The sequence below is a fragment of the Methylobacterium sp. 77 genome (assembly GCF_000372825.1).
In the GTDB taxonomy this organism is placed as follows: Bacteria; Pseudomonadota; Alphaproteobacteria; order Rhizobiales; family Beijerinckiaceae; genus Methylobacterium.
The window spans coordinates 4158011-4272745 of the sequence record NZ_KB910516.1 but is presented as its reverse complement, the minus strand read 5'-3'; the positions used below and the strand labels follow the sequence as shown (position 1 = coordinate 4272745).

General features: G+C 66.3%; 98 protein-coding genes and 1 pseudogene (1 of these 99 running past the window's edge). 55 read left to right on the top strand and 44 right to left on the bottom strand.

Going from position 1 to position 114735, the window contains the following annotated elements:
* Positions 1-692 carry the 5' portion of an S-(hydroxymethyl)glutathione dehydrogenase/class III alcohol dehydrogenase gene (locus tag A3OK_RS0120235; protein WP_019906717.1) on the bottom strand. The gene continues 442 nt to the left of window position 1, outside the view, so only the first 692 of its 1134 coding nucleotides appear in the window; its start codon is at positions 690-692; its stop codon lies off the left edge, out of view.
* 202 nt (positions 693-894) lie between these two features.
* Positions 895-2760 carry an ABC transporter ATP-binding protein gene (locus tag A3OK_RS0120230; RefSeq protein WP_019906716.1) on the bottom strand — a complete coding sequence of 622 codons (1866 nt, stop codon included), beginning with the start codon at positions 2758-2760 and terminating at the stop codon, positions 895-897.
* 196 nt (positions 2761-2956) lie between these two features.
* Here A3OK_RS0120230 and A3OK_RS23755 point away from each other — a divergent pair, with 196 nt between their 5' ends.
* Positions 2957-3598 (top strand): helix-hairpin-helix domain-containing protein, encoded by a 642-nt coding sequence (locus A3OK_RS23755; RefSeq protein WP_348625429.1) that lies wholly within the window; start codon positions 2957-2959, stop codon positions 3596-3598.
* A gap of 319 nt (positions 3599-3917) precedes the next feature.
* Positions 3918-4133 carry a hypothetical protein gene (locus A3OK_RS0120220; protein WP_019906714.1) on the top strand — a complete coding sequence of 72 codons (216 nt, stop codon included), beginning with the start codon at positions 3918-3920 and terminating at the stop codon, positions 4131-4133.
* A 12-nt stretch (positions 4134-4145) separates the two neighbouring features.
* Here A3OK_RS0120220 and A3OK_RS0120215 read toward each other — a convergent pair whose 3' ends face one another.
* Positions 4146-4592: a hypothetical protein gene (locus tag A3OK_RS0120215; RefSeq protein WP_019906713.1), complete on the bottom strand. Its 447-nt coding sequence runs from the start codon at positions 4590-4592 to the stop codon at positions 4146-4148.
* 214 nt (positions 4593-4806) lie between these two features.
* Between A3OK_RS0120215 and A3OK_RS0120210 the strand changes: the two genes are divergently transcribed.
* On the top strand, positions 4807-7356 hold the full coding sequence (locus A3OK_RS0120210; protein WP_026597468.1) for a caspase family protein: 2550 nt from the start codon (positions 4807-4809) through the stop codon (positions 7354-7356).
* Positions 7357-7441: 85 nt separating this feature from the next.
* Here the strand turns inward: A3OK_RS0120210 and cysS are convergent, their stop codons facing one another.
* Positions 7442-8824 carry a cysteine--tRNA ligase gene (gene cysS / locus A3OK_RS0120205; protein WP_019906712.1) on the bottom strand — a complete coding sequence of 461 codons (1383 nt, stop codon included), beginning with the start codon at positions 8822-8824 and terminating at the stop codon, positions 7442-7444.
* A 351-nt stretch (positions 8825-9175) separates the two neighbouring features.
* On the opposite strand from cysS, the gene A3OK_RS0120200 reads away from it, so the two are divergent.
* Positions 9176-9517: a hypothetical protein gene (locus tag A3OK_RS0120200; RefSeq protein ID WP_026597467.1), complete on the top strand. Its 342-nt coding sequence runs from the start codon at positions 9176-9178 to the stop codon at positions 9515-9517.
* Between the two features lie 50 nt (positions 9518-9567).
* Here A3OK_RS0120200 and A3OK_RS0120195 read toward each other — a convergent pair whose 3' ends face one another.
* Complete coding sequence (locus tag A3OK_RS0120195) at positions 9568-10098, bottom strand: CreA family protein (protein WP_026597466.1); 531 nt, start codon at positions 10096-10098, stop codon at positions 9568-9570.
* Positions 10099-10246: 148 nt separating this feature from the next.
* On the opposite strand from A3OK_RS0120195, the gene A3OK_RS0120190 reads away from it, so the two are divergent.
* The 4 genes from A3OK_RS0120190 to A3OK_RS0120175 all read left to right on the top strand — a co-directional run bounded on the left by A3OK_RS0120190 (position 10247) and on the right by A3OK_RS0120175 (position 16319).
* Entirely contained in the window at positions 10247-11275 is a 1029-nt protein-coding gene (locus A3OK_RS0120190) for a DUF2865 domain-containing protein (RefSeq protein WP_019906709.1), read from the top strand.
* Positions 11276-11502: 227 nt separating this feature from the next.
* Positions 11503-13539 carry an OmpA family protein gene (locus A3OK_RS0120185; protein ID WP_026597465.1) on the top strand — a complete coding sequence of 679 codons (2037 nt, stop codon included), beginning with the start codon at positions 11503-11505 and terminating at the stop codon, positions 13537-13539.
* Positions 13540-13692: 153 nt separating this feature from the next.
* The gene (locus A3OK_RS0120180; RefSeq protein ID WP_019906706.1) at positions 13693-14922 is read left to right on the top strand and encodes an MFS transporter; all 1230 of its coding nucleotides are present in this window, start codon (positions 13693-13695) and stop codon (positions 14920-14922) included.
* A gap of 125 nt (positions 14923-15047) precedes the next feature.
* Positions 15048-16319, top strand: a complete 1272-nt coding sequence (locus A3OK_RS0120175; protein ID WP_019906705.1) for a hemolysin family protein — start codon at positions 15048-15050, stop codon at positions 16317-16319.
* Positions 16320-16322: 3 nt separating this feature from the next.
* Here the strand turns inward: A3OK_RS0120175 and A3OK_RS0120170 are convergent, their stop codons facing one another.
* The gene (locus A3OK_RS0120170) at positions 16323-17222 is read right to left on the bottom strand and encodes a DMT family transporter (protein WP_019906704.1); all 900 of its coding nucleotides are present in this window, start codon (positions 17220-17222) and stop codon (positions 16323-16325) included.
* 118 nt (positions 17223-17340) lie between these two features.
* On the opposite strand from A3OK_RS0120170, the gene A3OK_RS0120165 reads away from it, so the two are divergent.
* On the top strand, positions 17341-18252 hold the full coding sequence (locus A3OK_RS0120165) for a LysR family transcriptional regulator (protein ID WP_026597464.1): 912 nt from the start codon (positions 17341-17343) through the stop codon (positions 18250-18252).
* A 1-nt stretch (position 18253) separates the two neighbouring features.
* Here A3OK_RS0120165 and gltX read toward each other — a convergent pair whose 3' ends face one another.
* From gltX to sfnG, 3 genes are all read right to left on the bottom strand, one after another.
* A complete protein-coding gene (gene gltX / locus A3OK_RS0120160; RefSeq protein WP_019906702.1) occupies positions 18254-19597 on the bottom strand; it encodes a glutamate--tRNA ligase in 1344 nt (447 codons plus the stop codon).
* A 97-nt stretch (positions 19598-19694) separates the two neighbouring features.
* Positions 19695-20945 carry an SfnB family sulfur acquisition oxidoreductase gene (locus A3OK_RS0120155; RefSeq protein WP_019906701.1) on the bottom strand — a complete coding sequence of 417 codons (1251 nt, stop codon included), beginning with the start codon at positions 20943-20945 and terminating at the stop codon, positions 19695-19697.
* A 123-nt stretch (positions 20946-21068) separates the two neighbouring features.
* A complete protein-coding gene (sfnG, locus tag A3OK_RS0120150; RefSeq protein ID WP_019906700.1) occupies positions 21069-22178 on the bottom strand; it encodes a dimethylsulfone monooxygenase SfnG in 1110 nt (369 codons plus the stop codon).
* A gap of 480 nt (positions 22179-22658) precedes the next feature.
* On the opposite strand from sfnG, the gene A3OK_RS0120145 reads away from it, so the two are divergent.
* Entirely contained in the window at positions 22659-23816 is a 1158-nt protein-coding gene (locus A3OK_RS0120145; protein ID WP_019906699.1) for a complex I NDUFA9 subunit family protein, read from the top strand.
* Between the two features lie 12 nt (positions 23817-23828).
* Here the strand turns inward: A3OK_RS0120145 and A3OK_RS0120140 are convergent, their stop codons facing one another.
* Positions 23829-24548: a sulfate transporter family protein gene (locus A3OK_RS0120140; protein ID WP_019906698.1), complete on the bottom strand. Its 720-nt coding sequence runs from the start codon at positions 24546-24548 to the stop codon at positions 23829-23831.
* A 282-nt stretch (positions 24549-24830) separates the two neighbouring features.
* Here A3OK_RS0120140 and A3OK_RS0120135 point away from each other — a divergent pair, with 282 nt between their 5' ends.
* Together A3OK_RS0120135 and A3OK_RS0120130 are read left to right on the top strand one after the other, a co-directional pair.
* On the top strand, positions 24831-26198 hold the full coding sequence (locus A3OK_RS0120135) for an NAD(P)/FAD-dependent oxidoreductase (protein WP_019906697.1): 1368 nt from the start codon (positions 24831-24833) through the stop codon (positions 26196-26198).
* A 92-nt stretch (positions 26199-26290) separates the two neighbouring features.
* Positions 26291-27349, top strand: a complete 1059-nt coding sequence (locus A3OK_RS0120130; protein ID WP_019906696.1) for an HD domain-containing phosphohydrolase — start codon at positions 26291-26293, stop codon at positions 27347-27349.
* Between the two features lie 152 nt (positions 27350-27501).
* Here A3OK_RS0120130 and A3OK_RS0120125 read toward each other — a convergent pair whose 3' ends face one another.
* Both A3OK_RS0120125 and A3OK_RS23150 read right to left on the bottom strand, forming a co-directional pair.
* Complete coding sequence (locus tag A3OK_RS0120125) at positions 27502-27984, bottom strand: YaiI/YqxD family protein (protein ID WP_019906695.1); 483 nt, start codon at positions 27982-27984, stop codon at positions 27502-27504.
* Entirely contained in the window at positions 27981-29060 is a 1080-nt protein-coding gene (locus tag A3OK_RS23150; protein WP_019906694.1) for an adenylate/guanylate cyclase domain-containing protein, read from the bottom strand. The genes A3OK_RS0120125 and A3OK_RS23150 overlap by 4 nt, the downstream gene beginning before the upstream one ends.
* A gap of 310 nt (positions 29061-29370) precedes the next feature.
* Between A3OK_RS23150 and A3OK_RS0120115 the strand changes: the two genes are divergently transcribed.
* Positions 29371-30171: a methyltransferase domain-containing protein gene (locus A3OK_RS0120115; protein ID WP_019906693.1), complete on the top strand. Its 801-nt coding sequence runs from the start codon at positions 29371-29373 to the stop codon at positions 30169-30171.
* A gap of 23 nt (positions 30172-30194) precedes the next feature.
* Complete coding sequence (locus A3OK_RS0120110; RefSeq protein ID WP_019906692.1) at positions 30195-31442, top strand: glycosyltransferase family 4 protein; 1248 nt, start codon at positions 30195-30197, stop codon at positions 31440-31442.
* On the opposite strand, the gene A3OK_RS0120105 is transcribed toward A3OK_RS0120110, so the two are convergent.
* The 4 genes from A3OK_RS0120105 to A3OK_RS0120090 form a co-directional block, all read right to left on the bottom strand.
* The gene (locus A3OK_RS0120105; RefSeq protein ID WP_019906691.1) at positions 31400-32035 is read right to left on the bottom strand and encodes an alpha/beta hydrolase; all 636 of its coding nucleotides are present in this window, start codon (positions 32033-32035) and stop codon (positions 31400-31402) included. The two genes, A3OK_RS0120110 and A3OK_RS0120105, sit on opposite strands and share 43 nt — an antisense overlap.
* Before the next feature lie 56 nt (positions 32036-32091).
* The gene (locus A3OK_RS0120100; RefSeq protein WP_019906690.1) at positions 32092-33024 is read right to left on the bottom strand and encodes a ring-cleaving dioxygenase; all 933 of its coding nucleotides are present in this window, start codon (positions 33022-33024) and stop codon (positions 32092-32094) included.
* Between the two features lie 139 nt (positions 33025-33163).
* A complete protein-coding gene (locus A3OK_RS0120095) occupies positions 33164-33739 on the bottom strand; it encodes a PilZ domain-containing protein (protein WP_019906689.1) in 576 nt (191 codons plus the stop codon).
* A gap of 144 nt (positions 33740-33883) precedes the next feature.
* Positions 33884-35806 carry a sigma 54-interacting transcriptional regulator gene (locus A3OK_RS0120090; RefSeq protein ID WP_019906688.1) on the bottom strand — a complete coding sequence of 641 codons (1923 nt, stop codon included), beginning with the start codon at positions 35804-35806 and terminating at the stop codon, positions 33884-33886.
* 163 nt (positions 35807-35969) lie between these two features.
* Here A3OK_RS0120090 and A3OK_RS0120085 point away from each other — a divergent pair, with 163 nt between their 5' ends.
* The 6 genes from A3OK_RS0120085 (at position 35970) to A3OK_RS0120060 (ending at position 41037) form a co-directional block, all read left to right on the top strand.
* Positions 35970-37331: a CmpA/NrtA family ABC transporter substrate-binding protein gene (locus A3OK_RS0120085; protein WP_019906687.1), complete on the top strand. Its 1362-nt coding sequence runs from the start codon at positions 35970-35972 to the stop codon at positions 37329-37331.
* A 3-nt stretch (positions 37332-37334) separates the two neighbouring features.
* Complete coding sequence (gene ntrB, locus A3OK_RS0120080) at positions 37335-38174, top strand: nitrate ABC transporter permease (protein WP_019906686.1); 840 nt, start codon at positions 37335-37337, stop codon at positions 38172-38174.
* An 11-nt stretch (positions 38175-38185) separates the two neighbouring features.
* Positions 38186-39169 (top strand): ABC transporter ATP-binding protein, encoded by a 984-nt coding sequence (locus A3OK_RS0120075; RefSeq protein WP_019906685.1) that lies wholly within the window; start codon positions 38186-38188, stop codon positions 39167-39169.
* Positions 39170-39196: 27 nt separating this feature from the next.
* A complete protein-coding gene (gene cynS, locus A3OK_RS23145) occupies positions 39197-39685 on the top strand; it encodes a cyanase (RefSeq protein ID WP_019906684.1) in 489 nt (162 codons plus the stop codon).
* A gap of 154 nt (positions 39686-39839) precedes the next feature.
* Positions 39840-40247: a DoxX family protein gene (locus A3OK_RS0120065; protein ID WP_019906683.1), complete on the top strand. Its 408-nt coding sequence runs from the start codon at positions 39840-39842 to the stop codon at positions 40245-40247.
* 124 nt (positions 40248-40371) lie between these two features.
* The gene (locus tag A3OK_RS0120060; RefSeq protein WP_019906682.1) at positions 40372-41037 is read left to right on the top strand and encodes a ParA family protein; all 666 of its coding nucleotides are present in this window, start codon (positions 40372-40374) and stop codon (positions 41035-41037) included.
* Between the two features lie 37 nt (positions 41038-41074).
* Here the strand turns inward: A3OK_RS0120060 and A3OK_RS0120055 are convergent, their stop codons facing one another.
* Positions 41075-42466, bottom strand: a complete 1392-nt coding sequence (locus A3OK_RS0120055; protein ID WP_019906681.1) for a dipeptidase — start codon at positions 42464-42466, stop codon at positions 41075-41077.
* Positions 42467-42755: 289 nt separating this feature from the next.
* Here A3OK_RS0120055 and A3OK_RS23750 point away from each other — a divergent pair, with 289 nt between their 5' ends.
* A complete protein-coding gene (locus A3OK_RS23750; protein ID WP_196805457.1) occupies positions 42756-43361 on the top strand; it encodes a DUF4375 domain-containing protein in 606 nt (201 codons plus the stop codon).
* A gap of 194 nt (positions 43362-43555) precedes the next feature.
* On the opposite strand, the gene A3OK_RS0120045 is transcribed toward A3OK_RS23750, so the two are convergent.
* Positions 43556-44326: an SDR family oxidoreductase gene (locus A3OK_RS0120045; RefSeq protein WP_019906679.1), complete on the bottom strand. Its 771-nt coding sequence runs from the start codon at positions 44324-44326 to the stop codon at positions 43556-43558.
* 109 nt (positions 44327-44435) lie between these two features.
* On the opposite strand from A3OK_RS0120045, the gene A3OK_RS0120040 reads away from it, so the two are divergent.
* The 4 genes from A3OK_RS0120040 to A3OK_RS0120025 all read left to right on the top strand — a co-directional run bounded on the left by A3OK_RS0120040 (position 44436) and on the right by A3OK_RS0120025 (position 49045).
* Entirely contained in the window at positions 44436-44873 is a 438-nt protein-coding gene (locus A3OK_RS0120040) for a helix-turn-helix domain-containing protein (RefSeq protein ID WP_019906678.1), read from the top strand.
* 373 nt (positions 44874-45246) lie between these two features.
* Entirely contained in the window at positions 45247-45765 is a 519-nt protein-coding gene (locus A3OK_RS0120035; protein ID WP_019906677.1) for a (2Fe-2S)-binding protein, read from the top strand.
* The gene (locus A3OK_RS0120030; RefSeq protein WP_019906676.1) at positions 45762-46775 is read left to right on the top strand and encodes a xanthine dehydrogenase family protein subunit M; all 1014 of its coding nucleotides are present in this window, start codon (positions 45762-45764) and stop codon (positions 46773-46775) included. Before A3OK_RS0120035 ends, A3OK_RS0120030 begins: the two co-directional genes overlap by 4 nt.
* A 14-nt stretch (positions 46776-46789) precedes the next feature.
* Positions 46790-49045 (top strand): xanthine dehydrogenase family protein molybdopterin-binding subunit, encoded by a 2256-nt coding sequence (locus tag A3OK_RS0120025; protein ID WP_019906675.1) that lies wholly within the window; start codon positions 46790-46792, stop codon positions 49043-49045.
* Between the two features lie 294 nt (positions 49046-49339).
* On the opposite strand, the gene A3OK_RS23745 is transcribed toward A3OK_RS0120025, so the two are convergent.
* Positions 49340-49504: a hypothetical protein gene (locus tag A3OK_RS23745; protein ID WP_019906674.1), complete on the bottom strand. Its 165-nt coding sequence runs from the start codon at positions 49502-49504 to the stop codon at positions 49340-49342.
* A 36-nt stretch (positions 49505-49540) separates the two neighbouring features.
* On the opposite strand from A3OK_RS23745, the gene A3OK_RS0120015 reads away from it, so the two are divergent.
* The 9 genes from A3OK_RS0120015 (at position 49541) to A3OK_RS0119985 (ending at position 58291) form a co-directional block, all read left to right on the top strand.
* Positions 49541-49816: a hypothetical protein gene (locus tag A3OK_RS0120015; RefSeq protein WP_196805456.1), complete on the top strand. Its 276-nt coding sequence runs from the start codon at positions 49541-49543 to the stop codon at positions 49814-49816.
* A 290-nt stretch (positions 49817-50106) separates the two neighbouring features.
* Complete coding sequence (gene gntA, locus A3OK_RS0120010) at positions 50107-50835, top strand: guanitoxin biosynthesis heme-dependent pre-guanitoxin N-hydroxylase GntA (protein WP_019906672.1); 729 nt, start codon at positions 50107-50109, stop codon at positions 50833-50835.
* On the top strand, positions 50816-51463 hold the full coding sequence (locus A3OK_RS0120005) for an urea carboxylase-associated family protein (protein ID WP_019906671.1): 648 nt from the start codon (positions 50816-50818) through the stop codon (positions 51461-51463). Before gntA ends, A3OK_RS0120005 begins: the two co-directional genes overlap by 20 nt.
* Before the next feature lie 51 nt (positions 51464-51514).
* Positions 51515-52216 carry a ribonuclease HI gene (gene rnhA, locus A3OK_RS0120000; RefSeq protein ID WP_019906670.1) on the top strand — a complete coding sequence of 234 codons (702 nt, stop codon included), beginning with the start codon at positions 51515-51517 and terminating at the stop codon, positions 52214-52216.
* Positions 52213-52845: a DNA-3-methyladenine glycosylase gene (locus tag A3OK_RS0119995; protein WP_019906669.1), complete on the top strand. Its 633-nt coding sequence runs from the start codon at positions 52213-52215 to the stop codon at positions 52843-52845. Before rnhA ends, A3OK_RS0119995 begins: the two co-directional genes overlap by 4 nt.
* A 939-nt stretch (positions 52846-53784) precedes the next feature.
* Positions 53785-54576 (top strand): hypothetical protein, encoded by a 792-nt coding sequence (locus tag A3OK_RS24210; RefSeq protein ID WP_155912082.1) that lies wholly within the window; start codon positions 53785-53787, stop codon positions 54574-54576.
* Positions 54576-55253 carry a hypothetical protein gene (locus A3OK_RS24205; RefSeq protein WP_155912081.1) on the top strand — a complete coding sequence of 226 codons (678 nt, stop codon included), beginning with the start codon at positions 54576-54578 and terminating at the stop codon, positions 55251-55253. Before A3OK_RS24210 ends, A3OK_RS24205 begins: the two co-directional genes overlap by 1 nt.
* Positions 55220-55816 (top strand): hypothetical protein, encoded by a 597-nt coding sequence (locus A3OK_RS24200; RefSeq protein ID WP_155912080.1) that lies wholly within the window; start codon positions 55220-55222, stop codon positions 55814-55816. The genes A3OK_RS24205 and A3OK_RS24200 overlap by 34 nt, the downstream gene beginning before the upstream one ends.
* Positions 55817-56098: 282 nt before the next feature.
* Positions 56099-58291: a PBP1A family penicillin-binding protein gene (locus A3OK_RS0119985; RefSeq protein ID WP_019906668.1), complete on the top strand. Its 2193-nt coding sequence runs from the start codon at positions 56099-56101 to the stop codon at positions 58289-58291.
* Positions 58292-58346: 55 nt separating this feature from the next.
* On the opposite strand, the gene A3OK_RS0119980 is transcribed toward A3OK_RS0119985, so the two are convergent.
* The 9 genes from A3OK_RS0119980 to A3OK_RS0119940 all read right to left on the bottom strand — a co-directional run bounded on the left by A3OK_RS0119980 (position 58347) and on the right by A3OK_RS0119940 (position 65363).
* Positions 58347-58616, bottom strand: coding sequence for a BrnA antitoxin family protein (locus A3OK_RS0119980; protein WP_019906667.1), 270 nt, complete (start codon positions 58614-58616; stop codon positions 58347-58349).
* An 18-nt stretch (positions 58617-58634) separates the two neighbouring features.
* On the bottom strand, positions 58635-58865 hold the full coding sequence (locus A3OK_RS0119975) for a hypothetical protein (RefSeq protein ID WP_026597461.1): 231 nt from the start codon (positions 58863-58865) through the stop codon (positions 58635-58637).
* A gap of 306 nt (positions 58866-59171) precedes the next feature.
* The gene (locus A3OK_RS0119970) at positions 59172-59618 is read right to left on the bottom strand and encodes a DMT family transporter (RefSeq protein ID WP_019906665.1); all 447 of its coding nucleotides are present in this window, start codon (positions 59616-59618) and stop codon (positions 59172-59174) included.
* A gap of 39 nt (positions 59619-59657) precedes the next feature.
* The gene (locus tag A3OK_RS0119965; protein ID WP_019906664.1) at positions 59658-60104 is read right to left on the bottom strand and encodes a DMT family transporter; all 447 of its coding nucleotides are present in this window, start codon (positions 60102-60104) and stop codon (positions 59658-59660) included.
* Positions 60105-60137: 33 nt separating this feature from the next.
* Positions 60138-61406 carry an arsenic transporter gene (locus tag A3OK_RS0119960; protein WP_019906663.1) on the bottom strand — a complete coding sequence of 423 codons (1269 nt, stop codon included), beginning with the start codon at positions 61404-61406 and terminating at the stop codon, positions 60138-60140.
* Between the two features lie 43 nt (positions 61407-61449).
* On the bottom strand, positions 61450-62577 hold the full coding sequence (locus tag A3OK_RS0119955; RefSeq protein WP_019906662.1) for a metallophosphoesterase: 1128 nt from the start codon (positions 62575-62577) through the stop codon (positions 61450-61452).
* A 99-nt stretch (positions 62578-62676) separates the two neighbouring features.
* Positions 62677-63999, bottom strand: a complete 1323-nt coding sequence (locus tag A3OK_RS0119950) for an MFS transporter (RefSeq protein ID WP_019906661.1) — start codon at positions 63997-63999, stop codon at positions 62677-62679.
* A gap of 205 nt (positions 64000-64204) precedes the next feature.
* On the bottom strand, positions 64205-64627 hold the full coding sequence (locus A3OK_RS0119945; RefSeq protein WP_019906660.1) for a hypothetical protein: 423 nt from the start codon (positions 64625-64627) through the stop codon (positions 64205-64207).
* Between the two features lie 73 nt (positions 64628-64700).
* Entirely contained in the window at positions 64701-65363 is a 663-nt protein-coding gene (locus A3OK_RS0119940; RefSeq protein WP_019906659.1) for a hypothetical protein, read from the bottom strand.
* Between the two features lie 162 nt (positions 65364-65525).
* Between A3OK_RS0119940 and A3OK_RS0119930 the strand changes: the two genes are divergently transcribed.
* The 3 genes from A3OK_RS0119930 (at position 65526) to A3OK_RS0119920 (ending at position 68963) form a co-directional block, all read left to right on the top strand.
* Entirely contained in the window at positions 65526-66194 is a 669-nt protein-coding gene (locus tag A3OK_RS0119930) for a response regulator transcription factor (protein ID WP_019906657.1), read from the top strand.
* Between the two features lie 65 nt (positions 66195-66259).
* Positions 66260-67576 (top strand): HAMP domain-containing sensor histidine kinase, encoded by a 1317-nt coding sequence (locus A3OK_RS0119925; protein ID WP_019906656.1) that lies wholly within the window; start codon positions 66260-66262, stop codon positions 67574-67576.
* A 199-nt stretch (positions 67577-67775) separates the two neighbouring features.
* Positions 67776-68963 carry an NAD(P)/FAD-dependent oxidoreductase gene (locus A3OK_RS0119920; RefSeq protein WP_019906655.1) on the top strand — a complete coding sequence of 396 codons (1188 nt, stop codon included), beginning with the start codon at positions 67776-67778 and terminating at the stop codon, positions 68961-68963.
* Between the two features lie 96 nt (positions 68964-69059).
* Here the strand turns inward: A3OK_RS0119920 and A3OK_RS0119915 are convergent, their stop codons facing one another.
* The gene (locus A3OK_RS0119915; RefSeq protein ID WP_026597458.1) at positions 69060-70571 is read right to left on the bottom strand and encodes a hypothetical protein; all 1512 of its coding nucleotides are present in this window, start codon (positions 70569-70571) and stop codon (positions 69060-69062) included.
* 302 nt (positions 70572-70873) lie between these two features.
* Here A3OK_RS0119915 and A3OK_RS0119910 point away from each other — a divergent pair, with 302 nt between their 5' ends.
* Together A3OK_RS0119910 and A3OK_RS0119905 are read left to right on the top strand one after the other, a co-directional pair.
* Positions 70874-72994 (top strand): exopolysaccharide transport family protein, encoded by a 2121-nt coding sequence (locus tag A3OK_RS0119910; RefSeq protein ID WP_019906653.1) that lies wholly within the window; start codon positions 70874-70876, stop codon positions 72992-72994.
* A gap of 10 nt (positions 72995-73004) precedes the next feature.
* On the top strand, positions 73005-74306 hold the full coding sequence (locus A3OK_RS0119905; RefSeq protein WP_245259391.1) for a VpsF family polysaccharide biosynthesis protein: 1302 nt from the start codon (positions 73005-73007) through the stop codon (positions 74304-74306).
* Here A3OK_RS0119905 and A3OK_RS0119900 read toward each other — a convergent pair.
* Positions 74266-75519 (bottom strand): cellulase family glycosylhydrolase, encoded by a 1254-nt coding sequence (locus A3OK_RS0119900; protein ID WP_245259390.1) that lies wholly within the window; start codon positions 75517-75519, stop codon positions 74266-74268. The genes A3OK_RS0119905 and A3OK_RS0119900 overlap by 41 nt on opposite strands.
* Complete coding sequence (locus A3OK_RS0119895) at positions 75516-76727, bottom strand: DUF1972 domain-containing protein (RefSeq protein WP_019906650.1); 1212 nt, start codon at positions 76725-76727, stop codon at positions 75516-75518. Before A3OK_RS0119895 ends, A3OK_RS0119900 begins: the two co-directional genes overlap by 4 nt.
* Positions 76728-76895: 168 nt before the next feature.
* Between A3OK_RS0119895 and A3OK_RS0119890 the strand changes: the two genes are divergently transcribed.
* The 7 genes from A3OK_RS0119890 (at position 76896) to A3OK_RS0119855 (ending at position 85709) form a co-directional block, all read left to right on the top strand.
* Positions 76896-78059, top strand: coding sequence for a glycosyltransferase (locus tag A3OK_RS0119890; protein ID WP_019906649.1), 1164 nt, complete (start codon positions 76896-76898; stop codon positions 78057-78059).
* Positions 78056-79348: a hypothetical protein gene (locus tag A3OK_RS0119885; RefSeq protein WP_019906648.1), complete on the top strand. Its 1293-nt coding sequence runs from the start codon at positions 78056-78058 to the stop codon at positions 79346-79348. The genes A3OK_RS0119890 and A3OK_RS0119885 overlap by 4 nt, the downstream gene beginning before the upstream one ends.
* 112 nt (positions 79349-79460) lie before the next feature.
* Positions 79461-80648: a GNAT family N-acetyltransferase gene (locus A3OK_RS0119880; RefSeq protein ID WP_019906647.1), complete on the top strand. Its 1188-nt coding sequence runs from the start codon at positions 79461-79463 to the stop codon at positions 80646-80648.
* A gap of 613 nt (positions 80649-81261) precedes the next feature.
* Positions 81262-81684, top strand: a complete 423-nt coding sequence (locus A3OK_RS0119875) for a helix-turn-helix transcriptional regulator (protein ID WP_019906646.1) — start codon at positions 81262-81264, stop codon at positions 81682-81684.
* A gap of 140 nt (positions 81685-81824) precedes the next feature.
* Complete coding sequence (metK, locus tag A3OK_RS0119870) at positions 81825-83003, top strand: methionine adenosyltransferase (protein ID WP_019906645.1); 1179 nt, start codon at positions 81825-81827, stop codon at positions 83001-83003.
* A gap of 3 nt (positions 83004-83006) precedes the next feature.
* The gene (gene trmB / locus A3OK_RS0119865) at positions 83007-83744 is read left to right on the top strand and encodes a tRNA (guanosine(46)-N7)-methyltransferase TrmB (protein ID WP_019906644.1); all 738 of its coding nucleotides are present in this window, start codon (positions 83007-83009) and stop codon (positions 83742-83744) included.
* Positions 83745-83978: 234 nt separating this feature from the next.
* Positions 83979-85709: an HWE histidine kinase domain-containing protein gene (locus A3OK_RS0119855; protein ID WP_026597456.1), complete on the top strand. Its 1731-nt coding sequence runs from the start codon at positions 83979-83981 to the stop codon at positions 85707-85709.
* A gap of 15 nt (positions 85710-85724) precedes the next feature.
* On the opposite strand, the gene A3OK_RS0119850 is transcribed toward A3OK_RS0119855, so the two are convergent.
* Positions 85725-86687 (bottom strand): hypothetical protein, encoded by a 963-nt coding sequence (locus A3OK_RS0119850; protein WP_019906641.1) that lies wholly within the window; start codon positions 86685-86687, stop codon positions 85725-85727.
* A 239-nt stretch (positions 86688-86926) separates the two neighbouring features.
* Here A3OK_RS0119850 and A3OK_RS0119845 point away from each other — a divergent pair, with 239 nt between their 5' ends.
* Both A3OK_RS0119845 and murJ read left to right on the top strand, forming a co-directional pair.
* A complete protein-coding gene (locus A3OK_RS0119845) occupies positions 86927-87526 on the top strand; it encodes a superoxide dismutase (RefSeq protein ID WP_019906640.1) in 600 nt (199 codons plus the stop codon).
* Positions 87527-87739: 213 nt separating this feature from the next.
* Positions 87740-89269 (top strand): murein biosynthesis integral membrane protein MurJ, encoded by a 1530-nt coding sequence (gene murJ, locus A3OK_RS0119840; protein ID WP_019906639.1) that lies wholly within the window; start codon positions 87740-87742, stop codon positions 89267-89269.
* A 568-nt stretch (positions 89270-89837) separates the two neighbouring features.
* Here murJ and A3OK_RS0119835 read toward each other — a convergent pair.
* From A3OK_RS0119835 to A3OK_RS0119825, 3 genes are all read right to left on the bottom strand, one after another.
* Entirely contained in the window at positions 89838-91004 is a 1167-nt protein-coding gene (locus tag A3OK_RS0119835) for a YncE family protein (RefSeq protein WP_019906638.1), read from the bottom strand.
* Between the two features lie 113 nt (positions 91005-91117).
* Entirely contained in the window at positions 91118-92791 is a 1674-nt protein-coding gene (locus A3OK_RS0119830) for a methyl-accepting chemotaxis protein (RefSeq protein ID WP_036303216.1), read from the bottom strand.
* Between the two features lie 157 nt (positions 92792-92948).
* Positions 92949-93590, bottom strand: a complete 642-nt coding sequence (locus tag A3OK_RS0119825) for a TlpA disulfide reductase family protein (protein ID WP_026597454.1) — start codon at positions 93588-93590, stop codon at positions 92949-92951.
* 54 nt (positions 93591-93644) lie between these two features.
* Between A3OK_RS0119825 and argH the strand changes: the two genes are divergently transcribed.
* From argH to A3OK_RS0119810, 3 genes are all read left to right on the top strand, one after another.
* Positions 93645-95042: an argininosuccinate lyase gene (argH, locus tag A3OK_RS0119820; protein ID WP_019906635.1), complete on the top strand. Its 1398-nt coding sequence runs from the start codon at positions 93645-93647 to the stop codon at positions 95040-95042.
* Between the two features lie 98 nt (positions 95043-95140).
* On the top strand, positions 95141-95482 hold the full coding sequence (locus tag A3OK_RS0119815; protein WP_019906634.1) for a hypothetical protein: 342 nt from the start codon (positions 95141-95143) through the stop codon (positions 95480-95482).
* A 338-nt stretch (positions 95483-95820) separates the two neighbouring features.
* Positions 95821-96489 (top strand): hypothetical protein, encoded by a 669-nt coding sequence (locus tag A3OK_RS0119810; RefSeq protein WP_019906633.1) that lies wholly within the window; start codon positions 95821-95823, stop codon positions 96487-96489.
* A 51-nt stretch (positions 96490-96540) separates the two neighbouring features.
* On the opposite strand, the gene A3OK_RS0119805 is transcribed toward A3OK_RS0119810, so the two are convergent.
* Both A3OK_RS0119805 and A3OK_RS24410 read right to left on the bottom strand, forming a co-directional pair.
* Positions 96541-97116: a sigma-70 family RNA polymerase sigma factor gene (locus A3OK_RS0119805; protein ID WP_019906632.1), complete on the bottom strand. Its 576-nt coding sequence runs from the start codon at positions 97114-97116 to the stop codon at positions 96541-96543.
* Positions 97116-97256: a NepR family anti-sigma factor gene (locus tag A3OK_RS24410; RefSeq protein WP_196805455.1), complete on the bottom strand. Its 141-nt coding sequence runs from the start codon at positions 97254-97256 to the stop codon at positions 97116-97118. The genes A3OK_RS0119805 and A3OK_RS24410 overlap by 1 nt, the downstream gene beginning before the upstream one ends.
* Before the next feature lie 819 nt (positions 97257-98075).
* Between A3OK_RS24410 and A3OK_RS0119790 the strand changes: the two genes are divergently transcribed.
* Positions 98076-99239 carry a hypothetical protein gene (locus tag A3OK_RS0119790; RefSeq protein ID WP_019906629.1) on the top strand — a complete coding sequence of 388 codons (1164 nt, stop codon included), beginning with the start codon at positions 98076-98078 and terminating at the stop codon, positions 99237-99239.
* A 49-nt stretch (positions 99240-99288) separates the two neighbouring features.
* Here A3OK_RS0119790 and bcsN read toward each other — a convergent pair whose 3' ends face one another.
* The 7 genes from bcsN to A3OK_RS0119755 form a co-directional block, all read right to left on the bottom strand.
* Positions 99289-100260, bottom strand: a complete 972-nt coding sequence (gene bcsN / locus A3OK_RS0119785) for a cellulose biosynthesis protein BcsN (RefSeq protein ID WP_019906628.1) — start codon at positions 100258-100260, stop codon at positions 99289-99291.
* Positions 100257-102314, bottom strand: coding sequence for a hypothetical protein (locus A3OK_RS0119780; RefSeq protein WP_019906627.1), 2058 nt, complete (start codon positions 102312-102314; stop codon positions 100257-100259). Before A3OK_RS0119780 ends, bcsN begins: the two co-directional genes overlap by 4 nt.
* On the bottom strand, positions 102299-103480 hold the full coding sequence (locus A3OK_RS0119775; protein WP_019906626.1) for a glycosyl hydrolase family 8: 1182 nt from the start codon (positions 103478-103480) through the stop codon (positions 102299-102301). Before A3OK_RS0119775 ends, A3OK_RS0119780 begins: the two co-directional genes overlap by 16 nt.
* A complete protein-coding gene (locus A3OK_RS0119770) occupies positions 103477-106023 on the bottom strand; it encodes a cellulose biosynthesis cyclic di-GMP-binding regulatory protein BcsB (RefSeq protein ID WP_036303207.1) in 2547 nt (848 codons plus the stop codon). Before A3OK_RS0119770 ends, A3OK_RS0119775 begins: the two co-directional genes overlap by 4 nt.
* An 11-nt stretch (positions 106024-106034) precedes the next feature.
* Positions 106035-108485, bottom strand: a complete 2451-nt coding sequence (bcsA, locus tag A3OK_RS23135) for a UDP-forming cellulose synthase catalytic subunit (protein ID WP_280791126.1) — start codon at positions 108483-108485, stop codon at positions 106035-106037.
* A 297-nt stretch (positions 108486-108782) separates the two neighbouring features.
* Positions 108783-109532 carry a cellulose biosynthesis protein BcsS gene (gene bcsS / locus A3OK_RS0119760; protein WP_019906624.1) on the bottom strand — a complete coding sequence of 250 codons (750 nt, stop codon included), beginning with the start codon at positions 109530-109532 and terminating at the stop codon, positions 108783-108785.
* 348 nt (positions 109533-109880) lie between these two features.
* Complete coding sequence (locus A3OK_RS0119755; protein WP_019906623.1) at positions 109881-112463, bottom strand: response regulator; 2583 nt, start codon at positions 112461-112463, stop codon at positions 109881-109883.
* A gap of 407 nt (positions 112464-112870) precedes the next feature.
* Between A3OK_RS0119755 and A3OK_RS0119745 the strand changes: the two genes are divergently transcribed.
* From A3OK_RS0119745 to A3OK_RS24195, 3 genes and pseudogenes are all read left to right on the top strand, one after another.
* On the top strand, positions 112871-113428 hold the full coding sequence (locus tag A3OK_RS0119745) for a TetR/AcrR family transcriptional regulator (protein ID WP_026597451.1): 558 nt from the start codon (positions 112871-112873) through the stop codon (positions 113426-113428).
* Positions 113429-113505: 77 nt separating this feature from the next.
* Positions 113506-113629 (top strand): annotated as a pseudogene (locus tag A3OK_RS24405) (IS5/IS1182 family transposase); the annotation flags it as partial.
* Positions 113630-113829: 200 nt separating this feature from the next.
* Entirely contained in the window at positions 113830-114636 is an 807-nt protein-coding gene (locus A3OK_RS24195) for a hypothetical protein (RefSeq protein ID WP_155912079.1), read from the top strand.
* Positions 114637-114735 lie beyond the last annotated feature (99 nt).

The following is a 114735-nucleotide window of genomic DNA, read 5'->3' as shown; positions in this document are numbered from 1 at the left end:
TGCTTGTCCGGGTTGATGTCGACGCCAATGATCTTGTCGGCACCGACCATCCGGGCGGCCTGGAGCACGTTGAGGCCGATGCCGCCGAGGCCGAACACCACGACGTTGGCACCGGGCCAGACCTTGGCGGTGTAGATCACCGCGCCGATGCCGGTGGTGACGCCGCAGCCGATGTAGCAGATCTTGTCGAAGGGCGCGTCTTCGCGGATCTTCGCCAGCGCGATCGCGGGAAGGACGGTGAAGTTCGAGAAGGTCGAGCAGCCCATGTAGTGGAAGATCGAATTCGGGCCTGGGCTGCCGCCGGTGGAGACGCAGGAGAAGCGGCTCGTGCCGTCGGGCATCACTCCCTGACCTTGCGTCGCCCGGATCGCAGTGCAGAGATTGGTCCGCTGCGACAGGCAGGATTTACAGTTGCGGCATTCCGGCGTGTAGAGCGGGATGACGTGGTCGCCGGGCTTCAGCGTGGTCACGCCAGCGCCGACCTCGCGGACGATGCCCGCGCCCTCGTGGCCGAGGATCGCCGGGAACTTGCCCTCTGAGTCGAGGCCCGACAGGGTGTAGGCGTCGGTGTGGCAGATGCCGGTGGCCATCAGTTCGATGAGAACTTCGCCGGCCTTGGGTCCTTCGATGTCGATGGTCTCGATGGTGAGAGGCTTCTTGGCCTCCCACGCGACCGCAGCGCGCGTCTTCATAGTGTTATTCTCATGTCTGGACGATCACGGACGGCGTCGAACTGCCGACTCTTCGCTTCGCCTCATCCATGGGAGGGCGAGCCGAACGGCCCGAGAATCTGGATGGTGTGATGATGGTTCTGGCGACGAGATGCAACGGCTTCGGGGCATCGTATCGGCTCCCCCTCGGCTGTGTTGTCGTGGGAGCATACCGGATCGCACCTCAACGATAGCCGGCGGCCTGCAGCTCGAACAGCTCCGCGTAGCGCCCGCCCCTGGCCTGTAGCTCCGCGTGGGTTCCGGCCTCGACGACCTTTCCGCCGGCGAGGACGAGGATACGATCGGCCATGCGCACCGTGGAGAAGCGGTGCGAGATCAGCACGCAACTGCGGCCGCGACTGAGATCGCGAAAGCGCTGGAACACCTCGAATTCGGCACGGGCATCGAGGGCGGCGGTGGGCTCGTCGAGGATGAGGATCTCGGCCTCGCGCATGTAGGCCCGGCTGAGGGCGATCTTCTGCCACTCGCCGCCCGAGAGATCGACGCCGTCGGCGAAGCGCTTGCCGAGCGGTTGGTCGTAGCCCAGCGGCAAGCGTCCGATGACGCCGTCGGCGAGACTGCGCCCGGCGGCGCGGGCGATCCGGTCGGCATCGTCACGCTCGTCGATGCGGCCGACGGCGACGTTCTCGGCGGCGGTGAAATCGAAGCGCACGAAATCCTGGAAGATCACACCGATTCGGGCGCGCAGGTCATCGAGATCGTAATCCGAGAGCGGGCGACCATCGAGCAGCACGCGGCCCTCGGTGGGGTCGTAGAGCCGGGTCAGGAGCTTGACGATGGTGGTCTTGCCGGCCCCGTTCTCGCCCACCAGCGCCAGCACCTCCCCGGCGGCGAGGTGGAAGCTCAAGCCGCGGACCGCCCATGTCTCGGTGCCGGGATAGCGGAACCCGACATCCTCGAAGACGATGCCGTGGGTGATCGGCTGCGGGAACGGCACCGGGCGCTCCGGCGAACGGATGCGGGGCACGACCTCGAAGAACGAGAACAGGTCTTCGAGATACTGCGCCTGCGACGAGATCTGCGAGAAGCCGAGCAGCAGGCCCTCGATCAGGCCGCGCAGGCGCTGGAACGAGCCGGCGAGGAAAGCGAGGTCGCCGATGGAGAAGGCTCCCGCCACAGTGCGCCAGACGATCGTCGCGTAGGCCGCGTAATAGGCGAGCGTTCCGAGCGCCGCGAAAGCGCCGCCCCAGCCGGCGCGGCGGATGGCGAGGGCCCGGTTGTCGGCAAGGAGCTTGATCGCCAGAGCCCGGTAGCGCTCGGCGATGTAGCCGTTGAGACCGAAGAGCTTGACCTCCTTGGCCGATTCCACGCTGGCGCCGAGATAGCGCAGATAATCGATCTGGCGCCGCTCGGGCGTGCGGGTCCAGGCCAGGCGGTAGCCCTGCCGGTTGAAGTAGAGTTCGTTCAGGAAGGCCGGGACGAGGGAGCCGGCCAGCAGCAGGATCAGCCAGGGGGCGTAGGCTGCCAGACCGATCCCGAAGGAGACGAGCGTGATCAGGTCCTGCCCCTGTCCGAAGAGCTGAAACAGCAGGTTGGAGCGTCCGGTGACCTGACGGCGCGCGCGTTCCAGCCGGTCCTGCTGGGCGCTGTCCTCGAATTGTTCGAGGTCGAGGGCGGCGGCATGGCGCATCAACCGGAGGGTGGCGGCGTTCGCGTAGAGGTCCGCGACCAATCCGTCGACGAGGGTGCTCAGCCGCCCCATCAGGTCGGACAGGATGGCGAGGCCGAGTTCGAGCGCGACGAGACCGGCCAGACGGCTGAGAGCAGGGTCCGTGAGCCAGCCATCGAGTTCTGTTCCGGCCGGATGCGGCCGGGCATGCTCGGCGACGATGGCATCGAGGATGAGCTTGGCGAGATACAGCATCAGCACCGGCAGACTCGCTCGGACGAGGCGCAAGGCGACGCTCGTCATCAGCAGGCGCGGGCTGGCGGCATAGACGATGCGGAACAAGGCCGGCAGGTAGCGCAGCGCGCCCAGACGCTCGACGACGAACCGGTTCAGAGAGGGGAACGGGGAGTTTGTGGTCATCGCGGCGGACCATGCCGGGACCGGTGCGGTTCGTCGATGCGTCCTTCAGTACGTTTTTCGCAGGACTTTTGCTGTCGCAGGTGCCTGAGGACATTCGGTTTGATGCCAAGACTTTGCTTTGTTTCCCATGTTAACGTGCGACCCGCATAGTGTGCGTTAGGCGGGTTCGATGCTCAGCGGTTCGACTCTTCTGCGAGTGGTCGTTCTTTTCGTCGTGGCGGCGGCGCTTGCAGGCCTGGTCCAGGCCTTCTGGCCTTATGGCGGCGAGGATCCCGTGCCTGCCCCGCAGGTGCAACGTACCGATCCTGCCAAGTCCACAGCACCGAAGCCCGACCCGATGAGATCCGCGCAGGCGGTGCCTGAGCGCCGCAGCGAGCCGGCGCCCACCACTCAACCTGCTCCGCAACCGTCGGCATCGGCTCAGCCTTCGCCCGCACCACAACCCATCCTGCCACCTTCGCCGATCCGACCGCTATCGCGACCGGCTGCTCCACCGACCCTGCCGGAAGGACAGGCGAATGCCGCACTCAGCCCGGCTCCCGTCCCCTCGGGCGGCCCCACGGCGCCACTTGCGCAGAGCCCTCCCCTGCAGTCGGCTCAGACCGAGACGCAGCGGGCCGTCGAGAATGCGGCCGACACGGCCGGGCCGGCAGCGGTCTCCGTGGTGGATCTCAACACCGGATCGCTCGCGGAGCTCAACGGCCTCAAGGGCGGCGGCATGATCGGGCGGGCGATCGCCCAGCGTCGGCCCTACGCCTCGGTGGATCAGCTTCTGTCGAAACGCGTCCTCAGCCGATCGACCTATGACCGGATCAAGAACCAGGTCGCCGTCCATTGAGAGACTGACGTCGGGCGAGCGATGTAGGCTTCGCACTGGTATCGGGCGCGCCCCCTCTTTAAGATCGCGTGGAAGAACGACGGAAGGCGAGAGCCATGCAATCCGCCACCAGGGACATCATCCGCGTCCGCCAGGTGAATCACGCGCGTGCCGAGCAGGCTCGACAGGGCCTATTCCGGTCTCACCTATCCCGGCCTTTCGGCGTGAACCGGACTTTTCCTGAGAGGCTCACGTCGCGGCGGCCTTGTCCTCTTCCGCCTATGGGAGCAGGCCGCTTAGCGAACGCCCTTCGCTCCACCAACGATTGAAAGGACCCGATATGTTGACACAACCCAGCAACATCACCCTGCGCGACGATCTCGGGGTGACGGAGACCTCGGAGACCGACAACGTGGTGCGGTGGGACGGTGAGCGGCTCTACGTGGAGCACGACATCTATCACAACGGCCAACTCGTTCATAAGAAGTACCGCAAGAACGTCACAGAGGCCGTGGCGAGGACGCTCCAGGCCCTCGTCAATCGCTCGAAGCAGTAATCAGCGGAGCCATCAGGCCCCGCCGCACATGTGCTGGGAATCCGGCATCGACCAGACATCTCCCGAACGCAGGTTGGTGGTGGTGTAGACCCGTCCGCGATCGTCGCCCTTCGGGCAATCCTTCGGCACGGAGACGAGGCACACCATCACCGCGTCTCCCACCTTCGAGCGCTCGAGCGCGGCGATCCGGGAATAGGAAATCTGGTAGCCGCCATTGGCGTAGGATACGGCCGTACCACTCGCGGCGTCCGACTTGCCGGCGCCGGTGATGGCTCCCCCGAAACGGTCGCCGATCTCGGTGATGGTCGTCCGCGAACACGTTCCGACGGATTTCGGAAGCTGAGACGCCTTGGAGATCGGTGCCGGTTCGGCTTCCGACGCGCCGTCGTTCCGAGCCAAAGCACCGCTCGACCATAGCTGAGCGAAACACACGGCCATCGTCATCGAGACTGACTTCATTTGCTCTCCTTCCTCCCTGTTCCGTGCTTTCCCGATGCCTCCGGCCTCCATGCCGATCCGGCGACGGTGGAGGATTGAGTAGCATCGACGTCTGATCGTCCATGTTGGACGGCTATGGACGACTCCACAATTCTCGCCGAGTGTGCGACCGATCGTGTCCGATGCTTTCCATGGGGCCGTTCTACGCCGCCCGTGGGGACGGAGATCCTCGGCAATGGTCCTGTCACGTCTCGTCGCCCTCGTGGCTGCTCTGGTGAGTGTGTTTCTGGCATCGATGCCGGCGAGCGCGCAGCAATCGGAGAAGCGCATCGCCCTAGTCGTCGGCAACGCTGCCTATGAAGGCGCGCCGATCGCGACCTCGGCCAACGATGCCGGGCTCATCGCGCAGACGCTTCAGGCCGCGGGTTTCGACGTGGTGGGCGCCCGCGACCTCGACGAGGAATCCTTGCGCCGGGCGTTGCGTGACTTCCTCGACAAGGCTGCGGGCTCCGGGCCGGATACCGTCGCCTTCGTCTACCTCGCAGGTTACGGACTTCAGCTCGAGGGCGAGACCTTCTTCGCGCCGGTGGATGCCCGCATTCCCAGCGCCGTCGACGTCCCGGTCGCGGCCCTGCGCGTCTCCGACTACATCAAGCGCCTGTCCACCGTGCCGCTGAAGGCGCGGTTCGTCGTGCTCGATGCGGCCCGCGCCAACCCGTTCGTGAAGACCGGGGAACCGCTCGCGGGCGGTCTCGCCCTGGTCGAATCCGAGCCGGGTAGCCTCATCGCCTACAATGCCGCGCCCGGCACCGTCGCGCCTCCCGAGACGGGAGCCTACGGCGCCTATGCGCAGGCCCTCGTCGAGATGATCCGCGAAGGCGGCCTGCAACCCGCGCCGCTCTTCGACCGGGTGCGCCTGCGGGTGAACGAGACCACCAAGGGAGGGGCGATGCCCTGGGACGATGCCAGGATCGAAGTGCCGTTCGTCTTCTTCGAACGCAATGCCGATGCGCCCGCCGAGGAAAAGGCCGAGCAGATCGCGGCGCTGCGCGATCGCCCTCTGCGCGACATCGGCGGTCGGGACGCCTACGCGGTGGCGGTCGAACGCGACACGATGCAGGGCTACCAGGACTTTCTCGGTGCCTATCCCGACGATCCGATGGCCAAACGCGTGCGCGCCATCGTGGCCGCGCGACGCGAGGCGCTGACTTGGCGCCGCGCCTGGTCGGCGGGCACGCAGGACGCCTACTGGTCGTATCTGTCGCGCTATCCGCGCGGACCGCACGCGGCGGATGCTCGGCGGCGCCTCGCCCGGCTCTCCGCCCCTCCGAGGCCACCCGAGGCCTTCACTGCGCTCTCCTTCGACCTGCCTCCGCCGCCCCCCGAGGAAGAGGTCTATTTCGGTGGACCGGTCCTGGCGTTCGACGACCCTGCCTACGGCCTGGCGCCCCCGCCCCTCGGTCTGCTGGCGCCGCGCCCGGCCTACATCGTCGACATCGCTCCCCCACCGCCGGAGGAGGAACTGTTCGCGCTTCCGGTTCCAGCCTTCGTGCCGGTGCCGGCCTATGTGGTCGCCCCTGCCTACATCGTGGCGCCGCCCGACAACGTCATCTACCAGAACATCCACAACACGGTGGTGATCAACGAGATCAATCGGCGCGTCATCGAGCGGCCTCGCGGTCCCTCGGCCGCTCAGGTGGTGGGCGGCGCCGCGGCGCTCGGTGCCGCGGCTCTGGCGGCACGCGTGGCACTGCCGCCCTCGTTGTCCCACCGCGCCGGCCGCAACGGCGAAGGATTCCGCCGCGATCGGCCTGGAATGCCGCCCGGCACCCGCGACGACCGGCCGAACGATCCGCGCGTCGGCCGGCCCCTTCCGGGGGTGAGCGAGCCTGCCTCACGCGCCGCCGGGCGTTCCGATCCGCGAGCCATCGGCAATACCCGCCAGCCGGGTGACGCGGCGGATCGCAAAGCCGGTACGGACAGGACCGCGACGGATCCCAGGAGCGGACCGGAGCGGAAAGCGGGAGTGGATCGCAGAGGTCCAGCCGACCCGAACGAGCCCAAAGCGGGGCGCGGCATCGGCGATCCGACCGATCGCGCCGCCTTGCGCCGTGAACGGATCGAGCGTCGGGACGCCACCCGCGCTGCCGAGGGCCGACCCGAAAGGCCGGGCCTGCGGCCTAACGTCGATCAACCCGGAGACGAGCGTTCACGCGACGCCGTTCGGGACGCCCGACATTCCGGCCGACCCGGATTCGAGCGGAACGGCTCCGAACGCGTCCGCCCGGAGCCGACCAACTCCAATCGCGAAGCATCGGGACAGCAGCGCAGCGGCGGAACCGATGCCGCCGAAGCCATGCCGCGTCAGCAGCATCGGCTTCAGGCGCAGGAAGCCCGTCAGCAACAGCGCATGCAGATGGAGCAGCAACAGGCGGCCCGGCGCCAACAGGGTCAGGCCCAGCAACAGACCATGCAACGCCAGCAGATGCAGGAGGCACGGCAGCAGCAGCGCATGCAGATGGAGCAGCAATCCGCTCAACGGCAGCAGATGCAGGCCCAACAACAGATGCAGCAGCGTCAGCAGATGCAGCAGCGTCAGCAGATGCAGGCTCAACAGGCAGCACAACGCCAGCAGGCGCAGGCCCAGCAGCAGATGATGCAACAGCAACAGGCTGCCCAGCGTCAGCAGATGATGCAACAGCAGCAGGCCGCTCCGCGCCAGCCAAGGCAGGCACCCGCCTCAGGGGGCAATCCAAATTGCCACCCCGGCCGGCCCTGCCGCTGACGAGAAGCATCGAAGAACAGGCTAACGGAGGCCCGATCGACAGGCATTCTCGGACGGCGGCCAGGCTGACGATCCGAGTGAGCGATTACTTGGACACCGTCCAGCTGGTCGTGCCGTCCTTGTTGTCCTTCACGGTGACACCCATGGCGGTGAGCGCATCGCGTGCGCGGTCCGATGCGGGCCAGTCCTTGGCTGCGCGGGCGGCGCGGCGTGCCTCGATCGCCGCTGCCACCGCCGCGACGTCGACGCCGGCGGCGATGATGGCGCTGTCTTCTCTCGCGGACTTCGTCCGTCCGAGCAGCCCGAGCAGACCCGCCCCGGCCTTCAGCGAGGCCGGCTCGTCGAGGCGGTGCAGTTCGGCGAGCGCCGCGGCGGTGTTGAGATCGTCGAGCAGCGGTTCGAGCACCGAGGCCGGGACGTCCGAACCGGCAGCCACATCGCCGACGATGCCGTACCAGCGATCGATCATCCGCGCCGCTTCCTCCAGCCCACGAACGGTCCAGTCGATCGGCTGGCGATAATGCGTTTTCAGCATCGCCAGACGCACGACCTCGCCGGGCCAGTCCTTCAGCACCTCGCGCAGCGTGATGAAATTACCGAGCGACTTGGACATCTTCTGGCCCTCCACCTGGAGGAAGCCGTTATGGAGCCAGACATTGGCCATCACGTCCGTGGAGAAGCAGCAGCGCGACTGGGCGACTTCGTTCTCGTGATGGGGGAAGATCAGGTCGATTCCGCCGGCATGGATGTCGAAGGTCTTGCCCAGATGCTTCCACGACATCGCCGAGCACTCGATGTGCCAGCCCGGCCGCCCCGGTTCGGCGATGCCGGCCGGCGAAGGCCATGACGGCTCGCCGAGCTTCGATGGCTTCCACAGGACGAAGTCGAGCGGCGAGCGCTTGTAGGGGGCGACCTCCACCCGCGCGCCGGCCTCCATTTCGTCGAGCGGCCGCTTCGAGAGCGCGCCGTAATCCGGCATCGACGGCACGTCGAACAGCACGTGGCCTTCCGCGACGTAGGCATGACCCGACGCCACGAGCCCCTCGATGATCGCATGCATCTCGGAAATATGGTCGGTGGCACGGGGCTCGACGAAGCGCGGGCGCTCGCCCGCCACGTTCACGTCCTCGGCCATCAGCACGCCGAGATCGCGGATGTCGCCGTGAAAGGCGCTCAGGGTTCCGTCGGTGAGCTCGCGGATGGTGATGCCGCGTTCCGTCGCGCGGGCGTTGATCTTGTCATCCACGTCCGTGACGTTGCGGGCATAGGTGACGGACGCCTCACCGTAGAGATGGCGCAGCAAACGGAACAGCAGATCGAACACGATGATCGGCCGGGCATTGCCGATATGAGCGGCGTCGTAGACCGTCGGCCCGCAGGCATACATCCGCACATGCGTCGGATCGATCGGCGCGAACGGCGCCTTCTCCCGGGTCAGCGTGTTGTAGAGCCGCAACATCGGCGCCATGAAACCGTCTTTCGTGACCCTGGCCCGGGACCGCGCCGCTCATCGCGGATGCCGCCGGTCCCCATGCCCTAAACTCCGAGAACCGATCACGTTTTGCGATTCGCGAGGGGATTGCCCCGGAATCGCGGTGACCGGATAGGCCGGATGCCAAGCACCGTCCGTGTTGCACGGAGGCGACGGACCCTTCCGACCAACTGCGCTAACCCAAAACGGTGATGAATTCGAGAACGCCGCCGGACGAGTTTCGATCAACGTCGCGACATCCCGGAAAGGGTTTGTTTACCGACGCAGCCGAGATTTTCCAGAACGCGAATCCTCCTCTCCGTGAAGTCTGCCTGTAAGGTCATGCCCATGCGACGCTCGGCTGCCGGTCTCGGCGCTCTCTGCGCCTTCGCCCTCATTTCCTCCGCCGCTCTGGCCGTCGATGACGGCGAGATCCCCGCGAGTGCACCGGGTCAGGTCGAGAAGACCTTCCTGATCCCCGCCAGCGAGGGCTACGGCGTCGGCGAGTGCTTGGCGGCAGGCAGCGGATCGTGCGGACAGGTGGTGGCGGATGCCTGGTGCGAGGCCCAGGGCTTCGCCGTGGCCGGCTCCTTCGGCGTGGCCGCCGCCGACGAATATACCGGCGCGATCGATCAGGTGCCGGTGTCGAAGCCCACAGAGGCACCGATCCGCATCACCTGCAGGGATTGAACGCCCAGCGTGTGAAGCGGACCGGTCGTCGCGTAGGCGCCGCCTGCGGGTCAGCCTTTGACGAAGTCGCCGCAGCGGGGTGGCGCATCGCCGGCGCCCCACGGCATCAGCGGCACCGCCGAGGTGGAGTTCTTGGGCGAGCCCTGGATGACCTTGTCGGAATAGACCATGTAGATCAGCGTGTTGCGCTTGGCGTCGCAGCCGCGGACGATCTGCATCGACTTGAAGATCAGCGACCGCCGCTCGCTGAACACGACCTCGCCCTGTTTGAATTTGTCCTTGAACTGGACCGGGCCGACCTGGCGGCAAGCGAGCGAGATATCGGACACGTCCTCGGCGAAACCGAGCGTGCCCTTGATCCCGCCCTTCTCGGGCTGGGTGTACCAACAGGCGACACCGCCGACCTCGGGATCGTCGATGCCGTAGACCACGAGCTTGTCGTTGGGGGTGAGCGGGCGCCACACGGTGGATTTGTCGAAAATCCGGTCCGCGTCGTCGGCGCGAGCCACCGTCCCGCCCACCACGAGCGCCGCCAGACCCGCCGCCACTGTCCGACCTGTGAGACTACGAAGCCACATCATCACACCATTCCCCTCAAGTTTGCCGAAGGGCATGTGGGAACACTGTCGCCCCTCGGCGAGGGCGGTTAGACAGCCATTGCCAATGTATTGTTCCGCACCCTATCCGAGGGCCGGAACCGCAAAGCTTCACACCCGTTTCTGACAGGCCATGCCGCTGATCCTCCCACAGATCCGCAAGCTCGTCGCAACGCTCGGCGCCGCCATGGCCGCCATCGCGTTCGGGACAGCCGTGCAGGCGCAGGCGCCCAGCGGCCAGTGCCAGCGATACCGCTACGAACTCGCCAATCTGAGCGACGGCGCCAACACGGCCCGCGCGCTCCAGAATGAGATCGGAAGGCTGGAGGCTTATTATCGCACCCTCAGCTGCGAGGGCGGCAAGTTCCTCTTCTTCGATTCGCGGCCTCCGCAATGCGGAGCGGTCGAGCAGCGCATCCGGGCATTGCAGGCCGGATACGGGGCCGACAACGGCGAGGTCACGGCCGCCCGCCGCCGCCAGCTCAATGCCGCCATCGCGTCCGCTTGCGCCGATACCGCCCCCAGACTCGTCGATGGAGCCGTCGCCGAGCAGCGTGGACGGGGTGGACCGCAGGTGGTCTGCGTCAGAACCTGTGACGGCGCGTATTTTCCGATGAACAACCTGCCCGAGGGGCGCGAAGGCGCCAACGACCTGTGTCAGGCATTGTGCCCCGGCACGGAGGCGGTGGCCTATTCGATGCCGTACGGCGACGAAGGCCTCAAACAGGCCGCGTCGGTCAAAGGCAGCCGGGCCTATGTCTCGCTCGCCAACGCGTTCAAGTTTCAGAAGAGCTTCACGCCGGATTGCTCGTGCAAGAAGGCCAACCAGACCTGGGCGCAATCCCTGGTGAAAGCAGAGAGCATGCTGGTCCGGCACAAGGGCGACATCTTCGTCACGCCGATGCAGGCCGAGGCGATGTCGCGGCCGAAGGTGCGCGTCACCCTTGCGGGACGTGCCGACAAGACCGCGGCCGTCCTGGCCGCCGATGCGGCGAGCCGAATTGGCGCCGTCGTATCCGAAGCGGGCGTGGTTCGCGATGGAGCAACCGCCGATGCCGCGATGAGTGCCATCCCGGCGGCGGCGGGCAAAGACGAGCGCCCGAGCGTCCGCATCATCGCACCGGGCATGATCGCCGTGCCGGCCCGGGTCGCCGCACCCTGACGACCATCACGGACTGGCGGACGAAAATCGGGGATCCGTCCGCGATTTCCTTCAAGTCCCTCGCTGCATTCGCGTAACCGACTGACAGCGAAAGACTTTATATTCTCCCAACGGTTGCTGCCGGTCCCGGTTATGCGGTGGCGGGCGGACGTATCGGGAATGAATTCGGAACCATCTCGGCTCCATTCGGTTCCGATGGCCTCATCAACGTTTGTGAGTGACCATCGATGCGGACCACCCGCCTGCTCTTCCTGACCGGTACGATGCTGCCGGCTCTTGTCCTTTCGGGGCCGCTATCGGCGAGACCGGACAAAAGCGAACCGGGCACGATGTTGCTGGCGCAGGCCGGTCCTGGCGCCGAGCGCGGTGATCCGCGCGGAGGTGGTGACGGTCCTCGCGGCGGCGCAGCCAAACCGGAAAGAGCCGAGCGCCCGGAAAGGGCGGAACGTCCGGAGCGAGCAGAGCGGCCGGAACGCGCCGAGCGCCCCGAAAGGGCAGAACGACCCGAACGACCGGAACCGCGCCAGCAGCCAGCTCCGGCTCGCGAAGAGCGCGCTCCGGCGGAACGCCCGGCGCGGCCGGAACGTCCCGATCGCCCTGAGCGTGCGGAAAAACCCGACCGTGCGCCTGTCGAGCGGCCGACGCCTCCGGCTGCCCGTGAGCGTACCCCTGAGGCGCCGGCCGCGAAGCCTGCGCAGAAGGATGTCCCGTCCGCTCGCGAGCGCGGCCCGGCGGCTCCCGATCGCGATGCGGCCCCCGCTCGCCCCGATCGGAGCGAAAAGCCCGACCGTACCGAGAAGCCTGACAGGGCTGAAAAGCCTGACCGCAGCGACAAGCCGGATAGAAGCGCCAAGCCCGAGCGTGGTGACAAGCCGGATCGTGGTGACAAGCCCGAGCGTGGTGACAAGCCGGATCGCGAGAACAGGCCCGATCGGAACGACAAGGCCGATCCCGCCCGCCGCGATAACCCGGCCGCTTCGCCGGACGCAAAATCTCCAGACACCAAGTCGCCCGACACTAAGTCGCCCGACACTAAGCCGGCTCCCAACGCCCGTCCCGGCGTCCCGGGAAAGCCGTTCGTCCCGCCGGGTCAGGCTCAGGACAAGACCGATCGCCGTGACGAGAAGCGCGGTGCGGATGAGAACAAGCCGGGCGTCTTTACCGGCCCGACGACGACCGACCGGTCCCCCGGCGCTCCGGCAGGTGCCGATCCGGAGCGGCGCGGAGAGATCGACCGTCGCGACCGCGAGCGGCGGGAGGCCTTCGAGCGCAAGGACGAGCGTGATCGCCGCGACAGCTTCAACCGGCCGGGTCGTCCCGGCTATGTCGAGGGTGGCTTCCGTGGCAACGACGTCCGCAGCTACGACGAGGTCCGTCGCGACCGCCGGGAGTTCAACGAGGGTGGCCGGACCTACATCCGCGAGCCGGGTCGCATCATCGTGCGCGACCGCGACAACTACTTCATCCGACACGACGAGAACGAGCGCTTCCGCTATCTCGATCGCGGCGCCTACCGCAGCGAGCGCCGTGGTGGCGACACGATCACCTATCTCGACCGTCCGGGCGGTATCCAGATCGTGACGGTGGTGGACGACGACGGTCGTCTCGTCCGTCGCTCGCGCCGCTTCCGCGACGGCCGCGAGGTCGTGATCATCGACAACGGCTTCGGCGGTCCGCAGCGTCCGATCTATGAGGATGTGGTCGATCTGCCGCCGCCGGACATCCGCATCCCGCGCGATCGCTACGTCGTCAATTACGACGGCGCGGACGAGCGCCAGGTCTACGAGGCCCTGTCGGCGCCACCGGTGACGGCAATCGACCGGCGCTACACCCTCGATCAGGTCCGCTACAGCCCGCAGCTCCGGGCCCGGATGCGCAGCGTCGACATCGACACGATCACCTTCGATACGGGTTCGTTCGACGTGACGCAGGACCAGGCATCACGGCTCGGCAATATCGCGGCCGCGATCAACCAGGCGGTGAAGGCCAACCCGCAGGAAGTGTTCCTGATCGAGGGCTACACCGATGCGGTGGGCAGCGAGGTCGACAACCTGTCGCTTTCCGATCGTCGCGCCCAGTCGGTGGCGACGGTGCTCAGCCAGAACTTCCAGGTGCCGCCGGAGAACCTGACCACTCAGGGCTATGGCGAGCAGTCCCTGAAGGTGAACACCCAGGAGGCATCGCGCGAGAACCGCCGGGTCACGGTGCGGCGTATCACGCCGTTGATCCAGCAGCAGAGCGAAGCTTCGGCGCCGCCGCGCTGAGAGGTCGAGAGACCGAATTGAGGTGACGTCACGGGCCGCATGTCTCGAAAGAGGGGTGCGGCCCGTGCCGTTCCGTGCTTCCCCAGTATTCCAGCGAACGACGATGCCGCCTCGCCGGCTCTGCAAGCGTGACAAGCAAGGAGAATGGCGAGCATGGCCGAGGACAGCGACCGCCTGATCATGGCGGGGACGCCGATCTTCCGTCGGACCACGCTGGCCCTGTTCGCGGCGGGGTTCTCCACCTTCGCCGTACTCTATGGCGTACAACCGCTGATGCCGGTCTTCGCAGACCAATTCCATGTCTCGCCGGCAGAGAGCAGCCTGTCGCTCTCGCTCCCCTGTGCGATGCTGGCTTTGGCACTCCTCGTGGTCAGCCCGCTCTCCGAGGTGTGGGGCCGCAAGCCGATCATGGTCGCGTCGCTCTTCGCCTCCGCGATCCTTACCCTCATCGCCGTCATCGTGCCGAGCTGGCACGGCTTCCTGGCCCTGCGCGCATTGACGGGGCTCGCGGCGAGCGGCCTGCCCGCCGTCGCGATGGCCTATCTCAGCGAGGAGATGGACGGCCGCGCCATCGGCCTCTCGATGGGGCTGCTCATCGGTGGCAACGCCATGGGCGGCATGGTCGGGCGGCTGCTGGCGGGCATCATCACCGACCACGCCTCCTGGCGTGTCGGACTCGGGACCATCGGCGTCCTGGCGCTGTTCGCCGCGATCCTGTTCTGGCGGGGTCTGCCGCCCTCGCGGCGCTTCCTCGCCAACCGGATGCACTGGCGCCAGGTGCCCGGCACCTTCGGTCAGCATTTCCGCGACCCCGGCCTGCCCTGGCTGTTCGCGGAAGCGTTCCTGCTCATGGGCGGCTTCGTCAGCGTCTACAATTACATCGGCTTCCGCCTGCTCGATCCGCCATACAACCTCAGCCAGACCGCCATCGGCGCGATCTTCGTGGTCTACCTCGCCGGCACGTTCAGCTCGGCGGCGACCGGGGAGATCGCAAGCCGGCTGGGGCGGCGAAAAGTGCTGTGGCTCGCGATCCTCCTCGGGCTCGTCGGAATTCTGATGACGCTCTCGGACCGCCTTCCGCTCATCATCGCCGGCATCATCGTTGTCACGGTGAGCTTCTTCGGCGCCCACTCGGTAGCGAGCTCATGGATCGGGCGGCGCGCCCTGCGCGACCGGGCACAGGCGTCCTCCGTCTATCTGTGCCTCTATTACCTCGGCTCATCGGTCCTCGGGACCGCCGGAGGCTGGTTCTTCGAACATGCGGGATGGACGGGCGTCGTCGCGTTCTTCGGCGGCCTCTATGGCCTCGCCCTTGCCATCGCGCTCCATCTTTCACGCTTGCCGCCCCTCATCCCGGCGGCATCGCCCGACCTCGACCGTTGACCCGCCTGCCTCGACGGCCCATCTAGGCGCTCGTCGGCGAAAGCCGGACAACAGGCGAGTCGTCGCCGCCAGCAGAGGAAGTCCGGCTCGCTTGCTCCAAGCGGCTCCGGCTTACGGAACCGAACGTGTTCGAGCTCGCCGTCGCCGTTGCCCTGATTGCCCTCAACGGCGCCTTCGCGCTGTCCGAACTGGCCGTCGTCTCGTCGCGCAAATCGCGTCTGCGCACGATGGCCGATGCGCATCGCCCAGGCGCTCGCGCCGCTCTCGCATTGGCCGAAGAGCCCGGCCGCTTCCTCTCCGCCGTCCAGATCGGGATCACCCTCGTCGGCATCCTCTCAGGTGCCGTATCGGGTGCCGCGCTCGGCGAGAGGCTCACCGAGATCCTGTTCCAGGCCGGTCTGTCGAAGGCGGTGTCCGACCCGCTCGGCTATGGACTCGTCATCGCCGCCATCACCTACCTTTCGGTCATCATCGGCGAACTCGTGCCGAAACACGTGGCTTTGCGCGACCCGGAAGGCATCGCCTGCCTCGTCGCCCGCCCGATGCGGCTGGTCTCGCGGATCGCGCTTCCCGCCGTCTGGCTCCTCGACGCCTCGACCCGCGCGGTGTTCCGTATCCTCGGCCAGGAAGCGTCCAGCGCCAGCGCGGTGACGGAAGAGGAGATCCGCACCATCGTCGCGGAGGCCGAGACGGCGGGCGTGATCGAGACCGACGAGCGCAAGATGATCGCCGGCGTCCTGCGCCTCGGCGACCGCGCCGTGCGCGGCGTCATGACACCGCGCACGGATGTGCATTGGATCGACCTCGACAAGGCACCGGAGGAAATCCGCGCCATGCTGGTCTCGAGCCCGCATTCGCGGATCCCGGTCGGCGAAGGCAACCCGGACAATATGCTCGGAGTCGTGCAGGTGCGCGAACTCGTCAAGGCGCTGATCGAGAACGAGCGGTTCGACCTGCGCGCCTATATCCGCAGCGCCCCGGTCCTGCCCGACACGCTCGACGCCCTCGATGCGCTCACCGCACTGCAGGCGGCCGAAGTTCCGATGGCGCTGGTCCACGACGAGTACGGCCATTTCGACGGCTTGGTGACGCCGGCCGACATCCTCGATGCCATTGCCGGCGCCTTCCATTCGGAAGACCAGGAGCCGGAGGCGGTGCAGCGCCAGGACGGGTCCTGGCTCATCGCCGGCTGGATGCCGGTGGACGAGATGGCCGACCAGCTTGGCATCAAGATCGAATCGAGCCGCGACTACGAGACCGCCGCCGGCCTTGTCATCGCCAAGCTGCAGCGTCTGCCCGAGACGGGCGAGACCTGCGACATCGCCGGCTGGCGCTTCGAGGTGGTCGATCTCGACGGGCGCCGAGTGGACAAGATCCTGGTCTCGCGGATCGCCTGAGCGTCACGGACCGGTCCTGTCCGCCCTCCGCGGCACCGCGGGCCGGGTATAGCGCTTGGCTCCGGCTACGCAGAGGACGACGAGACCGGTCACGGCGAGCATACCCGGCGCAATCGGCTCGTGCAGGAGCAGCCCCGCCAGGGCCAGACCGAAGAACGGCTGGAGCAGTTGCAGCTGGCCGACACCGGCGATGCCGCCCAAAGCCAGCCCGCGATACCAGAACACGAACCCGACCAGCATGCTGAAGACCGAGACATAGGCGAGGCCGATCCAGGCCGGCAGGCCGATTCCGCTCCATGCCGACGGCAGGCTGGTGAGAGCGATGATGGCCATTACCGGCAGGGACAGGACCAGCGCCCAGGAGATGACCTGCCAGCCGCCGAGACGGCGCGACAGGGTAGCCCCCTCGGCATAGCCGAGACCGCAGAGCAGGATCGCCGCCACCATCAGGAGATCGCCGGTGAGCGAGCCGCCACCGCTCTGGAACAGGGCGAAGCCCGCGACCGTGAGGCTTCCGATCCCCGAGAACAGCCAGAAGGCCGGGCTCGGCCGCTCTCCGCCCCGGATCACGCCGAAGACGGCCGTGGCGAGGGGCAGGAGGCCGATGAAGACGATGGAATGCGCCGCCGTGATGTGCTGGAGCGCCAGGGCGGTCAGGAGCGGAAAGCCGACCACGACCCCGAGCGCGACGATCGCCAGCGAAGCGAGATCGGTTCTTTCAGGCCGCCTCTGCCGCAGGGCGAGGAGCATCGTCGCCCCGAGAACCGCCGCGATCACCGCCCGCGCCGAGGTGAGGAACATCGGCGTAAAGCCGCCTACCGCCACCCGCGTCGCCGGCAACGAGGCGCTGAAGATGATCACACCGAGGAGGCCGCTGCCCCATCCCGCCGTACTCCGTTTCATCGTCTCGTGCCGTCCCGGAATTCCGCCACGCCCGAAGGGCCTGGCAAGCGCACCTTGACAACCATCCCGCGGCCATGCCGTCAAATGCTCGCATGCTCTCTTTCCATGCAGAATGGGCATGATGAACCCGGCTCATATCGACCTGTTTCGCGCGGTGCTGCGTCATGGAGGGATGACGAGGGCCGCTGCCGTCCTCGGCATCGGCCAGCCCCATATCAGCCGAGCCATGGCTCAACTGGAGGATGAGCTCGGTTTCGCGCTGTTCGTTCGCGGCCATGGCAGCGCGTTGCCGACACCGGAAGGCGAGGCCTTCGCCCGCGAGGTCGAACGAACCTATGCCGGTCTCGACCACCTCGCCCAGGCGGCCCGGCAGATCCGTGACCTGGGCACCGGGCCGTTGCGCGTCGCCTGCCAGCCGTCGCTGGCCTCCCGCCTGCTGCCGCGGGCGATCCGGAAACTGTCTGAGGAATCCCCCGGCATCCAGGTCGCGGTCCACGTGCCGGCGCCGGAAACGATCTGGGCCTGGGCCTCATCCGGCCAATGCGATCTCGGCCTGGTTCGGCCCCGCTCCGGTTATGCGGGCGTGATCTGCGAGCCTTTCCTCGCCATCGATGCGGTCTGCGCCCTGCCACGGGGGCACGCCCTCGCGGAGAAGCGGGCGATCGGCGTGGCCGATCTCGCCGACGAGCCCCTGATCGCGGGCGGGAGCGGCGCGTTCCAACGGGCGGTCGAGGAGGCATTCGCGGAGGCACGGATCGCCCCGCATTTCCGCCTCATGGCGCAGTACACGGCGGCCCGCTGCGGCCTCGTTGCGGAAGGGCTCGGGATCGCCATCGTCGATCCGATCCCGGCCCGCGAGCTTACGGAGCTGCCCATCGTGCTGCGCCCGTTCCGCCCGCGCCTGCCCATCGAGACGATGCTGATCCGCCCGGCAGGACGGCCGCCGAGCCGGCTCGCGCACCGACTGATCGGACATCTGCACGCCGAGCGGGATCGGCTCCTGTCGGGCTCGGTGCGCAGACGCGACTGAATCAGGCGGTGCCGAGCCGCGCCACCACTGCCTCACGCCCGATGAGCGGCAGCAGGCCCGACAGGTCCGGCCCGTGTTCCAGCCCCGTCAGGGCGAGGCGGAGGGGCATGAACAGGGCCTTGCCCTTGGCGCCGGTCTTGTCCTTCACCGCGTTGGTCCAGGTCTTCCAAGTCTGGCCATCCCACGGTTCGGGCGGCAGCACCTCGGCGGCGGCGGCGATGAAGCCGGCATCCGCGATGACGGGCGTGACGTCCCCTGCCACGATGCGCCACCATTCGGCGGCCTCACCGACCTTGGTGAGATTGGGCTGGATCACCGCCCAGAACGCTTGTGCCCTTTCCTCCGGAATTCCCATGGCGAAGAGGCGTTCGCGCGCCGTCTCGTAGGGCATGGCGTGGATGAGGCGGGCATTGAGCCCATCGAGTTCCTGCGGATCAAACTTGGCCGGCGCCCGCGAGATGTGGGCGAGGTCCACCAGGGCGGCGAGGTCGTCCATCGAATCCACCGCGCGCACCGCCTCGGCCGAGCCGGTAAGGACCGCGAGCGAGCGCACGGCGCCGGGTTCGTAGCCCGCCTCGCGCAGCCCGCGGAGGGAGAGGTGGCCGAGGCGCTTCGACAGGCCTTCGCCATCGGCGGTGGTGAGCAGGTTGTGGTGGCCGAAGATCGGAACCGGCTGGCCCAGAGCCTCGAAGATCTGCACCTGCACGCCGGTATTGGTGACGTGGTCTTCGCCGCGGATCACGTGGGTGATGCCCAACTCGGCATCGTCCACGACGGAGGGCAGCGTGTAGAGATAGCTGCCATCGGCGCGGATCAGCACAGGGTCCGACAGCGAGGCGCAATCCACATGCGCCTCTCCACGGATGAGATCGTCCCAGGCGACGGTGCGGGCATCGAGCTTGAAACGCCAATGCGGGGTGCGCCCCTCGGCTTCCAGGCCCGCGCGTTCGTCATCGGTGAGGCTGAGCGCCGCGCGGTCGTAGATCGGCGGCTGGCCGCGGCCGAGCTGACGGCGACGGCGGCGCTCCAACTCGTCGGGCGTCTCGTAGCAGGGATAGAGCCGGCCCGCCGCCTTGAGCCGTTCGGCCGCCGCATCGTGGATCGCGGAGCGGTCGGACTGGCGGGCGAAGAGATCCGGCACGATCCCGAGCCAGGCCAGATCCTCACCGATCGCGGTCGCGAATTCTTCCGTCGAGCGCTCCCGGTCGGTGTCGTCGAGGCGCAGCAGGAAGCGCCCGCCGCGAGCCCGCGCGAACAGCGCGTTCAGCAAGGCCGGCCGGGCATTGCCGATATGGAGGAAGCCCGTCGGAGAGGGCGCGAAACGGACGAGGGGGGCAGAAGTCATGCCCGCCCTCTAGCCGATTTTTCGTCGTCTGGGGATCTTCAGCTCCAAGAGGGTCGGTCGGCTCCCGGGAGGTCCGATCAACTTCAAAGAGATCCGGTCAGCTCCAGGAGTGGAACGGCGGGTTCACGCCGTTGAGCGCGTGATTGCCGATGATGGCGTATTTCCAGCGCACCGGATCGTGGAGCGTGTGGGTGCGGGCGTTGCGCCAGTGGCGGTCGAGGTTGCCCTCCGCCAGGGTCGAGCGGGTCCCGGCAAGCTCGAACAGCTTGTTGCTGGCGAGAAGCGCGATCTCCGTGGTGAGCACCTTCGATTCGGCCACCGCGAGCTGGGCCGCAGCGACGCTTTCCGCATCGGGCTCGGCGACCGCCGCGTCGAGGGCGAGGCCGGCCCGGTCGAGCAGAGCTTCGGCGGCATGGAGCTTGATCGTCAGCTCGCCGATCGTCTGGATCGTGTAGGGATCGTCGGAGGCCCGATCGAGGCCGCTATCGACCCACGGGCGGGTCTTGGTGCGGACGAAGGCCACCGTGTCGTCGAGAGCCTCCCGAGCGATGCCGGCATCGACGGCGGCCTGGATGATCTGGAACACCGCCCCGTCCGAGCGCGGTTGCTCGTAGCCCTTCCACGCGGGCACGAGATGGGTTTTGGGCACCCGCACATCGTCGATGATCACGGTGCCGCTGGCCGTGGTCCGCTGGCCGAAGGCCGACCAGTCGTCGATGACGGTGAGCCCCGGCGCGCCTCTTTCGGCGATGGCGTACCAGGCCCGTCCTTCGCCATCGAGGGCGACGATGGGAACGAGATGGGCAAGCAGCGCGCCCGTGGAGTAGAACTTCTTGCCGCGCACGATGACGTGCTCGCCGTCATCGACGAAATGGGTCTTGAAGTCGGTGGCGCGCGGGGTGCCGATCTCGGAGAAGGCGTTGCCGAACCGCGTTCCCTTCAGGATCTCCCCGAACAACAGCGCCTGCTGCTCCGGATCCGACACCGTGCGGATCGCGGCGACGATGCCGAGATGGTTCTGCGAGATCTGCCCGATCGACGGATCGGCCGCCGAGATGATGGCGACGACCTGAGCCAGGGTCTTGTAGGAGACTTCCGGCCCGCCGAACGCCTTCGGCACGTTGATCGACCACAACCCGCTCTGGGAAAACGCATCGAGCTCCGCCACCGGGCGGCGGTTGTTGGTGTCGCGCTCGGAGGCACCGTTGCGAAAATCCTCGGCAAGGGCCTGCGCGACCCGGATCGCCTCGGCATCGTCGCGGATGATGTGAGCCGGGGATGTCGGCCGGGGAACCGGCGGCGCGCCCCGGGCGGTCTCTAGCGATTGGGCGCTGACGGCGATGTTCATGAGGCTACGTCCTATGGCTGATGATATGCCGTCACAGGGCTCATCCCCGCGGGCCGCTATCGTTCCGTCGCGCCTACGGCGAACTCGGAACGACGGGGCTGCGACGGCGCGAGGGCGATCGCATCAGGCGGCAGCGGCCCGCTGCTCGCGCGCGGCTTCCAAGGCTCTCACGCGCGGGATGATGTGGGCGCCGAAATAGGCGACCTCCTCCTGGAAATGCAGGAAGGCGAGGAGCGCGAGGTCGACACCGGCATCCTTCAGGGCGACGATCCGCTCGGCGATCTGGTCGGGCGTGCCGATCAGGTTGGTCTTGAAGCCGTCATTGTACTGGACGAGGTCCTCGAAGCTCGATTTCGCCCAATTGCCCTCGCCTTCCGGAGAGGCCTTGCCGGCATTCTTCGCCTCGTGGCCGAAGGCCTTCACCGCATCGGGGTCGGCATTGTCGATGATGTCCTGGAGGACGGCGCGGGCCTCCTCCTCGGTCTCGCGGGCGATGACGAAGGCGTTGACGCCGACTTTGACGGAATGGCCGTTCGCCGCCGCCTTCGCCTGGAGGTCGTCGACCTGGGCGCGGATGCCGTCCGGCGTGTTGCCGTTGGTGAAGTACCAGTCGGAGACGCGGGCCGCCATGTCGCGCGCCGCACGGGACGAACCGCCCTGGAAGATCTCCGGCTGCGGATCGGCCGGCTTCGGCTTCAGGGTGTAGTTGGTGTAGCGATAGAAATCACCGCTGAAGGTGAAATCGTCCTGCGTCCAGATCCCGCGCAAAGCGCGGATGAACTCCTCCGAACGACGATACCGCTCGTCATGGTCGAGCCAGGGCTCACCGATGGCGCGAAACTCGCCCGAGAACCAGCCGGACACGACGTTGATGGCAATGCGCCCGCCGGTGAGCTGGCTGATCGTCGCGATCTGCTTGGCGGCGAGCGTCGGGTTCCATGGGCCGGGCAGCAGCGCGGCGATGACCGTCAGCTTCGATGTGGCCGCGAGCAGGGCGTGACTGAAGGCGACGGACTCGTGCTGATACTCGGCGCCGTAGCCGGCGGTGAAACGGATCTGGGTGAGGGCGTAGTCGAAGCCGGCCTCCTCCGCGATCTGGGCGAGGCGTCGGTTATAATCCGCGTCCCAGCTCGTACGCTGCTCGATCTTGCTGATGACGAGACCACCGGACACGTTCGGCACCCAATAGGCGAAACGGATCGGCTCCGGGTCACGATGGTGTGGGCGAGTCATGCATCTATCCGCGAATTTGAGAGATAAAGCGGTCCATTCAGGGTCAGGGCCGCAAGTGAATACATTATTGCATCAAGCAAATCATACAGCCTTGCTTGCTCAACGATGTCGTTGAATTAAATGTCTTACGAAGACGATCTATAGTCAAAGGAAAGAAAATACCTTTTCTTTGTCGACCTCGGCACAATCTTCCGACAAGCCAGCATCCAGGGAGAAGATCGTGTTCTCAGCGCCTTCCCCGGACGTTCCACGAAAGGCGGCCTCTGCGACGCAGATGCCTGGTGAAACCGCCGGACATCGCGGTTTTCCCGCCGCTGGGTGGTTTCATCGTCGCCGCAGCCTCCCGCGCCGCAGCAGACGGCCCTAGCTATCGATGCGCGAGCGATGGTAATCCCCGCATTCAGTGGTGACGGGCGAAGGGTCGCGTCGGCCTGATCGGGGCATGGCGGGGCATCTCGGATGACAGGTGAGACTCAGGCGATGACCGGCTTCGACGCTTCGACCTCTCCGTTCGCCGGACCGTCTCTACCGCGTCCGTCATCGCAACTGGTCACCGTCTTCGGCGGCTCCGGCTTCCTCGGGCGCCACGTCGTGCGGGCGCTCGCCAAGCGTGGCTACCGGATCCGAGTCGCCGTCCGCCGTCCGGACCTCGCGCTCTTCCTACAGCCGCTGGGCAAGGTCGGGCAGATCATCGCCGTGCAGGCGAACCTCCGCTACCCCGAATCCATCGCCAAGGCGGTGGAGGGCGCCGACGTGGTGGTGAACCTCGTCGGCATCCTGCAGGAGACCGGCAAGCAGAGCTTCCTGCGTCTCCAGGAAGAGGGGGCCGGCGAGATCGCCCGCGCGGCCGCGAGCGTCGGCGCGCCCGTAGTCCATGTCTCGGCAATCGGAGCGGACGAGAACTCCGACTCCGTCTACGCCCGCTCCAAGGCGCTCGGTGAGGCGAAGGTCCTGGCAGCCCAGCCTCGGGCGGTGATCCTGCGTCCCTCGCTGGTGTTCGGCCCGGGCGACAGCTTCTTCAACCGCTTCGCGTCTCTCGCCCGAATGCTCCCGGTCCTGCCGCTCGCTGGGGCCGGGACGCGTTTCCAGCCGGTCTTCGTCGGTGACGTGGCCGAGGCGATCGCCCGCGCCGTGGATGGGCAGGCGGAGGCCGGACGGGTCTACGAACTCGGCGGCCCGGAGGTCGAGACGCTCGATGCCCTCGTCCGCTTCATGCTCAAGACCACGATGCGCAAACGCCTCGTCGTCGATCTGCCCAAGCCCATCGCCATGCTGCAGGCCCGTGTGATCGAGGCGGTGAATACGGTCAGCCTCGGCCTGCTGCCGGACAGCCTCAAGCTCACCCGCGATCAGGTCACCCTGCTCCAGACGGACAACGTGGTCTCCGACGCCGCAAAAGCGGAAGGTCGCACGCTGGATGGCCTCGGCATCGTGCCGACGGCGATGGCCGCTATCGTGCCGGGCTATCTCTGGACCTTCCGCAAGGCGGGACAATTCGCCAAGGAGACGGTCGTTGAGGCGGAGCAGGAGACGGCCGCGACACCGCCGCCATCCGCCCCGTCCCGGAGCGGCCCCCCGGTCGGTCCCGATGCGACCGCCCCGAGCCGGATGGGCGCGCGCTGGGGAACCCGCGGCTGAGACCTGTCGGTCCTAGCCGTCGAGACGCTTGCGCATATCAAACCCGACCAGAGCAGCCTTCCGGGCCAGGCCCTTGTGGACATGCACCATCAGGGCGATGCCGAAGAGCGGCGTCAGCAGATTGAGGACGGGCACCACCATCAGGCCTGCCAGCATGGCGCCGGCCGTCATGGTCGTCAGGCCGAAATGCCGGCGCATGGCGCTGGCTTCCGCCATCGGCCGGAAGCGCCCTGCGGCGAGTTCGAAATATTCGCGCCCGAGCAGATAGGTGTTGGCGAGGAAGAACGCCACGAGATTGACGCCGGGCACGAAGAACAGGATCAGCGCCACGAGATTGACCAGCAGCGCCAGCCCGGCGAAGCGCAGGGCGTAGAGCATCGCCGAGCCGATCGGGAGGGCCGTGCCCGGTACGTCTCCGGGAAAATCGGTGCGCTCCACGATCGCGGCGGCATCATCGAGGAAGTAGCCCGCCACCAGGATCGACACCGCCGGCATGACGTAGGCGAGGCCGATGAACAGGCCGGCACCGGCGAAGAACACCGCCATCGTATCGAGAAACGGATAGCTCGCCGAGAGGTGATGGTTCGCGAGGAACCAGTCGATCACCTTGGTGAGGCCTACCCAGATCAGGACGAGAAGCCCGAGCGTCAGGGCCAACGACTTCCACAGGATGGCGCGCAGTGGCGGCGACAGCACCTGCTTGCCGGCAGCATAGGCAGCCTGAATGAGCATGGCGCCCGAATCCTTGTTCCGCTCGAGGGAGGGCGGGCACCTTTGCGCGGCCTGCCGCCAGCGCCGGGTTCTGGCGTTGCACGTGCTTTGGCGCAACCCCAGCTGGCGCGTCCAGCCTGAACCTTTTCGCCGAGGCCACGCGTTTCCGGCAAGATCGGCTGCGCACAAGTGTGTGTGGTACGCCCGCCCGTAACGGCCGGTAGAGGATCGCGGATCACTCTTCCGGCCATCGCTCACATGGATGTTCCACCGGACACTCGCTCCCCGGAAGCTCGCCCCCGCATGATCCCGACACCTCGTCCCGCCCACGATCATTTCCGTCCGAGCATCACCCCACGCCTCGCGTCCCTCCCCGCGAGCGCCGATGTGATCGTCGTGGGCGCGGGCGCCGCAGGCATTGCCGCAGCACGGTTTCTGAAAGAGCGGGACGTGTCCGTCGCCGTACTGGAGGCGCGCGACCGGATCGGCGGTCGCCTGATCACCACCAATCTGCGAGGCCATCCGGTCGATCTCGGCGGGCATTGGCTCCATGCCGGGCCGATCAACCCCCTTGTGCGACTGGGCGAAGCCCGCGGCGAACCCCTGAGAGTCGCGGCACAGGAGGGACATCTGTTCGTATCGGGCCGGAGGGGACGTCCGGCGGAGGCTGCCGCCCATGCCCGCGCCTTCTCCGTGGCAGATCGCGCGCTGACCGTGCAGACGGGGCTCGACGGCCCCGATCGCCCGGCCTCGAGTGCGCTCCCGCCTGGCCTGGGTCCCTGGGCCGAGCGCATCTCCCTCGTCCACGGCCTCGTCTCCGGGCGCCCGTTGACGGAGGTCTCGCTCCACGACTTTCCGAGCATGGAATACGGCGACAACCGCTTCATCGCCGGCGGCTTCGGCGGCTATCTCGCGCGCCTCGCGCAAGGCCTGCCGATCGCGCTGAATACGCCGGTCGTGCGCATCGACTGGTCGGGCGCCGGTGTCGCGGTGGAGGTGGCGGACGGGTCGGTGTGGCGGGCCAAAGCGGTGATCGTGACGATCCCGATGATGGTGCTGCGCGCCTCACCCCTGTTCACCCCGGTGCTGCCGCCGGAGACGCGCTCGGCCATCGACGGTTTTTCGACCGGCATCTACGAACACGCCGTGCTGCACTGGCCCTCAGCCCCGTTCCGGGGACGGGACCGCCTCGCCGCCATGGTCGGCGGACGCCACAGGCCGCCCGGCCTGCTGACCCGGGTGGACGACACGCCGTTTCATTTCTTCGAGCTCGATACGCCGATGGCGCGTTCCCTCGATGCGCGCGGCCGGAACCCGGATTCAACGCGCCGCCTCGTCCGCTCCGTTCTGGCCGAGCATTTCGGCCATCGCGCCCTGCATGATCTTTCCATCCCGGCGATCAGCGAGTGGCGCCACGATCCGTGGTCGCTCGGATCATGGGCCGTCGTGCCGCCCGGGCACGCGCCTGCCCGACAGACACTTCAGGTCCCGGTCGGCGGCAAGATCTGGTTCGCAGGGGAAGCACTGTCACGCTTGCAATGGGGTACCGCGGGCGGTGCCTACGAAGAAGGCACCAGAGCCGCGGCTGGAGCGGCCGGCTGCATTGAAAAATCGAAGCCCCGATGCGACGAAAGCGGCAATGCCAGCGCAATTAACCGGCACGTTTCTTGAAAAGGAGGTTCAACGACTGAATTAATGTTCTCTCCATATTTTCCATCTAGTACGATTCTGCAGATATCGGCAGAATTTCGGGCTCGGCACGAATGCTAGACGGGACAGTATTTCTGATCACTGATCGCCCGGACAATAGCGATATCCTGCGTGGAGAGCTCAGCCTCGTCGCCGATTGCAAGGTTATCCGGTTCGATGCGGTGCTCGACATCACACAAAAGCCTATCGGTGTCGTGTCCGACGTGACCCTCGACCGACGGGAGGCCGCCTCGGCCATGCGCCGAGCTTTCGCGGAGCTCAAGACCGCGGACGTTCCGGTCATCTGCCTTCTCCGAAACATGGGCGAAATCAGTCTGCGCGACGCCAAGAACCTCGGCGCGACGTGTTGCCTGTCGGCCCTGACAACGCCCGCGATGATCGCCCGTACGGTGATGGCGCAGGTGATCCAGGATCGCGCGGAACGGCCGACGCGCAGCATCGAGCGTGGCGTCGCGCGAGCCACCGAAGTCCTGACCCGCCTCTTCGACGGTGTGCGGTCCAACGATCAGATCTCCCTGACGCATATCGATGCCAGCCTCGACCCCATCATCTCGGCGGTCCGCGAAGGCGGGTTGACCCGCTGGCTCGACAGGGTGTGGACGCATGACGACGCCACCTATCAGCATTGTCTGTTGGTGGCCGGCGTGGCCGCCAAGTTCTCGCTTCACCTCGGCTTCTCCACGGACGACAGAAACCATTTCGTCCGTGCCGCCCTGCTCCACGACCTTGGGAAGGCGCGGATCCCGCTCTCGATCCTCAACAAGCCGGGCCGGCTCGACGAGGGCGAGACCACGATCATGCGCACCCACCCGGTCATCGGTTACGAGAAGCTGAAGGCGGCCGGCTGCGATCTCCTCACCCTCGGCGCCGTCCGGCATCACCACGAGATGCTCGACGGGACCGGTTATCCCGACGGCCTCAGCGGAAACTCCATCGGCGATACCGTGCGACTGATGACGATCTGCGACATTTATTCGGCCCTCACCGAGAAGCGCGCCTACAAGCCGGCTATGCCGACATCCGTCGCCATGGCGATCCTCTCCGACATGACGGGACGGCTCGAGGGCGGGTTGGTCCAGTCGTTCGGAGAAGCCATGGCCACTGCTTCCTGAGGGTCTCGAATCGAAGCGCGGCTCTCGATGCGTGGTCTCGGACACGGGATCCGGGATGATGCGACAACCTCCGGATAGCGAACCGTACTTTCTGAGAATCGCCACCCATTCTTAAGGGTGTTGCGACAGGGCGCTCGAGGTCGCAGGAGGCCTCAGCCGAAGCCGCCGCGCTTCAGGCGCATGACGGTTCGGTCGAGCGCGCCGAGGAAGGCGGAACGGTCCCTCGCCGAGAAAGGTCGCGGGCCACCCGTGACCGTTCCCGCCTCGCGCAGGTCCTGCATCAGGTTGCGGGTCGCCAAGGCGAGGCCGATCCCTGCCTCGCTGAAGGGTTTTCCCGTCGGGGCCAGGACTTCTGCGCCGGCTTTCACGCACCGGCTGGCGAGAGGCACGTCGGAGGTGACGACGATGGCGCCGGGTCTGGCCCGCTCGGCGATCCAATCGTCGGCGGCGTCGAAACGGTCGCTCACGACGACGCGCTCGATCCAGGGCTCGCGTGGCAGGGTGATGAAACTGTTCGCCACGACGCAGACATGCAGGCCGTATCGGCCGGCGACCCGGTAGGTCTCGTCCTTCACCGGGCAGGCATCGGCATCGATATACACGACGATCGCGCGGTCCGGGGTCGGCTCGGTCATAGGGACACGGCCAGACGAGAAGCGACGTCCCTCACAGGTTCGGAACTGGCGATGGCCGGCTCCGCCCGCTCGAGGGTCGAGACCGCGAGCGGCTGGCCGCGCCCCCGCAGGGCATGAGCGCCGAGCGACCGGGCGCTGATGCCCTCCGGCAGGCGCGGAAGGCGGGCGAGGAGATCGTCCGAGATCAAGATCTCGGTGTTGAGAGGCCGGCACAGGGCCTCGATCCGCGAGGTCACGTTCACCGTATCGCCGAAATAGGCGATCTTGTGCCGGTCTACCCCGACTTCCGCGGTGACGATCGAACCGCCATGGAGGGCTGCGCGCAAGCGGGGCACGACACCGAAGCGGGATTGCCAGGCCGCTGCTTCGGCCTCGATCCGATCGAGGACATCGAAGACGCAGGCGATGCATCGCGCGTCCTTGAGGCCTCTCTCCATCGGCCAGGTGATCATGGCCATGTCGCCGATGTAATCGTCGGTGGAGCCGTGGTTGCGGCGCACCGGCTCGGCGAGGGCGGCGAAGACCGCGCCGAGATAGGCCTGGGCCTTGAGGTCCCCGTGGGTCTCGGCGAAGGCGGTCGAGCCGACGACGTCGAGGAAAAGGAAGATGCGCTCCTCGCGCACCGGACGGTGATAGCGGCCGACGAGGAAGTTCACGAACACCTCGCCGCCGATGAGATCGCGCATGCGGATCACGAAGACGAGCATCGCCGACACCGCCAGGGAATAGGCGAGAACCCGCGGCGTGATCTTGATGGCGTCCTTGAGCGCATCACCGGTCAGGCCGAGAGCCCAGACGATCAGTCCGCCGAGCGCGATGCCGCCGGCGATCATCAGGACATAGGCGAGTTCGGCGGTGAGGACGTAGATCTTGGCGGGCAATTGGCGCAGGCGCACCTGAAGCCCGCCGAGGATGAGGCCGCGATCGAAGGCGAGGGTCGTCCCGCCGACCGCGAGGCCGTAGATCAACCCGGCCAGGGGGGCGGCCCCATTGGCGAACATCAGGTCGTAGAGAAGCCCGGCGCCGCCACAGGCGACGAGGATGAGAATCCAGAACCAGCGGTGCGGCGGCAGCATCAGACATCACCCCGGTCTGGCTCGTCACGGTGACGATGGCGTCGCGGGGGAAGAGGCACGGTCTGGCATCCTTCGGAAGGTCGTCGGAGGATGAGCGGGCGTTGCCCATCGCCGACGACCGGCCTCCCCTGCACACCGGTCCATGATGGCGCGATTAAGGCCACGGAGCGTTAAGGCTGCTTTCGAAAATCGGACGCTGTCACGACGCGCGTGAGATCTCCGTAACGCAGCCCGACCTAATGTCCTCGCCAGGACGGCCGCGCTTCGCCGCTGCCTTGCGGATCAGCGGCCCCAGAAGGCGAGCCTCGCGATGAACATGACGCGTTCGAACCGGAGTTTCCCATCGTCCGATATACTGGTCGCCCCACGCGACTTACGGTCGATCGCGCACGATCTCGGCTATTCTCCCGATTGGAACTGGAGTTGGGAGAACTACAAGAACATGATCGTCGCGCTCACCAACGAGTACGACCTTCGCGACCATCTGGAGATCGGCGGCGGCCGTGACCCGGTGTTCCAGCCGCCCGAGCTTCTCAGGCACGGGATCAAGGTGACGATCAACGACATCTCGCAGAAGGAACTCGATCTCGCGCCGCCCGAGTTCGCCAAGCTTTGCTGCGACATCGCCTCGCCATCCACGATCGACACGATCGGCTTCAACAGGTTCGACTTCGCCTATTGCAGCATGGTGATGGAGCACGTCCCGGACGTGGCGCAGATGTGGCGCAACATCCATGGCCTCCTCGCGCCCGGCGGCACCGCGCTGAGCTTTTTCCCGACCCTGTTCGCGCCGCCCTTCGTCGCCAACCAGCTCATGCCGGAGGCCCTGTCGCGCGCCGTGCTCCACACCCTGTTTCCGGACCGCAAGGACGATGGCGGCAATCCGAAATTCCCGGCGCATTACAACTATTGCCGGGGCAGCGAGGCGGCGATCGTCCCGCTCCTGAAGCAGATCGGCTTCCGCGAGATCGTCGTCCTACCGTTCTACGGCTACAGCTACTTCCACAAGCTGCCGGGTCTGCGCCAGATCGACGGAGCCTTCACCCGTCTCGCCCGCAGCCGAGACTGGCGGACATTCACGAGCTTCGCCTTCGTCATCGCTCGTAAATAGATTTCGATCATTCTCGTGCGATCATGAACGTCATCATCGTCGCCGATCATTCCTTCATCAATGGCGGTCAAGCGAAGGTCGCCATCGAAAGCGCCCTCGGGCTCGCCGCGCGCGGCAACCGGGTCGTCTTCTTCTCCGCGGTCGGCCCGGCGGATCCCCGCCTCGCGGCAGCCGGGATCGAGGTGATCGTGCTCGGCCAGACCGACGTGGCGCTCACTTCCTCGCTCGCCAGTTTCGGGGTGCAGTGGCTCTGGAACCGTCCGGCGGCGATCCGGCTCGAAGCCCTCCTCGCCGGCTATGATCCGAGCGACAGCGTGGTCCATGTCCATGGCTGGGCCAAGGCCCTGTCACCGTCAGTCGGGCCGGTCCTGATGGCGACGACGGTGCCGGTGGTGTTCACCATGCACGAATACTATCTCGCCTGCCCCAATGGCGGGTTCTACGATTACCCGGTCTCGTCCGCCTGCCACCGGACCCCGCTCTCCCCCGCCTGCATCGCCCATAACTGCGACTCGCGCAGCTACACCCGCAAGCTGATGCGGGTCGGCCGCCATGCCCTGATGCGCTATTCCGGCATGATCGGCAGCGTGGCGACGGTGATCACGATCAGCCGGCTGCAGAAGACCGTCCTCGCGCCCTACCTGCCGAAACGGACACGCTATTACGAAGTCTCCAACCCGGTGGACGCGAAGCCGCTGGGACGGAAGACGGGACCCACACTCGGCGACATCATCTTCGTCGGACGGGTCTCGCCGGAGAAGGGTGCAAACGTCTTCGCCGAGGCCGCCCGTATCGCCGGTCTGGAGGCCGTCTTCGTCGGCGACGGCCCGCAGCGCGCGCAGCTGGAGTCCGATTATCCGGGAGCCCGCTTCCTCGGCTGGAAGAATCCGGACGAGGTCAAGGCGCTCATGCGTTCGGCCCGCGCCCTCGTCTTCCCCTCGGTCTGGTACGAGGGCCAGCCGCTCACCGTGCTCGAATCCCTGGCGGCGGGGACGCCGGTGATCGTCAGCGACATCTGTGCCGGACGGGAGGCGGTGGAGGACGGTGTCAACGGGCTCTGGTTCGCCTCGGGCAAGCCGGAATCCCTCGCCGCCGCCCTCACCCGGCTCGCCGATGACGGCGAGGCCCGGCGCATGTCGGACGCCGCCTACGACATGTTCTGGACCGACCCGCTGACCCTCGACCGGCATCTCGACGGCATCGAGGACGTCTATCGCCGCAGTCTCGCCTACGCGCCTCGGACCGTGAGCGCCCGGGCCATCCACGCCTGAACCGCCGAGACGTCGGCTTGGCTCAATCCGTGCCCGGCCGGCAGGATGTCGTGCGCGACATCCGCGCCTGCGCGAGCCAGGGTCGTCGCGAGGCGCGCGGCATTCTCCGCCGGCACGATCGGGTCGGCCACGCCCGACAGGATCAGGACCGGCGTTCCCGCCAGGTCCGGACTGGGTGGCTCGACGAGCGGCATCATCGGCCGCAATAGCGCCGCTCCCGCGAGCACGCCCGGATGGAGCAGCAGGAGAGCAGCGGCGATGTTGGCGCCGTTCGAGAAGCCGAGCGCCACGGGCGCCGCGATGCCGTAGATCGTCCGCGCTTCCGCGATGAAGGCAGCGAGTTCGCCCGCGCGACGTCGGAGGTCCGCCTCGTCGAAGACACCCTCGGCGAGGCGCCGGAAGAACCGCGGCATGCCGTTCTCCAGCACCGGCCCACGAGGCGACAGGAGAGCCGCGCCGGGCGCCACGGCGCGGCCGAGCGGCAGCAGGTCGTGCTCGTCGCTGCCGGTGCCGTGAAGCAGCAGGAGCGGTGGAGAGCCGGCCTTGGTCGCAGGCTCGAAGCGGTGAACGAAGGACGGGGACGGATTGGTCATGACAGCCTCGCAGGGATTGCGTGGGAACCGCCCCTCCATGGGGAGGGGCGGATGTGTCAGGCGATAGCCGGAAGGGCGTCCTCGATCCGCGCGCGGTGCGGTTCGAGGAAGGCGGGCAGCTTGAGCGCTTCGCCCAGGGCGTTGGCCGGCTCGTCGACGGCAAAGCCCGGGACGTCGGTGGCGATCTCGAACAGCACGCCGCCGGGTTCGCGGAAATAGACCGAGCGGAAATAGGCGCGGTCACGCTGCTCGGTCACCTGGAGCCCGTATTGGCCGGTGAGCGCCGCCACCATGGCCGCCTGCTCGGCATCGTCCTTCGCGCGGAAGGCGATGTGGTGGACCGAGCCCGCACCGGGCCGGCCGCGCAGGAACTCGCCCACCGCCTTGAGCGTCACGAACCCGCCGACGCCGCCGCCGGTGGCATAGCGGGTGGCCGACCCCTCGCGTCCGGCCTCGGAGAAGCCGAACACCCCGGTGAGGATCTCAGCGGTCGGCCCCGCCTCGCTCAGGAGCAGGGTGACACCATGGAAGCCACGGATGGCATGCTCGGCGGGAACGTCACCGCCGGTCCAGGCCGTCGTCGCCTCTTGGGCATCATCGACGCCGACCAGGGCGAGCGGCATCCCATCGGGATCGCGCAGCCGCAGAACCGGCTCACCGAAGGCCTGCACCAGAGCGTCATGGTCCACGCCCTTCTCGATCAGCCGGTGCGTCCACCAGCCGATGGAGGCGCGGGAGACACGGAACGCGGTCTCCTGGGTCTCGCCGATGCCGATCCGTCCCCGCGCCGCATGTTCGATAGGGAAGAACGTCAAGATCGTGCCGGGATGGCCGGACGCGTCGCCGTAATACAGGTGATAGGTCGACGGGTCGTCGAAATTGACGGTCTTCTTGACCAGGCGCAGGCCGAGCACGCGCCGGTAGAAGTCGAGGTTGCGCTGAATGTCGCCGGCGTAAGCGGTGACGTGGTGGAGGCCGTTGTCGGACATGATCGTGTCTCCCGGACGTGCTGGCCCTTGGGGGCGCCCCGTCGCTTCGTGATGGAGACAATCTGGCCCCTGCCGGGCCTCGCGAAAATAGAAACGATGGAAACGGATCGTTTCTCAAACAAGACAGGTCCAAAGGCGATCAGAGCACGACATGCGGCCCGACCGCGTCGTGACGAAACGGCGAGAGGAAGGCTGCGCCGATGCCGTTCTCGAACCGGCGCGCGACCCTGGCCCTGGTTCGGCCGATGGTGATGAGCGTGCCGACCTCGAGGGGTTCTTCCATGGAGACCGCCGCGCCCGATGCCGAGATGTTGATGAGACGTCCGGGCAGCATCGATCCGGCCTCCGTCGTGACCAGCACATCCTGCTTGTCCGGGACGATCCGTGGATCGATGCGCGTCACCACGGGCGGCGGGTTCTGGGATTTGGCGAGATCGAGGAGGCTCTGGACCACCAGGCCGAGGGGATGATCGGCGCTGAGGACGCGGACGGCGAACGCCTCGGCCTCGGCTCTCACGACGATGGCCTCAAGGGATCCGGCATGCCGGATACTGCAGGTGAGCCTCTCGTTGACCGACGGCACCACGGACGACTTGAAGCGAATACCGTCGAATGAAAGATCATCGGTAACCGCATAGAAATCGGGTCGATTCCGGTTCCAGCACAGAGCCGGAAGGATGACCTTGTACCGTGCTCCCGATCGCCTGTCGCTCATCGGATCCCTTCAATCGCTCGTCAGTCCTATGCTTGGGATTCTTTGATCCGTGCTTTCGCGATCGAGACAATTCGATTGAATATTTTCCTGCCATGCATCGGGCGCATGAGATAGGGAATGGTCAGGCAAAGTGGCGCGAACCGATCAGGTCTTCCCGCCCACGCGGCCCACCCCTCCGAGTCCATGCGCCTTGATGCGGGATGCGAGCGTCGTCGGCTTGACGCCGAGGAGTTCGGCGGCTCCCCCGGCCCCGAACACGCGGCCCTTGCTGAGGATGAGAGCGTCTGAGATATCGGCACGATCGCGTGCCCGTCGCTCCGCTTCGGTCGCGGGAGCGGCACCGGTCGAAGCTGGGCCCTGCACGCGGCGTCCCTCGGCGGGACCGGCGCCCTCGGCATCGGGAAGGTCGAACCGCATCCGCCCGCGCACGGCCAGGATCGCCGCCCGCTCGATGATGTTCTCCAGTTCGCGGACGTTGCCGGGCCAGTCGTAGCGCACCAGCCGGCGGACATCGCCCTCCGTGAGGCGCAGGTCCGGCACATTGAGGCGTCGCGCTACACCCTGGATGAAGTGCTGGGCGATGAGGGGGATGTCCTCCCGCCGCTCACGCAAGGGGACGGCGGCGATGGGAAAGACGTTGAGGCGAAAATAGAGATCCTCACGAAAGCGGCCCCGCTTCACCTCGGCCCTGAGGTCGCGGTTGGTGGCGGCGACGAGGCGCACATCGACGAGGCGGGTGCGCTCTTCGCCGATCCTCTCGAACTGCCGCTCCTGCAACACGCGCAGCAGCTTGCCCTGAAGGTCGATGGGGATTTCACCGACTTCGTCGAGAAACAGGGTGCCGCCATCGGCGAGCTCGAAACGCCCCACCCGGTCGCGCAAGGCTCCGGTGAAGGCGCCTCGGGCGTGACCGAAGAACTCGCTCTCGAACAATTCGCGGGGGATCGCGGCACAGTTCACCCGGATGAGCGGCCGGTCGCGGCGCCGGCTCGCCTCGTGGATGGCGCGGGCGATCAGCTCCTTGCCGGTGCCGGATTCACCGGTGACGAGGACGGTGGCGTCGGTGCCGGCGACGAGGTCGATCTGCCGAAGGGTCGCCTCGATCGCCGGCGAGCGGCCGATGATGCCCTGATGGTGCCCGCCCTCGCGGATTTCCTCGCGCAGGTAGGCATTCTCGAGCTCCAGGCGCTCGCGCAGGGAATCGACCTCGGCGAGGGCCTGGCGCAGACGCTCGTCGGCCTCGCGCCGCTGGCTGATGTCGCGGAACACGATCACCGCGCCGAGAAGGCGGCCCCGGTCGCGGATCGGCGTCGATGTATATTCCACGAAGATCGGCGTGCCGTCCCGGCGCCAGAACACCTCGGTATCGACCTGATGCACCGCTCCGTCGCGGAAGGCGGCGTAGATCGGGCAATCCTGGTGCGGGTAGTGGCAGCCGTCCGGATGGCTGTGATGGACGGTGGCATGCATGTCGCGTCCGACGAGGTCGATCGCGTCCCAGCCCAGCATCCGCTCGGCTGCCGGATTGATGAAGGTGGTGACGCCCTCGGCGTTGACGCCGTAAATCCCCTCGCCGGCCGCGCGCAGGATGAGCTGGTTCTCGCGCTCGATATCGCGAAAGATCCGCTCCATCCGCTGCCACTCGCTCAGTCCGGCGCGCATATGCGCATCGGCCTCCGTATCCACGAGGCGGCGGCGGCGCTCGTCGAGATCGAACAGGCTGACGAGGAGAAGCGTCGGCTCGCCCGGCAGGAGGGTGCCACTGCATTCGACGTTGAGGCCATGCCCCTCCGCATGCCTCGGCGAGAGGGCGTGCGTCCAGTCGCGTCCGCGCGCCTGGACGGCCTGCGTGAACACGATCAGGGTCGGAACCTGATCGGGATGCAGAGCGGTGACGCGCATCCCCCGCAGGACGTCGAGATCGTAGCCGAGAAGCCGTGCGGCGGCCGGGTTGGCGTCCCGGATCGCGTCCGACACCGGATCGAGCACGAGCATCGCCTCGGCCGCGCTGTCGAAAGCGGGGCCGTAGGGTGAGCCGGGAAACGTGAGTGATGCCGGGCCAGTCATGACTACGGATTTTCGTAACATACTCTACGAAAAATCGTAACAAACGATATCTCGTAGTTCACGGATAATGATCAAGGCACTGATTGGAATAGACTTTCCCGGATTTCTGCGACTGGCATAGCGTTTGCCAATGATGAGACGTCTCCGCAGAAAGGCTCGCGACATGGCGCTCTTCGACGATCCGTTCAATGCCAAGCTGACCCTGAAGCGTGGCGGTTGCTCGTGCGGAGCCCATCATAACCAAGCCGAGCACGACGCGGCGGGACCGACCGGTGAAGCGCAGATCGCGCGTGCCGTCGAGGGCGCGGTGATGCGGGCTCTGTTCCCCGAGGATGCGCAGCGGCGCGCCTTCCTGAAGAGCGTCGGAGCCGCCACGGCGCTGGCCGCCGTGAGCCAGTTCTTCCCGACGAAATTCGCGGCCGAGGCCTTTGCCCTCGGGGCCAAGCCGGAGAAGACCGACCTGAAGGTCGGCTTCATCCCGATCACCTGCGCCACCCCGATCATCATGGCGAAACCCATGGGCTTCTACGAGAAGCAGGGTCTCAACGTGGAGGTGGTGAAGACCGCCGGCTGGGCAGTGATCCGCGACAAGACCCTGAACAAGGAATACGACGCCGCCCACATGCTAGCACCGATGCCCATCGCCATCTCGTTGGGCGTTGGTTCGAACCCCGTCCCCTACACGATGCCGGCAGTGGAGAACGTCAACGGCCAGGCGATCACCCTGGCGATGAAGCACAAGGACAGGCGCGACCCGAAGGATTGGAAGGGTTTCAAGCTCGCGGTGCCGTTCGACTATTCGATGCACAATTACCTGCTGCGCTACTATCTCGCCGAAGCCGGAATCGATCCCGATACCGACGTGCAGATCCGCGCGGTGCCGCCCCCGGACATGGTCGCCAATCTGCGGGCCGACAACATCGACGGCTTCCTCGCCCCCGACCCGGTCAACCAGCGCGCGGTCTATGACGGTGTCGGCTTCATCCACATCCTGTCGAAGGAGATCTGGGACCGGCACCCGTGCTGCGCCTTCGCCGCCTCCCAGGATTTCGTCACCCAGACCCCGAACACCTACGCCGCCCTCCTCCGCGCCGTGATCGAGGCGACGGCCTACGCGTCGAAGATCGAGAACCGCAAGGAGATCGCCGCGCAGATCGCACCGGCGAACTACCTCAACCAGCCGGTGACAGTGGTGGAGCAGGTGCTCACCGGGACCTTCGCCGATGGCCTCGGCAACGTCCGCAAGGTGCCCGACCGCGTCGATTTCGACGCATTCCCGTGGTCGTCCTTCGCGGTCTGGATCATGACCCAGATGAAGCGCTGGGGTCAGATCAAGGGGGATGTCGACTACAAAGCGGTGGCCGAGAAAGTCTACCTCGCCACCGACGCCGCCAGACTGATGAAGGAGGCCGGCCTCACCCCACCGACGGCGACCTCGAAGTCATTCTCCGTGATGGGCAAGGTTTTCGACCCGGCCAAGCCGGAGGAATACCTCAACTCCTTCACGATCAAGCGGGCGGGGTAAGCCATGAGAGCCTCCCTCTCGCTCAGGGCCGGCATCGTCTCCCTCGCCCTCCTCGCCGCCTTCCTTCTGCTCTGGCAGATCGCGGTGGGCGGGGTCGCCAAGACCGAGGCGATGGACCCGGAATACGCCGCCCTGATGGGCCAGTCGGCTACCACCGGCAAATCGGCGATGCCGGGCCCCCTCGATGTCGCGGCCACCGCCTGGAAGCACCTGAAGGACCCGTTCTACGACCACGGCCCCAACGACAAGGGGCTCGGCATCCAGCTCGCCTATTCCATCGGCCGGGTCGCCCTCGGCTATGGCCTCGCGGTTCTGGTGGCCATTCCCATCGGCTTCCTGATCGGCATGTCGCCGCTGATGGGCCGGGCGCTCGATCCGTTCATCCAGCTCCTCAAGCCGGTCTCGCCCTTGGCCTGGATGCCGCTCGCCCTCTACACGATCAAGGATTCCAGCCTGTCGGCGATCTTCGTGATCTTCATCTGCTCGCTCTGGCCGATGCTGATCAACACCGCCTTCGGCGTCGCCGGCACCCGCAAGGAATGGCTCAACGTCGCCCGGACCCTCGAGGTCGGTCCGATCCGGCGCGCCTTCACCGTGATCCTGCCGGCGGCTGCGCCGACCATCCTCACCGGAATGCGCATCTCCATCGGCATCGCCTGGCTCGTCATCGTGGCGGCCGAGATGCTCGTGGGCGGGACCGGCATCGGCTACTTCGTCTGGAACGAGTGGAACAACCTCTCGATCACCAACGTGATCGTCTCGATCCTGGTGATCGGCCTCGTCGGCATGATCCTCGACCAGCTGCTCGCCCGTGCGCAGCGCCTCGTCACTTTCCCCGAGTGAGGCAGGGGCCGATGAGCCAACTTCTCCCCTTCGTGCGGCGCTCCGCGGGTGCCGCTCCCGATCCCGCCGCCGGGACCAACCGCATGTCGTCCTCCGAAAAGTTCATCTCCATCGAGGGGATCGCCCGGCGCTATCCGGCACCCGGCGGCAGGCAGAATACCGTGTTCGAGAATCTGTGGCTGCCGATGCGGCGGGGCGAGTTCGTCTGCATGATCGGCCATTCCGGCTGCGGCAAGACCACGGTGCTTAACATCCTGGCCGGGCTGGAGGCGCCGAGCGAGGGCGTCGTCATCGTCGACGGTCAGGCGATCGAGGGCACCAGCCTCGACCGGGCGGTGATCTTCCAGGGCCATGCCCTGCTGCCCTGGCGCACGGTGCTCGGCAACGTCGCCTATGCGGTCTCCTCGCGCTGGCGCAAGGCCTCGAAGGCCGAGGTCGACGCACGTGCCCGCAAGGCCATCGCCACGGTGGGGCTCGCGGGTTCGGAGCATAAGCGCCCGTCCGAATTGTCGGGCGGCATGAAACAGCGGGTCGGCATCGCAAGAGCGCTCGCCATCGAGCCCAAGATCCTGCTCATGGACGAGCCGTTCTCGGCCCTCGACGCGCTGACCCGCGGCACGTTGCAGGACGAGGTGCGCCGGATCTGCATCGAGACCGGCCAGACCGTCTTCATGATCACCCACGATGTCGACGAGTCGATCTATCTCGCCGACCGTATCGTGCTGATGACCAACGGCCCCGAGGCCAAGGTGGCGGAGATCGTCGAGAACCCGCTGCCGAAGAGCCGCGACCGGGCCCATCTCCACCACGCGCCGGGCTACTACGCCCTGCGCAACCACCTGATGGACTTCCTCGTCAGCCGCTCGAAGACCCTGCGGGACGCGATGCCCGCCGGCTACGACCAGCGTCGCCCGCCGATGGTGCGGCCGGGCTCGAGCGAGCCGGATGGGGCAGCGGAAACCACCCTGGCCGAGCCCGACCCAATCCGTGCCTGAGCCCCCATTTCAACAGGAGACCGATCCATGAAGCGCGAAGACCTCACCGAGAAGCTCCTCGACATCAAGCGCGAGAAGGGCTGGACCTGGAAGCATATCCAGGACGAGATCGGCGGCATCTCACCGATCCTCATCACCGCCGCCTGCATGGGGCAGATGAAGCTGCCGAAGGCGCAAGCGAAGAAGGCGGCGGACCTGTTCGGCCTGACCGAGGCCGAGGAGCGGATGCTCAACGAGGCGCCCTATCGCGGCTCGATCGCCCAGATGCCGCCGACCGACCCGCTGATCTACCGTTTCTACGAACTCGTCATGGTCTACGGCACGACGTGGAAGGAACTGATCCAGGAGGAGTTCGGCGACGGCATCATGTCGGCCATCGACTTCAACATGACCATGGAGCGCGAGCCCAACAACAAGGGCGACCGGGTGAAGATGAACCTCTCGGGCAAGTTCCTGCCCTACAAGTATTACGGCAACGAGGAAGGGGTGCCGGATTACGGCTTCAAGGAACCATAGCCGGCACAGCGCCTATTTAGACCTTACAGGCATCGCGGCTCGTAGGGCGGCGGTGCCTTTTCTCACGCCGGGCGAGTCGACGCCGGGCAGGGTTTCGTGCTGATAGCGGAGGCTTGGCCGCACGCGCGGTCCTCCCGTCGGAGACGTTTCCCGCATGAGCCTCAACACGATCTCATCCACCTGGGCCCCCCGGCTTCTCAGCATCCTGCGCATCGTGGCAGGCCTGCTGTTTCTGGAGCATGGCACGCAGAAGCTGTTCGGATTTCCCGTGCGCATGGGCGGCGGTGCGGCCCCTGCCCTGTTCACGCTGTTCTGGTTCGCGGCCGTCCTCGAAATCGTCGGCGGCGCGCTGATCATCCTCGGCCTGTTCACGCGGCCGGTGGCGTTCATCCTCTCCGGCCAGATGGCCTTCGCCTACTTCATCGCCCATGCACCGAAGAGCCCGTTCCCGGCCCTGAACGGCGGCGACGCAGCCATCCTGTTCTGCTTCCTGTTCCTCTACCTCGCCGCCGCGGGCGCGGGTCCGTGGAGCCTCGACGCGCAGCGGCGCGGACGGTTCTGAGACTGGACGCGCCGACGGCCGGCCTCGATCCTCCACCGGGCGTGGCGGTGACCGGGCCAGCCGGAGCGATGGAGAGGACGCACATGCTCCCTGCTCGACATCCGAGGTTGCCCGGCGGTCCCGCATGACCGTCGGAGGATCGGCCCCGGCCCGGCGGATGCGCGTCCTGGCCGTGGCCGTGCAGAAGGGCGGGACCGGCAAGACGACACTGGCGGCATCGCTCGCCGTCGCCGCGACGGAGGTCGGTGAACAGGTCGTCGCCTTCGACCTCGATCCGCAAGGCTCGTTGATGGGGTGGGGCGCCCTGCGGCGGCGAAACGGGATCACCGTCGACCGCATCCAGCCCTGGGAGATCGGGCAATTGCCCGAGATTCTCGACGGCGCGTCGGAGAGCGGGGCGACGCTCGCGCTCATCGATACCGCCGGCACCGCCACCGGGGCCACTCCGGCGCTCCGCGCCGCCGACCTCGTGCTGGTGCCCGTGCGGCCGTCCCGCCTCGATCTCGTGGCCGCCCGGCCGACCTTGCAGACCCTCGTCAGCCTCGGGATGAGAAACCGGCTGGCCCTGGTCCTCAACCAATGCCCGCCCCCACCCTCCGCCCGCACGGAGGCCTACGCGGCTCAGCTTCGCGGCCTCGGCGTCCTGGCCGAACCGGGAATCGTCCAGCGCGTCGACCACCAGGACGCGTTGGCGGCCGGCCTCGGCGTCACCGAATACGGCCCGCAGGGACAGGCCGCGGGCGAGATCCGCGCGCTCTGGGACTGGATCGACGCCAAGATGCGGCTCTGACGTCTCAGCCGATCCCGGATCCTCCGAAGCCCCTCGTCTACGCCGCTTTTGCCCCGAAGGCGGCCAGGATGCGCGCCCAGGAGCGGGTGCCCTTGTGGAAGCTCTTCAGGTCGTACTTCTCGTTGGGCGAATGGATGCGGTCGTCGTCGAGACCGAAACCGATCAGCAGCGTGTTGCGGTCGAGGAGCCGCTTGAAGTCGCCGACGATCGGGATCGATCCACCGGCGCCGATGGTGACGGCGGGCACGCCCCACTCGTCGGCGAGCGCCGCGCGGGCGGTCTCCAGTTCGGGCATGTCGAAGGGCAGGCTGATGGCGCGGCTGCCCTTGTAGCAGATCACCTCCACCGAGCAGTCGGACGGGATGCGCTCGCGCACGAAGGTCTCGAAGGTCTTTGCCAGTTGCTCCGGGTCCTGGTCGTCGACGAGGCGGAACGAGATCTTGGCGCTGGCTTGGCCCGCGATGACGGTCTTGGTGCCCTCGCCGGTATAGCCACCGATGATGCCGTTGACGTCGCAGGCAGGGCGCGACTGGATCAACTCGATCAGCATGCGGCCGCGCTCGCCAGCCGGTTCGCCGAGGCCGATGGGGCCGAGAAACGTCTCCGCGGTGAAATCGAGGCTGCGCCACTGGTCGAGGATATCGTCGGGCCGCTCGCGCACGCCGTCGTAGAAGCCCGGCAAGGTCACCTTTCCGTCGGTATCGTGCAGGTCGGCGATGATTTTAGACAGCACGTGGATCGGGTTGCGGGCCGCGCCGCCGAAGAAGCCCGAATGCAGGTCGCGGTCGGCACAGGTGACCTTCACTTCGAAATAGGCGAGTCCGCGGAGCGAGGTGGTGATGGCCGGCGTGGTGCCGTTCCACATGCTGGTATCGCAGACGAGGACGATGTCGGCGGCGAGCTTGTCGCGGTTGGCCGCGACCCATTCGGGCAGGCCCTGGGACCCGTTCTCCTCGGCACCCTCGATCAGCAGGGTGACGCCGCAGGGCAACTCGCCCTCCATGGCGATGAAGGCACGGCAGGCCTCGACGAAGGTCATCACCTGACCTTTGTCGTCCGAGGCGCCGCGCGCCACGATCTGCTTCTCGCCCTTGGCATTCAGCGAGATGCGCGGCTCGAAAGGCGGCGTCTCCCAGAGGTTCAGCGGGTCCACCGGCTGCACGTCGTAATGGCCGTAGAACAGCACGTGCGGCGTGCCCGGCTTCGGGGCATGCGCCAGCACCACCGGATGCAGCGAGGTCTCGTGGATCGCGGTCTCGAAACCGAGTGCCGTGAGGTTGCCCACCAGCCATTGCGCCGCCTCGCGGCAATGTCCGGCATAGGCCGGATCGGTGGAGATCGAGGGAATCCGCAGGAAGGCGAACAACCGCTCCAGGGAATTGTCGAGGTCGCGGTCGATATCGTTGAGAACCGGGTCGAGGGCGGCCATCGCAGGTCCTTGTCGCAGGCGGGAATGGCGGCAAGGGTTAGCCGAGGGGATGGGCGGGCGCAAACCGGTATGGGGGTGTCTGGGGCTTGGGATTGAAGGTGAAGGGGCACCTCCGACCGACACAGACACGCCGAGTTTGCTTCGATTGGGAGCGGTCTGGCGGCTTTCCGACCCGATCTCAGGTGAAGCAGACATTAGACGTCCGCATCGAGATAGCGCGATCATAGGTGATTCACCGGGCGGTAATTTCTACAACCTACGATTATTCCCGCCTGTAGAGGAGGGACTTATGCTCGGACGTGTGTTTGGTCGGCGAAGCATCGACCCATCGGTTCCTATTTTGAGTGAAATTTTGCTCACTACAGAAGCGATGGATGATCCTGATACTGCAAAAGCATTGTCGGTCAACACCAGGGTAGTGAACCATTTCCTGACAGAATTCAGATACCTTGTCCCCGAAATGCCACCTGCCTCGATCGAGAGCTACTCGGTCGACTTCTACGCGGCGCAAGTGATGAATGGCGGGCACGGGCAGTTCGCCCATAATGCCAATGGCAGGCCCAATACGTGGACTTTCGCGCGATCCGGCTTGATCGCCATAGGCGCGACGACGCATCTTTCAATATTCGATCGCTTTCAGGCGATCATCAGGCGCAATGACTCTCGCGCACGCCGCCTGATTGCGCAGGGTGGCTTTGGTCCGATCGACCCTGAGGTCGACGAACTTGATGCCGCCTTCTACGCCGCTGAAAGCTCTTCGTCGCTGACAGACATGAACGGGCGGTGGCTGAAATCACGGCCGAACCTGTTCATCCTGCCAGGTACCGAGATGGAGAAATATATCAGCGGGTTTGGCGCGCATCCCGGCGTCCGCGCCAGAATGGCAAAGCGCTAGGCAGTGCCAGAGAAAATCGGCCATCCATCCAGGCATGACATTTCTCATTCCGCTGCTGGCCTCTCATTATGGTCACACTGGAACGTCGAAACCGACTCGACGACTGAGCACTTTCTGACGATCGTGTGACGTTCTGAGGTCGTTGACTCGGGTCGACCAGCTGCCGGTCAGCTTTCTCGATCGACCGACGATCGTCAGGTCTGGTCCGCGTGCGCCCTCCGCACGAGATCGTTCAGCGCCGTCAGCGTCTGATCGAAGCGCTTCTCGGCTTCCGCGAAGCGCAGGAAGCCGACGCGGTCCACCAGGATTTCTTGCGGCGTCGGCTGCTGCGCGAAGAGCGTCATCACTTCGTCCATGAACGCGTTCAGTGGCATGTAACCGGCACGCGTCGACTGACCGGGCGTCAGTTCCGTCTGCACGGCGGGAGGCACGAGTTCGATGACCTCGACCTGTCCCTTCAGAGCGGCACGAAGGCTGACCGTGTAGGAGTGGATCGCGGCCTTCGTCGCCGAGTAGGTGGGCGTGGAGACCAGCGGCACGAAGGCGAGGCCCGACGAGAGGTTGATCACCGCCGCATGTGGCTTGGTGACCAGATGCTCGATGAGCGCGTTCGTGAGCCGGATCGGACCGAGCAGGTTGGTGGTCACCATCGCTTCGGCGTCCGAAAGGTCACGGGACTGCGTCACGTCTTCGGCCGTCATGATCCCGGCATTGTTGACGAGGACGTTCAGGTCCGGGTGCTCTGCGACCACCTTCACCGCGAAAGCTTCGATGTCGGCCTTGTTCTCCACGTCGAGCACATAGGCGACGATGCCGTCATGGGCCGCCGTCACCTCGTCGAGGCGCTCACGACGGCGACCCGCGATGATCACCGTGTTGCCTTGGGCATGGAAGCGCTCGGCCAGTTCGCGACCGATCCCCGACGCGCCGCCGGTGATGAGAATGGTGTTTCCGCTCGGTTTCATCGGATCGCCCTCGCGTCATGTCGTCCTTGTCCACGCAAGATGCGCCCCTTACTCTCCGAACGACAGAAGGCACCAAAAAGATTTATACTCACCAAAAGGAGAGTGTTAGATGGGTGTGATCCCGCGCAAGGACGGCTTGGCGTCGGCCGACAGGAGTCAGGACCCGCAGCATTGTCCCGACGCTGCGGATCCTCGCATCGAAGCGCTCGTCCACGACCTCATCGGCCGCGTCGCCGACAAGTGGACGATGCTGATCCTCGAACTCCTGGAAGAGAAGGGCGAACTGCGCTTCACCCAGATCGGCAAGCTGATCGGAAGCATCAGCCAGAAGATGCTGACGCAGACCCTCCGCCATATGGAACGGGACGGGCTGGTGATCCGCACCGTGCATCCGGTCGTCCCACCGAAGGTCGAGTATCGCCTGACGGAACTCGGGCAAAGCCTCGGTGCCGCCTTCTGCGGCGTGTGGATCTGGGCAGAACGGAATCTCGACGCGGTCGAGGAGGCGCGAAGGACCTACGGCGAGCCGCCTCACCCTCGGGGGTGATGTCGGCCGTCGGGACGGGACCTCGCTGCAGACGGCACCGAGACCTGTCTTCCGCCCACGGACCCCGCCGACCGCGTGAGCCAGGTCGAGACCTCTACTTCCGAGGTCGACGCGTCCCCAGCGCTGCGGCGCTCAGCCCCGCTGCGCGGTTCCGGAACGACGGCACGATCGCCCAGGCATCGCGCCGCTAAAGAACCCCGACCATCCATCGACCTCCCGGGACGCGGAAATCACCCTCCCGGGAACAGGCTCAATTTGGAACGGTTATCGTTTGCACGGCCATGGGGCGCGGAGAATCCTCCCCCCGCGGCGTCATCGCCATTCGAGAAACCCGGCCGGCATCTCATCGGCCACGATCCTTCAGGATACGCCCATGCTCATCGATAGCGGATCGCCCGGCGCTCCGGCCACAATCGGCATCACCCTGACCATCAACGGCGAGGCACGCCAGCTTCAGGTGGCGCCGTGGACCACGCTCCTCGACCTGCTGCGCGAGGATCTCGACCTCACCGGCACCAAGAAGGGCTGCGACCACGGCCAGTGCGGCGCCTGCACCGTGCTGGTCGACGGCCGCCGCATCAATTCCTGCCTTGCCCTGGCGGTGATGAAGGACGGTGCGGACATCGTCACCGTCGAGGGTCTGGCGAAGGCGGGCGGACAAGAGAGCGGCATGCACCCGCTTCAGGCCGCCTTCGTCGAGCACGACGCGTTTCAGTGCGGCTACTGCACGCCCGGCCAGCTCTGCTCGGCCGCCGGCATGATGGCGGAAGGTCATGCCACCTCCCGCGAGGAAATCCGCGAGGCGATGAGCGGCAACATCTGTCGTTGCGGCGCCTACACCAACATCGTCGACGCCATTGAGGACGTCATGCACTCGGGAGCCGGCCGATGAACCGCTTCGATTACGTTCGGCCGCAGACCGTGGACGAGGCGGTGAAGGCGATCCAGTCGACCGCCAACGCACGCTTCATCGCCGGCGGCACCAATCTCGTCGACCTGATGAAGTACAATGTCGAGCGGCCCGAACGCCTCGTCGACATCACGCGCCTGCCCCTCGAGTCCATCGAGGAGCGCGACGGCGGCCTCGGTATCGGCGCCCTCGTGACCAACGCGACGGTGGCATACGACGAACGCATCACGAGCCGCTACCCGCTCCTGTCGAGCGCGATCCTAGCCGGCGCTTCGGGCCAGTTGCGCAATGCGGCCACGACCGGCGGCAACCTGCTCCAGCGCACCCGCTGTTACTATTTCTATGACGATGCGATGCCCTGCAACAAACGCGATCCCGGCACCGGCTGCCAGGCGATCGGCGGGGTCAACCGCATCCACGCCATCTTCGGCACCAGCGACAAGTGCATCGCCACCCACCCGTCCGACATGTGCGTGGCCTTGGCCGCCCTCGACGCGACGATCCGGGTCGCCGGGCCGGGCGGTGAGCGGACCATTCCCTTCGCGGAATTCCACCGGCTGCCGGGTGAAGAACCCCAGCGGGACACCACGCTCGCAGCCTCCGAGATCATTCTCTCCGTCGATCTGCCCGACGAGGATTTCACTGGCCATTACACCTATCTGAAGCTGCGCGACCGTCTCTCGTATGCCTTCGCCCTGGTTTCGGTCGCCGCAGTAATGACGCTCGACGGCGACACGATTACCGAGGCACGCTTCGCTTTGGGCGGCGTCGCCCACAAGCCCTGGCGCAATGCCGAGGCGGAAACCTTCCTCACGGGCAAGGCGGCCACGCGGGAGAGCTTCGAGGGCGCCGCCGATATCGTCGTCCGTGAGGCGCAACCGCAATCCGAGAACGGCTTCAAGGTCGAACTTGCACGGCGCGCGATCATCCGTGGCCTGACCCAGGCCGCGGCCGGCACGCCCCAGTCGCAATCCGACAAGCGCATCGCCTGAGGATCGATCCAGACATGGCAAACAGCATCTCCTCCACCGGCACGGACAGCTTCGTCGGAACCGCGCGCAGCCGCGTCGACGGCCCGGCCAAGGTGACCGGTCTCGCCAAATACGCAGGCGAATTCGCAGCCGCCGACCTCGCACACGGCTATGTCGTCTCCGGCGCCATCGCCAAGGGCCGGATCACGGCCATCGACATCGCGGCGGCCGAGGCCGTGCCCGGTGTCGTCAAAGTGTTCACCCACGAGAATCGGCCTCGCACGGCGTGGCTCGACTTCAACTATCAGGATGCCGTCGCCCCTCCCGGCTCGCCGTTCCGCGCCTTCTACGACGACCGGATCCACTATAGCGGCCAGCCTGTCGCGTTGGTCGTCGCCGAGGATTTCGAGACGGCCCGCTACGCCGCATCGTTGGTGAAGGTGGCCTATGAGGCGGAAGAGCCGCTGACCGACGTCGAGCGCCAGCGCGAATTCGCCTACGTGCCGCCGAAGAAGCGGGCCGGCATCAAGCCGCCGCCGGATGCTCGGGGCGATGCGGACAGCGCCTTCGATGCCGCACCGATCCGTCTTCGCAACGATTACACGCTCGCCGTCGAGCACCACAACCCGATGGAGCCCCACGCCTCCACGGTGGTTTGGGAAGGCGACGGCCGGATCACCGTCTATGACAAGATCCAGGGCGTCTCGAACAGCCAAGGCTACATTGCCGGCGTGTTCGGTATGGACAAGGACAAGGTGCGCGTCCTCAACCCGTATCTCGGCGGCGGCTTCGGCCTCGGCCTGCGACCTCAATACCAGCTTTTCCTCGCGGTCATGGCCGCGCGCGAACTGGAACGGTCGGTCCGCGTGGTGCTGACCCGCGACCAGATGTTCACCTTCGGCTACCGCCCCGACGTGCGCCAGACCATCGCTCTCGGAGCGGATGAGTCAGGCAAGCTTCAGTCGATCCGCCACGACGCCTTGTCCGGCACCTCGCGATTCGAGGATTACCAGGAGGTCGTCGTCAATTGGTCGGCGATCCTCTACGGCGGCTGCGAGAACGTCGCCCTCGACTACAAGCTGACGCAGATCGACACGTTCACGCCCTCGGACATGCGTGCGCCGGGAGCGGTGACGGGGGTCTTCGCCCTCGAGATAGCCATGGACGAACTGGCCTATGCCACCGGCCAGGACCCGATCGCGCTGCGTCTCCAGAACTACACCGACACGGACCCGACCGAAGGCAAGCCCTTCGGCTCGAAGGCCTTGCGCGCCTGCTACGAACAAGGCGCCGAGCGGTTCGGCTGGTCGAAGCGCAATGCAGAGCCACGCTCCATGCGCGACGGCAAGGAACTCGTCGGCTGGGGCATGGCGACCGGCGTGTGGGAAGCCCTGATGCAGAAATCGGCGGCCCAAGCCACGCTCACCTCCGACGGTAAGCTCGTGGTCGGCAATTCCACCGGCGATATCGGCACCGGGACTTACACGATCCTCACCCAGATCGCGGCCGATACCCTCGGCCTTCCCATGGAGGACGTGACGACGAAGCTCGGCGACACCGACCTCGCGGAGGCGCCGGTGGCCGGTGGATCGTGGACGGCTGCCTCCTCGGGTACGGCGGTGATGAAGGCCTGCCGCAAGATCGCTGCGGATGTCTTCGCCATGGCCCGCGCCATGGACGATTCGCCTCTCGCCAATGTCGATCTCGAACGCGTCGTCTTCACCGGCGGCCGGATCGAGGTGGCGGGCGATCCGGCACGCAGCGTCTCGCTGGTGGATGCCATGAAGGCAGGAGGCGTCGACAAGGTCGAGGCCACCGAGAGTGCAGGGCCCGATGCCGGCCACATGAAGGAGTTCTCCTCCTACACCCACTCGGCCGTCTTCGCCGAAGTGAAGATCGACGAGGAACTCGGTCAGGTCCGTCTCACCCGGATCGTCTCTGCGATCGCGGCGGGCAAGATCATCAACCCGAAAACCGCACGCAGCCAGATCCTCGGCGGCGTGGTGATGGGGATAGGCTCGGCGCTGGAAGAGGAATCGATGCTCGACCACACGGTCGGCCGCTTCATGAACCACAATTTCGGCGAGTATCACGTGCCGGTGAATGCCGATATCCACGACATCGACGTGATCTTCGTCGAGGAAGAGGACAAAGCCAACCCGATGGGCGTGAAGGGCCTCGGCGAGATCGGCATCGTCGGCACGGCCGCCGCCATCGCCAACGCGGTGTATCACGCCACCGGCAAACGTATCCGCGACCTGCCGATCACCATCGACAAGATCATCGAGTGATCGTGAAGCAGGCCCAGCGGATCTGAGTCCTCGAAGGCCCGAACCATAGATCATGGTTCGGGCCTTCGACGTTCGAAGCGATGATGTTCAGGCGAACAGGCGCCAAGCCTGTTCCTTCTCAGTGACGATGAGGCTGCGCAGCAGAGCCCGAATTCCAAGCGTTCCGGCTTTGCTCCGGCTTGCGAAAACGGGGTTCTGGTTCGCACGGCCCTCGGCGCCCGACCGGACGATGAAGTGCTGGCGTCATTGAATACGACGCGTCGAAGGCCTTGGGGGGGGGGAGATGCCCTCTCCTCAACTCGCGAGCGATAGCCGCTCCTCGGCGGACATCTGTGCGCGGAGCTCGACGACCCGTTCGGCAAGATAGGCCGTATCGCGGGCAATGCCGGAGAAGCGGACCGACCCCCAGGTGCGAAGCCAGGGCAGGCCGACGAAGTAGAGCCCGTCCACCGAGGTCACGCCGCGTGTGTGGATCGGCAGGCCATCGCCGCTGAGATGCTGGGGAACAAAGGGGTGACCACCGACCCGGCCAGCTTCCACATCTGGCTGGCACTGCCCGAGGGCTGGACCCGCTCGGCCTTCGCGCGCCAAGCTCGCGCGGCAGGGATCGGCACGGTGGCGAGCGACGCATTCCTCGCCGCGGGCGAAGCGCCGGAAGCTGTGCGGATCTGCCTCGGCGGCATCGCCAGCCGCGCCGAGATCGCGCAATCGCTCGAAATCCCGGTGCATGTCCTGTCGCATTCGCCAGACCTGGCCTCGGCCTATATATAGCCGTCCCGAACGCCCCACGGCGATTACGCCAGCACCGTGACAAGAAGTCTCGCGACGATCAAAACGGCAACTCTTTTGGACCGTATGGAACTGTACTGACATAGTTTATTTTTAGACGCCGAATATCCACCGCTCGTCTTCCTGCGGCACGGCCAAAGCTGTGGATGGCGACATTCAGACTCGGCAGAACGAGGAACCTCGCAGGCCGTGAGCGGTTGGCCATGTCCCTCACGGTACGCGGCCCATCGAGCTTCGCCCCGGAGCCCCGACCGACGACGATCTGGAGTCCCATGCTGTTTCCAACCGACGATGCCGGGCATCCGCTCGCGCAGGAATTCCACGCCTTCATCAAGAGCCAACCCTTCCCCTGCGTCGGCGCGAAGTCGGCGCTCGCCAAGGGGCAGCTGAAGGTTCTCGTGGCTCGCGATATCACCTCCGGTTGGGATGACACACGGATTTATCCGGCGCTTCTCGCCTTCATCTGCCGCTACAGGGCGAACCCGACACTGTTTCAGAGCTTCGCCGTCGTCTTCGAGGCGGCTGCGCCCCAATCGGAGGAACAGTTCGAGCGGAGCCTGTGGGAGAGAGTGCAATCACTGTCCGACAAGGACGTCTTCCTCGGCCAGCGCTATGACGAGCGCGTGCGGGCAGACCCGGACGACCCTCACTTCTCGCTGTCCTTCGGCGGCGAGGCGTTCTTTCTCGTCGGCATGCATCCCGGAGCGAGCCGGCCGGCAAGGCGCTTCTCACACCCTGTTCTGGTGTTCAACGTCCGCGCCCAATTCGAACAGCTGCGGCAGGAAGGCCGCTACGAAGGCCTGCGTTCGGCCATCCTCGCCCGCGACGAGGCTCTCGCTGGTTCGATGAATCCGATGCTGGCACGCCATGGCGAGACATCGGAAGCACGCCAATATAGCGGCCGCGCCGTCGACGGGGATTGGATCTGTCCGTTCAGGGGACGTGAGCTGGAGACCAGGACCAACGATTCCGTCGCCCGGGATGGCCGCGATGCAGCCTGAAACCACCCTCCCCCCGGTGGAGCGCCGGGAGATCGCGCCCCGCAGCGGCGTCGCTTTCGAACTCGGGAAAGGCGACCGGCTCACCGTGATCGATCCGATGGGCGAGCAGGTCGCCGATCTCCTGGCCTTCTCCCGCGCAGATCGCGACGAAGTCATCTCGTCCGGCCGCACACTCGATTACGCCAGCCGCATCTACCTGACGACGGGCGACCCGATCTATTCCAACCGCTCCAACGTTCTTCTGCGCATCGTCGAGGATACGGTGGGCCGCCACGATTTCCTGCTCACCCCGTGCTCGGCCGATACCTTCCGCATCATCTATGGCGATGAGCATCCGCACCGAGGCTGCTTCGGCAACCTGGCTGCCGCACTCGCACCCTATGGTATCGAGCCGGACCGGATCCCGGTCGCCTTCAACGTCTTCATGAACGTCGTGGTCAACGGCGAGACCGGCGAGTTGAAGGTCGAGCCGCCCTGGAGCCGGGCTGGCGACCACGTGACGTTCGAAGCGGAGACCGATCTGATCATCGGGCTCACCGCCTGCTCGGCCCTGCAATCGAACAACAATGCGTTCAAGCCGATCCAGTACGAGATCCGGCCTGCTTATGCGCAACGGCAATCGCCCTGAACCGTCGGCTCGTGCTAGGGGCCGCGCTGCCCTGGACATGAGATTAGCGTCATGACGACCGCCAAACCCGCTCTCACCCGCGCCGTCGCCTATGCCGATGGCGGTTGCGATCCCAATCCCGGCCCAGGCGGCTGGGGCGTCGTGATCGAGGGGCCGGAAGGCAAGGTCGAGCTCTGCGGCGGCGACCGCGCCACCACCAACAATCGGATGGAGCTGACCGCGGCGATCCGGGCGCTGTCGCATTTTCCCGCCGGTGCCGCGATCGAGATGCGGTGCGACAGCCAATACGTCATCAAGTCGGTCACCGAATGGATGCGCGGCTGGAAGGCGAAGGGTTGGCGCACCAGCACGGGGCCGGTGAAGAACGTCGAGTTGATGCAGGAACTCGATGCCCTCAACGCGGCCCGGGACGTGCGCTGGACCTGGGTCCGCGGTCATACCGGCAATGTCGGCAACGAACGCGCCGACAGATTGGCGGCGCAGGGGCGACGCGAGGCGCTCGGGTTGGCACCGCGCGGCGAACCGGTCCAGGCGCCTGTCGTGCCGCCGCCCGATGTCGTGCAACCAGCAGCCCCGTCTCCCCGCACGACCCAGGTGGCGATCGATCTCGGCCTCGGCCTCGACGTGTCGCGGGCGGCAAAGCTCGCTGGGCAGACGCCGCAGGCCTATGTCGAGCGGGCGATCCGGGTGGCGCTGAAGCTCGGGCCGGACGGCATCGCCAGGACGCTCGATAGCGGTTCCGCAAAACCGTGAGCCTCGGCTCGACGTTTTACGCGCGGCCGGCGGCATTGGTCGCTGCCGACCTGATCGGGTGCCGCCTGCTGGTCGCCGGCATAGGCGGCCTCATCGTCGAGACCGAGGCCTATGACCGGACCGACCCGGCCTCCCACAGTTTCAATGGGCAGACCAAACGCAACGCCAGCATGTTCGGGCCACCGGGGCATGCCTATGTCTACCGATCATACGGCATGCATTGGTGCCTGAACTTGGTTTGCGAGCCGGGAAGCGCGGTCCTGATCCGCGCCATCGAGCCGGAAGACGGCATCGAGACCATGCGGGAGCGACGCGGGCGCGACGCCCTGCGCCTCCTCTGCGCAGGACCGGGCCGTCTATGCCAAGCTCTCGCCGTGACCATCATCCATGACGGCCTTCCTCTCGACCGGCATCCCTTCGCGATTGAGCCACGAACGACGGTGCCGGAGGTTCAGGCCGACCGGCGCATCGGGATCACGAAAGGAGCGGAAACGCCCTGGCGCTTCCTGCTGGCGGGTTCACGCTATCTCAGCAAGCCGGGTTCCAGCCACGCCTCGACTGTGGCTGGAGCGAGCCGGGCGGCCTTAGCGTCAACGTTATCCGTGAGCTGCAGCACGCCACGTCGTTGAGAAACGCGCCTGCGGCGGCGTCATCGGCGCGAGCCGTCGGCGAGCCGGGTTGCTCCGCCGATTCGCGAAGAACGCCGCCGTGACGATAGCGGCGAGGCTGCCTCCGAGAGGGGCGGCGAGGAGCGCATCAATCGCGCCATGGCTTGCAAACACGGCGGCAGCGACAGGCGCGCCGATCAAGCTCGAGAGGAAAATCGGGATCATGCGATGTCCTTCACAACGGTTGCCATTGCTGGAAGGACAATCGGCGTCGGCCAAATCGGTTCAATACTCGTCGCACACGAATGAACTCGCCACCTCGACGGGCGCGAATTCCAATAACCGCCAAGCAACGACGCGCGTGCGGCCAGAATGGAAAGCGCTAAGCTTCTAACGACCCCAAGCACGCCGATGTCCGTATTGCCTCGATGGACGAGACGTCGTGCATGTGGCGTAGGCGTTTAATTTTTTCATTGAGGAGGATGCGTGTCCACGTGAGGCGCGAATACGCGGCGTTGCGACACGATCCGTGACGTGCCTCCGCAGCGGCCCCGAAGGAGGGACGGGACGAACGTCGGGCGCTCGGTGTGGTGACTGATTTGTTCGCGGGGAAACAATAGCGGTTTCCCACCAATTCGCGCGCCAACAATCCCACGAGAAACACATGGGCAAAAATTCTTCCATGATTTCAGGCGCTTGAATTCGAGGTCGGCTAAGAACCCTTCAAGCTCAAGTCATTGAAATCATTCAGACTCGTTCCGCGCTGTCTCCGCGCCGGAACGGGCAGCGTCAGTGATTAAAAGGTACAGCCAAGCCATTGGTTCGCAGGCAGGCGTTGGAAGATGGTGGGACAACCCTTATCTCCTCAGGCATCAACCGATTTGAAAGGCAAGGGTGCATTCTGCTACAGGCGATGATTGCGAGCGGGGAACCCGTTCGCCCATGTGAGAGCGTCAGTCTATGCCGGCTTGGAATCCCCACGGTTTAACAGTCGTTTGGTTCTTTGATGGAGTGCTCTCCGTCGATCGCGAAACGTTGTTCAAAGCACTGACCAACATGGTCCCGCAGGGCCAGCAAATGGGCCAGGCTCCGCAGCCTGCAGGTGGTCAGGTCTGGACTCTGACAGGCCAGGATGGACGCTACAACTATCAAACGACATTTCAAGCAAACCGTGTTGACTTCGCAATCACCCCAGCGCCTCCCGCCATCCCTCCCGATCAGGGCATGCCGCTGATGGATGGTTCATCCGCGATAGATCACATCATAAACATGGCGATCAGAGCTACATCGCTAATTGGGGAAAGCAGTCGACTAGCTTTTGTCGGCGATTTTGCGCAGCCAACCTCAAATGTTGCGGAGGCAAACCACGAACTTGCAACAATACTTAACCAACCAAGCATCACAGAAGATACGGTCGATCTCGTATTTCAAATGAACATCCGCAGGCCAATGCAAAGCCTCCGCGACATGCAAATGAACAGAGTCCTTAATTGGAACACTGTTGTTGTGCAGACTTATGTCTTTAATGCGCAGCTGCCTGCTGCAGGCTTGTTCCCTGGCGTAGCTTCTTCCATGGGCGCTCCCGGCATGCAAATAAAAGAGTCCTTCGCTGCTGGACTGCGTATCGATTTAAATACTCATTCGATTTTGGCAAGAAAGATTTCTGCGCCAGAGCAGGATGCGCTCTTTACGGAGCTTTCCGAGGAAATGAAAAAGCTAAATCTAGCCAATTCCCCCGCAGGATTGCTGTAATGCTTGGCTATGAAAACGCAGTCGGAAGACAGCCGACCATTATGCTGTTCCCGGACCTGCCGACGAATGGCGCGCAAAACACTTCTTTCCCGCATCCTGTAGTGTCTCACGAAAACACAACTACAACCGGTCAAAATCGATCCGTGCTTGCGGCTGTATTCGTTGCAGGGCTAACAATTTCAGTTGCCCCCCTTCAAGCGTCATCACTCAGTCTTCCTAGTTTGAAAAACTCGGCATCAAGTGCGATCCCCGGCAGAACTTCAAATTCAACACCAAGCAACAGTGCAGACCTATTTACCAGGGAGCACTTGTACCGAAAGCTTCAAGCAACCATCAGGGGGCTATCGGCGCTTGATGAGGACGATCCGTACTTCACGGACGAGCACACCGTATCCTCCTCACTTGAATTTCTGGCGTTCCTTAGCGATTTTCGGGTTCCAGCGCCACGGATCTTTCCGCACGGTGGAGATGCATTAATTTTCGAGTGGGAATCCTATAGTTCGACAAGGTATGTCACTTACGACAGCTATATTGCTCGACTTAAAGACCATGGCGTTCATGTTGAGTATGGCGACCCTTTATATCTCGATATGAGGGATGAACAGCAAGCATCTGTTTTAGTTCAAGCCTTGGGTGGACAGCGGTGGCGGGTCAAGCAATCCAACTCGATCATATAACGCAAGATGATGTGATCGCTCGATGCGTTATTTATCCAATTCATTTTGTTGATGACGGGGTGTTTTCAAAAAATGCTCTGATGAGGTTTGAAAATATTACCAAAGTCAGCAAACCTGACTACGCTATTTCAGTTGTTCCGCGCTCGCTTCTCGCAACAGAGGACGAAGTGCATCAGTACGGATGCCGCACGGCAAGCCGCAAGAATGTGCGGATGTTTCAAAAATGGGGCATTGATGGGACTATCCAGAATCGTTCTTTCTACTGTGGTTATTATGAAATAGAAGTCTCCACGGTGCTTGATATTTCTCAGGACGAATATTCAGTTCAGGTGGTACTTTCGCCAGAAAACAGCGAGCCCAGTCACTCAGAAATACAATTCATAGCGAACACGAACAAAACACAAACTCAATTGCGGGATGCTCGCGGTGATTTACTCATAAAGCTCAACAGCAAATTGAGGGGGCCACAACGTCATATATGCAGCACTGACAAAAGTCATGCTGATTTGGTGGCAAGACTCGAGCTCCCGTCGCTTCCTGCCAATCAGAATGTCGTGCTGTAAAGCTTGCGCCGAATTGCGGATCTAATATGTTATATTTTTTTATTCGGCACGTCAGCGCGAGACTTGAGGCGGTGGGGTCTCCCTGCTGTCATGGTGATCAAAGACAGTCGTCAGCCGGGCCATCACCTTAGTCAGGTGACTGGCGTGGTGGGCCTCATTGGAGGCCGTATAAGCGGTTGTCGAGCAACCTGCGACGGTTAAGAACCCTTAAACCCGCCGTATTTACCGTGCGGAACCGGAGCCTCTCGAATCGCGAGGGGCTCACAGGTTCAGACGGAACGCATGGCGAACGGACGCAAGGGTAGCGGGAGGGAGGAGCCGAACTTCGACGTGCCGGAAGGGCGCATCGGAGGGCGCGGCGATCTCAACCTGCGGCTCAACGGCGACGATCGCGCCGGAGGTGGTGTGGGCAAGCGCGCAACGAGCAGCAATGGCCAGGGCGAAGTCCCACGGCGCCCTTCGGCGCGGATCAAGGCACCCGCGCGCAAGGCGCGCCGTCGCTCGTTCCTCGGCAGTCTCGTCTACGGCACGCTCGTGCTCGGCCTCTGGGGCGTCATCGCCATCGCAGGGCTCGTGGCCTACCACGCCTCGCAGCTCCCGCCGATCGATCAGCTCGCCGTGCCGAAGCGGCCTCCCAACATCGCCATCCTCGCCAGCGACGGCTCGCTTCTGGCCAATCGCGGCGAGACCGGAGGCCGGGTGGTGAGCATCGGCGAATTGCCGCCCTACCTGCCGCGCGCCTTCGTGGCGATCGAGGACCGGCGCTTCTACAGCCATTTCGGCGTCGACCCGGTCGGCATCGCCCGCGCCATCGGCCAGAACATCACCCGTCGCGGCGTCTCGCAGGGCGGCTCGACCCTGACGCAGCAGCTCGCCAAGAACCTGTTCCTGACGCCCGAGCGCTCCGCCTCGCGAAAGATCCAGGAGGCGATCCTCGCCCTGTGGCTGGAGCACCGCTACACCAAGGACGAGATTCTCGAACTCTATCTGAACCGGGTCTATTTCGGTGCCGGCGCCTACGGTGTCGAGGCCGCGGCGCAGCGCTATTTCGGCAAGCCCGCCAAGGCGGTGACGCTGGCGGAAGCGGCCATGCTCGGCGGTCTCGTCCAGGCACCCTCGCGGCTTGCGCCCAACCGCAACTTACCCGCGGCGCAGGCCCGCGCGGCCCAGGTTCTCGCGGCGATGGAGGAGCTGGGCTTCGCCAAACCCGCCGACGCGAAGCTGGCTCTGGCCACACCGGCGCGTCCGGCGAGCAGCCGCGGCGGCGGCTCGGCGAGCTACGTCGCCGACCTCGTCATGGACGTGCTCGACGACTTCCTGCCGAAATTCGACACCGACATCGTCGTCACCACCACCGTCGACACCCGCCTTCAGGGTGCGGCCGAGAAGGCCCTCGTGGACGAGCTGAACCAGAAGGGCGCGCGCTACAACGTGGCCCAGGGCGCCGTGGTCTCGATGAAGCCGGACGGCGCCATCCGCGCCCTTATCGGCGGACGCGACTACGCCCAGAGCCAGTTCAACCGGGCGACCACCGCCAAGCGCCAGCCGGGCTCGTCGTTCAAGCCGTTCGTCTATCTCGCCGCCGTGGAGCGCGGGCTGACGCCGGACACCGTGCGCGACGACGCGCCCATCAGCATCAAGGGCTGGAATCCGGAGAACTACTCGCGTGACTATCGCGGGCCGGTGACCCTGCGCGAGGCGCTGGCGCTCTCGCTCAACACCGTGGCGGTGCGCCTCGGCCAGGAAGTCGGTCCCAAGGCGGTGGTGCAGGCGGCCCAGCGCCTCGGCATCTCCTCGCCGCTCCAGGCCAACGGCTCCCTGGCGCTCGGCACCTCGGAGGTGACACCGCTGGAAATGGTGGGCGCCTACGCCGCTTTCGCCAATGGCGGCACGGGGGTGATTCCCTATGTCATCGCCAACGTGAAGAGCAATGCGGGCAAGGTGCTCTACCAGCGCAAGGACAGCAATCTCGGCCGGGTGATGGACGCCAACACGGTCTCGATGATGAACGCGATGATGCACGAGACCTTCGTCTCCGGCACCGCGAAGAAATCCGAGGTTCCGGGCTGGGATCTGGCCGGCAAGACCGGCACCAGCCAGGATTTCCGCGATGCCTGGTTCATCGGCTATTCCTCGACCCTCGTCACCGGCGTCTGGCTCGGCAACGACGACGGCGAATCCACCAAGAAGGTCTCGGGCGGAAACCTGCCCGGCGAGATCTGGAAGACCTATATGAGCGTGGCCCTCAAGGGTCAGACGCCGACCATGCTGCCGGGCTCCAACCACTGGCGCAATCGCGGCCCGGCGGATGTCCCCGCCACCACCGGCACCACGCCGGGCGGCCTGATCGGCGCGCTGCTCGGCGAACCCCCATCCGCCGCCCCGCCCCCGCGCGTCGCCGCCAACCAGCGCGCCCGCGGCCCGAGCCAGGACGACCGGAATTTTCTGGAGAAGCTGTTCGGGGTGGGGGAGTGAGTTAGCCCTCTAAGGGCGGCTCACGATGAACTCGATCCGAGCGTAAACACGTAGTTTACAGTCCCGCGACGCCCTTCAACGCGGCGTTGATGCGGTCCTGCCAACCGGGACCGTCCTTCTGGAAATGCTCCAGCACGGCGCGGTCGATGCGCAGAGATACCATTTCGCGGGCGCCGGGCGGGGTGAGCGGCGCGGAGGGCGCGCGTTCCGCAGCCTTGGGGGCGTCGGGCTTGGAGGCCTCGGGCGCCTTCGTCGTGGCGGCCTTGAACGCGGCTTCAGCCGCCTGGCGGGGGTCGCTGGCGCGACGGGTCCGATCGAATGCCATGGGTCGGGGCTTTCCGGCTCAGCTCGCGGAGCGCTTGCGCTTGGGGGCGGGCGGAGGAGCGGCAGCCTTGGCCTCGGCATCGGCGGCTTCCTTGGCGAGACGAAGCGCGCGCAGCTTCACGGTGCGCTCGTCGATCGCCTTCACCGATTGCAGATGCTCGGCCATTGCCTGGGCGCCTTCCTTGGCCATCCGCTCGGCGCGCTCGGCGCGCTCCTCGGAACGGGTCCTGGCGTCGGTTTCGTCGCTCATCGTCATCCTTCCTCGCTACCCTCGCCTCGCCCCCTCCGATCGACCATATCAACCGGCACTGGCGGGGCGTTAGCGGATGAGAAAACCGCTGGTGCCCACTCGCCGAGTGCGTGACGTCGATGATCGAACGGATGCCGGCCGGGATGCATACCCGCGATCGGCGGCAAGGGAGGGTGATCCACACACCCTTCGCACGGGACCGTCTTCAGGCGGGATCGTGGGGGCATAGCACGACCGAAGGCCGGAAAGCGAACTCGGCCAAGGAGGCACGGCGGCCCTAACGAGGAAAAACAACAGATTTCCCCGTCAAAACGCCGCGATGAGGACGATTCCGGCCACCATCAGCACGGCGCCGGCGAGCCGGCCACCGCCGGCGCGGTGCTCCCGCATCCCGAGCCAGCCGAAATGGTCGATGGCGAGCGAGGTCAGGAGGTTGGCGGTGATGAGCAGCCCGTTGAACGTACCGGCGCCGACCTTGTCGACGAAGAGCAGCCCACCGAACACCGCTACCGCCCCGGCGATGCCGCCGAGCGGCGCCCACCACGGCATGCGCGCGAGGTCGTCGCGGGTCGGCAGTGGCACGGGGCGGATCACGAGCATCGCCACGAAGACGAAGACGATGGGGAGAAACGACACCGCGGCCGCGAGCCACGGATTGACCAGGGCACCGCGCAGGGCAGCGTTCATGGTGACGCCGATCGCCTGGAGGGCACCCGCGCCGAGAATGAAGGGATAGAACAAGGGGCCGGTCATGAGGTTTGGATCTCCCGTCGATGCGTGTGCCGGCCGAGGTCAGAACCGGGCGATGAGGACGATGCCGGCCACCATCAGGGCTCCGCCGAGGAGGTGGAGAAGGCCCTGCGGATTCGCCTGCATCCCAAGCCAGCCGAAATGATCGATGGCGAGCGAGGTCAGGATGTTGGCGGTGATGAGCAGCCCGTTGAACGGCCCGGCCCCGACCTTGTCGACGAAGGCGAGGCCGCCGAACACGGCCACCGCGCCGGCCAGCCCGCCGAGGGGCGCCCACCACGGCATGCCGGCGAGTTGCTCCAGGCTCGGCAGCGGCGTCGGCATCACCACGAACAGGGTGACGAAGACGAAGACGATGAGCGAGAACGAGACGGTCGCCGCAAGCCACGGATTGACGAAGGCGACGCGCAGGCGCGCATTCATGGAATTGCCGGCGGCCTGAAGCGCGCCGGCGACCAGGATGAAGGGATAGAGCAGGGCCGCGTTCATATCGGATCGTCCTCGAATGAGAGGGGGAAAGGCTCAGGGCACGAGAAGGAGGCCGGCCAGCGCCAGCAGCAGGGCGGGCGGCATCACCAGCAGGCCGAGCTTGAGGAAGCGCCAGAAGCCGACATCCTCGCCTTCGCGGCGGATGGCGGTGAGCCACAGGATCGTCGCCAGAGATCCCGTCACCGACAGGTTGGGGCCGAGATCGATACCGATGAGGATCGCACCGGCGATCTTCTGCGAGACATCGGCCTGCTGCACAGCGGCGCCCGCGATCAGGCCCGCCGGCAGGTTGTTCACGAGGTTGGACAGAACCGCCACCAGCGTGCCCCCGCCCCAGGCCGCGCCGTCGGGCGAGGCCTGCGCCGCCTGCTTCAAGTGATCGGCGATCATGGTCAGGACGCCGGTCTTCTCCAGCGCCTCGACCAGCACGAACAGGCCGGCGACCAGGGGCAGCACGCCCCACGACACGTCCTTGACGACCTCGACGGCACCGCCGCGCTTGATCGCGAGAACGAGGAGCGTGGTCGCGAGCCCCGCGATGAAGGTCGGCAGGCCGAGTTCGAGGTCGTAAGCCGAGGCGGCGATGAGCGCCCCGGCGGTGGCGACGATGCCGAGACCGGCGACCTTGCCGGTACCCGAGAGCGGCGTCGCCTGGATGTCCTTGGCGAGCAATTGCTGCCTGAGCACGGAATTCTGGGTCAGGCGCAGGACGATGTAGGTCGCGACGATCGCCAGGACCGAGGGCAGCGCGAACCGGGCGAGCCATTCCGTCAGCGGCGGCATATGCGCGGCGTAGACGACGAGGTTCGCCGGATTCGAGATCGGCAGCACGAAGCTCGCCGCATTGGCGATGAAGGCGCAGATGAAGAGATAGGGCAGCGGCTCGGCCTCCGCCGCCTTCGCCGCGGCATAGACCGCCGGCGTCAGCACCACGGCACAGGCATCGTTGGAGAGGAACACCGTGACCAGGGTGCCGACGATGTAGACCAGCAGGAACAGCCGCGTCGCCGACCCCTTGGCCTGGCGCACGGCGATGCCGGCGAGCCAGTCGAACAGCCCCTCCTTCCTGGCGATCTCGGCCAGCAGCATCATGCCGATGAGGAAGAGGTAGACATCCGTCCCCTTCCGCACGCCGTCCCAGGCCGCGTCCGGCGAGATCAGGCCGAGGACCAGGAGCGCGCCGGCACCGAGCACGGCCCAGACGGGTTCCGGCCAGGAGAAGGGCCTCGTGATGACCCCGAGGGTGGCCAATCCGGCGATGATCCACGTCGCGAGATGCGGCGTCACGGGGAGTGCGAACATGGGGAAGCGAAATCCTGTCTGGGACGGAGGAACAGCGCGAAGGCTACCAGTGGCGGCCGTTTCGGTTGGGACCGAGCTGCGTGCCGAGGAGGCCCTTCTCAGGCCAGGCGCCGATGGAATCCGCATCGCTGCCGATGCCCTTCGAGACGGCACGTTCGGTGCGGTCGGTGGCGGGCTCGACGACATCCTGCCCGGTGCCGCCGGCCGCGTCAGTGGCCCGCACCGTCAGTCGGTTGCAGGCTGCATCCCAGGGGATCGACGCACGGTAGCGCCTGTCGCCCTCCGCACGGGTCATCACCTGCCACGGCCCGTCGTCGACGCGGACCTCGCAGGCGGTGATCGACGCTTCGCCGAGGACGATCGCCCGGACCTCGACCGCGTCGCGCACCACATGCGCGTCGTCATGGGCAAGGCGCCGGTCGGCCGGGGCGGTGACGAGGACGAAGGGCCAGGGCTGGGCCAGTTCCTTGAAGCGCCAGCTCACCACGCCGCGATCGATGGCGGCGATGGCATAGCCGACGGGTCCTTCCTCGATCTGACCGGTGGAGCGCGTGGCCGCGAAGATGGTGCGGCCGTCATTGGCGAGCTCGTTGTAATGGGTGTGGCCCATCTCCACGAGGCGAACGCGGGATTGCGAGACGAGATGACCGATGCGTGAGGCCTCGCCGTCGCCCTTCAGGTCGGCGGGGTAGCTGTGCATGAACAGCGCGCAATCGAGGCCGTCGCGCTCGGCCACCTGAATCTCGCCTTCCAGCCAGGCGAGCTGGGCGTCGCCGAGGCGGAAATCCGGTCCGCCCGTTCCCGGGCCGCACATGTCGAGAAAGAGGCAGCGAATGCCGGAGACGTCGATCGCGTAGGGCAAGCGCCGAGCGTCGAGACCGGCATAGAACGCATCGAGGCTGCCGCCTTCCATGTCGTGATCGCCGGTGATGACATGGACGGGGAACGGGAGGCCGGCGAGGCCGTCACGGACGAGGGCATATTGCTCGGGCAGCCCGTTATCGGCGTTGTCTCCGGGCAGGTACGCGAAATCGAGCCCCTCGACCGCGCCGAGTTGCGCGACGATGGCGAGAAAGTCGCGGGCATTCTCGCGATGCCCCTCGGTGAGATGCAGGTCGCCGATATGGGCGAAGGCGAGGATGTCGTCCCGTCCGCTCAAGGTATCTGTCACGGCATGTCTCCAGAATCGCCCGGCATGGCGCGAGCGTCGGTCCGGACGGACCCGGATGGCGTGGACGTTCGGTGGTTCGATGTGGCTCGCGGAAGCCTGTCAGGCCGGGGAGACCGCCATCTCCTCCGAGTCGCCGGCGCTCGGCGGCTTCGACGCCGACGTCGGCGGCTCGAATCCGTAGGTCTCCGGCATGGCGATCAGGTAGAGGACGAAGCCCAGGGCGGCGATGCCGGCCAGGACCAGGAAGGCCGTCGAATAGCCCGCCGACACGATGATGAGACCGGCCAGTGTCGCCGAGAACGAAGCGCCGAGTCCCTGGGTGGTGGCGACCGCACCCTGGGAGACGTTGAACCGTCCCGTGCCGCGCGTCAGGTCGGCGACGACGATGGGGAAGAGCGCACCGTAGATTCCGGCACCGATCCCATCGAGGAGCTGCACGCCGACGAGATAGAACGGGTTGTCCGAGAAGGTGTAGAGCACGCCGCGGATGGCGAGCACGCCGAAGGCCACGAGGAAGATCGGCTTGCGCCCGATCGCGTCGGCCTTGGCGCCGACGAAGACCGCCACCGGCACCATGACGAACTGCGCGGCCACGATGCAGACCGAGATGAGCGACGTCGCGCTTTCCTTCCCCGCGAGCCTGGTCAGCAACTGTCCCACCGATGTCAGCATCGCCGCATTGGAAAGGTGGAAGATCGCGGCCAGCAGCGCGAACAGCATCAGGGTGCGGTTCTGCAGCAGGGCCTTGATCCCGGAGGCCTGCTCGCCATCCTGGCCTGCCTTCTCGTCGAGGCCGCGTGCGAGGTCGTCGTCGATGTCCTTGGCCGGCACCATCAGCATGGCCCCGACGCTCAGAACCGCGAGGACGGCCATCAGCCAGAACACCACGATGGGTCCGAAGAAATAGGCTGTCGCGCCGGCGATGCCTGCGGAGACCGCGTTACCGGCGTGGTTGAAGCCCTCGTTGCGGCCGATGCGCTTGGAGAACATCTTCGGCCCGACGATACCCAGCGTGATCGCGGCCAGAGCCGGCGGAAATACCGCTCCGGCGATGCCGGCGACGGACTGGGTCGCGGCCACGAGGTAGAAATTGGTGACGAAGGGCAGCAGCAGGCAGCTTGCCGTGACCGCCAGCGCGCCGGCGATGACGATGGCGCGCTTGTGGTTGGTCCGGTCGATCAGGGCTCCGGCCGGCGTCTGAGCGATCAGTCCGGCAATGCCGGCGATCGTCATGATCATTCCCGTCGTCGCCTCGTTCCAGCCCTGGTCCGGGCCGCGCACGGCGATGAGGTAGATGGCGAGGTAGGGGCCCAAGCCATCGCGTACGTCGGCGAGGAAGAAGTTCAGGGCATCGAGCCCGCGCAGCGTCCGCTGCGACGGGGCACGCACACGATCTTGTCCGGCGGCGTTGACGCTCGTCATCCGATCGATCTTTCAGGGTCTGTCAGGAATTGGACCGATCGCCGAATGTCGCGGGCTCACAGGCCGAGACGTCCCATCGATCGGAGCAGCAAACCCCAGCCTGAAATGAATGTTCCTCGGCCGGGATTAAATTCTGCGTGAGCATTGCAGTGCTGCCGCGACAAGCAACGTCGGGGCTGTATTCCTCATCTGGTATACGGCGGTTCTATCCTGCCAGAGACTTCGATTTCCGGATCGAGCCATCGTCATGGACATGAATTTCGAAAGGCGCGCCGTCCCGGATCCCGCGCAGCTCGAAATGCTTCGGCTTGCGGACCGGCATTCCCTCCACGCGGTAGCCCGCAGCGAGCGCCACGCGCAGGGCCGCTTCCGGATCGCCGGGACCATGACCCTTGCCCTGCCGCTCGATGATGCGAACCGTCCCGTCGGCGCGGACGAGCCTTGAGACCTTGATCTCGCAGGGCGTCCGCTCACCCTCGACGGTGACGGTCTCTCCGACCGTGAGAGCCAGCCCCTCCACGGCCTTCGGGCCGAGATCGACGAGAACCTTCCCGTCGGGGCCCTCCAGCGAGAGGCGATGGCCGAATACGGCCCAGATGGTGCCGGTGGCGGTAGCGTTGCGTGTCATGTCGGTTGGTCCTGAAATGAAAGGCGACCTGATGTCTCCTCCTCCGACGGTTCGGAGAAGGAGATGCGGGTCTTCAGAAGGAGCGCTTCTCGCGGATGTCGCCGTCGAACCCGACATGGAGTTGGCGCTCGCGACCGTCCTGCCCCTTGGCGGCCACCTCGAGGTGGCGCGGCCCGCGTCCGATGACGCGGATGTCGGAATAGCCTGCCGCCTCGACCTTCGCAGTCAGCGCGGGGGCGTCGACGGCAGGCCAGAGGCCGACCTTGTCCTTCGCCCAATCGAGACCGCCGGGCTTCGGTCCGCGAGACGGGCCGATAACCACCGTCTTTCCATCGGCGCGGGTGAGGAGGGTGGCGTGGAGGAAGCCGTTCTCGAACCGGCCCTGCACCGTCACGGCCTCGCCCTTGGTCACGAGTGCGCCGTCCTCACCCGCCTTACCGGTCTCGACCAGGGCGCGGCCGGAACCGTCCTGAACGACGAACTTGTTGCCAAAAATCTCGGCGACCTCGCCCTTGGCGGCAATGGCGGCGGAGGGAGACAGCTGAGCGATGGATGTCGGTGCGACGGGGGTGAGGGTCACACCGGAATTCTGCGCCAGCGAGAGGCCGACGGCGCCGAATGCCAGCGGAGCGGCAATGGCCCCGACGATCCAGCCACGGCGTGAGCGGCGCTGGGTGGCGGAGGCCGGGCGCTGCATCTCGGTGGCGGTCCCGTCGATGGTCTTCTCGGTCGTCATGATGTCGATGTCCTTGAAACAGATCCCCTTTCGGGTTGACGCCGTTCTAGGCTCGCGCTTCCAACCCGGTCTGAACCGTGCGGTTCAGCCCCGGTTAAAGCTCAGCGCGTAGGCGCCTGACTTCCCTCATGCCGCAGATCCGCGCCAAGGACCGAGACCCTGATGAAGCTGCTGCTGGTGGAGGACGATGCGGCGCTCGCCGCCGAGATCGCCAAGGCCCTGCGCGCCGAGAACTTCGCCCTCGACCACGCGGTCAACGGCGAGGACGGCCAGCATCTCGGCGAGACCGAGACCTACGATGCGGTGGTGCTCGACCTCGGCCTGCCGAAGCGCGACGGCGTTTCCGTGCTCCAGGCGTGGCGAGCGGCCGGACGGACCCTGCCGGTGCTGATCCTCACCGCGCGGGACGGCTGGAGCGACAAGGTGGCGGGCTTCAAGGCGGGGGCGGACGATTACCTCGTCAAGCCGTTCCGCGTGGAGGAACTCGTCATCCGCCTGCGAGCCCTGGTGCGACGCGCCTCGGCTCATGGTGCCAACCGCATCGTATGCGGGCCGCTCACCTATGATGCCGGCCTCGGCACGTTCGAGCGGGACGGATTGCCCCTGAAGCTCACCGGGCTCGAATGGCGGGTGCTCTCGTGCTTGATCCTGCGCAAGGACGGGGTGGTGCCCCGCGGCCAGTTGATCGAGCGGGTCTATGACGGCGATGCCGAAGTCGATTCGAACTCGGTCGAGGTAATCATCACGCGCCTTCGCCGCAAGATCGCGCCGGCCCGGATCGAAGGCGTGCGCGGCCACGGCTATCAACTCGTGCCGGGGGAAGCGTCGTGACACCGCCGAAACCTCGGCACGGCCCAGGATACCCACATCCCGGCTCCCTGCAGAGGCGCCTGATCGTGGCCGCCCTCGTCCTGGTCACGGTGGCCCTCGTGGTGGCGGGCATCGCCATCGGCTTCATCCTGCATCGCTTCGTCCGTGGCCAGCTCGACAGCCGCCTCGACAGCCAGATCGTCGCCATCGCCTCCAGCCTGGAACGCGGGCGCGACGGCCGTATCTCGCTCAGACGCAACCTCGACGGGCCGCCCTTCGACCGGGACAGGTCCGGCTGGTTCTGGCAGGTTCGTCAAGGCGACGCGACCCTGCGCTCCGGGTCCCTTGAAGGACGAGACCTACTCATCCCCGAGGATGGCAGACCGGATGACAAAGGTCCGCATCGCGACCGGCCCCGACCGGCGGATGGTGTCGACCCCTGGGGCAACGCCGTCATCCTGCGCATCCTCGCCCTCCCGGCCGAGGCCGGGGCCGGCCCGACGACGATCGTCGCCTCGGCGCCGATGGCGGCCTTGCGCGGTCCTGTCAGGGAGGCGAGCCTCACCCTGGCGCTGATCCTCGCCGTGCTCGGTCTCTGCCTCGTCGCCGGCCTCGTCGCGCAGGTACGCCTCGGCCTGAAGCCGCTTGAACGCCTGCGCCGAGACCTCGCCGAGATTCGCGCGGGCCGGTCTGCACAAGTGCCGGAGAAACAACCGGCGGAGATCAGGCCCCTCGTGCGCGAGGTGAACGCGTTGCTGACCCAGAACGCGGCGAATCTGGAACGCGCACGCATGCATGTGGCCAACCTCGCCCATGGGCTGAAGACCCCCCTCGCCACCCTGACCATGGCCCTCGGCGATGCGGAGCGCGACCCGGACGGTCGGCTTTCGACCCTCGTCGCGGGCATGGATGGACAGATCCGCCATCATCTGCGCCGCGCCCGTACCGCCGCCCTCGGCGGCGGCGCCCGCGAACGGACCGTTCTGGCCGCGCCGGTGGCCGACCTTCGGGCTACCTTCGCACGGCTCTACGCCGACAAGGGCATCGCCTTCACGGTGGAGGTGGCGGACGGCATCGCCGTGGCCTGCGACGGTCAGGATGTCGACGAAATGCTCGGCAACCTCATCGACAATGCCTGCCGCTGGTGCCGGGCGCGGGTTCGAGTCGCGGCCGCCTTTTCCGGGCACGGCGTCGCCATCACCGTGGAGGACGATGGGCCGGGCCTAGACGAGGATGCAGCTGTCAGGGCTCTCGGTCGCGGCGGCCGCCTCGACGAGACCGTGCCGGGCCACGGGTTCGGCCTGTCGATCACCACGGAGCTGGCCGAACTCTACGGAGGTTCGCTTCGGCTCGACCGCGGAACCTTCCACGGTCTTCGCGCGCGGCTCGACCTGCCTGCCTGAGTTGAGCTGCGTGAATCGAATTGCCACCGTTCACGGCACGAAATTCTTAAGCTGGCCATGCTCCTTGAATGGAACGGCGTGGGCGGCATATCCCCTGCAAAGACCGGTTGACCAGTACCGCATCCGCATCGGACCCGTGCCACGACGGGACGGCAAGAGGGCGCGGGTGTTCTATTTTGGCTCGGGCGGGAGACGACGGATGTCTGAGATCCATCACGACGTGATCGTCATCGGGGCCGGCCTTGCCGGAACCACCGCGACCATCGCGCTCGCGAAGGCGGGCTACGACACGGCGATCATCGATACCCATGCGGTGTATCCTCCCGATTTCAGGGCGGAGAAGCTCGGTGTGCCACAGATGGACCTGTTCGAGAAGCTCGGCTTCGGTGAACTCGCCCGTGCGGCGACGACGCCCGTCGACGAGGTCTGCATCTCGCGCTTCGGCCATCTCTTCTCGCGCCATGCCGTGCGCGAATACGGCGTCCACTATACAGCCCTCATCAACGACCTGCGCGGAGCCCTGCCCGCTTCGTCACCCCTGCTGGTTGGACGCGTGGCCGAGATCGAGACCGGGCCGGAGCGGCAGACGGTCACCCTCGCCGATGGCAGCGTGCGCACGGCGCGGCTGGTCCTGTTGGCCACCGGCCTCGGCGACGTCCTCCGGCGCAAGGTCGGCATCGGCAAGACGGTGGTGAGCGAGAAGCATTCCCTTTGCTTCGGCTTCGATATGGCGGCTCCACCCTCGTCCTTCGGATTCGAATCCCTGACCTATTACGGCGAAGGCAAGGGAAGCGCCGTGGCCTATGTCACGCTCTTTCCGATCGGCGCGACGATGCGGGCCAATCTCTTCGTCTACCGTAAGCCCTCGGATCCGTGGGTGAAGGAATTCCGCAAATCCCCCGAGGCGCTCCTACGGGAGGCCATGCCTGGACTCGCCCGCCTGTGTCCAAATCTCGGCGTCACCGGGCCGGTGGAGATGCGGCCGATCGACATCGTCCATGCGGCCGATGCGGAACGCGATGGGGTCATCCTCCTGGGCGATGCCTTCCTGACCCCTTGCCCGATCCCGGGAACCGGGATCGGCAAAGTGCTCACCGACGTCGACCGGCTCTGCACGGAACACCTGCCGCGCTGGTTCGCCACCCCGGGAATGGGCAAGGACAAGATCGCCGAATTCTACGCCGACCCGGTCAAGCGCGCTTCCGACGAGCAGTGCCTCCAGGCGAGCCTCTATGCCCGCGAGATCACGATCGGACAGGGCGCCACGTGGATCGTACGACGCCTGCGAAACCGCGTCGGCCGCTATGGCCTCTATGCCCTCCACCTCCTGCGGACGCGCCTCGCCAAGCCGCGCCGGCCCGCCATCGGGCGAACCAAGACCGTCTGACGCGCGAAGACATCCTCCGGCGGCGTTGCACGCCGTCCGTCCCGATTCACCTTGCTCTTGTGCGTCCGGCGTCCGGGAGGGCGCCGGGACGCGCGATCATCGTGCCTTCCGCCAGCGCGGCGAGCGGGCCGAGCCATCGATGAACTCGAAGGTCGAGGTGCGGTTAAGGGTGTGGAGACGGGTGCCGGGAAACAGCGGTCCCGATCGCAGGATCGTCTCGACCGTCTGCGCGTAACCCTCGTCGTCGAGGCGGTCGATCCGCGCCAGCGCCAGCGCGTCGCCATAACCCAGGCGGCAATCCTGGACAGGGCGGATCAATCCGCCGTCGCGCTCCACGATACGCCCGGCGGGCCTCGCCGAACCGATGTCGATGAGAACCGGATTGCGCGCATGCGGCGTCCACGGACCGCGAAAATCCGGGGCCGACCAGAGGTGCAGGCTGTCGTGGTAGGAGCCGAGAACCGGGCCGCCCCCGACATCGGCAGCCTGATCGCGCACCGTCGCGAACATCCACCAGCGGCCATCTCGTTCCAGCAGGGTCGGATCGCTGGCGGTGACGCCTCGCAGCAGCGTCGCCTCCTTGACCCATCCGCCGGGGAAAGCGGTGGCCCGGTAGAGGTCGACCGTGCCGTTGGCGCAGCTTTCCGGGATCATCCAGAACGATCCCTCACGCTCGAACACGAATGGATAGGACAGGTGATACGGCTCTTCGAGGACCGGGACAGGCGTCCCGATCGGGCCGTTCGCATCGAAGGCCACCGCCGAGATCAGCGCCTTGCCCGTGGCATGCGGAAAATCCTCGACGAAGAGGATCGTGCGGCCTTCATGCTCGATCCCGAACGGATCGGCGTAGAATCGAAGGCCGTCATCCGGCAGGTCGCGCCAGCCCGATGAGGGATGCGCCCGCAGATCGACGAGATCGGGGCCGGTCACCCGGCGCCAGCCGACGCGCCAATGCGGAGCGCGATAGCACAGGTAGTACAGGCGCCGGATGATGATCCGTACCGCCATCTTGGCGGCACGGGTACCGATTGTCTTCACCGTGAGGAGAGGTGCGTCGGGCGAGACTGGACCGCCCTCTTTGAGAAGCGGACGGGCGCCCGACAGCGCGCCGACGATGAGCGTCATACTGCGGACCAAGCCGTCCTCGAAGGCGGTGAGCATGGTGCCGCGATCCTCGGCGCCGAAGCGCCCCGAGGCGATAATCCTGCCGTCCGTGGAGAGAGCCCCCACGGGCGATCGGCCTGCGAGGAGCGCGGCGAGGAGCGCGCCCTCTCCCGCGACTCCATCGAAGCTCAGGCGCCAGACCGGCAGCGTTGGGCCCCCCACGGCATCGCCGCAGAGATCGAGGATGCAGGATGCCGCCGAGGACGGTTCGGGATAGCCGGCAAGTGCGCTCGCCGGCACCAGCGCGGACAGGCCGTCGAGGGACAGGCGGTTCAGGAGCGATTCGAGGCGGAACAGCAGAGCCGCCTTGTCCGGCAGGCCGCCCGGCCCCGGAGACCGGTCGATCTCCACCTCGAGCCCCGGCAGCGCCGCGATCCGCTCCAGAAGGCAGAGATGCCAGCGGCGGGGCGCCCGTCCATCGAGCCTCAATCGCAGGCGCATCGTCGTCAGTCCCCGGACAAGCGAAAGCCGAGGTCGAGAGCCGTCGGCGGATGGGATCGGTCCGATAGCGGGACGCACCCTTCGTTTCATAGGGTTAGCGCAGCTCGATTGAAAAACCCTTCACCGTGTCGACCGCCCTTTTGAAGCCGTCGAATGGCCGTTCTTGAGGATGCGTTAACCACGTTCCACGCGGCAGGGAGGGGGATTGGGAAAAGCACCGGATGTTGGTGAATCGTGAGTGAATTCGGCTCATGCCTATCGGTGAAGGACGGGCTGCCTCCCGGCCACGGCCCGAGCATCCGATGGCACAGATCGATAGACACATCGCGGCGGCGGATTGGATCGGTCGAACCGGCATCGACCGGACGGCTCCCTCCGAGCCCGACAAGAGCGCGGAGATCGGGGATCTCTGGCGCATCCTCTATGTGCGCCGCGCCTGGGTCCTCGGCACCGCCGCGCTGCTGACGATCATCGCGCTGGCCTACGGCTTCCTGGCGCCGCCGCTCTATGCGGCCACCGCCCAGATCCTCATCGACCCACGTGACAAGCAGATCGTCACGAACGACGTCAATCCAGTCGCCATGGCGCCCGATGGCGGCGTGATTCAGGTCGAGAGCCAGGCGCGTGTCATCGAATCCGATTCGGTCCTGACCCGCGCCGTCGTGGATGCGGGACTGCTCGACGACCCGGATTTCGGAGGTATCCGCAACAGCTTCATCAGCTGGACCCTCCGCACCCTCCAGGGCGAAGGCGCGGCCTCCAACAGCGATGCCGCCGCCGAAGCCCGGGCCGTCCGCTCCCTCCGGCGCAAGCTCGCGGTCAAGCGTGCGGACAAGGTCTTCGTGGTGGATGTCGTCGTCACCGCGAGCGACCCGGACAAGGCCGCCCGGATCGTCAACGCCATCGCCAGCGCCTACCTCAAGGATCAGACCGCCTCCCGTGCGGATGCGGCCGCGCGCGCCTCCGCGGAGTTGGGCTCGCGTCTCGACGACCTGCGAAAGCGCGTCAACATCGCCGAGAACAAGGTCGAGAAGTTCAAGGCCGACAACGGATTGATCTCCGCGAGCGGGCGACTGATCAGCGAGCAGCAGCTGGCCGAGAGCAACAATCGGATCGTTGCCGCGCGCGCCCGCACTGCGGAAGCGCGCACCAAGCTCCAACAGATCAAGGACGCGCGCGGAACCGCGTTCGGACCGGATTCGACGCCCGAGGCGATCCAGTCCGCGGTCATCGAGCGGCTGCGCAGCCAATATGCCGAACTCGCGAGCAAGGAAGCGGATCTCCGCACCCAACTCGGGAACCGCCACCCCTATATCGAGGCGGTGCGGACCCAGATGCAGGACGTCAAGCGCCTGACAGAGGTGGAGCTGAACCGCATCTCCCGCTCGGCGGAGACGGATTACCAGCGCGCGGCCGCCAGCGAGAAGGCGCTCACCACGAGCCTCGACGAGTTGAAGCGGGGCAGCATCGTCACCGGCGAGGCCTCGGTCCGCCTGCGCGAACTCGACCGCGAGGTGGATACCAGCCGGGCCGTCTACGGCAACTTCCTCAACCGCTCCCGCGAGATCCAGGAACAGACCGGGATCGACACCACCAATGCCCGCGTCATCAGCTGGGCCCGCCCACCCACCGAGCGAAGCTGGCCCCTGCGCATCCTGCTGTTCGTCGGCGGCCTGATCAGTGGCCTCGGCCTTGGAGCCGGCCTCGCCTTCGTGCGCGAATATCTCGACCCGACAATCCTGTCCCGGCGTCAGATGGAGCGGCTCTCGCATACCCCTGTCGTCGCCACCTATCCAGAGTTCAAGGCGGGCAGCGAGCGTCTGGCCAGCGTCGCCGCGAGCCTGACTCTCGATCGACTGTCCAGCGTCCGCGGCCAGATCCATCCGTCGGGCCAGGCGTTGAGCGTGCTCGTCACCTCTGCTGCCTCGGACACGACGGATCGACGCTCGGCGATCCACCTCCTCGCGGCGGTGGCGACCGCTCGCGGCGAACGCGTGCTCTTCGTGGAGGCCGATCTCGATGCTGCGCCGGATGTGGGGGCGTCCGGGCCGGGCCTGATCGAGGTCCTGCGCGGTGAGGCCAAGATGGCGGTGGCGGCCAAGGCGGATTCGGAGAGCGGCGCCGCTCGGATCGGCATCGGCGACACCGCCAAGGCATCGCGCGAAGCCCTGAGCCGCCGCAACGTCGAACAGTTTCTCACCGCGGCCAAGTCGAGCTTCGACCTGATCCTCGTCGATGGCGGCGTGCTCACCGGCAACCTGCGGATCGGGCCGCTCGCCTCCGCCAGCGACCGCCTGCTGGTCTTGGCGAAGAACGGCGCCACGCGTCAGCGCGACCTCCTCGATCTCCTCGATATTTCGGAAGTGCTGGGTCGCCCGATCTCGGGCAGCCTCTTCGTCGATCGCCACGCGGCAGCGGCGTGACGGCCACACCATGAGGATCGCAGCCTATTCCTCTGCCGAACGCCACGCGGAGGCCGGGGCTGCGTCCCGAAGCCCGATGCCGTTCGGCCTGATATTCCTGACGGTGCTGATCCTCGGCGTGTCGGGCGGCATGCTCTGGAATGTCGGCATCAACTACGATGGGCTGACCGGCGCTGCGCCGCAGAAAATCCATCCCTCGACCTACCTCGTTGTCGTGCTGTTCTGTTGGGCGGCCCTCAGATCGGGCAACCCGGCGGGCTATCTCGTCTATGCCGTGCAGGTGCGGCCGGCGGGGATGCTGCTCGCCGCGTGCAGCATCGGGCTGTTCCTCCACATCGTCCTGCGCAGCGGACCCGGCATGGCCGGAGCGCTGGACACGTTCCTCCTGCCCGGCCTCTTCGTCGTCCTGCTGGCCGATCGCGACGCGCTCACCTGGCGGCGTCTCGAATTGACCGTGCACGTGGTGATGCTCGTCAACGCCCTGCTCGGCCTCACGGAATTCGCGACCAAGACGCTGTTCTTTCCCTACCGGCTCGACGGTCAGGTCTTTGCCACGGATACGCGTTCGGCAGCACTTCAGGGACATCCCCTCGGCAACGCCACGCTCACGGCCTGCTACGTCCTCGGCCTCATCGGCGGGGGAGGACGCATGACGGTCCCGCAGCGCCTTGCGATGATCGGGCTGCAACTCGCCGCCCTCGTCACCTTCGGCGGTCGCTCGGCCACGGTGGTGACGCTGATTCTCGGAGGAGGCTACGGGTTCTTTGCCTTGCACAAGGTGCTGAGCGCCGGCCGCATCCCGCTCCTAGCGGTGGCGGCGGGCATCTTCCTGTTCACTCTCGTGCCACTCGCCATCGGCGGTCTGGCGGTCGGCGGGTTCTTCGATGCGCTGCTCAGCCGGTTCATGGCGGATGGCGGCAGCGCCAATGCCCGCGTCGAAATGCTCGACCTCATCGCCAGTATTCCGTTCCGCGAATTGCTGGTCGGCCCGGATATGAGCCTCGTCGATTCCCTGCGGCGCGTGAGCGGCCTCGAATGGGGCATCGAGAATCCGATCGTTCGGACCCTCGTCTACCAGGGCATCATCATGACGGCTCTGCTGACCGTCGCGGTGACGCTCTACATGATCGAATTGGTCCGCCACTGCCGCAGCGGAACGTTCCTCCCCGTCATCACCTTCGTCATCCTGGTGAACACCTTCGAAGGCATCGGCGGGAAAACGACGCTGCTGGCCAAGTTCGCCATCCTGCTCCTGGGCTTGTTCCACGAGGTCAGGGATCGCCCGCAGGGACGCGCAAGCCCAAAGCTGTGACGATCGCCGGATCGAAGCGCCGGCTCGCATCGTCCATCACGCCCATTCCATCGAACAGGTTCCAGAACGCCCACGGGAAACCCTCCGCCTCGGCCGCTTCCCGAACGTCACGGACATAGCGCGCACGGTCCTCGGCACGGGAGGCGACGTAGCGCGCATCGCTGCGCAGGGCGCCGAACTCACCGAGCAGAATCCGCTCCGACGCAATGCCGTGGCGCCGCCCCCATTCTCCCACCATGGCGAGGTGGCGGGAGAGGTAGCGCTTGTCGGGCTGGGCCGCGAAATACTCGGTGAGCTTGGCCTCCGTCAGGGTGTAGGCCTCCCGCTTCGCCTCCGCCGACAGGGTGGCATCGGCGGCCATCCTCGCCCGCACGGCGGCGAGCGTCGTCTCCAGGGTTCCGGCGGAGGCCGGCCATGGTACGGCGTTGAGGGCGCGGTAGACCGGTTCACGCATCCAGGGCGCGCCCTGATGGCTGAACAGGTAGGGTTCGTAATAGTGAAAGGTGAAGAGAAGCGGCGCGAAGCGGGCCAAAGGTTTGGGATCCAAGGCGGTGAGCCCTGTGATCATGCTGCCGCAGGCGCCGCAGGCCACGAGGGTCAGACGCGGCGCGACCCGCCTCGCCTCGGTGAGAAGGTCGTCCTGGATCGCCAGCCATGAATCGGAACCGCATCCCTGCGGCGGCTCATTGACGGGCTCGAGGGCGAGCCGCTCCGAAGCGATCCCGTCCAGCATGTGCGCGAGAGCGGAGACGAAGCTGCGGTAGGCGGGAAAGAGCGCCGCACCCGGATCGCCGTAGAAATTCTGGGGGTTCCAGTGATGCGTCGCGCCGTTGGCCTGCACGTTGACCAGCACCGAGAGGTCCGCGCGCAACGCCGATTCCACCGCCTCCTTCAGGTCGCGCATGAGGCGAACCCTCTCCTCCGGCATGGCGGAGACGAATGGGCCGGGATCGACGGGCAGGCGCAGAAAGTCGAACCCGGCTGAACGCAGGCGGGTGAGGTCGCGGCCAGACGGTACGGGCCGGCCTTCCTGGAATGGCGGCGTCCCGTAATCCGTTCGCGGTGCCGGGAACTCCCGCGTCAGGGAGAACCAGGGCCAGGTATTGACGCCGCGGGAGAGACGGAGCGGCGCTGCGGCGGCGGCGGCCGGAATACCGCTTGCCGTCAACGCAGCCGCTGCCAGGATCGTCCTGCGCGTCGGCGATCGCCTCACGAAACGTGGTCCCGGCCGCGTCCTCCGCTCACGATAGAGGCATTCGCCGTGGCGAGCGCGGAGTGTTTCACCTCACCGACGGGTGCCGCGAAACCTCCCAACGCCATCGCTTCATCTTCGTATTGCTTGAGGATTTCCGACCATTCGAACCGCTCGGCGGCACGGGCGAGCGAGGCGAATCCCGCCTTCTTCGCCATGAGATCGTTCGCGACCAGGGATTCGATATGTCGTTCGCAGGCATCCGCGTCGGCGAAGTAGAATTGCTGGTCGCCCGCCGTCCCGCGATTGAACGCGTTGTCGTGGGCGATCACCGCGTTTCCGGCCCAGAGCGCTTCCACCAGGGACGGGTTGGTGCCGCCGACGGTGTGGCCGTGCAGGTAGGCGCGCGCGTGGAAGCGCAGGGATCTGATCGTCTCGGCCTCATAGATGGCGCCCGGGAACAGGACCTCGTCGCTCGCCGCTTCCCTCACCGCGCGGTGATAGGGATTGGTCGCGGAGAGCGTGCCGAGGACCACGAGCCGCATGCCCCGCAGCTTGCGCGAGAAGGCCTCGACCATGGTGAGGATGTTGTTGTCGGGCTCGATCCGGGCGATCGAGGTCATGTACCGGCCTGGCTTCAGGCCCAAGGCCTCGATGGGCGCCGTCGGCGCCGCCGAGATCGGATCGCCGCCGTAGGGTATGGTGGCGATGGCGGATCTCGGACGGCGCGTGGCGACGTGATCGGCGATGGCAGGGTGGTCCGCCACGAGGCGATGCGAGGCCCAGGCCGCGATCCACTCGTTGGTCCAGAACCAGGCCCGCACGGCCATCGACCATTTCGGCCGCTTCCATTCGATCCCGTCCATATTGGTGAGGATCTTGGCGCCGGCGAGGCGCAGATACGGCAGGAAGATCGCCCCGTTATAGCCGAGGACGAGGCTGACACCGCCACGTTTGGCCGCGTCGCGCACGCAGTGCCAGTCGAAATCGAGCGTCGCCCTCGGCCCGGTGGATGAGACGGCGACGTGAATGAGTTCGATGCCGTTCCATGTCGTCGTTCGGAAGCGTTCCGTCACCGCCGGGACCTCGTCCTGGCAGTAGACACCGACATGCCAGCCGCGCTTGACGAGGAAGAGTGCGAGCTTCTCGGCAAAGGTTTCGAAACCACCATGGCAAGCAGGAATGCCGCGCGTTCCGAGAATAAGCAGCGAGGGCTTATACGACGACATCAGGATTCTCCTTTCGCCCCCAAGCTGTCCCAAAGTGGAACACCGGAAACACCTTCAGGCAACCATTCGCAACGATTACACCGGGCGAGGTTCGTGCTCGGTAACGATTGAAAACATGCTTGCATGTCATCTTGGGGCAGTTGAGGTCGGGATTAGGGTTGAGTCGGCATGCGCATCACCTGCGTCCATCAGGGATATGAGCTCTACGGATCCGACCGCAGCTTCGTCGAAAGCGTGCGGATCATCCGTGCGGCCTATCCGGATGCCGTCATCGACGTGGTGCTGCCGCGCGGTGGCCCCATCGTGGCGGCTCTCGAACCCTCGGCCTCGCGGATCGTGTTCGAGCCGCTTTGGATCCTTCGCCGCCGCGACCTGCCGCGCCTCGCGACTCTCGGCATCCTGACACTGCCCCTCGCGATGATGCGTGCCTGGCGGCGGCTGCGCGCGAGCGACCTCGTCTACATCAACACGTCCGTCGTGACGGATTACCTTCTGGCCGCCAGGCTGTGTCCCGGCCGGGCCATCGTCCATGTCCACGAAATCCCGCAGGGCGCCACGCTCAAGCTGCTGCGTGGACTGATCCGCTGGAGCGGGGCCGATATCGTGTTCAACTCCCGCGCCACGGCCAAGGCCTTCTCGCTGACCTCCAAGGTGGCCATGCGGGTGGTCTACAACGGGATCGCCGGCCCCGACGTACCGCCGCCGTCGACCTATGACGGTACACGCCCCTTGCGCCTGCTGATGCTCGGCCGGATCAGCCGGATCAAGGGACAGGAGGTTCTTGTCGAGGCGATCCGCTCGCTGCAGCCTGAAGTGCGGGCGCGGCTCGACGTACGCATCGTCGGGAGCGCTTTCGAGGATGCGGCGCGCGAAGAGGCGCTCGATCGCCAGATCGCCGATGCGGGGCTCGGCTCCACCATCCGACTATCGCCTTTCGTCGACGATCCGTCCGATCTGTACCGCTGGGCGGATGTCGTCACGGTCCCCTCGCGCCTGCCGGAATCCCTGGGCCGGGTCGCGATCGAGGCCATGGCCTATGGTCGCCCTCCGGTCGTGTCCCGAATCGGAGGCCTCACCGAAGTGGTGGAAGAAGGAACGAGCGGCTGGGTGGTCACGCCGGACGATTCGCGGAGTCTCGCGACGGCCCTGGAGCGGATCGTCACCGATCCGGCCTCCTGGCGCAGTTTCCCGGCCGCCGCCCGTGCCCGCTATGCGGCGCTGTTCGGTGAAACGGCCGCCGCGGAGGGGCTCATCGCCATGATCCGCGCCCGTATCAGCCGGCGATCGGGCACCGCCGCCCGCAGCGCCGTCGCGCCGGGATTGTCGTCATGAACGGTCTCAGCCGCCTCGCGCGTCGCTTCGTTCTCATGCTGGGGGGCGAGGTTACCCAAAGCGCCTTCCATTTCGGCATCAACATCGTTCTGGCGCGAAGCCTCAGTCCGCACGATTACGGCCGCTTCGCCATCCTCTTCCTCGTGGGTGGACTGGCGCTGACCTACATCCGCTCGCTGGCTGGCGTACCTGCCACGATCACCATTCCGGCGCGTGCCGGCAGACGCGCCGCGCGCGGGTTCGACGTGACCTTCGGCTCGGTGGCCGTCCTGCTCTCGGGAACGATCGCGGCAGGGGTCTGCGCGACGCTGATGGCGACCTCCGACATCAACGCCGTGGCCGGTAGCCTGTTCGTCGGCCTCTGGTCCCTGCGCAGCTACGTGCGACTCGCCCTCTTCGCCAAGCATCGTCCGGCGATCTCGGGTCTCGGAGACGTGGTCTTCGCCCTGTCCGGCACCGCGTTCACCGCCGGAATGATCTATGTCCAGGGCGCGCTCAGCCTCGACGAGACATTGTTCGCGCTCGCCTTCGCCAACGGCCTCGGCATCATCGCCTCGATGGCGCTGCTGCGGGAACCCGTGCGGCTCAGCCTCGGCCGTTCGGTGCGCCGACGCTACGGCGCCCTGATCCCGACGCTGTCGTGGTCGCTGGTCAACGTCACCACGGCCAATGTCCAGGGCCAGGGCCAGGGCCTTCTGGTCGCCGCCATCGCTGGCCCGGCGGCCTATGCTCCGATGGCCGCCACCTTCGTGCTGTTCTCGCCCCTGCGCCTGTCCGCATCGGCGCTGATCAACATGGTGCAGCCCGAGGTGGCCGCACATCTGGCCCGGGGCGACTTCCATCTCGCCCGCCGTTTCGCCCTGATCTGCTCCAGCCTCCTCGGCATCGGCTGCATCGCCTATGGCGCCATCATTCTCTCGACGCTCGAACTCATCGAGCACCGGCTCTTCGCCGGACAATTCGTCGGTGCTCCGATGATGCTGATCGCGGTGGCAGCATGGGCCATCGTCACGGTCTCCCTCATCCACGCGCCGATGCGCGTACTGATGGAAACGATGCAGGATTTCCGTCCGCTCTCCATCCTCGCCGGTGTGAGCGTGGGGGTCGGCGCCGTTGCGGTGATCGGCCTGCTCCTGATCGCCGCCCCGGCCTGGTCGCTTTTCGGCGTCCTGATCTCGGAAATCGTCGTCCTCGTCGGCTGCCTCTGGATGCTGAAGCCCTGGCGCTCCCACCGAACTCCGAGGCCGGCCAACCTAAGCTGCAATGTCGAGGCGAGAGCCAGCCGATGAGTAATTGTCCTTTCCTTCTTGCCTCTCACGGCACCGGTCCCTCCGATTCCGCCCCCTCCCCGGCTCCCGCGATTGTCTCTCGCGCCGCGGCCAAAGCCAGGACATCGCAGTCATGAGCGTGACGTCAGACCTCCCCTCTCCGGCGGCGCGTACCGTCGCTCCCGGCACGTATGGCGCACGGATCCATACGACGCTGGCAACGGTCGGCCGCCTCTGGACCAGGCTCGAATCCGAAGGAACCGCGACGGCCTATCAGCGGCTCGATTGGGTGACGCCGATCGTCGAGCGACTGAGCGCGGCCTCCAAGGCCGAGCCGCTGATCGTCGAGGTGGTCGACGGCTCGGGACGTCCGGTCATGATCGTGCCCCTGGCTCGTATCCGTCACAGCGGCTACCGGGTGATCACCTGGCTCGATCTCGGCGTCTGCGACTATGCGGCGCCGATCCTTGCGCCCGGCATCGACCTGAACGCGGAAGACATGGCCCTGGCCTGGGCTGCCATCCGCGATGTCCTACCCCGCGCCGACCTGATCCAGATCAGCCGGATTCCCGACGATGTTCTCGGACGACCCAACCCGATCGCCACTCTGGCCGCCTGCCATCGGATGGACATGCAAGCGTCGGGCGTCGCGATCGACGGCGATGCGGAGACCTTGCTCTCGCGCCTCTGTCGTCCCAGCACCCTCAAGGACATGGCCAAGCTGCGCCGCAGGCTGGAGCGTGCAGGCACCGTGACCTTCGTCGAGGCCCGGAATGCGAATGAGATCGACACCATCTTCGATGCGCTCGTCGAGCAGCGCCGCTCGCGCTTTGCCGAGATCGGCCGGTTCAACCTTCTCTCCCGCCCCGATGTGGAGGCGTTCTACCGCGAGGCAGCCCATCACGGCCTGAACGGCGGACCTGTCCGCCTGTTCGGATTGTCGGTGGATGGAGAGTGGATCGCCGCCGCTTACGGTCTGGTCCATAGCGGCACGTTCCATGGGATCCTGCTGACGATGGCGGGAGACGCTTGGCGCAATACCTCGCCCGGCCTGCACATCGTCGCCGAAGCCCTGCGCTGGGCGCGCGCCGAGGGACTTGGCTATTTCGACTTCACCGTCGGCGTCATGCCGTACAAATCCGATTTCGGTGTCCAGACCCGCGATCTGAGCGAGATCGCGGAGGTGGCGACCCTTCGCGGACACCTCGTCAAGCACACGCTCAAGGGAGCCTCAGCGGCCAGGATCTGGCTGCGCGGCCATCCGGAATGGTACAGCCGCGCGCAGAATGCGCGCCGGTGGCTACGGCGTAAAGTTGCCTGAGCGTGCCGTTCGGTCCGAAGAATTTGGCGGGAAGGGCGTGGGCTCGCACCGGTTGGCCTGTCCGCTCGATGGTGCTAGGGAACCCTCGGTGAGTCTCCGTAGCTCAGCTGGACAGAGCACAGGTTTCCTAAACTTCAATTGGGCGCCGCGATGGGAAACCGCGCGGCGGATCCGCTCAAATTCGGGGAACGCTCAAGGCCTGCGCACATGCAGGTCCAGCCGATCCCGAGCCAAGCCCCGGCGCCATCCGGGGAAGGTGTAGAGACTAGACGGGCGGCGCCTAACGATCCCGACGGGTCATTCCGGACGGATCCATGGCGAAGGGATAGTCCAGACCACGAACGCTCCGGAACGGAGCGGCGGCGGAAGCCGAAGTGGGATGAAACCTGGGGTCGCAGGTTCGAGACCTGCCGGGGACGCCACCATTACGCCTTTACGCATTGTTCACCACCCGGGCCGGGCTTCGTGCAGAAATGGACGGGCGCACGGTCTTTTCGGGTTGGGTTGAGCGGGCGAACGTGGAAGAACCATCGGCCACGATAGACGTGGGCGCCGACGACGTGCCGGGCGGCATGGTTCGCGGCAAGCGTCATCATACTGCACGGGATCGCACATGGCTGGGCAGAAGACCGATGCACGCGATGTCCATGTCGGCATACGCATTGCCGAGCAGAGGAAGAGATCCTCTCTAACTCAGAAGCGCGTCGCACAGAGCTTCGGCATGTCCGCCGCACAACTTCAAAAGTACGAGAAGGGCATCAACCGCATCAGTGCGATCCATCTCGAGATCCTGAGCCGGATGACCGGAATGCCGATCGACTATTTCTTCGCCGGCATGGATCGGAGCGACGACGTCCCGCTCCAGGGACTGGGCGAGCCGCCTCAGCAGGCCTTCGTGCCACAGGCGGAATCCCAGGGCTCTTGGACCGGCCTCGTCGAGGTCGTTGCCAAGCACGTAAAGGAGAATTTTTCGGAGGCGAACCGCCGAGAATTCGCAGCCGCAGTCCACGCTCTGGATGAAACACTGAACGGTTGACGTATCGTATGTTTCGTTCTTTTTAGCGGATACGTTCGGTTTGTCATCTTGACCGTTGCGGATGGGGGTGCGAAAACCACCCCGTTCCGAAAACCGGGTCGAACGCTGTCGAGGCGAACCCGAAACCGGGGGTGCCTCAGATGCCGCGTTCCAACTACCTGTTCACCAGCGAGTCGGTCTCCGAAGGCCATCCGGACAAGGTCTGCGACAGGATCTCGGACACCATCGTCGATGCCTACATCGCAGCGATGCCGGAAGCGCGCCTCGGGGTCGAGACGCTGGCTACCACCAACCGGATCGTCATAGCGGGCGAGGTACGCGGACCGGATTCCGTCACGTTCGAGCACCTGACCGAACTCACCCGCGAAGCGGTGAAGGATATCGGCTACGAGCAGTCGGGCTTCCACTGGAAGAACAACGACATCGCCATCCATCTCCATGCCCAGTCGGCCGACATCGCTCAGGGCGTCGATTCGGCGGGCAACAAGGACGAGGGTGCCGGCGACCAGGGCATCATGTTCGGTTACGCCTCGGACGAGACGCCCGAGTTGATGCCGGCGCCGATCTACTACGCCCACAAGATCCTCAAGGACCTCGCGGATGCCCGCAAGGCGAAGCAGGGTGACGCGGCCAAACTCGGCCCCGACGCCAAGAGCCAGGTCACGGTGCGCTACGAGAACGGCCGGCCGGTCGGCGTGACGCAGATCGTGCTCTCCACCCAGCACATCGACGAATCCCTCGACTCGGCGGACGTGCGCGCCATCGTCGAGCCCTACATCCTGGCGGCCCTGCCCCAAGGCTGGGTCGGCGAGGAGACGGTCTGGCACGTCAATCCCACTGGCAAGTTCGTCATCGGCGGGCCGGACGGGGATGCCGGCCTGACCGGACGCAAGATCATCGTCGACACCTATGGTGGGGCGGCCCCGCATGGCGGTGGCGCGTTCTCGGGCAAGGATCCGACCAAGGTCGACCGCTCTGCCGCCTACGCTGCCCGCTACCTCGCCAAGAACGTCGTAGCCGCCGGCCTCGCGACTCGGGCGACGATCCAGCTCGCCTACGCCATCGGCGTCGCCAAGCCGCTCTCGATCTATGTCGACCTGCATGGCACCGGGAACGTGGACGAGGCCAAGCTCGAAACCGTGCTGATGGATGCCCTCGACCTCTCCCCCCGCGGCATCCGCCTGGCGCTCGGCCTCAACAAGCCGATCTACGCCCGCACCTCCGCCTATGGCCATTTCGGTCGCAAGCCCGAGGATGACGGCGGCTTCTCGTGGGAACGCACCGACCTCGCCGACAAGCTCAAGTCGGCTCTGTCCTGACCCGTGGAGAACGGGCGGGATGAACTCTCGCCCGATCGGGGTGAGGTTGCGATCGAGGGCGCTGACCGCGCCTTCTACGGCCGGCGCAAAGGCAAGCGTTTGCGGCCCGGGCAGGAGCATCGGCTGGCCGATCTCCTGCCGCATTTGCGCGTCGCGCTGCCGGAACAGGGCGAGCGGCTCGATCCGCCCGCGCTGTTTCCGAATGCGGTGGAGGAAGTCTGGCTCGAGATCGGGTTCGGCGGTGGAGAGCATCTCGCGGCGCAGGCCACGCGAAACCCGCAGGTCGGCATCATCGGCGCTGAGCCTTTCGTCAACGGGGTCGTCAAGCTGTTGCGGGCCGTGGACGACGGCGACCTCAGCAACGTGCGGATCTGGGACGAGGATGCGACGAAGCTTCTCGCCGCGATTCCCGATGCGAGCCTTGCCCGTGTCTACCTTCTCTATCCCGATCCCTGGCCGAAACGCCGCCAGCGCAAGCGGCGGTTCGTTTCGGACGAGACGCTGCTCGAGATCGCGCGGGTCCTGAAGCCCGGCGGCGTGTTTCGGTTTGCCAGCGACATCGACGATTATGCCGGCTGGACCTTGGTGCGGGCTGCCCGTTGCGAGGCCCTCGCCTGGACCGCCGAAGCGGCGACCGACTGGACGCATCCCTTCGCGGAATGGCCGGGCACGCGCTACGAAGCCAAGGCGATCGCCGCGGGCCGAGGGCCGACCTACCTGGAGTTTCGCCGGGCCGACTGACATCGCGTCACGGTTCTCGGGCATGATCGAGAATTTGCCGATCGGCGGCTGGTTTTGCCTCCGGCACAGCTTTTTCGTCGCGGAGGCCTTGCACCGCGCGACCTTGCACCGTCAGATGCCGAGGCAATGACCGTCCGGGTCCACCGGGGCCAGCGATGACGCCTCATGCGAAGCCGGGGCACCGCCGAGCGAGGTTGCGGAGTGGGCAGCGGATCTGATCGAGGATCGCCAGGGATCGGGAATTCACGCCCCTCGACCGACCACTATCGTCGCGGTTTCGACGAGGCTGGGATCGGTCTCCTCATCCTCGACATGGACACCGGACGCATCCTCGATGCCAACCCCTTCCTCAGCGCTCTCCTCGGGCACTCTCCGGGGAGCCTGACAGGCCAATCCGTGACGGTTCTCGGGGATGATCCCGCCGCGCTTTCCGACGGCATCCGTCGCTGGATCACCGTGAACGGCAGCCCGCTCGACGTCCGCGTCAGGACATCGGCGGCATCGGCATCCGATGCATTCCGCACGCTCGTGGTGGAGCGCGTCGATGCCGACGATATGGTCCGGTCGGAGGAAAACCGCGCCGCTCTCACCGCTGCAGGGCTCGGGGAATGGCGCCTCGATCTCGCGGATGGATTTCTCAGGCTGTCGCGGCGGTCCGCCCATATCCTCGGTTTTCCCCCCGGCGCGTCACTGACCTGGGCGCGAGTCCAGGACCTGATGGACGGCTCCGAGGCGGACAGGGTGAAGACGGCGATCCGCGCCGCGATTCTCGACGATGCTCCCTTCGCCATCGAAGCTCGCCTGCGCCGCGCCAGTGACGGCATCGAGATCAGGATCAGCGTCAGAGGGCAGGCGATCGGTACCGCAGGTGCAGGACCCGCCATCGTGGTCGGCGTGCTGCAGGACGTGACGAAACGGGTGGAAGCGCGCGATGCCCTGCGTGAGAGCGAGGAGCGCCTGCGCATCGCGACATCGCTTGCCGAACTCGGCATCTTCGAATGGCACATGCTCGACGATCAGGCGGTCTGGGAAAACGAACGCATGTTCGCGATCTTCGGCCGTGGTGCCGAGGAAGGCGCGCTCGGCAAGCGCGAGTTCCTCAGCACCGTCGTTCATCCCGACGACCGCGCCGCGTTTCGCTCGGCGATCTCGACGGCCTTGCGTGAGGATACGACGCTTCAGGCCAGCGGCCGCATCCGCCGTGCGCAGGATGGCGCGTGGCGCATCATCGAGATGGCCGGCCGCTTCGAGAGTGACGCGCCCCATCGCCTGCCCCGGCGGCTCATCGGCGTCGTCGCCGATGTGACGGAACGCAGAATCGCCGAGGAGCGACAGGCCCTCCTGATCCGGGAGCTTCACCACCGGGTGAAAAATACACTCGCGACGGTTCAGGCCATCGTCGGCTCCACGGCCCGCACGGCCTCCAGCATCGAGAGCTTCTACGAGGCCTTCGTCGGGCGGATCATGTCGCTCGCCCATACCCATTCGGTGCTCACCGAGGATACCTGGCAGACGGCTTCCCTGCGCAACCTCCTCGAGAACGAGCTCAAGCCCTATGGCGATGGCACGTCTGACGGGCCGCCCGTCGCGAGAAGGATCACCCTCGATGGGCCACCGGTGGACCTCGCCTCCGAGATCGCGGTCCCCATCGGCATGGCGATCCACGAGCTGACGACCAATGCCGCGAAGCATGGCGCCCTCTCGACGCAAGAAGGCCGGGTCGCGATCGCCTGGAGCATCACTGAGGATGCGAACGGGAAAACGCTGCACCTCGACTGGTCGGAATCCGATGGTCCGCCGGTGCGGCCGCCGACCCGCCAGGGTTTCGGCTCACGCCTGCTACAGCGGGTACTCACGGCGCAGGTTCGGGCCGATATCGCGGCGAGCTACCCGCCCGAAGGGTTTCGCCTGACGATGACGGCGCCGCTTCCCGCCCGGACCGAAGGGCTCAACCCGCTGGCCTGAGAGCTTCGCCCTGGTTCAGGCAGCCCCGCGGGCGCCGCCATCCTCGCCGCCTGCCTCGACGAAGGCCTTGAGCTCGTCGAGGGAATCGAAGGTGAACTGGCCGCGCGGCGTATCCGCCTCGATGGAGCCGTTGGAATACATCACGTAAGTGTTTCCGCCGGAGGCGTAGGTTCCCACGACCTGGAGACCGCCTTTTGCCGGGGCTGCAGAAGCGTGGGACTCGACGGACGGGACCTGCTCGGCCGAGCTAGGCGTGGTATCGGGCTCGTCGGTCAGCGAAGGCCGCAGGGCCAGCGGCTCCTCCGGATCGATCTCGCGGGGGCGGGACGGAGATACTGACGGAGCTGCTGATGGCACGTCCGAGAGCGCGACAACGGGCTCCGGCGCCGGGATGACCGTATCGACCATCGACGTCGGCTTGACCGCTCGCGGCGGCTTGTTCGGCTTGATCCGGCGCGGTGGAGCGGGCTCCGGCTCGGAATCACGGATCTGAGGTCGGGGAGGTTCCTCGGCGGGCGGAGGCGGCTCGGGCAGGAGGTCCGGCAGGAGCGGCGACGCCGGGTCGCTGCCCAGCGGCTGGATAGGCGATGCATCCCCGGTGAAATGCGGCGGCGAGGCGATCCTCGGCTCGGTCAGCCCGAGAGCGCTCGGACGCTGTCGGCCCGGCGCGGTCGGCTCCTCCTCGACGCTTGTCGCCGGCAGCCCGGTCGGCTCGATCCGCCCGGGCGCCTCGAACAGCATGCTATCGGCATCCATACCGATCCCACGGCCCTGCTCGGACAACACCCGCTCCAGGCGCTTCAGATAGGTGGCCACCACCGCGAGGCCGAGAAGGATGGCGCCGGACGAGGCCGTGGCGGCGCCCGCGATGGTCATCGTCCATCCGCTCTCCAGCCTGACATAGGGGAAGCCCTGGACAACGGAGGCGATGCCGCCGACGATCATGACGGCAGCGAGCGCGAACAGCGCGATAATCATGAAACTCTCTGATGACGCCCGCACATGACGAAGTGCGGTGCAAACAATAAGGCCCGGTCTAGCTATTGCAAAATCGATCCCTTGGGAAATCCCGTATCGGCGCTCGATGCCGGACGCCCGTTGCCCTGGGCCGGGGACCGACTTAGGTACGAGCGCGTTGGCCAAGCAGACGGCGCGACCCTCGCATCCATTCGTGCGACCCTAACCACCTTGCGCCACCAGACCCGGGAGACCTGCCGATGACCTTCACCCTGCCCGAACTGCCCTACGCCTACGACGCGCTCGGCCCCTACATGTCGAAGGAGACCCTCGAGTTCCACCACGACAAGCACCACAAGGCCTATGTCGATACGGGCAACAAGCTGCTCGAAGGCACGGGTCTCGAAGGCAAGACCGTCGAGGAGATCGTCAAGGCGTCCTACGGCACCAATCAGCCGCTGTTCAACAATGCCGGCCAGCATTTCAACCATCTCCACTTCTGGAACTGGATGAAGCCCAACGGCGGCGGCGCCGCACCGGCAGCCTTGGCTGCGAAGATCGACGAAGATCTCGGCGGCTTCGACAAGTTCAAGGCGGACTTCATCCAGGCCGGCGTCGGTCAGTTCGGCTCGGGCTGGGCCTGGCTCGCGGTCAAGGATGGCAAGCTCGCGATCCTGAAGACCCCCAACGGCGAGAACCCGCTGGTTCATGGCGCCACGCCGATCCTCGGTGTCGATGTGTGGGAGCACTCCTACTACATCGACTACCGCAACCGCCGCCCCGACTATCTCAAGGCGTTCATCGAGAACCTGGTGAACTGGGAATACGTCGAGAAGCTCTACGGCGAAGCCTCCAAGTAAGGCGTCTTTCGGTTCCTTCGCGCCGCGGGTTCTCCAACCCGCGGCGTCGTCATGTCCGGTCTCTTGAGATCGCCGACGAAACCGTCTCTTGATGCGCCGCGCCGAGCGATACCGGCCTGACAGAGGCGGACCACCCATTCGGTACGCGATTTCATGTGCGCGCACGCCCCTCTCTCCTGCGGAAGGGATCGTGCCGCAAAGTTCGGGCCCGTCATGATCCGTAGCATCCTCTCCGTCGGCGGCTGGACGCTGGTCTCCCGCGTTACCGGCTTTGCCCGCGACGTCGTGATGGCCGCCGTGCTGGGGGCGGGTCCAGTGGCGGATGCCTTCGTCGTCGCCTTCCGGCTTCCCAACCATTTCCGTGCGATCTTCGGCGAGGGCGCCTTCAACACCGCCTTCGTGCCGGCCTATGCCGGATTGTCCGAGACCGGCGAAGACGGCGCTGCCAAGCGTTTCGCCACCCGCATCTTCACGCTGATGCTGTTCACGCAGATTGTGCTGCTGGCGCTCGCCTTGCCGGCAATGCCATGGGTGGTCCGTGCCCTGGCGCCCGGTTTCTCGGACGATCCCGAGCGCTTCACTCTCGCCGTGTCGCTCACCCGGATCACATTCCCCTACCTCCTGTTCATGACCCTGGTGACGCTGCTGTCGGGCATCCTCAACGCTCATCGGCGCTTTGCCGTGGCGGCCGGCGCGCCGGTTCTCCTCAACCTCTCGATGCTGGCAGCCTTGGCACTGGCGGGGTTCTTCCCGAATGCCGCCTACGCTGCCGCCTGGGGCGTGTCGGTCTCAGGCGTGCTGCAATTCGGCCTCGTCTGGCTTGCCTGTCGACGCGTCGACATCGCGCCGGGCCTCGGCGCGCCGAGCTTGCGCGATCCGGCAATGGTGCGGTTCTTCAAGGTGCTCGGTCCGGCCGTGATCGGCTCGGCCGGGTTCCAGATCGCCTCTTTCGCCGACACGATCATCGCGAGCTTCCTGCCCACCGGAGCGGTCTCAGCGCTCTATTACGCGGACCGGCTGTACCAATTGCCCTTCGGCGTCATCGCCATCGCCGCAGGTACGGTGCTTCTCCCCGAGATGAGCCGGCGGATCGCCAAGGGAGACGTCGCCGGCGCACATACGGCGCAGAACCGGGCGGCAGGCTTCTCGCTCGCCCTTTCGGCCCCCTTCACGATTGCCTTCCTGACCCTCCCCGGCCTGATGATGACGGCTCTGTTCCAGCGCGGCGCCTTCAATGCCGAGGATGCCGCACGGGCGGCGTCCGTGCTCGCGGCCTATGGGCTCGCGCTGCCCGCCGTGGTGCTGGTTCGTAGCGCCGTTGCGAGCTTCTACGCGCGCCAGGACACGATGACGCCGCTCATCGCCTCGCTCGCCTCCATCGCCCTGAACGTCGCACTGAAGATCGTGCTGACCGGTCCTTATGGCGTGACCGGCCTGGCGCTCGCCACCGCCATCGGACAATGGCTGAACCTGGTGCTCCTCGTCGGGCTCGCATGGCGCCGGGGTTGGACGGCACCGAGCCGGGGCCTCGGGATCACCGTGATCGGTGTGATCGTCGCCTGCGCGGCACTCGCCGCCACGGCGATTTACGGCCTGCCGGTCGTCGAGAATTTGGTTCCAGCGATGCCGCATCTTCGCGGGATCGCGGTGCTGGGTCTGCTCGGCCTCGCGGGAGCCCTGGTCTATGCCATCCTGCTGCTCGGAACTCTGCGAGCCTTCGGCCTGCGCCTCCGCCGGGCCTGACGCCCGGCAGGGCTATCCTGGGTATCCGTCAGTTCGGCATCCCCGGCAGCTGCCATTTAGCACACGATCCAGCCTCCTTTGCGGTCCGGTCTGTTTGTTGGGATCAATAATGGGAGCACCAGCAGCGCCAGGGGGGGACGGTTTGACCCGTAGTCGAGGTATGGGAACCGTGACCGTGGTTTCGGGGCCACCCCCGATTCCCGTCCAGCCGCCCGAGCCTTGGGCATGCCAGCAAGGCACTACAGTCAGAAAGCGACAGAGAGCACGAGAAAGCGGCCTCCCGATCGCGCCATGGTCTCGGAACGCCTTTCCATGATGCCACGTGACATCGCATGGTGATTGCATTCGCACGCCACCAAGCTGTCCGTTCATCGGCTTTTACTGGCAACGTTATTCGGAACCAGCGCTGAGACGTGGCAATTCCCAAACAAAAATGGCTATAATCCTGGGATCCCGGTCGTTCGTGCTTCGCACGGGCGAGAGATACTCATCTGACAAGCCCGTTCGGTCGACATCCGGGCATATGCCGGGACGCCACTCTATCGAGACGGCGCACGACCATCCCGTATCACTGCCCTGCCCGCCCTCGCATGGAAGCGGGCTGGCCGGGAAGGTCGAGCCGGTAACCGGTGTCGCGAACGGTATCTCCCTCGATCCGGTAGACGCCGATCGTCCTGTCGACGTAGTTGCCGATATAGACGTGTGAGCCCGAGGGGCTGAAGGCGATGCCCTGCGTCACAGCCCCCGCCTCGGCCTCTCCCGTGCGCCGGACCGCACCTGATTGATCGAGGGTGAGCAGAGCGATCGCACCCGTCGGGGTGTAACCGGGGGCATGGGCCGGGGCGCTCGATCCGCGCACGACTGCGACCGCCGCATGCCGGCCATCGGGCGAGATCGCCAAAGTCTCCGGCGTGTCGCCGATGCCGAGATGGTCGATCACCACCGGCCGCTTCCCATCGGCCCGGATCACGCTGATGGAATCGGCGTGGCCGTCACTGGGCTCCGCTCCGGTATTGGCGGCGAGGGCCAGACGCCCGTCCGGAGTGACATCCAGACCATAGATGCCGGGGCCGACAGGAAGGTCGAGAACGGGATCGTAGGTGGCATGGGTACCATCGATGGCGAGTATCCCTACCTTGGCGGCCTTATTCTTGGCGACATAGGCACGGCGTCCATCCGGGGCGATCGCGACCGCCGCCGCTTCGTCGCCGACATCGACGGTGGCCATGACGCGAACGCTTGTCCCTGCGATGGAGAGAACCGTGACGCTGCGGCCTTCGCGGTTGGCGACGAGGGCAAAATCGCCCGTCCGTGCGATCGCAAGACCCGATGGCTGGCGTCCGACGCGGATCGTTTCCACCAGACGAGGCGGGTCGGCAAGGAGGTCGATCACGTGGAGACGATCGTCGGCCTGCGCGTACCACGCCTCGCCTTCCTGCCGCATCACCACCGAGCTTGCCACCAGGCCGAGCCGTCCGTCCGGGGTGATCTGGAGGTTGGTGGGCGGCCCGTAGACGGAATTGTCCAGGGGCAGGAGGTGGGCGAGGCGGGGACGAGCCTCGTCGCTCACATCGACGACGGCGACAGCATCGTGGCCGTTTGCGCCGTTCCTGCCGCCGTCACGGAGGAAGAACGTCTTTCCGTCGAGGCCGACCAGAAGAAAGGGCGGTGCCTCAGCCGCGGCGGCCGAAGCGAGGCCGAGCAGCGCTGTCAGAAAGGAACCGATCCGGCGCATCTCTCAATCTCCGCACAGCAGCGGACGTGGACCGCCGCGACAACGGGCTCCGAAGAGGCGAACTCGTCGGAACCCGAAACTTCGAGAGGTTGTGACGGATCAGGAGCCGGCTGTCATGCTGCTCGGATCGTGGTGAGGAACCGCGACATCGCCGTGTCCAGGGTGTTGAACTGCAGCGACAATTCGGAGGCCGAAGCGAGAACCTGAGCGGAGGCTGCACCCGTCTCCTCGGCAGCCGCAGCGACTGCGTTGACGTTGTGGGTGACCTCTTTGGTTCCGGCCGAAGCTTCCGTGACGTTGCGGACGATCTCATAGGTCGCCGCCCCCTGCTCCTCCACGGCGGCGGCAATGGAGGCCGAGACGTCGTCGATCTCACGGATACGCTGGGTGATCCCGGCGATTGCGGTCACCGCGAGGTCGGTGGACGCCTGAATCCTTGCGATCTGGCCTGTGATTTCCTCGGTGGCCTTGGCGGTCTGGCTCGCCAGCGCCTTCACCTCGGAAGCGACGACCGCGAAACCCCTGCCCGCCTCGCCCGCCCGCGCTGCCTCGATGGTGGCGTTCAGGGCGAGCAGGTTGGTCTGCCCGGCGATCATCGAGATCAGGGACACCACATCCCCGATGCGTGCGGTGGACTCGCTGAGATCGCGCACGAGGTTCGCGGTCGAGGCGGCCTCGCTCACGGCACGCTGCGACAGGTTGGCCGAGCCCTGCATCTGGCGCCCGATCTCCTGGACCGATGAGCCGAGCTCCTCCGCCGCCGAGGCCACCGTCGTGACGTTGGCCGATGCGGTGTCCGCAGCGGTGGCGGCATTGGTCGAGCGCTGGGCGGTCTGCGTGGCCGTGGCGCTCATGCTGCCCGCCGTGGCCTGCAACTCGGTGGCGGCCGCGCTGACCTGGGTGACGATGCCGCCGACAGCGAGCTCGAACTGGTTGGCCATGTCGATCATTGCCGCCCTGCGCTGGGCTTCGGCGCCGGCCCGCGCAGCTTCGGTCTCCACTTCGAGGATGCGGGTGCGAATGATGTTGTCCTTGAATACGATCACCGCCTTCGCCATCGCGCCGACCTCGTCCCCGCGATCGATGCCCGGCACCGCGATGTCGGTATTTCCTTGAGCGAGGCGGTCCATCGCCGAAACCATCCGACGCAAGGGTCGGCTCACACCGACGGCGAGCATGATGGCGGCGCCGGCAGCGATCGCGGCAGCCAGGCCAACGAGGACGAAGGAGAAGACCAGGGCATTGTCATAGGTCGCCTGGGCATGAGCGCCGCTCTCGCGAGCGACGCGCGCCTCATAATCGACGAGCTTCTGAAGCTCGGCCAGAACAGAGCTGATCCCCGTCGACATGGTCGTGTTGTACGTGCGCTGAGCCTCGGCGAGTTTTCCGGCTTGGGCTTCGGCGGCGATGCCCTCCTGCAGCGCCAAATAGGCAGACCATTGAGTCTCGAACGCCTTGTACAGCGCCTTCTCTTCCACTGTTTCGAGGCGAGGCACATAAGCGGTCTGGATCTCGCGCATCTGATCGGCGCGCAGCTTGAGCTGAGCGGTCACGCTGGCCCGCAATTCGGGTGTGTCCGCAGTGATCAGCCGCCCGCCATTGACCCGCTGCCGCAGAACCAGAACCTGGATCTTGCCGAGCATCTCGGTATTCGGAAGGTGATCGTCTCGCATTTCCCGCGCCACGTCGTTGACGGCACGCAGAAAATAAAGGGACGACCCGCCAAGTGCCACCACCAATAGAAAAACAATCCCAAAGCTGGAAATGAGCTTTGCTTGAATAGACATGGATTTGGCGGACATTACGGCTGTCAATCCCAAACGTTTGAGCCGTAAATGAAATACCAGTTCGATTAAGATTTGGTGACGCCGGTCGCGATGCCCAACTGGGCTCGACACTCGGCACGTCTTACGCCGGATCGGCCGGCCGGGATCGCCTGTCGGATCAGTCGCGGTGGAGAGCCGCCCGTATCAGCCGCTTGGCGTCCTCACTGCTCCAATCGGCCGGTCCCTTCATGACACCAAGGATGCAGCCCTTGGCACTCACCAGCATCGTCGTGGGCAGGCCGAGCGACCCCGTCGCCTTCTGCATCGCCGGCAGCACCCGCCCACCGGGATCGGCAAAATAGGCGAGGTTGGCGATGCCGTTATCCTTCAGCCATTGCGGTGGCCTGTCGAGGTTGCGCGTGTCGACGTTGATCGCGGCGACGGTGAAATCCTGTCCCCCGAGCGTCCCCGCGAGCCGGTCGAGAGCCGGCATCTCGGCCTTGCACGGCGCGCACCACGTTGCCCACAGGTTCACCAGCACGAGGCGGCCCTGGAGCTGGGCGAGCGTCTGGTCGGTGCCGTCCGGCCCCTTGAACACGAGGTCCGGAGCCGGGCGCGGAACCTTGGCGGTTTCCATGGCGGCCACCTCGCCGCGAGCATGGGGGGCGATGCGCGTGATCGTCTCGACCGCACCGAGGCACGGCGCGGCGACCGCCTCGCTGTTGCCGCCGGTCGGACGCGTCCCGTATACGGCGAGACCGCCCGCGATCAGGACGGCGCCGATGGCTGCCGCAGCCAGGGTCGCCTTGGCTCCGGGCATCATCGTTGCGTCGCCCGACGGGTGGATGGGGCGACCGAGAGGAACAGTGTCGACATGAGCAACCGGATGTGGGGCGGGCGCTTCGCGAGCGGCCCCGCCGAGATCATGGAGGAGATCAACGCCTCCATCGGATTCGACAAGCGCCTCGCACCCCAGGACATCCGCGGCTCACTGGCGCATGTGGCGATGCTGGGCAAGGCAGGCATCCTGCCGTCCGCCGATGTGGCCGCGATCGAGGACGGTCTCAAGGCCGTGCGCGAAGAAATCGAAGCCGGGGGCTTCGTATTCAAGCGCGAGCTCGAGGACATCCACATGTCCGTCGAGAGCCGGCTCACCGAAATCGTCGGCCCTGCCGCCGGGCGCTTGCATACCGCCCGGTCACGCAACGACCAGGTTGCTACCGACATGAAGCTGTGGGTGCGCGACACCCTCGACAGCCTCGACGAGCAGGCCGCCGGGCTTCAGAGCGCGCTCGCCGAGAAGGCCCTGGCCCATGCCGGCACGGTGATGCCGGGCTTCACCCACCTGCAATCGGCCCAGCCCGTCACATTCGGTCACCATTGCCTCGCCTATGTCGAGATGCTGGCCCGCGACCGTGGCCGCTTTCGCGATGCCCGTGCGCGGCTCAACGAATGCCCGCTCGGTGCGGCCGCCCTTGCCGGCACCTCCTTCCCCATCGACCGTCACGCCACGGCCGCCGCCCTCGGCTTCGACCGGCCGACCGCGAACTCTCTCGACTCGGTGGCCGACCGCGACTTCGCCCTGGAATCCCTCTCCGCCGCCTCGATCTGCGCCGTCCACCTCTCGCGCTTCGCCGAGGAACTGGTGGTGTGGACCTCGGCCCAGTTCAACTTCGTCAAGCTGTCCGACGGCTACACCACCGGCTCGTCGATCATGCCGCAGAAGCGCAACCCGGACGCGGCCGAACTCGTGCGCGCCAAATCCGGCCGCGTCATCGGCGCGCTCACCGGCCTGCTGATCGTCATGAAAGGCCTTCCGCTCGCTTATTCGAAGGACATGCAGGAGGACAAGGAGGGCACGTTCGACGCGCTCCAGGCGCTCTCCCTCTGCCTCGCGGCGATGACCGGCATGGTCCGCGACCTGGAGCCCAACGCCGAATTGCTCGCCCGCGCCGCCGGCTCGGGCTATGCCACGGCGACGGACCTCGCCGATTGGCTGGTGCGCGAACTCGGTCTGCCCTTCCGCGAAGCGCATCACGTCACCGGCCGTCTCGTCGGCGCCGCCTCCGCCAAGGGTATCGGGTTGGAGGAATTGTCGTTGTCCGAGATGCAGGAGTCGGAGCCGCGGATCACAGATGCGGTCTATGCAGTGCTCGGGGTGGAGAATTCGGTCTCCAGCCGCACCAGCTATGGCGGAACTGCCCCTGACAATGTGAAGGCGCAGGCCAAGCGCTGGCTGAACCTGCTCGGTACCTCACCCGTAACCTCGTGATTCACAGGGCAACAAAAAAGCTCGGCCGGAGCGGGTGCGTTCACGGCCAAGCTATGTGATCCTCAGTAAAGCTCGGACAAAGCACGCCGGAGATGCCGATGCCCGTCGAGAGTTGGATAAAACCCGAAGATACACCCGCCCTCGCGGCACACGCCACCAGTCTGATCGATTCCGTCCTGTCCCGCCTGCCGGAAGCGGACCGAATGGCGTTTTGGGCGTCGATCCGCAAATGCTACAATACGCCCTACAACGACCCGACACCTCGGGCTTTGCCCGTCCGAGATGGGATGGAAGCCTCCGCCACCAAACCTCATACGGCAGCATCCATTGCCGATTTGGCACCGACCGGCATTGCTCTCGCCGAGCCGCCGCAGGTCGAGATGGCGGTGGGCGCCATCCTCGCCGGGGCAATGCTAGCTCCTGACGCACACCCGGCCTGAAACGACCGCGCGCCGGCTTTCCGAAGAGCTGTCTGCGCTCACGATATTTCCGACCATCGGCCTGGATTTCTACGGCATCGTCCCGGCTACGGGTATCCGGGACGATGCCGTAGCTGGGATGATAGCGCATCATTCTGTCCGGAAACCGGCTCCCATTTTTCGGGATGACGCTCTCATCCGAAACAGTGGGCCTGTTCCTTATGATGTCCCGCCGCAATTCCGGACAATTTGGCAGCATTTGTCGACACCACGACGATCGCTGCAGAACCGCACCTCGCGGCGCCAGTCTGCAGCGAGCGCCATGGGGCGGCCTTTCCGTATTCGAGAACCTGAACACGATGCTGAACCCTGTCCGCCGCACTCTTCTCCTCGCCGCCACGGCCGCCTACCTCTCGACTTTCGGCCCGGTGCCTTTCACCGGCAACTCACCGGCTCTCGCGCAGCAGGAAACGAGTGCTGAGCCGGATTCACCGGCCACGTCGCGGAAACGCGGACGGGAAAGGAAGAAGGCGGTGAGCGCGCCGGGCATGCAGCAGGCGACACCGGTCGCCATCTTCGGGGATTGGAACGTCTTCGCCAACGGCCAGGGAAAGACCCGCACCTGCTACGCCATCGCCCAGCCCCAGGCCCGCTCGCCCAAGACGCTGAAGCGCGACACCGCTTATCTGTTCGTCACCATCCGCAAGGCCGACAACGTCCAAAACGAAGTGGCGGTGATGTTCGGCTTCTTCCCTAAACTAGCAAGTAGTCAGACCAAGGCTACCACGACGTCATCCGCGACTGACCCCATGATAAGTATTGGCAATTCGCAATATGGGCTTCTCGTGAAAGACAAGAACGCGTGGTTAAAAGAACCTGCAGACGAGAGTCGACTGGTTGCGGAGATGGCGCGTTTACCGAAGCTGCAGATCAAAACTGTTTCAATGCCTGGCAACCCCACCAACGACGAATACGCGCTGGCGGGGTTCGGCGACGCGATGAAGCGAGCGCGCGAGGAGTGCAAGTAAGCGACGTCGCTTCGACGGACCGGCTCGGCGATCGGCGATCTCCGCCGCCGGTCAGGCGCTGCCGAGCGCGGCTCGCGTGAAGGCATCGGCCCCGATATCGTCGGTGCCGTTCATGCCTAGCGTCTCGATCAACCGGCCACGGGCGCGGCTCACCCGGCTCTTCATGGTGCCGACAGCGACGCCGCAGATCTCGGCGGCCTCCTCGTAGGTGAAACTCTGCGCGCCGACGAGGACGAGAGCCTCGCGCTGGCTCAGGGGCAAGAGGTCGAGGGCGGCCTGGAACTCGCGCATCTCCACGCGGATCTCCTGCTCTGGCAGACTGGTCAGCCGCCCGGCCAGGGCTCCATCGGCATCCTCCACCTCACGCTTACGCTTGCGCTGTTCGGAATAGAACAGGTTCCGCAGGATGGTGAACAGCCACGCCGTCAGGTTCGTGCCGCGGGCAAAGCTGTCCGCCTTGGTCCAGGCCCTCACCAGCGTGTCCTGAACGAGGTCATCGCTGCGATCGAGATCGTAGGTCAGCGAGTAGGCGAAGGCCCTGAGGGCCGGGATCGCGCCGAGCAGGAGGTCGCGCATCTCGGCATCGGCGCCCGACGGCGTTCCGATGGGACGAAGGACGGCATTCATCATGAGGTCTCCCGCGCAGCAGGCTGGTCCGATAATTCGGCGAGGAGTGCCTCGAACCGGTCGGGTAACGGCAGATCCAGGACGTTGCCGTAGAGGATGCGGAGGTTTCGTCCGATCCGACGCCGGGTCTCTCGGTCCATGCCGGCTCGGTCCATGCCGGCTCGGGTGCGATCCGCGCAGACACCGGCGATTGCCCTGGCCTCGGAACAAGAGCCCGCGTCACCGGAATCAGGAGAGTGGGATTCTCGGCTTTCCGCGTTCGGCAGTTCGAAACGGCCGTGGATATCGCTGGCATCGCTCGTCATGGCTCTCCACCGTTATGTCGGTGTCGGTGCTAGCGGCGAGCGATTTAACGCGTTCTGAAAGATGTATTCAGGAAACCTTAATCCAGCGAATGAAGTGCCACGCCAACAAATACGGCTTGCACGCAAATATCGATACACGCACTCCGACAACAAGCTGAACCGTTGACGGACGCTACACTTCCGAATCTGGACAGCGGCTGAACGAAAACGGAGGCTTTGCCGGACGTAGCGGAAGCGACTGCCGATCGAACCGCGCGGCAGCGCGAAAAGTCGGGTGGTTCTGGCGCCGTTCTGGAAGGCTTCGGATGGCTGATCCCGTTCCCGGGAACAGGGCTTGAATATGAAATCAGGACGCCCGATTCATTCCCGACATTGCCCCATCGTGCGGCGCATAAGGCTGCCCGTACGTTGCGGAACCTGCATCTCCTCAGATCACCGCCCCTCCTTCCGCAGGGGATGTCCGATGCCGATGATCCAGTCGCTCCCGAGCGATGCGATCCGCTGGCTCAGTTGGTTGCCCTGAAGGCTGCGGATTTTCGCCCTCGTCACGGGGGGAGGACGCCGGAAAATTACGCGATCCGGGCGGGATGGGTCGCCGATCCGGTCCGACTGGCCCATAAGGCGAGACGAATTGCCGAGCCACGAGGACTTGCCTTGACCGTCACCCAGCTGACCCACCACGACCTCGACGGCTACGGCGCGTCGACCATCGTCGGGGCCTTCCTCGACGTGGCGCGGATCGTCCACATCCCGCGCTATGCGGATGTCGGCCCGGTGGTCGATGCCGAGTTGAAGCGGCTCAGCCGGGCTCAGGCACCCGAATGCCTGATCATGACGGATCTTGGCCTGGAGGCCGTCGCCGTGACCTTCATCACCCGTTTCGTGGCGATGAACCAGCGCAGGGACGAGGCGGTACGGCATCGACTGATCGTGCTCGATCACCATGCCTCGTCACTCGATCAGCTCCGCGAGCAGGGCCTCGTCCTCGTGCCAGTGGCGGAGATTTCCGGCCTGACGCGGGTCGAGCTTCCCGACCCAAATGTCGTCGTGCTCATCGACGAGGACCGCTGCGCGACCCGCCTCGCCTACGAGCACCGCAGCCTCTACGCCTCACGGGAAGTCGAGGGCGAGACGGCCGACGAACTCCAGGCCCTCGTCGAGGCCGTCGATGCCCTCGATCTGTGGAAGAAGGAGCGCCCGACCTTCCGGGGCGGCCTCGCCCTCGACGAGATCTTCTGGGACAACGTCGCGACCCTGATACCTGTGGGCCATCCCTGGCACGACCGCTTCATCAGCGCGTTGCTGCGGGCCGTGTCGGCGCTGTTGCGTGAAGGAGCCTCGCCCGCCCGCGTCGAGGCGGAGATCGCTGGAACTCGGCGGCGCCTCGTTGATGCGCTCCTGGCCGACGAGCCTCAGGACGATCCGGCATTGACCACCCGTATGCGGATGGCCCGTGCCCTGGCCCGGTCGGATGCGCTGTTCCATCGTCTTTCGGATGGCACGTTCCTGTCCTTCGGCCTCGATTCCGGCATGTTCCAGCGGGTGTCCGACCTCGTCATGGAAAGCGGCAGGGCCACCCGTGTCGTCAACGTCCAGCGCACGGGGTCATTGTCGTTCCGTTCGAACGACGAGACGGCCCTGGATGGTGCGCGACGATTCCGTGGCGGCGGCCACAAGGACGCGGCCGGCGGCAAGCTGAGTGCCGGTTCGGCCTTCTCTCTGGCCGATGCCGTGGCCCAGGTCGAGCCGGTGCTCAACCCGCCGCAGCCCGATCCGGCGGCCAGCCCCTTCGCCGCGCTCAAGGCCTGGAAAGCGTGAGTGACCGGCGGGATGGCAGATAACGATATTCCGTAACGTTGACAATGCGTTACGGTGGCGGTCGATAGGCCCTGAGAGGCAGGTCCTGCGACAGGCGTTCGTCCGTCTCGGGATTCCTCTGAGCAGGCTTGGGCACAGCGACGGGCGCTGCCGGCGCCGCATTGGGAATGGGATCGGTGATGTAGCGCGGCGTCCCCGGCTGACCGGCCGGCAGGGGCACCGTGATGCCTGTGGCGGGCGGCGGCGGTAGGGTCGGGACGCTCCGGTCCGCCACGGGCTCGGGCGGGGAGCGCCGGTCGCGTGCGCTCGGCCTCTCCATGGCCCCGGGCGCCTGCGCCGGTTTCGCCGCTTCCTTCGCGATAGGGGCGGATGGACGCTCGCGCCGTGCCCTCGCCGGTGGCGAAATCGACTGACGCGAGCGGCCTTCGCCACCCCCGGCTCCGACCGAGATCCGCATACGCTCGACCCCGGCCACGAGGTCGGCCAGCGTCGCGGACGCAGTCCGGCATAAGCTGACCCGAAGTGACGCCGCTCGCTCGGTGCTCGCGCCGAAGAGGCTGCCTGGATCAGTCCGCCCGCCAAGGCGTGGAGCGAGGTCGATCCATTGCCAAGCGTAGAGGCAGTTGCTTCCGAGAGCGATGCCCACGGGACCGTATGCGTTCCGTTTGGGTATTGTAGAGACGCGCATAGCTTCGCCGGGGAAGCGTGTCGCGAGTTCCGCGGCGATTCCCAATCGCGTCGGCTTTGCCAAGGAGAGCGCCGAGCCGAAGCGCCCCCCCATCTCGGTGCCTGTGCGAACGCTGATTTCCGCGTAGTTGCGCGTGCCGCCGGCATAGGTGATGCGCTGAGCGTAGCCGTCGCGAAACGAGGTCTGCGCCACGTTCGTACCGCGGCCCGCCTCGGGGATGTCGATCGCGGCCTCGCCGGATTGCGCCCCGGCCGCGAGCGTCGACGACAGCAGGATCAAGGCGACGAAAACGCCCGATTTCGGGGCGCGTATCGACCGATTGAGGTTGATCATGGACGTTGCATCGGGCTCGTCGCGGCGTCGGGCCCATCGTAGCCGCGATTGACGGCCTGGGAACCGGGCAAGGTGAAGCGATCCGTCTCGGACGGCCCCCGTTCCTGCACGCCACGGCTCCGGGCGGCCTGCTGCGTTCGCCAGAGGGTGCCCTCCCCCGGCTCCGACTGGACGGTCGGCCGTTCGGAGCCGTCGTATCCCGGCAGCAGGTTGTAGCCGTAGCGCTCGTAGGGCATCGGCCCCGCTCCGGGGACCCGGCGCGCCACGAGGGGGACCGGTTTCGAGGCGGACGGTTCCGCCAGGAAGGCGCCGTCCTGGCGATCGGACGCGATCCTCGCGAGCGACGGGGGGGCGTAGCGCAGGGCGTTCTCGGACGGGACCGCGAGGGGGAACTCGTTCCGCTGGATCGGCAGGGGCTTCACCTGAGCATCGCCCGACGGATCGGGTTTGGGGACCCGACCATAAGCGGCAGCGTTCCGGGCGAGGGCGGAGGGGGCGGGATTGGCGGGAGCGCCGGGTGCCGGACGCGCGGCCTGGGGCGGGGCGGCGTCCGCCGAGGCGGCGCAAGCGAGGGGCGGTCCGGCCGGTCCCTCGCGGAACAGCAGATCCACCACCTTCGGGAACAGCCCGTCATAGCGGTTGACGATGGTCAGGTAGTCGCGCGTCCGCTTGAGGCGCTGCAGCGACAGAGCGTAGCCGGTCAGGGCGGATTCGCCCGGAAGCCAGGCGGCGGCGTGCTGAAACCATTCCAGCGCGGCGTCGAACTGGCACGAATTGTAGGCGTACCAGCCAAGCGCTTCGGCACCCTCCCCCGACGCCGTGGCCAGGGTCACCTTGGCATAGCGGCTGATCCGGTCGAGATCGATGAAACTCGGATTGGCCTGGGTGAGCTTGCGGCCCATCAGGTCGATGAACAGGATGCTGTTGCCGACATACTTGTCGCGCCAGGCATAGGCCACCTCCTCGGCCTCGCGCAGCATCCCGAGTTCGCGCAGAGTATGGGCGAGGCCGTGGGCGATCATGGCGTCGCCGCCGCGGCTGATGGCGAGCTTGAACCAGTCGAGGGCCGCCCGGAACTGGCGGTGATTGTAGCTGTACCAGCCGAGCAGGCCGGTCTGGCTCGGTTCGCCGGAGCTGCGGGCATAGGCCTGAAAGGCGGCCATCTCCGCCGGGCTCGGCTCCTGCGCCGGCTCGCCGTGAAGGTCGGCGACGATGCGGGCGCGGGTGATGTCGTTGGCGATCCCACGGAACTCCGAGGCGCCCTCCGGATCGGTACGCCCCATGGCGATGAGCTTCTCCGCCAGGGTCATCGGCAGGTTCGCCATCGCCTTCTGGATCGTGGCGAGGCGCGCGCCGGCATCGTTGCTGGTGTCGAGCACGGATTTGTAGAGCCCGAACGCTTCGGCGGCTCCGCCCTCGCCCGCCAGGGCTTCCGCCGTCGTCCAGTAGCTCTCCACGTCGCTGGGATCGAGCGCGGTGGGATCGGCCCGGTAGAGGGCCACCACCTCCGTGTTCTTCCGCGCCGAGGCGAAGGTCTTCAGGCGGCTGCGGAAGCTGGCGCGCAGGAGCTTGCGGGCCAACTCGTCGGAGGGGCGCCAGTTCGGGTCCGCCGCGCGCCGCGCCGCGATCGCCGCATCGAGGTCGTCGAAACGCCCGGCGGTGAACAGGTCCCAGAGCGGCGCCTCCTCGGGCGGACTCGGCTGAAGCGTGTCGAGGTCTGTGGGCTCGGTCCAGCCCGGATAGAGATGCTTCAGCCGGGCCGCCTCGGCCTTCATCCGCACCGTCTGCTTCTGCGACGCGTAGTATCGAAGGGCGCTCTCGTCGACCATGCCGGCGGCAGCGGAGCTGCCGGGCGCGGCGATGATCGCGGGCGCGCGGGCCGTCTCGTCCGGGTTCTCGGCCTGCCCCGCGGCCGGGATGACGAGATAGAGCCCGACGAGGGAGACGCCGCCAAGCAGCGTGAGCCGCTTGGCGCGACCCATCGGTGACTTTGCTTGCGCCGTCGACGTCGCGGTCACCGGCCGTCCCGATCCGCGGATCACCGTGCCTGACATGACAGGTTCCTCATCTGCAGCGCCACCATCGCCAGGAGGTGCAGCGTGGTCGGGTAGTAGTTCTCCCCCGCCTGCGGTCGTCCGAACCCGTCCGGCAGCGGCGTGCCGCGCCGGTCGCACAGAAGCAGGGCCGACAGGGCGGTGTAGCCGCTCTCGCTCAGGGACTCGACCGTCCGACCATCGGCGGTATCGACGATGGGCAGCCGCTCGCGGTCGGGGCCGGACCACAGGGCGACGAAGGGCTCGTAATCGCTCGGGCGCCCGATCCCCGCCCAGACCAGATAGAGCGGGATGCGGATGGCATTGTAGGAATAGAGCGGCGGGAATCCGTCAGCCGGCCGCGGCTCGTCGCCCTTCAGGGAGATCCATTCGGTCGGCAGTTTCGACGGGCCGAAGCGGGACCGGCGAAGGAGGTTGAGGCCGCTATTGGTCAGGGCCGCCCAATCGAATTCGGGGGCGACGGCGGGCAGGCGGGCGAAGGCCGGGAAAACCCAGTACGACAGGTTGATCAGCGGTCCGTCCGCCCGCTCGGCGGCGGAGAAACCGGAGACCGCCGGCAGCAGCAGGGCGCCGTTCCTGTCCTTGAACAGGATGGCCTTGCGCGCGATCTCCACGGCGATCCGCCGCGCGGCCACCCGGTAGGAGGCCTCGTCCCAGGCCTCGGCCGCCTCGGTGAGGGCCCAGGCGACCAGGATATCCCCGTCGGAGGCGTTGTTCAGGTCTGCGATAGCCGGCCGTTTGGCGGGCTCCCAGCGCCACGCCATCAGCGCGTCGGAACGGACCATCAGGTTGGCGCGGGTCCATCCCCACAGCCGTTCGAAGGTGGCCCGGTCATTGGCCGCCACGGCGAGGAGCATGCCGTAGCCCTGCCCTTCGCTATGGCTGATCATGCCGTTGGCGGTGTCCACCACGCGGCCCTGCTCGGTGACGAAGCGGGACCGGTAGGCGCGCCAGACCTCGGGATTCTTGAGGGAATCGACCAGGGCCGCGACCTTGGAGGCTCCGGGCATGGCGTCTCCTCTCGGGGTGGGAGCGGCGGGGATCGCGGTGGAGGGCGGAACCGGCGAGGTGCCGTCCTGTGCCCGCGCGGGAGCGATCCAGGCGCTCGCGAGGGCCAGCACGACGCCGAGAGAGAGGCCGACGAAGGGAGGTAGGCCGCGGGTCATCCGTTCCTCCGGCCGATATTGCGGACGAGCGACGACGTCGTCAGGCCGAGGAGCAGGGCGAAGCCGAGGGTCAGCGCCACGTAGATCGCCGGGTTCATCGAGAGCCAGCCGGCGGTGACGAGGCGGATGTTGGACAAGGAGCGGGTCTTCGTCTCGACGAAGTCGACCTGCCGGGGCGCCACCGTTTCGAGGGAGCCGTCCGAGGCATCGAGGAACGCGAAGCGTCCGTCGATCCGCGCCCAGACCGCAGGATCGACGAGGCAGGCCGTCGACGCCTTGAGAAGCAGGGCGTTGGGGGCGGTCACCACCGTGACCGATCCGTCGAACCCGTCCTGTGCCGCCGCCTTGGTGGGAAAGCCCTGCGCCATGAGCAGGCTGGCGCCGGGGGGCACCGCGATGGTGGCGGACGAGGGCTTGGCCGCGTCGAACCAGGTGCGGGGATCGCCGACGAGGGTGGAGACCACGGCCCCGGCTCGCTCGACGGTGCCGGCCGCCGCCTCCACGAAGGGATGGCGGGCGCGCAGGGTCTCGTCCCACTTGGTCACGAGATCGCCATCCGACAGCTTGGCCTCGGCGCCGCGCCGGGTCTCTCCGGGAGCGGCGGCGGAGGGGCTCGGGACGGCTGCGCGCATGGTGAGTTCGGGCAGGCTGCAGCGCTGCGGCAGATTGCGACGAAGCCGGTCCAGGGTCGGCGCCGGCACCGAGCCGGATTGACCGGGCGCGCGCGTGGTTTCCGCCCGCGCCTGCCAGATCGTCCTGATCTGGTCCGGGTCGAGTCCCAGCCCCGACAGGGTCGAGGGTGACAGCGACCGCACAGGGCCGACGACGAGGGTCGGCCCGGAGGCACCGCCCTGCATGTCGCCGGCGAGCTCGAAATCGATCATCCGACCGGCGGCCACCGCGAGCCGGGCGGCGAGGGTCGTGGCGGCGGCGACGGTGTCCTTGTCGAGGCTCGGCAGCACCAGGCGCGGACGGCGCTCGCCCTTCACGAAGGCGAGGGCTCCGCTCGTGGTCGCGGCGAGATCGGGGATCCTGGCCGCGCGCGCGAGCGTGGGGATCGACAGGCTGGCGCGATCGAGGATCAGGAAGCGCTCCCGCTTCGAATCCGTGGCGTTGAGGCCGCAGGTCTCGTCGGCGGGAGCCGGGACCTGGGCCATGATCGCGACCCGGTTGAGGCCCGGACGCCAGCGGGCGAGCGGCAGCGGGATGGTGTTGTTCTCGAAGACCTCGCCGCGCGTCTGCGCCAGCGGCACGCTGGCGGCGTTGCTGCCGTTGAGATCGACGAGGATGCGGGCTTCCGAGGTCAGGCCGGCCGCGTAGGCGCCCGCCAGGTTCAGCATGACCTTGCCGTAATCGGCGGGCAGGAAGTCGGACGGAAGATAGACGTCGAAATCGGTGCGCAGCAGCCGCCCGGAAAATTCCCGCGTCGAGACGCCGAGGCTCTTGAGCGAGACCGTTTCGTCACCCTCGAGGATGATGCCGCGCGCCAGGGCCGCCGCCTTCAGGCCGGTCGCGGTTCCATAGGTCTCGCCACCCCGCGCCAGGGCGGCGATGGCATCCTCGATCTCACCGTAGCTGGTGCCGCTGACGACGAGGGTCGGTGCCTTGTCCGCACGCGGCGGCAGGACCAGCAACCTCGGGCCGCCGGTGGGGCCGATCCCTTCGAGATCGGGCATCTCCCGCAATTCCGCCGCCGTCCCGACGATGAGGTTGAGGCCGGCCCGGCCCGACATCGGCGGGCCGAACTCGACCACGGGCTGGGCGATGCGGCCGATCAGGCCCAGAGCCTCCACGGCGTGGATCATGCGCTCGAGCCGGGGAAGGTTCGGCTTGTCGGACGTGACGACCCGGACCGGCAGGGCGCCGCTATCATCCGGCTCGAGGGCGGGAAGGTCCTTGAGTTCGAGATTGGCGGCGGCGACCGGGGCGACCACGAGGCCCGAGCGCGACGGATCGATCTGCGTCCAGAGTTCGTACGTGGCGTTCAGCGAGCAATCGACGCGGTGGCGCTGGCTCGCGGACAGCGAGACCGCGTTGTAGCCGAGCTTGAGGTTACCCTCGGGAATCTCGAACTCCACCACCTTCACCGCGCCGGGCGCCTGGATGCTGGTGCGGCCGATCACCGTGCCGTTGACGCTCACCATCAGCTCGGAGGCTTCCGGCGCCACCGAAATGGCCGAGAGGTAGGAGATGCGCAGGCGCTGGCGCCCGCGCGTCTGCGCTTCCGTCAGGTAGACGGGCAGGCTCAAGCTCGCCTCCTCGCCCTCCATGCGGAACCCATCGGTGGTCGCCGGCAGGCGCCGCGCCGAAGCGATCCTGGCGACGGGTGTGTCGCGCCTGGCCTCGGCCGGAGGGGCCGTGGGACGGGCCGGCACCGGCTGCTGGGCGTCCGGCCGGCGCAGGGCGTCGCCGACGGGGGGAACCGAGAAGCGCTCGGCCGGCCCCGATCCGAGGAAGCTCTGGGCCTGGCTGCCGGGCGCCGGCAGGATCAGGCCGAGGGCGGTGAGGCACGAGAGGGCGGTGAGGACGCGAACGGACTGCATGGTCACCTCCTTCACGTCCGCACCAGCGGGTCGTGCGATCCGCGGTTCGACGGCTTGCCGGAGCCTTCGAGAAGGCGGTCGTTCTCGAATTCGAGCATCAGGCGGACCCAGTCCGTCGCCGATTCGTTGCCGGGGATACGGGCCGGGGCCTGACGCACGACGAGGGGATTGTCGGAGGGAGCGGATGGCGCGGCGCGCGTCTCCTCGTGCGCGCCGGAGCGCGCCGGGCCCGGCGTCAGCAGGGGCTGCCTCGCCCCCTGTTTCGGCAGGATCGAGGCCGGCTTCGCGGCGGCATCCCGCGCCGTGGCGTGCCCGGCCTTGAAGGCGTAGCTCGCCGCGCGGAACGGCTCGATCAGCCCCCACCACATCAACTGGAGCGTGCCGGAGACGATGTTCTTGTGCCGGCGGCGGCTCTGCTGGAAGCGCAGGAGCGCGCCGGCATCGCCGTACATCAGGCTCGCCAGTGCCCCGTAGCCCTTGGGATCGAGGGGCTGGAACTGCAGGACGACCACCGTCTCGTCCCCGGCTTGCGAGATGCCGCCGATCTCCACCGGCAGCGGGACCTGGACGGGGGCACCGTCGAACGGAACCACCGAGAGCTGGCCCGTGCGGTGCGCCGTCCCGGCTCCCGGCGGCAGGCCTTCGGCGCCGAAGCGGATCGTGCAGCCCTGCGCCGAGGCGCGCTCGATCACCACGTCGAGGGCGCGTCCGCCGAGGACGAGGCGGCCGCGCCGGTCGATGGCGAGCGACGGGCTCGCCTCGGTGGTCCGGCGCTCGGCCACCACGCCGAGGGCCGCGCCGGCCGTGAGCAGGTTGAAGAAGTTCCACAGGCCGACCACCAGCATCAGGTTGGTGACGCCGGGCTCGAGCAGGTAGCGGTACAGGGCGGTGCCGCAGCCGATCAGCAGGATGAAGTAGACCGCGAAATAGGGCCACGCCATCGGCGAGAGGTGGTCCTGGTCGAGGGCGGCGCCCTTGGCCGTGACGTTGAACGTCGGCTTGCGCGGCGAGGTCACCACCGAGACGATGGCGCGGATCAGATAGAGGCCCTGCACGTATTCGTACAGCTCGGAGACGAACGGCCAGCGGAACTTGCCGTAGACATAGTTCTGCATCATCAGGTTGATGACGATGTAGGTCGCGGTATAGGCAATCGACTCGTCGACGCTCGCGACGAAAATCTTCAGGTCGAAGAAGATGTGCAGCAGCGGCGCGAACATGAAGATCATGCGCGGCACCGGGAAGAACCAGAAGGTCATGCTCGACAGGTAGGCGAGCTTCTGGATCGGATGCAGCCCGCGCTTGAACAGCGGGTTCTTGAGCATCATGATCTGGAACATGCCCTGGCACCAGCGCGAGCGCTGGCCGATGAAGGCCACCAGCGTGTCGGGCTGCAGGCCGGCGATCAGCGGCGTGTCCACATAGATGCTGTTCCAGCCGCGGGAATGCAGCTCGAAGGCGGTCTCGCAATCCTCCGTGATGGTGACGCCGGAGAATCCGCCGGCCTCGTCCAGGGCGCGCCGGCGCAGGAGTGCGGCCGAACCGCAGAAGAACGACCCGTTCCACTTGTCGAGGCCGCGCTGCGTCACCGAGTAGAACATCTCGTTCTCGGAGGGCATGCGGTCGAAGGTGCGCAGGTTGCGCTCGATCGGGTCGGGGTTGAGGAAGGCGTGCGGGGTCTGGACCAGGAACAGGCGCGGATCGGCGGCGAAATGGCCGATCGTCTCGCGCAGGAACGAGCGGAACGGCACGTGGTCGGCATCGAGCACGACGATGATCTCGCCCTGCGAATGCTTGAGGCCGTTATTGAGGTTACCGGCCTTGGCGTGCTGGTTGCGCGACCGTGTCAGGTAGGTGACGCCGAGCGACTGGCACAGGGATTGGAGTTCCATCCGCCGCCGCATCGCGGCCTGCGCGGCGTCCGGGTCGGGATCGGCACATTTCTGATCGGTGCCGCCATCGTCGAGCAACCAGACGCGGAGCCTGTCGGCCGGGTAGTCGATGAGCTTGGCCGCCGACAGGGTGGTCGAGAGGATCCCCGCATCCTCGTTGTAGCTCGGCACGAAGATGTCGACGGTGGGCAGGTCCTCGGGCGGTCCCATCGGCGGCGTCGCGCGCCGCAGGGGATCGGCATTGATGATCAGGCTGATGAAGAGGATGAAGACGCAGTAGAGCTCGCCGAGCAGCAGAACGAGACCGAACCCGAAACTCACCGGATCGGAGGGGGATGGGAGCGTATTCGTGACGCGCCAGAACATGTAGCGCAGTACCACGAGGCTCCCGAGCGCCAGGAAGATGAACCTCGCCGGCGGGTTGTCGAAGAAGACCCACAGGGCGATCATCGCCGCCATGGCGCAGAGGCTCATCGCAAGCTGATCCTGCGTGCTGATCGGCTGGCTCAGCAGAGCGAGGACGATGACCGCAGACATCATCCACACGGTCCAGCGCAATGCAGATCTCACGTCGAGTATCCCTATGGGGACCGGCAATCGGTCAGCGCAATCAAGTCTCGCGAAGTCACCCGAGGCGACCGTGGCGTGGGATGCCGAACTTGGAAGCATCCGACGAGACACGGCCGCGCGAGGCACGGCGCATAACGGTTACGTTGCGATTCTCCTGCCACGTTCAAAATCGAGAAATCGCGTTGTAATTGTGTCGTTTTGAATGGAATCGGTCCGCTGCGGCGTCGTTGCCGGAGCCAATGTTGCACAGCACCAAAATGAAACGGAATGTGCCCGGTTTCAGAACGCGGCCGGGTGTCAGAACGCGGCCCTGGCCTCCACGCTCGAATAGTAGCCGCTGCCCTGGATGCGGTCCTTCACGTAGCCGACACCGACGGCCATCTTGATCGGGCCAATGGAGAAGCCGCTGACATGGGCACCGATCCGGTACTGGCTGAAGAAGTTGTCGCCGAGGACCATCGCTTCGGGTCCGACATAGACTCCATCGGCGACCATGTAGCCGACGCGGAAGCGCGTGTAATAGGCGTTGAACTGCGTCGAATAGGATCCGTAAGCCGAGACCATCGTGTTTTCCGTCGGCCGGGCATAGAAATTCGCGCCGAATTTCGCGCCGACACCCGTGCCGACCACGGGATTGTCCGGGTCGAGAATCGAGAGCTGGTTGCTCCGGACGTTGAAGCCGACGAAGCCGGCGAGGGCTGCGTCGCGCCAGATCCACTCGTAGCCGGCGCTGAGGGCCGCCTCCTCCTGGTAACCGGTGACCCGCTGGGCGACGCCCTGACCGGGATAGCTGTAGGTTCCGGCCACCGCCTCGACGCGGATGCGCGGGCCGCTCTGGAGCAGGGTGCCTTCCGTCGCGAACGTCCCCGTGAGGGAGCCGAAGGCCGAGCTGTTCGAGGTGACCGATGCGGAGGCGTCCACGGCCGTGGTCCAGGCATCGTCCCGGACGACCGGTTCGGCGCCGGTATACCAATCCGCCGCCTGAGCCGGCGCTCCGCCGAGGAACGCGGGCACGAGCACAGCGGTAAGACCTGCGAAGCGCTTCATAGCGGCACGACCCTGTTGTCCCGACGCGCCCGGATGCATCCCTCAATGGGTACCGTTACCACCGACGCAATTTCTTTTATGTTCCATCAACGTTAATCGACGCCTAACGGCACGCTCGACGCTGAGGAGAGAGTGTAAGCTTGCGCTCGACTTATGGTGTCGGATTTCGCTCGCCGCCCCGGCAAGACGGCACTGCCGAAGACTGGCATCCGTGGGGTCGAGATCCGGGAGCGATGTCGACGCCCCCATCGGCCGGCCCAGGCGGAGCCTGCCGGGTGACGGTGCCCGCGGCGAACGATGGGGGAGCGGAGACCGGGAACGGTGCCCCCTGTCCCCTGTCCCCTGCCCTCAGGCCGCTTCCGCCGTGTCCTTCCGGCCCGCCTCGCGCATGATGGCGGCGAGATCGGGATACCGGAACGGCTTCTCGATATGCAGGAAGGCGCGGGCGCTGACCGGCATCTGGCCGCCCGGGCTCGCGAGGACGACCCGGATGTGGGGATGGCGCTGGGTCATGGTCGCCGCCAGCTGGAGCCCGCTCACCACGGGCATGGCCCAGTCGGTGATCATCGCATCGTAATTCGCCGCTTCGTCGAGAAGCGCCAGCGCGTGCTCGGCCGAGCCGGCCTGGATCACCGCGTGACCGAGATCGGCGAGGGCATCGGCGAAGCTCTGGCGCACGAGGCTGTCGCTGTCGACGAGAAGCACGCGAAGGGGAAGCGTCGGGGCGCCTCCCTCGGACGCAGCACTCCTCGATGCGGCCTCGCCCGCCGGGAGCCAAAGTTCGGCGAGGAAGCCGGTGCCGCCACTGCCATCCGCCAGGAGCCGGAACCCGCCGCCGACCTGCATGAGCAGGGCCGCCACCGCCTTGGTCGCCTCGCTGTCGCCCGAAGGCATCACCGCGGCATGGCGGGCGGGCGTTCCGCTGGCGAGGACGATCCGCACGTAGCGGCCGGGGGCAAGCGCGATGCCCTCTCCGGCCGACAGCGTCTTCTCGTCGGCACCGATGGCGAAGCCTTCGGACCCGATGTCGCGGACATGGAAGGCGAGGTTGAGGAGGACGGCCTCAAGGACCTTTTCGCTGCACAGCACCTTGGCCAATCCCGGCCGTATCCGGGTCTCGACCGAGGTCTGGTGCAGCACGTTGGCGCCGAGGAACGGGACGAAGGCGGCGAGAGTCACGGCCACGTCGGTTTCCTGCAGGCCGGTATCGTCCCGGCGAACGAAATTGACGAGGCGCCGGGTCAGGCTCGATCCGCGCTGGGCGCCCGCCAAGGCGGCATCGACGAGGCGCATCTGATCGGGACGGATTTCGTGACGCCGCTGAAGCGTGCCGAGACTGGCGATGACCACGGTCAGAACGTTGTTGAAGTCGTGGATCACCCCATCGACGACCTTGCGCAGGACGGTGCCACTGCGGGCTTCCCCGGCGGCGTCGCTCTCCCGGCGGCGGGGCTCGATCGGCGAGGCGCCGCCATCGATGCCGGACGCACCGACGACGTCCGCGTCGAGGCCATTCCCGTGACCAGCCTCGTCCCGGCCCGCCTCGCCGGCGAATTCCCGGCTCAACGCATGCAGCATCGCGGGCTTGCCCGCCGAGTTGTCGCCCTCGGCGCGGATGAAGCGAACAAAGAGACGCCGTTGGCCATCCTGCGCCAACGTCCCGGTGGTGCGCAGAACGACGTCGTGCGGACCCGCCTCGTCCAAGGCCGCCTGCATCGTGAAGGCCATGAGGTCGCGGTCTTCCGGGGCGATCCCGTCCGTCAGATCGGTGAGAGCCACGGCGCGGTCGGAGACGGCATTGGTGGAGCGCGTGGCCGGATCGGTCCAGGTGACGCTCCCCGCCTCCATGTCGATGTCCCAGTAGGTCCAGCCCGACATCGCCTCGAAGGTGCGGAAGCGCTCGCGACTGCGCGACAGCGCCGAGCGCGTCTCCTGAAGCGCGCGGACGCCGCTTCGCTCGCGGGCGGCGAGACGCTCCGCGTGATCCTGCAGCTCGGCGATGCGCGAGGGCGCCGAGAGGCCCGGTTCCTTGTCGCCGATGAGCTTGAGCCGCCGCACGAAGCGGCCGGCGAAGATCCAGCCCGCGCAGGCCGCCAGGATACAGACGGCCAGCCACGTCGCCGTGGTTCTGCCATCGGGCAGGAACGCCTCGATATTCCGCGACAGACCGGAATTCGGGCTCCGGGCCACGGCGAGCCAGCCCGAGGGGGCGAGGTCGCGATAGCCCGCGCTCGGCGTCACCTGTTCCACGAACTCGCGACCGCCCGCCGAGTGCTGAGCCAGGAGACCCGAACCGGATCGGGCATCGGGACCGAGCACGGCGAGGCCGGTCGCACCATTCGCGACCGGAGATGTCCCGAGCACCCTGTCCCGGATGTCGCCGAGCCACGCCTCGTTCAGACGCGCGACGAGAACGTCCTCGCTTCCGAACGCCGATCCGGGGACCGGCAGGGCGATGTCGAAGACGGTCTGGCCGTCCGCCCCCGCCGACGGCACGGCGACGATGGAGCGGGAGGCCTTGGCCCGGAGGAACCAGGAACGGCCGGACACGTCCCGGCCGAAGCCGAGGTCGTTGCCGGCGACCTTCACGCGGCCATTCGCGGCCACGAGGTTGAGTTCGGAATAATCGGGACGCGATCCGAGCCAGGCGCTCACGATCGTCTGCAGTTCATCCGCATCGAGGCCGCGAGACGTCTGCTTCAGGGCGATCGAGAGGGTCTTGAGATCCTGGACGACGTCGTACACGCCACGATCGACGGCAGCGGCGAAGCGCTGGGAGGCCTGGGTGGTGTCGAGCGGCCGGCGGGCGTCGTTCCGGCTCAGGCTGAGATTCGTCAGGCTGCCGCAGACGAGGACAACGAGCGCAGACGTTCCCGCCACCGCGGCGGACAGCGATTTCAGGGACATCAGGCTCAAGCTGAGCGTCTTCATCTCATCTCACGCTGATCGTTCTCGACATCGTCGCGAGGCGGAATTTCGCATCGCAGCGACAGATTCAATCACACCGATCAGCGTTAAAATTTCCTTACGTTCTGCCGGTAAGGCGTTCTCGCCGTTGACGAGATTTCACGAGCGGACACCATGGAAAAGCGACGCCGGGCCCTGCCGGCGACCCGTCGATCCGCGCAAGCCCGTCTGGGACAGTCTGCCGACGACACGCGTCATCTTGATCATTCGGGCCGTGGCCGCGGATCGATCCGAGAATCCGGCCGCGTCCATCGCTCCGCCTTGCCGCGGCGGCGCGATCCCGGCCAAGACGGGCCAGAGAGATCACGGGGCCCCTTTTGCATGGCGCTCGACATCTATAGATTAGGGGTCGAATGCAGGAGGACCGGACGGTGCCGAAGGTTTCGCAGGCGCAGGCCAAACTGAACCGGGAACGGGTCGTGGAAGTCGCCGCCGCCCTGTTCCGGGAGCGCGGCCTGCATGGTGTCAGCGTCGCCGACATCATGGCCTCGGCGGGGCTGACGCATGGCGGCTTCTACGGCCAGTTCGCCAGCAAGGAGGCGCTTGCGGTCGAAGCGTTCGACCTGGCGGCCAACCAGAACTGGCGGCCCGACGAACTCGACGGATGGATGGCCCAATACCTGTCCCTCGCCCATGTCCGAAACCCCGCCTTCGGTTGTCCGCTGGCATCGCTGGCCAACGACGTCTCGCGGGAGGCTCCCGGTAGTCCGGTACGATCGCGGTTCCTCAAGGGTGTCCGAGACCTGATCGACCGCGTCGCCGACCATTTCCCGATGGGACCGGCCAAACGGCGCCGACAGCGCGCCCTGACCACACTGTCGATCCTGGTCGGCACCGTCGCCCTGGCCAGGGCCATCGACGACGACCCGCTCCGGGAGGAGATGCTCGAGGCCGCCCGCGCGGCCCTCGCCTCGGGCAAGTTGGGATAGGCCCAGAACTCATACAACCCATTGCTGTCGCTTGCGTTTACTTCCTGATTCGAGACTTCAGGCGCAGCAAGATCGCGCTGGCACGACCGTTACGGCCCTCGGATGAGGCTTGGGCTCGGACCAAGCCACGCTTGCCTCACGGCCTACCCCGAGGTCGATGACAGGCGGGTCATCAGCGGTATCCTGCACGTCCTGAAGGTCCGGCGCCGCATCGCTCGACGCAAGACCGGTCAAGTGTGAGTCCGCCGGCGGATGCGTGACCAGTTCGCTCATCAGGATCGCTTTTTTCAGAGCCCCAACGAGAAGTGGTATTGTCTTGAGCCTTTGTTTGTTTTTTCGGACGTATCACCTTCTACAAACATCTGATTGCATCAGCGAACAGCAACCTTTGGATCATACCATTGAGCCCCATCGGATCAGCATCGCCCTACCAGACCAGCCGCTCCATCAATTCCAATAGAGCAGGCTCTGACTTAGCCGACACGCGCACGTCCGATGCCCGAGGCTCCGATGGCGACGGCGTCAATACCGTGCAGCAGAACTCCGGACTCAAGCAGGCCGGTTCTGCGGCTCCATCCTCGACCTTTACAGTCATTCTACAAGGTCAGACCGTTACTTTTACCTGGGATGCCGTAGGGACCGCAGCCGATTTGAAGGTCATCAATGTTCCCGAGCTTCCTGAAGATCAATATAAATTTTATATCAGACAAACACGGCAAATTATTGAAGCGAATACGCTCTATCTTCAACGCATGTACACCGATCGGTCTTCCCCCATGGCATTCCCCGTCGGACGCACTCCGGCAACCCAACCGTATGCGACGGTGGTCGTCGGCGGCAGGGTTGTTGCGACGATCGATAACCAAGGCGTCGTCGGATCGGATAACGACCTCGGCGAAAGGCTTCGGAACAGTCTGTCAGGAGAGACCAACGGGACGAACGGCCCCGATGTGGCACAAGCTCGCGCAGACAGAATTGCCAAGATGTTGGGTGGACGCGTCGTGAAGGCCGACACTGCGATCACGCAGAGTACGTTCAATGCACTTCCACCGATCGAGGATCAGCGACCAAAGGTCGATGACGAGGCGATGAAAAGGGACCCGCTGTATCAGCAGCTACAGAGCGTTTATGCCAAGCTTGAGCAGACCATCAAATCGAGAAAGGAATACCTGGCATCGCGGACAGATGGGGTGTTATTTGACGCATGAAAACCTTTCGGGAAAGCCGAGGGATCATGCGTTCGAGTTGGTGGTGTCACTGACGGGTGATCATCGGCGGTCGCCAGGTAGGGTCGGATCGCGCCAGGA

Excerpts from the sequence above, each read along its gene's own strand:
- A3OK_RS0119950 (WP_019906661.1), bottom strand. The coding sequence starts at position 63,999 with ATGACGAGCGTCAACGCCGCCGGACAAGATCGTGTGCGTGCCCCGTCG.
- A3OK_RS0119940 (WP_019906659.1), bottom strand. The coding sequence starts at position 65,363 with ATGACGACCGAGAAGACCATCGACGGGACCGCCACCGAGATGCAGCGC.
- A3OK_RS0120200 (WP_026597467.1), top strand. The coding sequence starts at position 9,176 with ATGCGACGCTCGGCTGCCGGTCTCGGCGCTCTCTGCGCCTTCGCCCTC.
- ntrB (WP_019906686.1), top strand. The coding sequence starts at position 37,335 with ATGAGAGCCTCCCTCTCGCTCAGGGCCGGCATCGTCTCCCTCGCCCTC.
- bcsS (WP_019906624.1), bottom strand. The coding sequence starts at position 109,532 with ATGAAGCGCTTCGCAGGTCTTACCGCTGTGCTCGTGCCCGCGTTCCTC.
- bcsN (WP_019906628.1), bottom strand. The coding sequence starts at position 100,260 with ATGATCAACCTCAATCGGTCGATACGCGCCCCGAAATCGGGCGTTTTC.
- A3OK_RS0119805 (WP_019906632.1), bottom strand. The coding sequence starts at position 97,116 with ATGAATGCCGTCCTTCGTCCCATCGGAACGCCGTCGGGCGCCGATGCC.
- A3OK_RS0120105 (WP_019906691.1), bottom strand. The coding sequence starts at position 32,035 with ATGACCAATCCGTCCCCGTCCTTCGTTCACCGCTTCGAGCCTGCGACC.
- A3OK_RS0119835 (WP_019906638.1), bottom strand. The coding sequence starts at position 91,004 with ATGCGCCGGATCGGTTCCTTTCTGACAGCGCTGCTCGGCCTCGCTTCG.
- A3OK_RS0120165 (WP_026597464.1), top strand. The coding sequence starts at position 17,341 with ATGATGAACCCGGCTCATATCGACCTGTTTCGCGCGGTGCTGCGTCAT.
- A3OK_RS0119920 (WP_019906655.1), top strand. The coding sequence starts at position 67,776 with ATGTCTGAGATCCATCACGACGTGATCGTCATCGGGGCCGGCCTTGCC.
- A3OK_RS0120055 (WP_019906681.1), bottom strand. The coding sequence starts at position 42,466 with ATGGCCGCCCTCGACCCGGTTCTCAACGATATCGACCGCGACCTCGAC.
- cynS (WP_019906684.1), top strand. The coding sequence starts at position 39,197 with ATGAAGCGCGAAGACCTCACCGAGAAGCTCCTCGACATCAAGCGCGAG.
- A3OK_RS0120095 (WP_019906689.1), bottom strand. The coding sequence starts at position 33,739 with ATGAGCGACAGGCGATCGGGAGCACGGTACAAGGTCATCCTTCCGGCT.
- A3OK_RS0120065 (WP_019906683.1), top strand. The coding sequence starts at position 39,840 with ATGAGCCTCAACACGATCTCATCCACCTGGGCCCCCCGGCTTCTCAGC.
- A3OK_RS0120180 (WP_019906706.1), top strand. The coding sequence starts at position 13,693 with ATGGCCGAGGACAGCGACCGCCTGATCATGGCGGGGACGCCGATCTTC.
- A3OK_RS0120135 (WP_019906697.1), top strand. The coding sequence starts at position 24,831 with ATGATCCCGACACCTCGTCCCGCCCACGATCATTTCCGTCCGAGCATC.
- A3OK_RS0119960 (WP_019906663.1), bottom strand. The coding sequence starts at position 61,406 with ATGTTCGCACTCCCCGTGACGCCGCATCTCGCGACGTGGATCATCGCC.
- A3OK_RS0120210 (WP_026597468.1), top strand. The coding sequence starts at position 4,807 with ATGGTCCTGTCACGTCTCGTCGCCCTCGTGGCTGCTCTGGTGAGTGTG.
- A3OK_RS24210 (WP_155912082.1), top strand. The coding sequence starts at position 53,785 with ATGCCGGCTTGGAATCCCCACGGTTTAACAGTCGTTTGGTTCTTTGAT.
- rnhA (WP_019906670.1), top strand. The coding sequence starts at position 51,515 with ATGACGACCGCCAAACCCGCTCTCACCCGCGCCGTCGCCTATGCCGAT.
- A3OK_RS0119930 (WP_019906657.1), top strand. The coding sequence starts at position 65,526 with ATGAAGCTGCTGCTGGTGGAGGACGATGCGGCGCTCGCCGCCGAGATC.
- A3OK_RS0119810 (WP_019906633.1), top strand. The coding sequence starts at position 95,821 with ATGCTGAACCCTGTCCGCCGCACTCTTCTCCTCGCCGCCACGGCCGCC.
- sfnG (WP_019906700.1), bottom strand. The coding sequence starts at position 22,178 with ATGACTCGCCCACACCATCGTGACCCGGAGCCGATCCGTTTCGCCTAT.
- A3OK_RS0120190 (WP_019906709.1), top strand. The coding sequence starts at position 10,247 with ATGCCGCTGATCCTCCCACAGATCCGCAAGCTCGTCGCAACGCTCGGC.
- A3OK_RS0119945 (WP_019906660.1), bottom strand. The coding sequence starts at position 64,627 with ATGACACGCAACGCTACCGCCACCGGCACCATCTGGGCCGTATTCGGC.
- A3OK_RS0120170 (WP_019906704.1), bottom strand. The coding sequence starts at position 17,222 with ATGAAACGGAGTACGGCGGGATGGGGCAGCGGCCTCCTCGGTGTGATC.
- A3OK_RS0120030 (WP_019906676.1), top strand. The coding sequence starts at position 45,762 with ATGAACCGCTTCGATTACGTTCGGCCGCAGACCGTGGACGAGGCGGTG.
- A3OK_RS0119845 (WP_019906640.1), top strand. The coding sequence starts at position 86,927 with ATGACCTTCACCCTGCCCGAACTGCCCTACGCCTACGACGCGCTCGGC.
- A3OK_RS0119770 (WP_036303207.1), bottom strand. The coding sequence starts at position 106,023 with ATGCAGTCCGTTCGCGTCCTCACCGCCCTCTCGTGCCTCACCGCCCTC.
- A3OK_RS0119895 (WP_019906650.1), bottom strand. The coding sequence starts at position 76,727 with ATGTCGTCGTATAAGCCCTCGCTGCTTATTCTCGGAACGCGCGGCATT.
- A3OK_RS0120035 (WP_019906677.1), top strand. The coding sequence starts at position 45,247 with ATGCTCATCGATAGCGGATCGCCCGGCGCTCCGGCCACAATCGGCATC.
- A3OK_RS0119905 (WP_245259391.1), top strand. The coding sequence starts at position 73,005 with ATGAGGATCGCAGCCTATTCCTCTGCCGAACGCCACGCGGAGGCCGGG.
- argH (WP_019906635.1), top strand. The coding sequence starts at position 93,645 with ATGAGCAACCGGATGTGGGGCGGGCGCTTCGCGAGCGGCCCCGCCGAG.
- A3OK_RS0119850 (WP_019906641.1), bottom strand. The coding sequence starts at position 86,687 with ATGATTATCGCGCTGTTCGCGCTCGCTGCCGTCATGATCGTCGGCGGC.
- A3OK_RS0120045 (WP_019906679.1), bottom strand. The coding sequence starts at position 44,326 with ATGAAACCGAGCGGAAACACCATTCTCATCACCGGCGGCGCGTCGGGG.
- A3OK_RS0120185 (WP_026597465.1), top strand. The coding sequence starts at position 11,503 with ATGCGGACCACCCGCCTGCTCTTCCTGACCGGTACGATGCTGCCGGCT.
- A3OK_RS0119910 (WP_019906653.1), top strand. The coding sequence starts at position 70,874 with ATGGCACAGATCGATAGACACATCGCGGCGGCGGATTGGATCGGTCGA.
- A3OK_RS0119970 (WP_019906665.1), bottom strand. The coding sequence starts at position 59,618 with ATGACCGGCCCCTTGTTCTATCCCTTCATTCTCGGCGCGGGTGCCCTC.
- A3OK_RS23150 (WP_019906694.1), bottom strand. The coding sequence starts at position 29,060 with ATGCTGCCGCCGCACCGCTGGTTCTGGATTCTCATCCTCGTCGCCTGT.
- A3OK_RS0119890 (WP_019906649.1), top strand. The coding sequence starts at position 76,896 with ATGCGCATCACCTGCGTCCATCAGGGATATGAGCTCTACGGATCCGAC.
- A3OK_RS0119885 (WP_019906648.1), top strand. The coding sequence starts at position 78,056 with ATGAACGGTCTCAGCCGCCTCGCGCGTCGCTTCGTTCTCATGCTGGGG.
- A3OK_RS0119985 (WP_019906668.1), top strand. The coding sequence starts at position 56,099 with ATGGCGAACGGACGCAAGGGTAGCGGGAGGGAGGAGCCGAACTTCGAC.
- A3OK_RS0119780 (WP_019906627.1), bottom strand. The coding sequence starts at position 102,314 with ATGTCAGGCACGGTGATCCGCGGATCGGGACGGCCGGTGACCGCGACG.
- A3OK_RS0120155 (WP_019906701.1), bottom strand. The coding sequence starts at position 20,945 with ATGAACATCGCCGTCAGCGCCCAATCGCTAGAGACCGCCCGGGGCGCG.
- A3OK_RS24410 (WP_196805455.1), bottom strand. The coding sequence starts at position 97,256 with ATGGACCGAGAGACCCGGCGTCGGATCGGACGAAACCTCCGCATCCTC.
- gntA (WP_019906672.1), top strand. The coding sequence starts at position 50,107 with ATGCTGTTTCCAACCGACGATGCCGGGCATCCGCTCGCGCAGGAATTC.
- A3OK_RS0120015 (WP_196805456.1), top strand. The coding sequence starts at position 49,541 with ATGCTGGGGAACAAAGGGGTGACCACCGACCCGGCCAGCTTCCACATC.
- A3OK_RS0120215 (WP_019906713.1), bottom strand. The coding sequence starts at position 4,592 with ATGAAGTCAGTCTCGATGACGATGGCCGTGTGTTTCGCTCAGCTATGG.
- A3OK_RS0120100 (WP_019906690.1), bottom strand. The coding sequence starts at position 33,024 with ATGTCCGACAACGGCCTCCACCACGTCACCGCTTACGCCGGCGACATT.
- metK (WP_019906645.1), top strand. The coding sequence starts at position 81,825 with ATGCCGCGTTCCAACTACCTGTTCACCAGCGAGTCGGTCTCCGAAGGC.
- A3OK_RS23750 (WP_196805457.1), top strand. The coding sequence starts at position 42,756 with ATGCTCGGACGTGTGTTTGGTCGGCGAAGCATCGACCCATCGGTTCCT.
- A3OK_RS0120195 (WP_026597466.1), bottom strand. The coding sequence starts at position 10,098 with ATGATGTGGCTTCGTAGTCTCACAGGTCGGACAGTGGCGGCGGGTCTG.
- A3OK_RS0120140 (WP_019906698.1), bottom strand. The coding sequence starts at position 24,548 with ATGCTCATTCAGGCTGCCTATGCTGCCGGCAAGCAGGTGCTGTCGCCG.
- murJ (WP_019906639.1), top strand. The coding sequence starts at position 87,740 with ATGATCCGTAGCATCCTCTCCGTCGGCGGCTGGACGCTGGTCTCCCGC.
- A3OK_RS0120075 (WP_019906685.1), top strand. The coding sequence starts at position 38,186 with ATGAGCCAACTTCTCCCCTTCGTGCGGCGCTCCGCGGGTGCCGCTCCC.
- A3OK_RS0120220 (WP_019906714.1), top strand. The coding sequence starts at position 3,918 with ATGTTGACACAACCCAGCAACATCACCCTGCGCGACGATCTCGGGGTG.
- A3OK_RS24205 (WP_155912081.1), top strand. The coding sequence starts at position 54,576 with ATGCTTGGCTATGAAAACGCAGTCGGAAGACAGCCGACCATTATGCTG.
- A3OK_RS0120005 (WP_019906671.1), top strand. The coding sequence starts at position 50,816 with ATGGCCGCGATGCAGCCTGAAACCACCCTCCCCCCGGTGGAGCGCCGG.
- A3OK_RS0119825 (WP_026597454.1), bottom strand. The coding sequence starts at position 93,590 with ATGCCCGGAGCCAAGGCGACCCTGGCTGCGGCAGCCATCGGCGCCGTC.
- A3OK_RS0119830 (WP_036303216.1), bottom strand. The coding sequence starts at position 92,791 with ATGTCTATTCAAGCAAAGCTCATTTCCAGCTTTGGGATTGTTTTTCTA.
- A3OK_RS0120085 (WP_019906687.1), top strand. The coding sequence starts at position 35,970 with ATGGCGCTCTTCGACGATCCGTTCAATGCCAAGCTGACCCTGAAGCGT.
- A3OK_RS0120110 (WP_019906692.1), top strand. The coding sequence starts at position 30,195 with ATGAACGTCATCATCGTCGCCGATCATTCCTTCATCAATGGCGGTCAA.
- cysS (WP_019906712.1), bottom strand. The coding sequence starts at position 8,824 with ATGGCGCCGATGTTGCGGCTCTACAACACGCTGACCCGGGAGAAGGCG.
- A3OK_RS0120130 (WP_019906696.1), top strand. The coding sequence starts at position 26,291 with ATGCTAGACGGGACAGTATTTCTGATCACTGATCGCCCGGACAATAGC.
- A3OK_RS0120230 (WP_019906716.1), bottom strand. The coding sequence starts at position 2,760 with ATGACCACAAACTCCCCGTTCCCCTCTCTGAACCGGTTCGTCGTCGAG.
- A3OK_RS0120145 (WP_019906699.1), top strand. The coding sequence starts at position 22,659 with ATGACCGGCTTCGACGCTTCGACCTCTCCGTTCGCCGGACCGTCTCTA.
- A3OK_RS0119980 (WP_019906667.1), bottom strand. The coding sequence starts at position 58,616 with ATGGCATTCGATCGGACCCGTCGCGCCAGCGACCCCCGCCAGGCGGCT.
- A3OK_RS0119815 (WP_019906634.1), top strand. The coding sequence starts at position 95,141 with ATGCCCGTCGAGAGTTGGATAAAACCCGAAGATACACCCGCCCTCGCG.
- A3OK_RS0120025 (WP_019906675.1), top strand. The coding sequence starts at position 46,790 with ATGGCAAACAGCATCTCCTCCACCGGCACGGACAGCTTCGTCGGAACC.
- A3OK_RS0120125 (WP_019906695.1), bottom strand. The coding sequence starts at position 27,984 with ATGACCGAGCCGACCCCGGACCGCGCGATCGTCGTGTATATCGATGCC.
- gltX (WP_019906702.1), bottom strand. The coding sequence starts at position 19,597 with ATGACTTCTGCCCCCCTCGTCCGTTTCGCGCCCTCTCCGACGGGCTTC.
- A3OK_RS0119880 (WP_019906647.1), top strand. The coding sequence starts at position 79,461 with ATGAGCGTGACGTCAGACCTCCCCTCTCCGGCGGCGCGTACCGTCGCT.
- A3OK_RS0119975 (WP_026597461.1), bottom strand. The coding sequence starts at position 58,865 with ATGAGCGACGAAACCGACGCCAGGACCCGTTCCGAGGAGCGCGCCGAG.
- A3OK_RS0120090 (WP_019906688.1), bottom strand. The coding sequence starts at position 35,806 with ATGACTGGCCCGGCATCACTCACGTTTCCCGGCTCACCCTACGGCCCC.
- A3OK_RS0120060 (WP_019906682.1), top strand. The coding sequence starts at position 40,372 with ATGACCGTCGGAGGATCGGCCCCGGCCCGGCGGATGCGCGTCCTGGCC.
- A3OK_RS0119755 (WP_019906623.1), bottom strand. The coding sequence starts at position 112,463 with ATGAAGACGCTCAGCTTGAGCCTGATGTCCCTGAAATCGCTGTCCGCC.
- A3OK_RS0119875 (WP_019906646.1), top strand. The coding sequence starts at position 81,262 with ATGGCTGGGCAGAAGACCGATGCACGCGATGTCCATGTCGGCATACGC.
- A3OK_RS0119775 (WP_019906626.1), bottom strand. The coding sequence starts at position 103,480 with ATGACCCGCGGCCTACCTCCCTTCGTCGGCCTCTCTCTCGGCGTCGTG.
- A3OK_RS0119965 (WP_019906664.1), bottom strand. The coding sequence starts at position 60,104 with ATGAACGCGGCCCTGCTCTATCCCTTCATCCTGGTCGCCGGCGCGCTT.
- A3OK_RS0119915 (WP_026597458.1), bottom strand. The coding sequence starts at position 70,571 with ATGCGCCTGCGATTGAGGCTCGATGGACGGGCGCCCCGCCGCTGGCAT.
- A3OK_RS0120040 (WP_019906678.1), top strand. The coding sequence starts at position 44,436 with ATGGGTGTGATCCCGCGCAAGGACGGCTTGGCGTCGGCCGACAGGAGT.
- A3OK_RS0120115 (WP_019906693.1), top strand. The coding sequence starts at position 29,371 with ATGAACATGACGCGTTCGAACCGGAGTTTCCCATCGTCCGATATACTG.